The following is a 114,931-nucleotide window of genomic DNA, read 5'->3' as shown; positions in this document are numbered from 1 at the left end:
CGGTGCGCAGGACCGGGATCTCCAGGCCGTCCTGCACGACGGTGCCGCTCGCGCTGTCCGGGTTGAGCTGCAGGTCGAGGTTGAGGTTCCCGCCCTCGGAGACGACGCCGCGGACGTGCACGGCCTTGGCCTGCTTCGCGGCTTCGACGACGGCGGTGCCCGCCTTCGCGGCGTCGAGCGAGGCGGCCGCGGGGGTCGCGGACGTCGGCGCCGACGCCGAGCCGGCCGCGGCGGCGGGTTCGGCGGTGCCGGCAGTGCTCGAGCACCCCGTGCAGATCAGGGCGGCGGCCGCCCCGGCGGCGACGAGCGCCGACCAGTGGAAACGAGACATGGAGAAGGGTCCCCTCGTGAAGGTCCGGGTGGTCCGGACACGAACGAGTTATCGACCGATCGGGTGACGCGTTACGCCCTGTCGGACGCTTGTGTGAACTCGTTATCGACGGGTATTCGCCTCGGGTCCTGCCCCCGCCCGAGGAGTCCGCCGTGTCCCAGCCCGCCCAGCAGCAGAACCCGCCCGGCTCCACCGAGCAGATGACCCCGCGGCCCGACCACGGCGAACACACCTACCGCGGCTCCGGCAAGCTGACCGGCAAGGCGGCTCTGATCACCGGCGCGGACAGCGGGATCGGCCGCGCGGTGGCGATCGCGTACGCCCGCGAAGGCGCCGACGTCCTGATCTCGTACCTGAACGAGCACGAAGACGCGAAGGAGACGCAGCGCTGGGTGGAGGAGGCCGGGCGCAAGGCCGTCGTCGTCCCCGGTGACGTCGCCGACCCGGCGCACTGCCGCGCCCTGGTCGGCCGGGCGGTCGAGGAGTTCGGCCGGCTCGACGTCCTGGTGAACAACGCCGCCTTCCAGATGACGCACGAAACCCTGGAGGAGATCCCGGACGAGGAGTGGGACCACACGCTCGCGACCAACCTGAGCGCGTTCTTCCACCTCGCCAAGGCCGCCGTCCCGCACCTGAAGCCGGGGGCGTCGATCATCGGCAGCTCGTCGGTGAACTCGGACAACCCGACCCCGCAGCTGATGCCCTACGACGTCACGAAAGCGGGCGTCGCCAACATGTGCGCGGCGCTGGCGCAGCTGCTGGGCCCGAAGGGGATCCGCGTCAACAGCGTGGCGCCGGGCCCGATCTGGACGCCGCTGATCCCGTCGACGATGCCTGAAGAGGCGGTCGAGTCGTTCGGGCAGCAGGTGCCGCTGGGCCGCGCGGGCCAGCCGGCGGAACTGGCCCCGGTGTACGTGCTGCTGGCGTCCGACGACGGCAGCTACGTGTCCGGCGCGCGCGTCGCGGTCACCGGCGGCACGCCGATCCTCTGAGGGACCGGGCCGCCCGCGGCGGCTGACGGGGTTCAGCCGCCGCGCTGGACGATCGCGGTGGTGAGCGTCGCCGCGATCAGGTCCAGTTCCCGGTCGGTCGCTTCCTCGCCGTCCAGCCTGGCCCGCAGGTCCGCGCGGGTGATGACGTCGCTCGCGCCGGCGGTTTCCGCGTCGGCCGGCTCGATCCGCAGCCGCCCGCCGGTCAGCACCAGCACCGGGTCCGGCAGCGACGACGCCAGCAGGCCGCGCAGGTCGTCGATGGTCACCTTCGACATGGGTCCTCCCGTTCACAGGGGTTGCGGCACCGCGCCCAGGCGCCGCCGCAGTTCCGGGACGAACTCCGGGTCCGCGCGGGCCAGGCTCTCCAGGTCCGTCTCGGGCGGCACGTCGAGCCCGGCCCGCAGCACGGTGTCGATGACCACCCCCGCCGCCGCGAGCACCAGGTCCGCGTCGGCGACCGGGGGCAGGTCCTCGCGGGTGCCCAGCACCAAGTCGAACGTGCCCGCCGGGCCGCCGCGGCAGCAGTAGCGCACCCGGTACCGGGAACCGCCGACCGGACGCACCTGCCAGACCGTGCACGCCGTGCTGAGGGACATGCCTTCCCGTACCCGGGCCCGCCCCGGACAAACGGAACGCCACCCGCAGGTGTGTGGTTCCGGATACGCCGGCGGTCGCCGTTCGGGGGCCGCCGGCGTCCCGGTCGCGCCCGGCCGACGGATCTGCCAAAGTAAACTCCCGGCTTCCGCGTCCAGCAGAGTGGCGTGCCAGATTCCCTGGCCTAGCTTTGGGGTACGCGAATGTCCGAACAGCACCACTCCACCACCGGCACGCTGCGCCGCGCCGGCTCCGGCGGCGTCCGCACGCTGGCCTGGCATGGTGAGCTCGACATGACCGCCGTGCCCCACATCGAGCGCGTCGTCGGCGCTCTCGACGAGGACGTCGTCGTCGACCTCGCCGGGGCGACGCTCGTCTCCGCCGTCGTCGTCCGGACGCTGGTGCGCCTGCACGACCTCGCGCTGCGGCGGCGGCACCGGCTCGTCGTCGTCACCCGCGACCGGTTCGTCGCCTGGAGCCTGCGGCAGGCGGACCGCCGCATGACCGTCGCGCCCACGCGCGCCGAAGCGCTCGCCCGGCTTAACGCCACCGCGTCGAACGACGCGGTCGAGGCGCGCCGGGCACGCAACCGCGCGCGGATCGCCGGCGCGCTCGACGTGCTGTGCGAGCGCTACGGGCTGGCGACGGCCGACGAGGCGTTCGAACTGGTGCGGGAGGCGTCACAGAGCCACAACGTCACCATCCGCACGCTCGCCGCGGCCGTGCACGCCGTGCCCGCGCCCGCCGGGCCGGTGTGGTTCCCCGGCCGCACCCGCCGCGCCGCACCGGCCACCGCCCTGCAGCCGGCGGGCCGCACCCCGCCCGCGCTCCTGACCGCCGCGCTCACCGTTTCCGTGCGCGTGACCGGCGCGCCGCACGCGGCGGTGCACAGCGTCGAACCGCTCGCCGGCGGCCTCGCGCTGGAGCACCACCACGGCCTCGGCCGGCAGTACGTGGACCTGTTCACCCACCTGGACAGCGGCGCGGCGTGCACCCAGGCGCAGCACCGCCGCGAGCGGGTCGTCGTCCCCGACGTCGCGTCGAGCCCGGTGTACACGGCCGAGCACCGCGACGCCGTCCTGCAGACGGGCGCGCGAGCGGCGCAGAGCACCCCGATCCTCACCCCGGACGGCGCGTGCGCGGGCGTGCTGACCACGCACCACGACCACGCGGCCGACCTGCCGGGAACGCCGGAACTGGAGCTGGTGGACCGGGTCTGCGCGGACGCGGGCCGCTGGTTGGATTGGCACGGCCGCACGATCGTCCTCGACGCTCTAGAGCACCTGCACGCCCGCGCGATGTCCCGCTGACGCGCGCACTCTACTTTTGGCTAATCCGCGGCCGAGGCAGCGCCGCCGGCTCCTGGCTCAGTGGACGTGCGTCTGCCAGTCCTCCGGCACGCGGCCTTCGGGGCCCGGCACCGGCTGGGTGACCGGGCGGTGCTCCGGCGGGGCCAGCGCGGGGCCGTCGTACGCCTCGCCCGTTTCGAAGCTGTAGAACCAGTCCTCGCCCGGTTCGAAGCTGCGGATCAGCGGGTGCCCGGTCGCCTTGTAGTGCGCCGTCGCGTGCTGGGCGGGCGAGCTGTCGCAGCAGCCGATGTGGCCGCACTGGGCGCAGCGCCGCAGGTGGACCCACCAGCCTTCGGCGGCGAGGCATTCCGCGCAGCCGGTTCCGCTCGGTGCGGCGGTGACGTCGATACCCTCGATTTCGGCCATGCCGACAGTCTGCCAACTGCCGGGGCCGGGCGCATCAGCCCGTGGCCCGGCGCAGGTGCGGCGGCTCGTAGGCGACGTCGATCGGGCCGAGGTCGGTGCCCGGCGGGACGATCTCGCCGATCCGGTCGAGCAACTCGTCGTCGAGGGCCACCCCGGCACCGGCGACCAGGTCGTCCAGCTGCTCCTCCGTGCGGGGGCCGATGATCGCCGACGCGACCGCCGGGTGCGCGGTGACGAACGCCAAGGCGAGGTGCCGCAGGGGAATCCCGGCCTGGTCGGCGAGCGGGACGAGCGCTTCGACGGCGTCGAGCTTGCGTTGGTCGGTCAGGTGCCGCGGCACCCAGTGCAGGCGGCCGGCCGACGGACTGTGGTGCCGGCCGGACAGCAGCCCCATCGACAGCGGGCTCCAGACGAGCACCCCGAGGCCGTGGCGTTGGCAGACCGGCAGGATCTCGCGTTCGACGCCGCGGTCGAGCATCGAGTAGTGCAGCTGCTCGGTGCGGAACCGCGCCAGGCCACGCCGTTGCGCCACCCACTGCGCCTCGACGATGTCGGAGGCCGGGAGGTTGGAGTGCCCGATCGCCCGCACCTTGCCCGCGCGCAGCAGGTCGGTCAACGCGCTCAGCGGCTCCTCGATGTCGGTGCCGGGCTCGGGGTGGTGCAGCTGGTAGAGGTCGATGTGGTCGACGCCGAGCCGGCGCAGCGACCCTTCGACGGCGGAGACGATCCACCGCCGCGAGTTGCCGCGCCGGTTCGGGCCGGGGCCCATCGGGCCGTTGCCCTTCGTCGCGAGGACGACGTCGTCGCGGCGGCCGCGCAGGGCTTTCCCGACGATGCGCTCGCTCTCGCCGTCGCCGCCGTAGACGTCGGCCGTGTCGATCATGGTGATGCCGTGGTCGAGGGCGCGGTGGACGATCCGGACGCACGCCTCGGGGTCCGGGTTGCCGTACGGCCCGAACATCATCGTGCCGAGGGAAAAAGCGCTGACCTGGATGCCGGTCCGGCCCAGGGGACGGGTCTGCACAGCGGTTCTCCGATGGTCGGGCGCGGTGGGGCGCGTGAGGCGACCCCACCGCGCGAACGTTTCAGCCCTGGGCGACGTCGACGATCCACGTGACGCCGAAGCGGTCGGCCAGCATGCCGAACGCGGGCGCCCACGGGGCCGGGCCGAACTCCTCGATGACCGTCGCCCCCTCGGCGAGGCCCTTCCACAGCGGCGCGACCTCGTCCACAGAGGACCCGCGGACCGAAAGGAAGAACGGCTCCTTCGTGATCGTGGTGCCGTTCTCGCGGCGGGTGGTGGGTGCGGCCGGGGTGGCCGGCCCGTCGGTGCCGGGGACGTCGTACGCCAGCACCCGGAAGCCGTTGTCCGCGGTGACCTGGCCGAAGACGACCTTGCCCGCGTCGGGCAGCTCGGCGGGCATCCCGAAGTCGGCGTAGGTGACGATCGTGGCCTGGCCGCCGAAGACCGACGCGTAGAACTCGAGGGCCGCGCGGGCCTGGCCGGTGAAGTTGAGGTGGGTGGAAGCGGTGAGCGACATGGTGGTCCTTTGCGAGTGGTGATCCGACGAGAGCCACACTGTCAGCAGTAGCGGTCAGGGAACGTCCGCTTCTCGTGGCATCATCGAAGTCGTGCCGACCGCCTCCTCGACGGCGACCTCGGGTCGTCTGCTCTCGCTGCTGTCCCTGCTGCAGGTCCGCCGGGACTGGCCGGGCGCGCTGCTCGCCGACCGGCTGAGCGTCAGCGAGCGGACCGTGCGCCGCGACGTCGACCGGCTGCGCGAACTCGGCTACCCCGTCCAGGCGGTCAAGGGGCCGGAAGGCGGTTACCGGCTCGAGGCCGGCAGCCAGATGCCGCCGCTGCTGTTCGACGAAGAGCAGGCGGTTGCGCTCGCGGTGGCCCTGCGGATCGCCGTCGGGACCGGCGCGGGCATCGAAGAAGCCGCCGCCCGCGCCCTCGCCACGGTGCGCCAGGTGATGCCGTCACGCCTGCGGCAGCGCGTCGACCTGCTCGAGATCACCGCGGCCGCGCGCGGCACCCAAGTCGGCACCGACGTGCTGCTCGCGCTCAGCTCGGCGATCCGCGCCACCGAGGAAGTGCGGTTCGACTACGGAGATCCGCCTCGCCGGCGCCAGGTCCAGCCGCACCACCTCGTCGTCCGCGGCGGCCGCTGGTACCTGGTCGGCTGGGACGCCGCCCGCGAGGACTGGCGGACGTACCGCGTCGACCGGCTGGAGCTGCGCGTGCCGAACGGCCCGCGGTTCACGCCGCGCGAGGTACCCGGCGGCGACGTCGCGACGTTCCTCGCCGCCCGGTTCAAGGGCTCCGCCACCACCGACGCGTGGCCGTGCCAGGGCGAAGTGATCCTCGGCCTGCCACTCGCCGAGGTGGCGCCGTTCGCCGGCGACGGCGTCGCCGAGGAGATAGCGCCGGGAAAGACGTTGCTGCGCACGGGTTCCTGGTCGTGGCCGGCACTGGCGGCCGGCCTGCTGCGGTTCGACGCCGAGGTCGAGGTGGTGGGTCCGCCGGAGCTGCGGACGGCCTTCGCGGATCTGGCCGCCCGTGCGACCCGCGCGAGTGGCGGTGCGCCCGGGTTGCCGGGCACACCGCCGTGACCTCGCGGGAACGGTGTCAGCCGCAGGCGGTTCCGTTGAGCGTCGCGGACTGGAACGGTGGCGTGCCGCCGGTATAGGTCGCGTTGTAGCCGATCGTCGCGGACGCGTTCGTGGCGAGGCTGCCGTTCCAGGACGCGTTGTCCACCTTGACGACGTCGCCGGTGTCGGTCCAGCTGCCGTTCCAGCCCTGGCCGACGGTCACCCCTGGCGCGGCGAACGTGAGCGTCCAGCTGCTGACCGGCGCGCCGCGGTTTTCGACGACGATCTCGCCGGTGTACCCGGTCGACCACGTGCTGACCACGCGGTGCGTCACCTTGCAGCCCCCGGTCGGCTGCGGGGTGCTGCTGGTGGGGGTCGTGGGGGTGGTCGTCGGCGTGGTGGTCGGGACCGGCCCGGCGGCGACGGCCAGGTCGTAGGCCCGCTGCGGCACGAACTGGCCGGCGCCGGCGAGGCAGCCGTCCGCCTCACCCGGCGGCTTCACCCACAGGAAGGCGGCGATCGCACTGTCGCCGGTCTGGTCGGTGCTGGGGGTGCCGATCGCGCGTCCGGCGGGGTCGCACCACTCGCTGCCCTGCGGGCCGTTGCCGTTGCGGCTGGTGTCGATCACGGCCTTCAGCCGCGAGTCGCCGAGCTGGCCGAGGACCGCCTTGTCGAACGCGGCTTCGTCGGCGGTGGCGCGGTAGTTGGAGACGTTGGTGGCGATGCCGTCGGCGCTGTTCGAGACGTCGGCGGCCCGCAGCCGCGCGGCCGCGTCGGCGGGCGAAAGCCAGGCGGAGTGCCCGATGTCGAAGTACACCTTCGCCTGGGAGGACGCGGCTTTGAGCCGCTTGCCCGCGTAGGCGATCGACGCGGTCGTCTGGCTCTGCTGGTCGCCGCTCTGGCAGTTCGTCATGAGCGCCAGCACGTCGGGTTCGAGCACGATCGCCGCGGGTCGCCCGGCCAAACCTGCGGCAACCTGGTCGATCCAGGCCCGGTAGGCGTCGTGCGACGGCGCCCCGCCGCCGCTGGCCCCGCCGCAGTCGCGGTTGGGGATGTCGTAGACGACCAGGATGGGGATCTTCCCGGCGGCGGCCGCGGCCCCGGTGTAGGCGTCCACCTCACCGCGCACGGTGGACGTGTTGGTCGTGGTGAACCACCGGGCCTGGGGTACGGCGGCGATCCGGTCCCGGATGACGGCGGTGCGCGAGTCACCGGGGTTGGCGGCGACCCACTTGGCGGCGTTGGTCCCGGGATCGACGTAGAAGACCGACCCGGCGGCTTCGGCACCGGCCCAGGTGGTCAGCGCGACGACGCTGCTCACCGCCAGGGCGCCGACCGCACCGGCGGCCACGGTTCTGCTTCGCATGCACGTTCTCCTTCGAACGACCGTGAAGTGTTCCGTCCTCGCCGCGCCCGAGACGACTGGGAGCGCTCCCAGTGAGTCGGAATGGTAGCCGCGGAACCGGGATCGGGGAAGAGGCGGCCCGCTCAGCCGGCGGTGATGGCGCGGCGCCAGACCTCGGCGCAGGTCTCGGCCGCGGCGTCCAGCTCGCCCGGTTCCCCGGCCCGCGACGCGTGGTAGAAGACGCGTTCGGTCATCCAGCACAACGCGCGCGCCAGTGCGGCCGGCTGGTCACCGCCGGGCACGCCCGCTCGCCGCAGCACCGCCGTCATCGCCTCGGCGTAGCGGTCGACCGTGCCGTTCCACAGCCGGGCGATCTCCGGCACCGTCGGGGACAGCTCGACGGCCGCGCGCATCACGGGGCCGTGTTCGCGCCACATCTTCGCGGTCAGCAGCACCGCCGCCCGCGCCGTCTCGGCGGGCGCCGAAGCGGTTTCCGCGGAGGCGGTGCGGGCGTCCTCGCCGAGGACGGCGACCGTGCGGGCGACGAGCGCGGTGAGCACGTCCTGTTTGGACCCGAAGTAGAAGTACAGCGACGCGCGGGAAATCCCCGCGCCCTTCGCGATGGTCTCCACGGTCATCGGCTCGACGTGCTCGCGTTCGAGCAGGGTTTCGGCGGTGTCGAGGATCGCCTGTTCCCGCAGGTCGCCCTTGCGCGGTGCGTCGCGCCGCTTGCGCGTCGTGGCCATGGCGGGATCCTAGTTCGCGGCGATCCGGTGCCCGTCGGGGAAGTCCGTGGACCGCGAGAGATCCGCCCACTTCTCGATGTCCGCGTCGACGGCGGAACGGCCGGCCGCGACCAGTTGCAGGGCATCGGAGCCGAGCACCAGGTGCGTGGGCGGCTCGGCGGCGTCGACGACCGCGAGGAGGGCTTCGGCGGCCTTGGCGGGGTTGCCGAGCTGGTTGCCGCTGGCGGCCTGCCGGGCGTCGCGGATCGGGGCGAACAGCTCGTCGTAGTCGGCGACGGACCGTTCGGTGCGCACCATCGAGCGGCCGGCCCAGTCGGTGCGGAAGGAGCCGGGCTCGACGAGGGTGACGTGGACGCCGAAGCCGGCGACCTCCTTGCCGACGGTTTCGAGCATCCCTTCGACGGCGTACTTGCTGCCGCAGTAGAACGCGAGCCCGGGCACGGTCATCAGCCCGCCCATCGAGCTGACGGCGAAGACGTGCCCGGACCGCCGCTTCCGCATGTGCGGCAGCACGGCTTGCACGGTCGCGGCGACGCCGAAGACGTTCGTGGCGAACTGCGCGCGCAGTTCGGCGAGCGGCGACTCTTCGAAGACGCCTTCGTGGCCGTAGCCCGCGTTGGCGACGAGCACGTCGATCGGCCCGATCCCGGCTTCGACCTCCCGGACGAGCGCGAACACGGCGTCGTCGTCGGTGACGTCGAGCCGCCGGGCGTGCGCGCGCCCCGGTGCGAGGGCTTCGAAGGTGCCGAGGTCGCCCTCCCGGCGCACGGTGCCGACGACGGTGTGCCCGGCGTCGAGCGCGCCCTGGGCGAAGGCCCGGCCGAGGCCGCTGCTGACGCCGGTGATGAGAAAGGTCTTGGGGGACATCGGGTGCTCCTGTCCTGGGACGTCGTCGCCACCGACTCTACGCGGTGTCGACTAAAATCGACACTGTGTCGATAATCTCGGGAGGTGCGTCCGTCCGGCAGCACCGGTTACTCCGCGTGCCGCGCGCTGCGACATTCGGGTCATTGCCGAGGCGTTCGGCTGACCTTCGCCCTTTTCCGCCACCCCGCCGGATCCGAAACGATAAAGTGCCGATCTTCGCTGGGGAGTGGCGAAGCGCGGCTGGGGTGTCGAGGGGGACGCATGTTCGTGGGCCGGACGTCGGTTCTGGAGCTGATCGGCGGCCTGGTCGAACCGCGTGCCGAAGCGGATTCCGCCGGTCCGCGGCCGGTCGTGGTCCTGACGGGCTGCGGGGGATCCGGCCGGACCGCGATCCTCGAGGAGACGTTGCGGACCTGGCGGGGCCGCACGGCTTCCGTGCTGGTCCAGCCCCTCGTGCTGGACGGCGACCGGACGTCGGTGCGGCCGTTGCTGACGTCGGTCATGCTCGGGCTGGGTGTCGGCGTTCCGGGCTATTCGGTGTCGTTCCCGCGCTCGGTGGTCGCGCAGCTCGCCCTCAGCGCGGATTTCGCCGGGCTGCCCGCGGGCGACCAGCGGGTCCGGTTGCGGGAACGGCTCAACGACTACAAGCGGAAACCGGCGCTCGACCGTTTCCTGAAGGCGCTGGCGCACGATTCCTTCGCGCTGGTGCACGTCCAGGTGCCCGGCCTGTCCGACCTGGTCCCGAGGCTGGCGGCCGAAGCCGCCGAGAGCGCGCTGAACCGCCTGTACCGCGGGCGCGGCCTGACGCGGTTCTCCTGGGGCGACGCCGTGGACTGGTTCGGGCACCAGGACCAGGACTTCGCCAAGGACGCCGAGGCGACGCTGATCCAGCTCGGCGCCCGGGCGCAGAGCGCGGACCCGGTGGTCCGGCGGGGCGTCGACGACGTCCTGGTCGCCGCGTTCCTCGCGGATCTCCGGCGCAGCCACGCCCGCGTCCGCGGACGGCCGCCGCAGATGCTCCTGCTGCTGGACGACGGGGACGTCCCGTCGGCGGTGACGTTCGTCCGCTCGCTGCTGCGCGTGCGCCAGGCGATCGCCGACAGCCGGCCGACCCCGGAGAACCGGCTGCCCGATCCGCTGACCGTGGTCACCAGCAGCGCGGGACCGGCCGCGGCCGGCGCCACCGCGTGGCCGGGGACCGGGCCGGTCGCCGGGCCGCGGGTGCGCGTCGAGGTGGCCGACCTCACGCCCGCGGAGGCGCTCCAGCTGGCCAAGAGCCACGACTGGGCGACCTCGGAGCGCACCGGCACCGTGGCCGGGCGCCTCACCCACGGCCACGCTTTCGCGACGGAGTTCGTGCTGCGCCTGCTGGGGGAGAACCCGGCGCTGGCGGACGACCTGAACGCGCTCCTGGACGGCCGCGAACCCGACGAGGACGTCCGCGTCGACCGGCACCTGCTGCGGGTCTTCGTCCGCGGCCTCGACCCGCAGCGGCCGCCGGACGAGACGTCGGTGGAGGCGCTGATCACGCTCGCGGCCGCCCGGACGTGGAAGGAGGCTGCGGCGCTCGTTCCGCTGCTGCCACCGCCCTTCGCCCTCGACTCGCCGCTCTACACCTCGCCGACGCTGTGGGCCGCTCCCGGCGGCGGCGAACGCCGGCTCCACCCGCTGGCGCGCTACCTCGGCCTGCGGGCGTTGGCGGTGCGCCCGGACCCGCAGACCGGCTGGGAAGCCGTCTTCCGGATCCTGCGGGGGAAGATCCACCCCGACGACCGGGCCGGGCGGTGGCACCACGAGCGGATGCTCGGCGGCCGCGCGAAGGTCGCCGACGAGCTGGCCGCCCTGCTGCCCGAACTGCCGGCCGCGGAGTGGCTCGAACTGTTCGACGCCGTCGTGGTCACCCCCGACCCGCGGGTGACGGACCCGGCCGAGGTGAAGGGCCTCGGCCGGCCGCCGACCCCGGCCGGGCACACCGACGCGCTGCTCGGCATCGTGCCCGCGCTGGAGCGCGACCCGTGCGTGACGCGGGCGGAGGACATCGCCGCCCTGCGGAAGCTGGCCCGGCACGGCTTCGTCCGGCTCGCCGAAACCAAAGGGGTGGCGGACAAGGAGCCGTTCCTCGACCGGGCCGGCCGCTACTCGGCCGACGGCAGCTGGTACTGACCACCGTCCCGAAAGGACCCGACTTGTCCTCGCGCCACATCCTGGGGGTCTTCCCCGATCCGAACCGGGACTTCCCGCACCGCCGGACGGACTGGTGGCGGGTGGCCGTCGTGCTCGTCGTCGCCCTGCTGGTGGCGGGTGGCCTCGTCTTCCGGCAACCGCTGCAGCGCACCTTCAGCTGCGGCTGGTTCGACAACTCCGCGTGGTCGGCGGGCGGTGAGTGCGTCGGGCTGAGCGACGGCTCGTACGACTACGGGCTCGACTCCTTCGCCGGCGTGCTGAACGTGGTCGCGCAGCAGAACGCCGCCGCCGCGGACAAGTGCGACCCGCAGGGCACCCCGGTGACCGTCGGCGTGCTGCTGACGCTGACCGACCGCAACGCCGGCGCCCGCGCGCTGCACGAGCTCGAAGGCATGGCGGCCGGGCAGCGGCACGCCAACGACACCGGGTGCCTGCACCCGATGCGGCTGGTGGTCGCGAACGTCGGCGCGTACGGGCCGGACAACGAGGCCGTCGACGTCGCCCGGGAGCTCGCCGACGATCCGCACGTCGTGGCGGTCGCCGGGCTGGGGCTGAGCCAGCAGCGCTCGGCCGAGGTGGCGGACCTGCTGGCGGCGGCGAAGGTCCCGATGGTGTCCGACCTGATCACCGCCGAAGGGTTCGACCAGACCGGGTCCCGCGACGACCAGCCGGACTTCCGCGCGTGCGACCCGGACATCACCTACCCCCGCGGCGTCGGGCGGGACTACTTCTACCGCGTCGCCTACCGCAACGCCGTGCAGATCGAGCAGCTGGCCGCGGTGCTGCCCGGCCGGCCGGACTTCATCATGGTGCCCACCGGCGGGTCCGACCCGTACCCGTGCACCGCGCTGCCCATGATGCAGCGCCGTTTCGGCGGCAAGATCACCGAGGTCAAGTTCGATGCCGACGAAGCGAGCACGGTCCCGCTGACCGCCCAGCGGGTCTGCGGAACGGCGAAGGACGTCGAAGTGCTCTACATCGCGCGCGGCAGCGACCTCGCCCGGTTCCTCTTCAGCCTGGACGAGGCGTTCCTCGGCGGGCGGTGCGCGGCCACGTCGGTCAGCGTGGTCAGCACGTCCGACGGCCTCCGCGTCCGCTCGCCTGAAGACACCGCGATGCTGGAGGACCTCCGCCTGCGGGCGCTGCGGTCGCAGAGCTTCACCGACGGCCGGATCCGGCTGCTGTCGACGCTCGTGTCCGGCGCCGACCGCTTCCGCGGGGACAACCCCGGGTTCCGCGACCTCGAGGCGGCCTTCGCCGGTGCCGGCTTCGACGCGGCCCACCTCGACGACGGCTGGGCGGTCAACGGCTACGACGCCGTGACGACGGTTTCGGCGGCGTTGCGGACGCTCCCGTCGGCGAAACCGGTGCAGCGCAGCCAGGTCAACACCGCGATCAGCGGGTTCTCCTCGAGCGGCCAGGCGGTGGTGGGGGCCGGCGGGCCGATCACGTTCGACAACAGCGGGAACCGCGCCGACGCGGGTCCGCCGGTCGTCCGGGTGTGCCCGCCGCGCCCGGCCGAGGGCGACCAGCCGGCGCGGACCCCGACCGTCGTCGTCCGGCCCGGGGTGGCGCCGAACTGCTGACGAACGCGCTCAGCAGTTCTCGAGCCGGCTGCCGCGCCGCCAGATCGCCCGGGTGTTGAGGCTGTCGCCGATGTTCGTCGTCGGGTCGCCGTCGACGAGCAGCAGGTCGGCGCGCAGCCCTTCGGCGACGCGGCCCCGGTCGGTGAGGCCGAAGCGGCGTGCGGTGGTCGCCGTCGCGGCGCGCAGGGCCTGCGCGGGCGTCAGGCCGGCGGCCACGAGGTACTGCAGCTCGTGGTGCAGGCTGGCGCCGTGGGCCAGGCCGCCGAAGAAGGTCTCGGCCATCGAGGCGTCGGTGCCGGCGAGCAGGTCCACGCCCGCCGCGGCCAGCGCCCGCACGGTGTCCAGGACGTCGTCGAGGCGGCCCTGCGGGTAGCGGTCGTAGCTGGCGCGCAGGGTTTTCTCCCACCGGTCGTCGAGGCGGCGGGCGACCCGCGGGTCGTCGGCTAGCTCGCTGCCGGTGATGCCCATCATCGACGCGTCGAGGCAGACGCACGGCACGACGAACATCCCCGATCCGGCGATCACGTCCACGATTTCCGCGGTGTGCGGGCGGTCCATGAACACGTGGACGACGCCGTCGACCCCGGCCTCGGCGGCCATCCGCGTCGCCTCGAGGGTCAAGGTGTGCGCCACGGTGAGGGCGCCGTACTTCCTGGCCTCCGCGACCCCGGCGTTCAGCGTGGCCTGGTCGAGCATCGGCAGCCCGGGGTGTCCTTCGACGCTGCCGTCGTCGACCATGAACTTGATGTAGTCGGAGCCGCGCGCCAGGAGCTGCGGGACGTACGCGGCGGCCTGCTCCGGGGTGGTGGAGAACGGCATCAGCGGCATCACCGGCGGGAGGTCGCCGCCCGGCCGGAACCCTTCGGGCATCAGCTCGCTGGGGTGCCCGCCGGGCGGGGTGATGCCGAAGCCCGCCGACCGGACGTCGGCGACCGTGTCGTCTTCGGTGACGTGCGCCCGGTTCTCGCGGGTGTTCAGGCCCTGCATCTCCAGTTCGGTGGTGACGCCGAACCGCAGGGCCAGCGCCAGGGAGCCGGGACTGGAGTGGACGTGCGCGTCGATCAGTCCGGGCAGCAGGGTCGCGCCCCGGCCGTCGACGACGTCGGCGCCCTCGGGCACCTCGCCGCCGATCGCGCGGATCTTCCGCCCGTCGAGGACGACGGTCTGCACCCCCAGCGTCTTCTCCCCGTCGAAGACCCGGGCGCCGGTGATGGCGGTGGTGGCCATGGCGGCCTCGCTTTCTCGTTCGCGGTTACATACCTGATGCTATGCAGTTTGCGACTGGTATGCAAATGCGCGAGGTACTACGATCTCGGGGGTGAGCGGTGACGACCTCCTGCTGGACCAGATCGGGCCGGCGCTGTCGCGGTTGCGCCGGCGCACGCCCGCGTCGAGCCGCGACCTGTCCCGCAACCTGGTGCTGAACGTGGTCGCGGACGCCCCGGGCGAGATGACGGTCGGCGGCCTCGCGGCGGAGATGGGCGTGGTCCAGCCGGTGGCGAGCCGCACGGTGGCGGCGTGCATCGCCGAGGGATTGCTGCGGCGGGCGGCCTCCCAGGCCGACGGCCGGCGTACGGTGCTCGAGCTGACCGAGCGCGGGGAGGCCGAGCGGGCCCGGTTCGCCGCCGACCAGCGCGCGGCGTTCGAGGACATCACCGCAGGGTGGTCGCCGGAGGAGCGCGTCCAGTTCGCGCGGCTTCTCGTCCGCTATGCCGCGGACGCTGCTCAATGGTCGCGTTCGGACGGTGAGTAACGGCGTTCAGTTCGGACGACGGGCGCGGACCCTGGCGTGGCCGGCCAGCCCCGTCGCCATGTCACGCATGAAGTGGCGGAGATAGCGCTGCATGAACCAGCGCATGCCCCAGCGCGCCGAATACGTTCCGTGCCAACGGATCCGCGTTCCACCGCCCGGCAGTTCCGTCAGCTCGATCGCAGCTCGGTAGTCGGTCAGCTGAGGGTTTTCGGCTCCCTCGTAGGAGAACCGGCGTTCCGGCTCGAGCGCGGTGATCCGTTCCTTCGCGACGACCTTCCCGGTCCGGAACGCCCGCACCGCGCCGACGCCGTCCCGGCCGTCTGAAGACAGGCCCGTCGACTCGGTTGCCTCCAAGGCGTCGATGCGGGACCACGCCGGCCAGCTGTGCGGGTCGAGCAGCAACGCCCACACGACCGAGGGCGGTGCCGGGGAATCGGCGGTGACGTCGTACGACTGCTGACTCATGCAGGCAGGCTACGACCGGCGCGGACCGCGGCCCAGGCACGGAATTGCGGTGTACCGGTCAGGAATTGCGGTACGCCGACGGCCGGACGCCCACGTGCCGGACGAACGCGGCCGAAAGCGCGCCGGGGCCGGCGAAGCCGCAGCGCGGGGCGATCCGGTCGAGCGGCAGGCTCGTTTCGCGCAGCAGCCGTTTCGCTTCCTCGACCCGCAGCTCGGTCAGGAACCGGTGCGGTGTCTGGCCGGTCGCCGCCCGGAACACGCGAACCAGGTGGTAGACCGACAGGTGCACCTCGCCGGCGAGATCGGCCAGGGTGACCGGCTCGGCCAGCCGTTCGCGCAGGAACGCCACGGCCGCGCGCACGCGGGCGTCCTCCTTTCCCGGAGGCCGGCCGGCTCGCAGCCGCCCGTGCCGGGTCAGCAGGTGCGTCGCCAGGAACGCGGCCGCGGTCTCGGCGTACAGGTCGTCCGCGGTTCCCGGCGACCCGAGCGCCCGGACGGCATGCTCGAGCAGCGGGTCACCGCCGGCGACGGACGCGGCCATCGCCTCGAAGTCCGGGACGTCGCCGCCCAGCCGCGCCGCGACCGCATCGACGGTGTCGCGCGGGATGTGCACCTGCACGCTGCGCATGTCCCCGTCCCCGCGGTAGCGGCGGACCACGGCCTGCTGCGGGAGGCCCAGCTGGAGCCGGCCGGGCAGCCATTGATCGACGACGGCCCGCCCGCCGGCCCGCGTCTCCAGGTCGGCCCGTCCCGACACCGGCAGCACGAGGTGCAGGTCGGCGGCCGCGGGGAGGGCCAGTTCCTCGGCGACCGGGACGTGCTCGAACCGCTGCACAAGCAGGGATCGCCAGCCCGCGTCCACCCAGCTGCAGAAGGTGCGGCGGACGAAGCGATCCGTCTCGAAGCCGGTGTAGGGCCGGAGGTCGAACCGAGCCGAGTCGAACACCATGCTTCCGAGGTTACCGACGGCTGTACCGACCGACGCTGAACGCGGCAAGTCACCGTACGGTCGACCACGGCTCGCCCGCCGGTTCGCGTCTCCAGTTCGGCCCGCCCCGACATCGGCAGCGTCAGGTGCAGGTCGGCGGCGGCGGGAAGGGCAGCTCCTCGGCGACTGGGACGTGTTCGAACCGTTGCACCAGCGGGGGATCGCCAGCCCGCGTCCGCCCGGCCGGAGGTCGAACCGGGCCGAGTCGAACACCATGCTTCCGAGCCTGCCGACGAACGTCGAGACCGATGCCGAACGCGGCAAATCACCGCACGGTCGGCTCGGTAAGTGCCGCCCTTACTGGCGCCGCGCGTCGTCCAGGCGGCGAGCCTCGGCGGCTTGCTCGAACGGCGTGTCGCCCGCCGGGTGGCGGTCGCCCAGCTCGGCGAACAACGCGGCCACCTTCAGCGAGTCGTGGTGGGTGGCCAGTTCGGCCAGCTCGGGGTCGGTCGTGGCCAGCACCTGCCGGAACCGCAGCTCGGCCAGCGGGCCGAGCCGGTCGTAGATCTGCAGGAACACCTTCTGTGCCCGGTCGCGTGCCCAGTCGGCGGGCAGCAGTCCGGCCGGCAGGTCGGGGTCGGTCTCCGGGAAGCGGCGCCAGTCGACGCGCAGCTCGGTGCGCGTGCGCAACGCCTGCGCCGGGCTGATCAGGCCGGCCTCCACGCCGGTCAGCACCTGTTCGTACCGCTCGACGAACTGGTCGTACTCCCGGGCGAGCGGCTCGAGGTCGAACGCCGTCACCGCCGCGGCCGGACCGGGCACCTCGGTGGCGCGGAAGACCGTCGCACTGCGCAGGCCGAGCTCCCGCAACGCGTCCGACGCGGGTTCGGCGAGGTCGTGCGGGCTGACCCACACGCCGTCGTAGAGGGCGGCGAACCGCAGGACCCGCAGCCGCGACCGCAGTGCCGTGCGCAGCCCGCGGTCCTGTTCGGGCACCGAGAACGTGACCACGGTCCACCGCCCGTCCCAGTCGGGCGCGCTGGTGCCGAAGGTCAGCATCCGGTGCGTGCGCTCGATGATCACTTCGGACGTGCGCGCCGGGATGCCGTACGCCGTCGTCCGGCCGCTGCGCGACACGGTGAGCAGGCCGCGGGCGGCGAGCCGGCGGATCGCCGCCCGCGCGCTCGCCGGGCTGATGTCGAACTCGCCGAGCAGCTGCACCAGCGCGGCCGAGGGGATGTGCTCGTCGCGCCAGTACCAGAAGTCGCCGAGCAGGGACGTCAGCAGCAGCTGGGGTTCGGCTCCCTGCTGGGAGCGGGGCAGCGGCCCCGAGGGCGTCACCGTCATCGCGCGCCTGCCTCCGGGACTCGGGTCGGCGGCCGGCCGGGGCCGCCCGCCGTGGGGGTCCATGGTGGCAGTGCCGTCCGGCCCGCCGGATCGAGGGGTTGAATCACGCGACACATCATGCGACGATCGGCGCCCAGATAGCAACCAATTCATCCCCCGGGTTCCCGCGCCGCCCGCTCGGACGGCCTTCCTCAGGAAGAAAACGACATGGGTTCCTCACTTCGTCAATGGCGTCGAAGCTCGCTCGCCGTGGTCGCCACCGGCCTCGTCCTGGCCGGGTGCACGGTCGACGACGGCGCGGCCCCGGCCCCCTCGGCCGCCGCCCTGACCACCGACGCGGCATTGCACGACCAGCTGCCGCAGCCGGTCAAGGACGCCGGTGTCCTCCGGTTCGCCGGGGACTCGCACCCGCCGTACCGGACCGTCGGCCCGGACGGCAAGACGGTCACCGGCATCGACCACGACTTCCAGCAGGCGCTCGGCCAGCTCCTGGGCGTGCGCACGGAAACCACCATCGTCAGCGGGCTCCCGGCTGCGTTGCAGGGCATGCTCAGCGGCCGGTACGACGCGTTCAACGGGCCCGTCAAGGCCACCGCCGAACGGGAGAAGCAGTTCGACACCGTCACGTGGATGACGACCCGGACGTCCTACGTGGTCCCCGAAGGGTCCGCCGCGGGCATCAAGCAGGCCGCCGACCTGTGCGGCAAGCGCGTCGCGGTGGTGACCGCCAGCGTCGTCGAAGACCAGCTCGCCAAGCTCTCCGCTTTCTGTGAACGCGCACAGAAAGCGGCCGTCCAGGTGGTCGGGCTCGACGACACGAACGCGACCCTGCTGGCCGCGAAGTCCGGCCGGGCGGAGGCCGCCGGGATGACGCAGGCCGCCGCGATCGACGTGACCACGCAGCAGAAGGGGCAGTACGAGTACGTGACGCAGACCGAGGAGCAAGGCGCCACAAAGGACAATCTCGCGCTGTACACCCCGAAGTCCGCGAAGCTCGGTCCGGTGCTGCAGAAGGCGTTCGAGGAGCTGTTCCGCAACGGCACCTACACCCGGATCATGCACCAGTGGGGCCTGGACGAGGTCACGGTCCCGCAGCCGCTGTTCGACGTGGCGACCGCGAAATGACCGCCGTGTCCACTGTGGAGGAAACAGCGCCGGTCCGCGACGACGTCGCCGGAGCCCGCGGCCGCTTCCGCCCGCTGCGCTGGCTGTTCGTGCTCGTGCTGGTCGTGCTGGCCGCGCAGCTGGTCGTGTTCCTGGTCCGCAACGACCGCTTCCAGTGGGACGTCGTGGCGAAGTACCTCTTCGAGAAGAGCGTCATGGCCGGCCTGGGCACCACGGTGCTGCTCGCGGTCGCCGCGATGGTGCTCGGCTCGCTGGGCGGCGGCGTGGTCGCGGCGATGCAGCTGAGCGGGTTCGCGCCCGCCCGGTGGGTGGCGACGCTGTGGGTGGGCCTGTTCCGCGGCATCCCGCCGCTGGTGCAGCTGATCTTCTGGTTCAACCTCGCCTACCTGCTGCCGAGGCTGTCGATCGGCGTCCCGTTCGGCCCGGTCTTCGGGACGTGGGACGCCAACTCCGTGATCACGCCGCTGACGGCCGCGGTGATCGGTTTATCGCTGGTGGAATCGGCGTACCTGGCGGAGATCTTCCGCGCCGGCGTCTCGTCGGTCGACCCCGGCCAGCGCGACGCGGCCCGCGCGATGGGCTACCCGCCGGGCCAGACGCTGCTGCGGATCGTGCTGCCGCAAGCGATGCGCGTGATCATCCCGCCCGCGGGCAGCCAGTTCATCAACGTGCTCAAGGGAACGGCACTCGTCTCGGTCATCGCGATGTCGGACCTGCTGCACTCGGTGCAGGTGATCTACAACCGCACCTACGAGATCGTGCCGATGCTCTTGGTCGCTTGCTTCTGGTACCTGGTCGTGGTCACCGTCCTGACCGCCGGGCAGCGCCGGCTGGAACGCCGGTTCTCGCGCGGCCACCGGAGTGCCCGGTGAGCGCCCCGGTGCTGCGGATCAGCGACGTCCGCAAGGAGTTCGGCGCGGTGACCGCGCTGGCCGGGGTGAGCCTCGACGTCCACGAAGGCGAAACGGTCGTGGTGATCGGGCCGTCCGGGTCGGGCAAGTCGACGCTCGTCCGCTGCGCCCACCAATTGGAGCCCGTCGACGGCGGCGCGCTGTACCTCGACGGCGAGCTGCTGGGCCACCGGCGTTCGCCCGGCGGCCTGCGCGCGCTGACCGAGCGGCGGATCGCCGCCCAGCGGCGGCGGATGAGCATGGTCTTCCAGCAGTTCAACCTGTTCCCGCAGTTCACCGTGCTGCGCAACGTGACCGACGCGGCGATCCGCGTCCACCGGCGCGATCGGTCCACTGTGGAGGCCGAAGCGCGTGAACTGCTCGCGCGCATCGGCTTGGCCGGGCGAGAAGACCACTACCCGCGGCAGCTCTCGGGTGGGCAGCAGCAGCGCGTCGCCATCGCCCGTGCCGTGCTGGTCCGGCCGCGGATCATGCTGTTCGACGAACCCACCAGCGCGCTCGACCCGGAACTGGTCGACGAGGTCCTGGCCGTGCTGCGCGACCTCGCCGCGGCGGGCACCACGATGGTCGTCGTCACCCACGAGATGGCCTTCGCGCGCGAGGCCGCGGATCGGTGCGTGTTCATGGAAGCGGGCCGGATCGTCGAAGAGGGCCCGCCGGAGGAGCTGTTCACCCGGCCGCGGACCGACCGGCTGCGCGCGTTCCTGTCCCGCCATCTGTCCGAAAAGGAAGGTGCTTCGTGATCACTGTCGGCGCCGTCGGCGACCTCATCCTGGACGAGCCGGACCCGGAGTTCTTCCTCGCCCCGGCCGCGCCGGTGCTGCGCGGGATGGATCTGGCGATCGGGCACGTCGAAGTCCCGCATTCGACCACGGCGGTCCAGCAAAGCACCGACGTACCGGCGCCTCCCGCGGATCCCGCGGCACTGAAAGCGGTGGCCGGGGCCGGTTTCGAGGTGGTCACGCTGGCGGGCAACCACGTCCTCGACGCCGGTGCCGGCGGGCTGGCCGACACCATCGCCTATTCCCGCGCGGCGGGCATGGTGACGGCGGGTGCCGGAACGAACCTCGCCGAGGCGCGGCGCCCGGCGATCGTCGAGCGCGGCGGCCTGCGGATCGGCGTGCTGTCCTACAACTGCGTCGGCCCGCGTGATTCGTGGGCCACCTCCCGCAAGCCCGGCTGCGCGTACGTCCACGTCCTCACCCACTACGAGCTGGACCACGCGAGCCCGGGCGGGCCGCCGAAGGTCTACACCTTCGCCGATCCCGACAGCCTGGACGCGATGACCGAAGACATCCGCGGCCTGCGGACCGAGGTCGACGTCGTCCTCGTGTCGCTGCACAAGGGCGTCGGCCACACCCCGGTGGTGGTCGCGATGTACGAGAGCCCGGTCGCCCGCGCGGCGGTCGACGCCGGTGCCGACGCCGTGTTCTCCCACCACCCGCACATCATGCGCGGCATCGAAGTCCACAGAGGACGGCCGATCTTCCACGGCCTCGGCAACTTCGCCACGGTCACCCACGCCCTGACCCCGGGAGCGGGCGTCGGCGCGGACGAGCTGCGCGCGTGGGCCGAGCGGCGGACGAAGCTGTACGGCTTCGCGCCCAACCCCGACATGCCGTTCTTCCCGTTCCACCCCGAAAGCCGCAACACCGCCATCGCCTTCTGCCGCTTCGACGAGACCGGGCTGCGCGAAGCCGGGTTCGTCCCGTGCTGGATCGACGACCAGGGCCGTCCGGTCCCGGTCGGCGGCACGCCGGACGGCGACGCCGTGACGAAGTACGTCGAGGACATCACGCGCGGGGCCCGGCTCAACGGCCGGTTCACCACCCGCGGCACCGAAGTGCTCGTCGATCTCACCGAGGGGGTTCCCGCATGACCGACCAGCCACTGGCCGGCCGCACCGTGATCGACCTGACCACCGCGCTCGCCGGGCCGTACGCGACGCTGCTGCTCGCCGGGCTCGGGGCCACGGTGATCAAAGTCGAAAACCCCGCCACCGGCGGGGATTCGTCCCGCAACAACGCGCCCTACGTCGGCCGCGACGGGCTGAACCTCGCCCGGCGCCACGAGGACGACCTGTCCGTGTCGATGCTCTTGCGCGGCCGCAACAAGCTCAGCGTCACCCTCGACCTGAAGAACCCGCGGTCCCACCAGGTGTTCACCGACCTCGTCCGCGACGCCGACGTGCTGGTCGAGAACTACAGCCCGGGCGTCACCGAGCGGCTCGGCATTTCCTACGAACGCGTCCGGGAGCTCAACCCCCGGCTGGTCTACACGTCCATCAGCGGGTTCGGCGCCCAGGGCGGCCCGGGTTCCGGCAAGGCGATGGACTCGATCATCCAGGCGCTGAGCGGGGTGATGATGACGGCCGGCGAGCCCGACGAGGGCCCGGTCCGCTTCGGGCTGCCGATCGGCGACCTCCTTGCGCCGCTGTTCGCCGTGGTCGGCACGGTGTCCGCGCTGCTGCAGGCCGAGCACACCGGCGAGGGTCAGCACGTCGACGTGTCGATGCTCGGCGCGCTGACGTCGCTGGTCGCGTGCGAGCCCTTCGACGCCTTCGACGCGGTCGGCCTGCCGCAGCGCACCGGGTCGATGGTGCCGCGGCTGGCGCCCTTCGGCATCCTGCCGGCGCTGGACGGCTACCTCGCCCTCTGCGCGCCGACCGACGCGTTCGCCCACGGCGTGCTGCGCGCGATCGGCCGGCCCGAACTGGCCGAGGACGACCGCTACCGCACGCGAGACCAGCGGGTCCGGGCCGCCGACGAGTTGCACGAGCTGATCCGCGAGTGGTGCCGGGTGCGGCCCCTGGAGGACATCCTCGCCGCGTTCACCGCCGAAGGCGTGCCCGCAGCCGAGGTCCGCGAACCGCGTGACGCGGTACGGGATCCGCTGGTCCTGGCGCGCGAAGAGGTCGTGCCGCTGCGGCACCCGCGGCACGGTGACGTCGCGGACCTGGCCGGGACCGGGGTGCCGATCCGGTTCTCCGCCGCCCGCGTCGCCCTGGACCGGCCCGCGCCGGGGCTCGGGGAGCACAACGAGCACGTCTACCGCGAACTGCTCGGCTACACCGAGCAGCAGGTGGCGGACCTGGTCGCGGAGGCGGTGATTTGAGCACCGTGGGGTACGTCGGCGCCGACGTCCCGGTCGAGCTGATCACCGCAGCGGGGTTGCGGCCGCTGCGGCTGACCGGGAAGCCGGGCGCGGACAGCACTTTGGGCGACCGCTACCTCGGCCGCGGCGTCGACCCGGTCGCGCGGTCGATCCTGACGCGGATCCTCACCGACGACTACGGGCCGCTCGAAGCCATCGTCGTCTCCCGCGACTGCGAAGCGTCGTTGCGCCTGTTCTACGCCCTGCGGGAGCTGCACCGGATCGAGCCGGCGCTGGGGCTGCCGCCGCTGCGGCTGGTCGACGTCCTGCACCTGCCGCACCACACGACCACCCGGTACGTCCACGCGAAGATCGCCCAGCTGCGCGAATGGCTGGGGCGCTGGCGGCCCATCGGCGACGACGACCTCGCCGCGGCCATCACCGCGCACGACACCCTGCGGCGGTCGCTCGGCCGGCTCGCCGCCCTGCGCCGGGCGAACCGGTTGAGCGGCACGCGATTCCTCGAAACCGTCGCCGCGACCACTGCCGTGCCGGTCGCGGAGGCCACCGCGCTCGTCGACGGCGTGCTCGCCGACCCGCGTGCGGTCGAAGGAGTTCGGCTGTTCCTCACCGGGAGTTCCCACGACACGCCAAACGTGTACGAGACGTTGGAGCGCAACGGTTTCCTCGTCGCCGGGGAGGACCACGACTGGGGTGAGCTGCTGTTCGCCCGCATCTGCGCGGCGCCGACGGAACTCGCGCTGGCCGAGCGTTACCAGCACAACGGCCCCGCCGCCCCGCGCGCGTCCATCCGGCACCGCGCGGCGCACACCGCCGCGGCAGCCCGCGCATGCCGTGCCGAGGTCCTGTTCTCCTACGCGCGCGTGCACGACGACGCGCCGCCGTGGGACTTCCCGGAGCAGCGCGCCGCGACGGGACTGCCGGCGGTCCTGGCCGAACGGCAGCCGTACGGCGAGCTGACGGCGGAAGCGCTGGCCGCACTGGTACCGGCGGGAGCGGTCGCGTGACCGCCCGGCTGGCGTCGGCGACCACCGCGACCGCCTACCAGCGCGGGTGGTTCGCCCGGGTGCGTGCCGACGGGGGCCCGCTGGCGCTGGTCAACGCGGACGCGCCCCAGGAGATCTTCCGGGCGATGGACATCCCGTACGTGGTCAACCAGTGGTGGGCGTCGATCGTCGCGGCGAAACGCCAGACCCAGCGCTATCTCGGCCTGCTGCGCGAACGCGGCTACCCGGACTACATCGAGCAGTACAGCGCCACTTCGCTGGCGTCGGCGTTCGAAGACGATCCCGGCCAGGCGCCGTGGGGCGGCCTGCCGACGCCGTCGATCGTGCTCGGTGAGACGACCGGGGACGCGTCGCGGAAGATCTTCGACGTCTGGGACGCGCAACCCGGCGTCACCTACTACGCCCTGGAAAGCGCGGCGGAGAACGAAGTCCCCGAGCGGTGGTGGGAACTCGTGCCGCACCGCTGGGAAGAGGCGATCGGCAGCGACCGGCTCGACCTGCTGACCGGTGAGCTGACCGGGCTCATCCGGTTCCTCGAGCAGACCACCGGCCGGGTGTTCTCCGAAACCCGGTTCCGCGAGGTCCTGGACCTGGTCAACGAGCAGCAGGAGTGGAACCGCCGCACGCGCGACCTGATCGCCGCCGCCCGGCCGTGCCCGATCGCCGTCACCGACGGCATCCCGAGCGTCATGGTGCCCCAGTGGCACCGCGGCACCGAGTGGGCGCGCGACGCCGCGCGGGCGTTCCACGACGAGGTGCGCGACCGCATCGACGCCGGCGTCGCGGTGTGCCCGGACGAGCGGCTGCGGCTGATGTGGATCGGCCGCGGGCTGTGGTTCGACCTGGATTTCTACCAGCGGTTCCAGGAGTCGCACGGCGCGGTCTTCGTCTGGTCCATGTACTTGGCGATCGCCGCGGACGGCTACTTGCGGTACGGCGACGACCCGTTGCGAACCCTAGCCGCCCGATTCGCCGCGTTCGGCGACCAGCTCTACACCCCGCCGTGGTCGGCGGAGTGGTACGTCAAGGAAGCGCGCCACCACGGCGTGCACGGCGTGGTGCACCTCGTCTCCGACGACGCCCGGGGCGGCTACTTCACCACCCGCGCGCTGCGTGCCGCCGGCATCCCGGTGCTGGAACTGCACGCGGACAACGTCGACGCCCGCACGGGAGACGGCCTGACCGCGCGGATGACCGCTTGGCTCGGCGAACTGACCTGACCGTCCGGAAAGGACTTCCGGGTCCGTCCGTCACCCCGGGCCGACCGTCACCGGCAAGAACTTCCGACAGGAGCGTCCATGCGCAGCAAGCTCACCCTCCTGGCCGCGGTCGCGGTCCTCGCCGCCGGGCTTCCCGCCACCGCCCACGCGGCGGAGGCCGGGAACCCGTGCCCGGATCCCGTCGCGGCGGCGAGGTGCACCGACGGGCAGCTGACCGACGGCACGCCGTACACCTTCGCGAAACCCCTGCGGTGGAACGGATCCGTGCTGGTCGACCTCGACTTCGCCGCGGGCGGCCTGGCGAGCCCGCTCACGAAGAGCCTGCTGGACCGCGGCTACGCGGTGGGCGGCACCACGCGCGCGATCAGCAGCTGGAACATCGCGCGCGCGATCGACAACCAGGCGGAGGCGCTCGGCCGGTTCGAAGCGGCGTTCGGCCCGGCCCGGTACGCGATCGCCGAAGGCCGGTCGATGGGCGGCATGGTCGCCGCCGGCGTGGCGCAGGCGCACCCCGGCCGCTTCGCCGCGGCCATCCCGATGTGCGGCGGGCTCGGCGGCGCGGTGGGGCAGTGGAACCAGAAGCTCGACACCGTCTTCACGCTCAAGACGCTGCTGTTCCGCGATTCGGCCCTGCCGGTCACCGGCATCCCGGCCGACGTCCCGGGGACGCAGCAGCACTGGCTCTCGGCGACGGCTGCGGCCCAGGGCTCGCCGGCGGGCAAGGCGCGCATCGCCCTCGCGGCGGCGATCGGCCAGCTGCCGGCGTGGGGACTGGCCCCGGACGGCTCGGCGACCCCGGTCCCGGCCGGCCACGACGTCGACGGCGTGGAACAGGGCGCGTTCCTGGCCCTCGCCGGTGGCCCGCTGCCCTACCTCGGGCAGGCGGTCAGCAGCCGGCGGGCGATCGAGCAGCTCTCCGGCGGCAACCCGTCCTGGAACACCGGGGTGGACTACGTACGCCAGTTCGCTTCGGCCGCACCCAGCCTGCAGAACGCGGTGCGCCGGCTCTACACCCGCGCGGGCCTCGACCTGCGCGCCGACTTCGCCCGCCTCGCCGCCGAACCCCGCATCGAGGCCGATCCCGCCGCGGTCCGCTACCTGGAGCGGGGCATCGTGTTCACCGGCGACCTGCGGATCCCGGTGCTCACGGTCAACGGCACCGGTGACCAGATCTCCACGGTGGCCCAGCAGCAGTCCTACGGCGCATTGGCCCGCCGGGCGGGCAACGAGTCCCTGCTGCGGCAGACGTACGTCCGGACGGCCGGGCACTGCACCTACACGACCGGCGAACAGCAGGCGGCCGTCGACCGCGTGCTGACCCGGCTGCGCACCGGGCACTGGCCGGACACGTCGCCCCGGACGATGAACGCGCTCTCGGTCGCCGTGGACGGCGCGGCGGGACGGTACCTGAGCTACGAACCGCCGCGGTTCAACCGACGCTACCCCGCCTGAGCGAGCTTCCGGCGGCGACGCGCGATCAGAAACACGATCAGCAGTACACAAAGGACGATGACGAGCACCGCGGTCCACGGAACGGCCAACGAATGCGCGGTGGTGTCCACACCGGACAGCGGTGCCGTCGAGCCCGCCGCGTCGGTGAGCAGCGGGACGAGGGTGACCGTCCCGGCCAGGTACAGCGCGGGCGCCGCGCCGTGGACGGACGCGGTCACCTGCCACGTTTCGCCGGGCAGCAGTGGCGGCGAGTCGGGAATCGGTTCCGCCTCGGCGGGCCAGCTGCCGAACGGGCCGGTCACCTCCGCCGACTGCCGGGCCGTGACGACGGCGTTGCCGCTGTTGCGGATCGTGTAGGCGAGAGTGGCGTCACCCGCGCCGATCGGGTTGGCCGTGCCGGCGTACCGCACGTCCAGGTTCTCGACCGTCAGGCCCGGGCGGAGGTCGCCGCCGACGCGCAGCCGGATGCGCGTGCCGACCCGGCGTTCGACGTCGCCCTGGACGATCGAGGTGAGGATGCCGCCCACGTGGTCGCCGGCGGCGGCGTCGGCGGGGACGGTGACGGTGAACGGCACCGCGGCGGTCTGTCCGGGTTGGACGGTCACGTGGTCCTGTCCCGGGTGGACCCAGGCGCCGACGCCGGTCGACGGTTTGTCCTCGGCCAGCAGGTCCAGCTGCCCGGAGCCGGTGGTGAAGGCGTCCGCGGCGTACACGGCGAGGTCGAGCGGGGCCGTGCCGTGGTTGGCGATCACCAGGCCGTCGTCGATCCGCTCGCCGGGATCGGCGGTGTAGCTGTAGTTGTCCCGGTCGGCGCCGAAGTCGTTGGCCGCGGCGGCCACCGTCCAGGGCGCCTCGTCCTGCGCGCCGGCGGGCGGGGCGACGGCGAGACCGAGGCCGGCCGCGGCGAGGAGCGTGACGGCGGCGCGGGTGATGGCGTTCATGGGACGTCCAGTCGGGAAGGCCCGTGCGGGTGGGGCGGGCGCCCCACCCGCACGGGACAGGGAAATCAGCTCAGGGCGGTGACAGTGCGCCCCGGGCCGGTGGCCGGCTGCTCGAGCCAGCACGGCTTGCCCGGCGCGGGCGACCCGCCGCCGCCGTGGCCGCGGTAGGGGTGGAGGACGACCTTGTCCACAGTGGACCCGACCGGCCGCGCCGGCGTGGCGCCGCTGTCCGGCCCGCACCAGGAGACCTTGCCCAGCTCGACCGCCGCGTTCGGCGCGGCGCAGGTGCCGCTGCGGACGTTCTGCACGACGAGCTTGTCGTCGCGCACCTGGACCTTGACGTAGGTGCGGACGTGCTCCTGGTTCTCCACCGAGTTGGCCCAGTGGTTGTCCGGGTTGAGCGGGTCGGCTCCGTAGTTCGGGTCCTGGCTCGTGTCCGGGTCGGTCAGGTCGTAGTACTTCGAGCCGGACGCGGAGTTCGCCGTCACGTAGACGACGCCGCCGGGGCCCTGGGCGACCTGGGTGGCGCCGGGCTGCTCGGCCGGGTTCGCCTTCTGCCCGTTCTTGATCACGTAGCTGCGCGAGTAGCTGTGGTCGTGACCCTGCAGGACCAGGTCGACGCCGAGGTTCGAGAACGCCGTCGGGAAGTCCTGGCGGCGCTTCTGGTTGTCGGCGTCGTTGGCGTGGTCGGCCGGCGAGTAGATCGAGTGGTGGTAGACCAGCACGGTGTACTTCGCCTTGCGGCCCTGCTTCTTCACGACGTCGGTGACGTACCCGATGTGGGCTTCGTCGGCACCGGTGGCGTAGGCGTTGCTGTTGAGGTCGATGAACAGCACGTCCTTGTAGAGGTACCAGTAGTCGCCGCCGGAGCGGGTGCTCGGGTCGCCGTTGTAGTACGCGGCCGAGCGGTCGGTGTTCGGCGTCCAGAAGTGCTGCTCGTAGGCCTTGCCGCCGACGTCGTGGTTGCCGATGGTGGCCGCCCACGGGTACTGGCGCAGCTTGTCGGAGGCGAGGAAGGCGTCCCACTGCGCTTCGGTGTTGGCGGTCTCGACCTGGTCGCCGCCGGAGACGAGCAGTTCGGCGTTCGGGTTGGCGCCGAGGGCGACGTTCAGCGTGTCGGCCCAGCCGGCGCCGTCCTTGGCCACGTTGCCCGACGAGCCGATCTGCGGGTCGCCGAAGAACAGGAAGTCGAAGTCGCCGCGGAAGTCCTGGGTCTTGAAGGTGTACACCGGCGACCAGGTGCCGCCCGAGCCGACGCGGTAGGAGTAGCCGGTGCGCTGGCGCAGGCCGTCGATCGTGGTGTGGGCGTTGAAGCCGCCGTTGACGCTGTTCGCGGCGACGGTGGCCGGGAACGTCCGGGCGTTCTTCGGGAACTGGCCGTGCTTGACCTCGTTCGTCGGCGCGACCTGCACCACCTGCTTGGCGTCGGACGAGGCGTACCAGCTCACGACGCGCTGGGACTCCTTGGCGCCGACGCCGAGGATGACGCCGGACAGCGTCACGGGTGTGTCGGCGGCGGCCGCGGTGACCGGGCCGGTGCCGAACGCCACGGCGACGCCCAGGGCGGCCGCCGCGATCGTTCTCGGGAACTTCATCGGGTTTTGTCCGTTTCGTTCGGGGAAAGCGGGATGAGGCGGTCAGAGCGTCGATGGCGCTGGTGTGAGGAAGGTGAACCGGGCCGGGACAACCGGTTGCGTGCGCCGGAAGAACTCATCCGCCCGCCACCCGCTGCACGAACCAGGTCAGCCCCACCACGGACACGGCCGCCGCGATCGCGCCGGTCGTCCAGCGGGGCGCGGCGGGGGACCGGCGGCGCAGCAGGGCGAGCAGCGGGAAGACCAGCGCGATGATCGCCAGCTGCACGGTTTCGATCCCGAGGTTGAACACGAGCAGGGACCAGAGCAGCGTCCACGACCAGGCGGCGTCGATCCCGAGTGCCGAAGCGAAGCCGAGCCCGTGCGCGAGGCCGAAGCAGAAGACGACGCCGAGGCGGATCCAGCCGGCCCGGTCCAGGCTGAAGCGGCCGTCGTCGCCGAGCTCGCCGGCCGGGGAACCGCGACGCCACATCCGCCACAGCGGCCAGGCGGCGACCACGGCGATCGAGAGCGCGATGAGCGGCTCGATGATCTCGGCCGGGACGTGCACGAGACCGAGCGCGGCCAGGACGAACGTGACCGAGTGGGCGAGCGTGAACGTCGTCGCGGCGAGCACGATCTCGCGCAGCCGGCGGGACCCGGCGATGAGCGCGAGCAGGAACAGGATGTGGTCGAGCCCGGTCAGCAGGTGTTCGGCGCCGAGCCGGAAGAACTCCCAGAACCGCTGCGTCCAGGCCTGGTGGGTGGAGAACGACGGCTGCCGCGCGTCGAGGGCGGCGCTGCCCGAGGTCAGGTCGAGGTGGTAGGTGAGGATCGTCTTGGTGTCGCGGACGTAACCCTCCGCGTCCCCGAACAGCGTGGCGGCCACCTCGTGGGACTCGGCCGCGGGGCACCGGTAGTCCAGGGTGAGCAGCGTGTACGGCACGCCGTCGCGTTGTTCGATCCCGAAGCCGCCGTCCTGGGCAGGCGTGCAGGCCTGGCCGTCGGCGGTCACGCGGAACCGCTCGGTCACGTACTTCGTGACCGACGCGGCGTGGGCCTGCAGGGCGGCGGCCTGACCGGCGGGGTCGCGTGCTTCGAACGCCGCGGTGCCCTGCCGGAACAGCGGATCGTCGTGTCCGGCGTCCGCGGCCGACACGACGAGCAGGTCGTACTCGAGGCCGAGCACGGCGCGGACGTGCCCCTGTTCGGGGGACGTCAGGTCGGCGTAGACGGTCGACGAAAAGCCGTGAGCGCCGGCGGGTGACCCGCTCAACGTGACGGCCACGGCCGCGAACGCGGCGACGGCGAAGGCTTGGGCGAGACGGCGGCGCATGGGGTCCTCTTTCCGGTCGCCCCGCAGACTGCTGGCCCGAGGCGAACGCCCGGCGAACAACCGGCGATGGGATGCCGTCGGCCGTCGCACGGGACGGGACGTGGGGTAGGAAGAGGCGACTCGACCCTCCGGAAAGGACGATCAGCGTGCGTTCGCGCCTCTGGACCGCCGGCGTGGTGGCCGCGCTCGCCGTCGTGGCCGCCGGCTGCGGTCCGGCCGACGACTGGTCGGCCCCGCACCCGAAGCCGGCCGCGATCGGGGCCCTCGGGCCGGGCTTCGTGACGGCGTCACCCACCCCGGAGGCGACGGTGACGCCGAGCCCGGGTTCCTGGGACGCGGTCCGCCCGTCACCCGGCTACCGGGTGGTCCTGCTCAAGTCGGGCGACGACGCGCCGAGCCGGACGCTGGCGGACGCCGTGACGAGCTGGGCCGCGCAGGAGCAGGTCAGCCTGAAGACCGTCGAAGCGCCCGACACCGGCCGGTTCACCGAGAGCATCGGCGAAGCGGTGAAGCTGGCACCGGACCTGGTCATCAGCACGGGCAAGGACCTCGTGGACGCGCTGGCCCTGGTCACGGCCAACCACCTCGACCAGCAGTTCCTCGTCTTGGGCGCCGAGCTGGCCGAACCCACGGCGAACGTGACGGCGGCCAACTGGCCGGGCGCGTCCTTCCGCGGCGAGGGCCTGGGGACGTCGACGGGCTACGACCCGGCGTCGTTCACCCCGGACCGCGCCTCGGCGGCGCTCCGGGCGGGCGTGGCGAGCGTGCTGAGCGGACTGACGGGCATCGTCATCCGGCTCGGCTAGCCGGGTTTCTGCCGCCGGGGCGCGGGTACCTGCGGCGGATGGCAGGCAGACGCGACGAACTCCAGCGGATCGCGGCGGAGGACTTCGGCTGGTCCCGGCTGACCGACGAGCAGCTGGCGGCGATGGAGCACGTGATGGCCGGGCACGACGTGCTCGCCGTGCTGCCCACCGGGGCCGGCAAGTCCGCGATCTACCAGGTGCCCGCCCTGCTGCTGGACGGCCCGACCCTGGTCGTCTCGCCCCTGATCGCGCTGCAGAACGACCAGATCGAGGGCATCGAAGAAAGCCGGGCCCCGGCGGCCGTCGCCTTGAACTCCGCGCAGCGCGCGGCCGAGCGCAAGCACGCGTGGGAGTCGCTGCGGGCCGGCGAGGCCGAGTACCTGTTCCTGTCGCCGGAACAGCTGGCCTCCGACGAGGTGCTCGACGCGGTCGCCGAGCTCGGCGTCTCGCTGTTCGTGGTGGACGAAGCGCACTGCGTCTCGGCGTGGGGCCACGACTTCCGGCCGGACTACCTGCGCCTGGCGCCGGTGATCGAGCGGCTCGGGCACCCGCGCGTGATCGCGCTCACGGCGACCGCCGCGCTGCCGGTCCGCTCCGACATCGTCGCCCGGCTGGGCCTGCGCGACCACCGCGAGGTGCTGGCCAGCTTCGACCGGCCCAACCTGCGTCTCGGCGTCGACCCGCTACCGGACGACGACGAGCGGCACCACGCCGTCATCACCCGGACGCGCGCGCTGACCGCGGACCCCGCGACCCGGCCCGGGCTGGTGTACGTCACCAGCCGCAAGGACGCCGAAACCTACGCGGAGGAACTCGCCGCGGAGGGCGTCCGGGTCGCGGCCTACCACGCCGGGATGAAGGCGGCCGACCGCGAACGCGTGCACGAGCGGTTCCTCGACGGCGACCTGGACGCGGTGGTGGCGACCTCGGCGTTCGGCATGGGGATCGACAAGGCCGACCTGAGGTTCGTGCTGCACGCGGCGGCCCCGGAGTCGCTCGACACGTACTACCAGCAGATCGGCCGCGCCGGCCGCGACGGCGAACCGGCGGAGATCACGCTGTACCACCGGCCGCGCGACCTCGGCAGGCAGAAGTTCCTGACCGCGGCGAAGGCGCCGGAGAAGGCGCTGGCGGAGGTGGCCACGACCCTCGCCGAGCACGACGCACCCCTGAAGCCGGCGGAGCTGGGCAAGGGGATGCCGGCGGCCCAGCGCACGCGGGCGGTGAACCTGCTGGAGCAGACGGGCTCGATCACCGTCCTCCCCGACGGCCGCCTCGAACAGTCCGATGTGGATCCCGAGGAGGCCGTCGAGCGCGGAATCGAGGCGGCCGAGGCCCACCAACGGCTGATCCGGTCCCGCATCGAGATGATGCGCGGCTACGCCGAAACGACGGGCTGCCGCAGACAGTTCCTCCTCGGCTACTTCGGCGAGCGGCTGACCGAACCGTGCGGCAACTGCGACACGTGCATCGCGGGCACCGCCGAAGCAACCTCACCCGGCGACGGCGAGTTCCCGGTGAACAGCGTGGTCGAGCACCCGGAGTGGGGCCGGGGAACGGTGATGTCCGCGGACGAGCAAACGCTGACGGCGGTGTTCGACGACCACGGCTACAAGACCCTGTCGGTACCGATGGTCCGCGAACAGGGCCTCCTCACCGCAGTCGACGGCTAGGGCCGCCGCGGGATTGACTGCGGCTTGCAGTCCTCGAGTGGAGGGGCCGGTGTCAGGGTGGCGACCGCGGTAGCCGTGGACTACGAAACCGTCGCGGAGGCGGCCGGCACGTCGGTGTCGCCGGCCAACTGCCGGCTGGAACGCCATTCTTGCGCTTCGGGTTCCTCGACGTAGTCGACGAGGTTGTCCTTCAGTCCCAGGTCGTCGAGGATGGTGAGGACCTCGGACGGGGTGGCGTAGAAGAACTCGCGCCTGAGGTTGACCCGGTTGACGCGCCGGTCGGCGAGGTGCTGGTGCAGCCGCGTTTCCAAGCTCACCGCGTCGGCGTCGAAGATCTTGGCGTGGACGTCGAATCTGAACGGAACAGAGGCGTCGCCGAGTTCGCGCACGCGCTCGAGCGGATCGAGCCGCCGGGTCAACCCGATCTTGACCACACCGTCGCCGAAGGATCCGACGTTGGAGATCACGTAGACCCACCCGGTGCGGATGTTCGCTTCGCGCTCCTCGACCCCTCTGATCGCGTCACCGATCTCTTCCAGTTTCGTGCGCGCCGCTTCGGCCTGCTGCTCGTCGCCGGACTCGGCCCACTTCTGCAGGGCGTTGCGCCAGTGTGCTTCTTCTTTCGCCAGCCGGGCTTTTTCACGCTCGAATTCCCGCTGTGCCTGCTGTTCGTCCCGTTGACGCTCCCGCTCGGCTCGGATGCGCTCTTTCTCCTCTTCGACCTTCGCGAGGTGGTCGGCGGTGAGTTCGAGTTCTTCGAGGCGCAACCTGTGATAGCCGGGAGCGATGTTGATGTTCATGGTCTTGCCGAGACGGGAGATGACGTCACGGGTTTTGGTCAGACGGTCCTTCGCGGAGTCGAGCCGGTAGGGGCGCATCGACCTCACGCAGTTGTCCGCTTCGGCGTTGTAGGCGCGCAACATCAGCTTGGAGAAGTCTCGGACCATGCGCTGGCCTTCCACGGCGGAGCCGTTCACCGTCCAGTCAGTGCTCGCGGTGATCGCGTGGTTGTTCTTCGCGGCGATCTTGATGGAGTCCTTGAGCCGCTGCAAGGCCGCCTTGTAGGCGACGGCGTCGGCGAGCCGGTGCCGGAACTCGTAGATACCGGCCTCTTGGAGGAGCGTGATCTCCTTGGTTTCGACGATCTGGGCACGCAGTGAATCGAGGTTCGCCGACGCTTCGTCGATCTGCTGCCGGACGGCGGCCAGTTCCGCCTCGGCGTCCTTCCGGCGCTGCGCTTGAGCCTCGCGCTGCTTCTGGGCGTCCTGCTCGAGCTCGGCGGCAGTTCGGCGCATCTGCCGGATTTCTCGCTCGACCTCCAGTGCGTCCTTACCGCGGAGTTCGGCGTACTTGGCGTCGAGCTCCGCCAGTTTCGCGCTCAACGTGGCGTTGTGTGCACTGAGTTCACGAATTTGAGTGGCTGCTTGCCGGAGCTTGGCGGTCTCCGTGCTCAGTTCGGCCTCGAGTTCTCGTACCCGTTTCCGAGAGCCGAACAATCCGGGCTTGCTCGATGCCGCCGGAGCGGCTCCTGCCTGAACGGGTACCGGCTGGGGCCGCGGTTCGGGTTCGAGGGTCCACAGCTGCCAGAACTTCGGCGGTGCCGGCCAGTCCGCAGGCGGCTGCCAGCCGGGTGGCGGTGTCCATCCGGCTGGAACGGCCGGCCAGTTCGGCGGTGGGTTGAACCTGTATGCCATACCGCGTCCCTCCGCTGCCGACGATCACAGCAGGAGTCGCGACTGCGCGAAACTGCGTTACACGTGGCTTCGGAACCATCAACGGGTTCGTTCGTGACCGGCGAGGTGTGTCGCGCGTTGCGGCCGGTGGCCGATCGGCCCTCGGCGTCGAGAGGTGATCTCGTTGTCGAGGGCCGACCGTGCAGAACGCAGCAAAAGGCTGATCCGGCAGGAACCTGCCGACCCGGTCCCACCTACCTGTTGTCGTCTTCGTCGTCTTCCGGCTGCGCGCCCGGCTCGTCGAAACGGTTCATCGCCTCGTCGATGCTCGAATCGTCGGTCGCGAGGACCGAGCGCATCGAGAGGAACGGGTCGTCGACCGAGGCGTTGCCGGACAGCGCGAACCGGCCGGCCGTCGTGTGCAGGCTCCGGGCGAGCCGCACGACTTCTTCCATCATGGCGGTGACCTGCATCGACTTGGCGAGTTCCGTCGTCCTCGCCTGTTCCGCGGACCGTTGCTTGCCGGCTGCCTGCTCGTCCGCCTTCATCGCGGCCGCTTCGTGCTGGGCCACCGCGTCCTCGATACCACGCACCATCCCGGTCAGCTCGTCGATCGTCCGGACCTCCAGCGAGCCCACCGCCCGCATCTGGTTCAGCACCAGCAGCCACGGTGCGATGAACGCGGTGAGCCCGACGAGGATCCCGATCACCACACCGAGGGTTCCGGTGTTCACGGTGTCGGAGGGGTGGATGATCCGCGTCGCGATCGACACCGCGACCATCGTGCTCACGGCGAAGAGACCGATCAGCTTGCCGTACAGCACCAGCCTCGACGACGAAGGCTCCCGCTCCTTCTCCGCGCCGGCGTGCCCGTCAACCGCCCTCAGGTGCCCCGCCGTGTGCCCCGTCGAATGAGCCAGCAGAGCCAGCACCAAGGACGCGATCACGGCGAACCCGGCAGCGGTCGCGGTCTCGGCAGGCTTGCGCAGCGCGTTGTCCGGCGTGATGTTGAAGAACTTCGCGATCACGGTCAGCAGCGACACGATGTCGACGGCGAGCGGTGCCATGGCCGCCCTGGTCCACGTCTTCGACGGCCGTTGCTGGTGGCGGGTATCGCCACGTTCGGTGTCCTCAGCGATCCGCTGCCGGCACTGGTCGATGACCTGACCGGCTTCGGCGGCCGTGATCGGTCCGGCCGTGTAGACGTAGGTACCGGAGCCGGGGAGCACGCGCCGGGCTTGTGCGCGCTGGGCGAGCGTGCGTTCCCGCGCCGCCCTCGCGCGCAACGCCCGGAATTCACCGGCCAGGCGCTCCACACGAGCGGCCACCGCGTCGACCGCTTTCTGCTGCGCTCTCTGGCCGCGGCGCAGCAGGAGTTCTTCGGTCCACGTGAGCCGGGCCGGTTGCGGGTTCGGAGCGGCACGCCACCGGAACGCCTCGCGAATCAGCGAGGTGATCCAAGCCGCGCGCCAGGGGTGGCGCAGCCAGTACCACCAGGCCACGCGCGGGTGCTTGCCCGGTCGCTGGACCAGGGCCGGCAGGCCGGCGCCGCCGGGCTCGGGGACCGGCGGTGAAGCCGGGTGGTCTTGCAGGGTCATCGGGTGCTCCTGAATCGGGTGACGGTCACCTCGACCGTGCGGTTCTTCTCGGCGGCTTCCGGGATGAGGCGCCCGGCGGAATCGAGGTCCGGGCTCAGTGGACGGTCGAAGCCGACACCGTCGACCTTGAACAGGGACCGGTCGATCCCGTCGGCCGCCAGCGCGTCGACCACGCGGCACGCGCGCTTCTTCGAGAGCTCGACGGCACCGTCACGCGGTCCGGAAGTCGCGGTGTGCCCCACCGCTGTCGCCGAGCGGGCGACGCTCGCCGCGTCGGATCGGAAGTACTGCGTCATGCCTCGCAGTGCCTGGTCCGCGCCGGGGAGGAAATCCGCGGACTCCTTGCGGAAGAAGACGCCGTTGGGGAGGAGGATCCGCACCGTCTGTCCGGTGGCCGGGTCGCCGAACACGGTCACCGTCGGGTGCGAAGGCACCGGGATCACCGGTACCGGCACCGTCGACAGCGGCGGGCCGCCGCTGCTGCGCTGGACGAGGGGTTCGCAGTGGCCGTGCGCCTTACGGCAGACCTTGAGCCAGAGTTCCTGCACGGCCGAGTACATCTCCGGCGGGAGTTGCTGCTGCGGGCCCGCCACCTGGCCGAGGCCGACGAAGAAGACGTGTTTGTCCGTGAGGTCGGGCAGCTTGTCCTCGGGGAGCCCCTCGACGGTGGCGTCCACATCGAGATCCGAACCCCAGCCGCGCAGATCCAGTAGTCCTGTGGTCTGCAACCCGCTGCTGTAGACCAGCATCGTCGCCGGGCCGTTGGTGTGCGCCATTTCGCCAAGCAAGCCGAGCAGGTCCAATTGCGACTGAGTGCCCGCCGAGGCCGCCATCTTCTCCCGCACCGGCGTCATGTGCTTCTGGTAACCGGTATCGAGGCGCTCCGAGTCCGTCTCGAGCTCCTTCGTGCGCTCGTCGTAGTACACGGACACGTCCTGGCGTACGACCGGCTGGTCGGTGGCGGAGCCGACGAACCCGAGTACATCGACGGTGCCGCGGCCGACGGCGTCGCGCACGACGTCGAGGTTGTCGTCGTGCATGTCGACCGCGGGTTCGTTGGCGGTCGCGGTGGCTCCGATCAGGATCGTCGTGTGCGGCGTGACGGGCTCGGGACCGCACCCGGCGGTGAGCACGGTGAAGACGACGGCAGGGCCAAGGGCGAGGAACCTTCTTTTCACGGTGATTCCTGTTCTCGTGAGGGAAAAACCGGCGGGGAAAGGCCGGGGTGTCCTCAGTGTGCCGACGCATTCGGTGAGATCGCACTGATACATAACGACACCGAGATTCACCAGAGTGGGTGAATGCGGAAGAAGGGGGTGAGCATCCTCTAACGCCGGGCGGGACCGCGGCGATACAGGTGCGCGGCAACCGATCTCGAACCCAAGGCAGGTCATGACCAGCGAAGCGTCCGTATCCGAAGAGAAGCTTCTGAGTGCCGGTGTCCAGCACCTGCTCGAAGACGGTATCGACATCGTTGTGCGTGGCGTCAACGTCGACGAAGTCGTGCGACGCTCAGGCGTGAGCCAGAAGACCTTCTACAAGACGTTCGGGCAGAAGACCCAGTTTGTCGAGAGCATGTTGTCCTCGTTGACGGTCGCCCCGTTGCGCGTCACCCGGGAACTGGGCGAGAAGGTTCGCGAGCAGCTCGTCGAATCGGGCGGTGATCCACGCGACACGATCCGCGCTGTCTGCGCGTGGGATTTCGAGCAGGTGCGAGCCGACCCGTCCACCATTCTTCAACTGGCGATCATCGTGCTGGGCCGCGATCACGACGGTGCGATGAAAAAGCTGCAGCAGGCGTATGCCAGCTACGACGAGGCCGGAAAGAGTGCGTACGAGGCGATTCTTGCCCGATGGGGCGCGTCCATGCGCTCGCCGTTCACCCCGGAAAAGCTGGCGGTCGTCCTGTCCGCTCTCGTCGAAGGCTTGGTGGTGCGCCACCTCGCCGATCCGGACGCGGTATCGGGCGAGCTGTTCGGCGATGCCGTCCTCGCACTGGTCGGGTCGATCGTCGACACCGGCCAAGGGCATGAGCGAATCGACGACGTCATCGCTCCACTGGCACGGGACGTCAAGGTGATGTACGAGGCAGGCCAGGTGGACGCGCTTCCCGACAACCCGAGAGAACTCGTCCTCGACGCCGCGCGTTCGGAGTTCGGGACTCGCGGCTACTTCTCCACGACGCTCACCCACATCTCGATGGCGGCGAAGCTGCCGCTGCGTGCGCTCAAGCGGCTTTTCCCCAGCAAGGCGCTGATCGTCGTCGAGGCCCTGCGCCCTCATGTCGAGCGGCTTCGGCAGGACACCGCGGACGATCGCACCCTGGGCTACTCGACCGCGGAAACCGTGACGAGGTTCCTCCGCCGGCTGGCCACGATCACCACGAACGACCGGGAGTACATCGACGCCCTGCTGGCGATCGTCGCCCACGAGACCGCGGCCGCACCCGACGTGGCGGTCAGGGTGAAGGCGGACGTCGACATCCCGGCGATTCTGGTCCCGGCTCTCCGAGCGGGTCAGGAGTCGGGTGAGCTGGCCCGCCTCATGAGCGCGGAGGACGCCGCCGCCATGGTGGTCAACAGCCTGTTCCTCCGTTGCTTCACGCGGCGGAACGAGACCATCGACCAGCAGGTGTCCGCGGTCATGGCGATGCTGTTCCAAGGTCTGCTCGCCCGGCCGGCGGACGCACCGAGCAGTGCCCTCTAGTCCAACCTGGGCCGCTTCGACGGGGGCCCCGTAGGCGACGCCGGCGGGGTGTGAACCGGCGGAGGTCCGCTCGAAGGGGTCGGGCTGGTCGGCGCGTGCGGGATCGGCGTCCCATCCGGCAAAACCCCCGAAGACCCCGGCGGCAACCCGTTCGGCGCCTGCGGGTACGACGGCCACGGGCCACCCGTGTGGTTCGGCGCCGCCGGGTTCGTGTACGTCGGGTGGGAACCGCGGTCCGGGCGCGGGGGCATGTACTTGTCCTCGTGCGCGCCCGTTCCCGACGAGCTCTTCGAGTACTCGACCTGGCCGTAGCTGCTGCCCTGGCGGTTGTAGTGCTTGTTGTCCTCGATCGGCAGCTTGTGCCCGGTCTCGTTGAAGTACGTCCCCGCCGCCTTGTTGTGGCCCATGATCGCGTTCTTCTTGGGGACGATCTGGTCCGGCGTGCCGTCCTGGTGGTAGGTCTGGAACTGGCCGTGCTTCTGCATCCACTTGTTCTGCGCGTCCGTCTTCAACCCGGGCGGCATCTGGTTCTTGTTGACCAGCGCGTCTTCGAACATCGGCCGGATGTTCTGGTGGGTCCAGCTCGGGTTGTCCATGCCCGCCGCCGGGCGGTTCTTCTTGTTCTTGTTCGGCCCCGCCGGCGCCGACTCCTTGTACCAGCCGCCGCCCGGGGACTGGCTGTACTTGCCGCCGCCCGGCGACTGCTGGATCGGGTTGTTGCCGACGTTCGTGTCGATCGTCAGCTTGGGCTTGCCGCACGACTGCGGGGCGAGGCCCAGCGGGTCGATCTGGCCGAACGGGTTGTCCACGTAGGCGTACGGGTTGGGCCCCGGCACCAGGCCGAGCGGGTCCGGGCTCAGGTAGCGCGCGGTCACCGGGTCGTAGTAGCGCTGGGCGTTGTAGTGCAACCCCGTCTCGGCGTCGAAGTACTGCCCGGGGAACCGCAGCGGGGTCGCCGACGGACCACCCACCCCGTACACGCTCGTGCGCGCGCACCACGTGATCCGGCCGTGGTCGTCGACCAGCTCCGCGGGACTGCCCGTCAGGTCGGCAACGATCGCGTCGAACCGGGTGTCCACCCACGCCTGGCCCGGCCGGGCCGCCCGGCCGCGCTGCGCGAGCGGCCGGTAGTCGCCGGGCTCGTAGTCCCACACCGTGGCCTGCACGCCCTCGGGCGTGTGCCGGGCCTCCTCGACCAGCAGCTGCCCGTCCCAGGTGAACTCGACGCGTTCGAGCACGGTCCGGCCGTCGGCGGCCACGTGCTCCTTCGCGACGCGGCGGCCCAGCGCGTCGTAGGTGTAGCGCCAGGTGCTGCCGTCGGGGACCGCGGCCGCGACGAGCCGGTCGTCGCCGTCCCAGGTGAACCGCCAAGTCAGCTTGACGCCGCCGGGCATCGTGCGTTCTCGGAGCACGACCCGCCCGCGCCGGTCGTGCCCGTAGCGCGTCCCGCCGGCCGTGGTGACGAGCGGGCCGGCGAACGTCCGCCTGCCCACGAGGTCCGCCTCGGCTGTGGGCCACGCCGCTTCGGTGATGTTCCCGGCTTCGTCGTAGCGGTAGGACTCCGCCCCGCGCGGTGACCGCACGTCGGTGACCCGGCCGAGCGGGTCGAGGCCGAACTCGCGCGGGCCGGTCGCCTGGTCGTGCAGCGCGACCAGCTCGCCGTCGGCCCGGTAGCCGTAGGAGCGCTGCTGGCGGGTGGCGTTGGACCGGTCGGTGATCACCTGGGACGCCAGCTGCGAGTTCGGCGTCCAGGTCTGCACCAGGGTGGCGCCGGTGCCGAGGGTCCGGCGCACTTCGCGGCCGGCGGCGTCGTGGGCGAACCGCAGGTCCCGGCCGGCGAGCCGGGCGGCGACCGGCAGCCCGGCGGCGTCGTACTCCCACGTGCTTTCCGCGCCGGACGGCGTGCTCCGGTGCACCCGGCGGCCCGCGGCGTCGTAGGCGGAGCGCACCGTGCGGCCGTTGACCGTCTCGGCCAGGACCCGGCCCACCGCGTCGCGTTCGTAGGTGATCCGCGTGGTGCCGTCGTCGGCCGCCAGCAGCTGCCCGGTCGCGCTGACCTCGAACCGGGTGGTGCGGTTCCCGTCGGTCTGCTCGACCAGGTGGCCGGCGAGGTCGTAGCGGAACGTCGTGAGCTGCCCGTCCGGGCGGACGCGCTCGACGAGCCGGCCGGCCGCGTCGTAGCCGAACGCCGTCACGCCGCCGGCGAAGTCGGTTTCCCGCACCAGGTTCCCGGCCGCGTCCCGCTCGTAGCGCCAGACGCGGCCCTGCTCGTTGGTCACCGCTTCGACCCGCAGTTCGCCGTCGTAACCGACCGAGATCCGGCTGCCGTCCGGCAGGATCTGCGCCGTCGGCTGGTCGAAACCGCCGTATTCGTAACGGGTGACGCCGCCGGCCGGGCCGGTGTGCGCCCGATTGTTGCCCTCGCCGTCGAGCACCCACCGGTCCTGGCTGCCGTCGGGGTTCTGGTGCCAGGCCAGCCTTCCGTCCACGGAGTAGCCGAAGCGCTCCACGCCGCCGACGGGGTCGGTGATCGTGACGACGCGCCCGAACTCGTCCCGCTCGTAGCGCGTGACGCCGCCGAGCGGGTCGGTCACCGCGACCGGCAGGCCGGCCGCGTCGTTGACGATGGTGGCCGTGGCGCCGGCCGGGTCGGTCCGCGCGATGGTGAACCCGCGGTCGTCGTAGCGGTACCGGGTGGTCGCGCCGTCCGGCTCCACGACCGCGACGAGGTTGCCGCGCTCGTCGAACTCCTGGCGCGTCGCGACGCCGGGCGCGTCGTGGACCGTCACCGAGCGCCCGTCCGCGGCGCGCTCCCAGGTGCGTTCCGTGCCGTCCGGGCGGATCTCGGCGAGGAGGTTGCCGAGCTCGTCGTAGCGGTAGCGCGTGGTGCGCCCCAGCGGGTCCGTCGTGCTCAGCCGCCTGCCGTGCGCGTCCCATTCGGACAGCGTCGCGTTCCCGAGCGGGTCGACCTCGCGGACCACCTGCCCGGCTTCGTCGTAGTGGAACTCGGAGGTGTGGCCGAGCGCGTCGGTCGACCGCGTGACGCGGTTCTCCGGGTCGTACTCCAGCACGCAGTCCAGGAAGCCCCCCGAACCTTCGGTGCGGACGACGCGGCCGGCGTGGTCGTAGTGGTAGCGGAACCACTCGTCGTTGCGGTCGGTCCAGCCCACGATGCGCCCGGCGCGGTCGTAGGCGTAGGTCATCGGCTGCCCCGACGGGTTGGTGACCGAGACGAGGTTCCGGCGGTCGTAGGCGTAGCGGACCAGCTCGACCTCGTCGTCGCCGGCGACCGCGAACAGCGCGGTGACCAGCCCGTCGCGGGTTTCGAAGCGGACGCGGTGCCCGGCGGTGTGCCGGATCTCCAGCGGCAGGCCGTCGTCGGCGCGCACGACCTCGAACGCGTTGTCGTTGCGATCGGTCACCGACGTCAGCAACGACCGCCCGTTGCCCGGCGCGAAGTAGAGCAGCCGGCCCAGTTCCTGGTCGTCGACCAGGTAGCCGCCGTCCAGTGCGCGCCTCAACGGGCGCAGCGGGCCGCTTTCGGAGACGACCCAGTCGTCCGTGCCCGGGATCGGGTAGCGCAGCAGGGTGCCGTCTTCGGCGGCGAAGCTGACGCCGTGCTCGTCGGCCTCGATCCGCTGGTCCACAGTGGACACCCAGCCGCCGCCGAGGAAGAGTCCCGCGCGGTAGCCGGAGAAGTGCGTCCGCCGGAACACCAGGGGCAGCACCCCGAGCAGGCTCGCGTCGACCTCTTCCATCACCATCTGCCCGGTCGAGACGGCGACCGGGTCGGTCACGCAGACCTCGTTGCCGATCGAGCGGTTGTTCTCGCCCTGGCCGCGGATCCCCTGCGGCGTGGTGCCGTCGCCGTCGGGGTTGCCCCGCGAGCCGGTGCCGCCCTGGCCCGAGTTGTCCGGGCCCTTGCCGTGGGCGCCGGCGGTGCCGGTGGAGTCGCCGTTGCCCGGGGAGCCGTTGCCCTTGTCCCCGGTGCCACCGGGGGGATCGTTCTTGTGGCCGTTCGGGGCGCCCCCGCCGTGGTCACCGGTGGTGCTGGTGGAGTCGTCGCCCTTGCCCTTGGGCCCGCCGAGGTCCTTGGGGTTGCCCTTGATGTCGGCGTGCTTCGGCGGCGGCGCGGCCTTGCCCGGCTTGATGTTCTTCAGCGCCTTGCCCGCGTCGTCGAACAGCGAGCCGGCGCGCTTGAGCAGCGGCATCAGCGCCTGCAGCGCCTTGACCAGCTTGGTGGTGAGCTGGCTGATCTTCGACGCCGTCTTCGCGACGGCGCCGATGACCTGCGGCACCACCCAGGTCAGCCCGATGCCGAGGGTGAACACCACTTGCAGCGCCCACGAGATCAGGTGCCCGATCAGCTCGGCGATGATGTCGCGCACCAGGGCCCGGACCGCCGCGACGACCTCGCCGGCCGTCTTCACCCCGCTGGCCGCGCCTTCGCAGCCCTTCTGCGCGCTCGCCATCAGCGTCGAGGTGTCCTCGGCACGCTTGCGGTAGGCGTCGGCCGCCGGGCCCGTCCAGCCGCCGAGGTCCGCCTTGACCGCGTCCACCAGGTCGGCGGAGACGCTCTCCAGCTCCTTGGCGACGTTCGACCAGGTCTCCGACTGCGCCGCGATCTCGTCCGCGTTGCCGGTCAGCGCGTTCAGGGCTTCCTTGAGCGGGCCGACGTGCTCGATCAGCCACCCGACCCCGGCGGCGAGGATGGCGCCGAACGGGTCCATCGCCATCGACAGCGCGTCGAGCGCGGTCCCCACCGCACCCATCGCGACGGACGCCCAGTCGCCGCTTTCGATCGCCGACTTCAGGTCGGAGGCGCTTTCCAGCAGGGACACGCCGGAAATGGCCGTCGTCGAATCCTTCACCGGCGCAACCAGCGGATTACTCACCGAGCCGACACTAGCGAACCCGGCTCCCGGCCGCCCGGACCCGTGCCCCATCGGGCAGGAACGAGTGGCCGGAGACGCAGCGGCTCCGCTATTCGAACAACCCGAAGCCCGCGACGGCGTGGGCCCGGACGCCGTCCATGTCGGGTTCCACGCCGATGCCGGGGGCGTCGGGGAGCGTGATGTAGCCGTCCTTGACGATCGAGCCGCTCCCGTCGGGGGCGTGGACGTAGCTGTCCCACACCGCGCGTTCCTCGAGGGCGTGCCATTCCTGGACGTAGAAGTTCGGGATCGCCGCGCACTGGTGCGACGTGGCCATCGTGCCCAGCGGCGTCGACACCAGGTGCGGGGCGAACGGGATGTAGTGCAGCTCCGCGAGGTTGGCGATCTTCTTGGCTTCGGCGAGGCCGCCGCACTTCGGCACGTCCGGCTCGATGACGTCCACGGCCCCGCGTTCGAGCAGCTCGCGGAAACCCCAGCGCAGGTAAAGGTTTTCCCCGGCGCAGATCGGCGTGCGCGTCTGCGCGCGCACCCGCACGAGCGCGTCGACGTTCTCCGCCGGCACCGGTTCTTCCAGCCACATCAGGCGGAACGGCTCGAGCTCCCACGAGATCCGGCACGCACTCGGCACGTCGTAGCGGGCGTGCAGGTCGATGGCCAGGTCGACGTCCGGCCCGATCGCGTCCCGGACGGCGGCCACCCGCTCCACCATCGAACGCAGCTCGGCCGCGTTGACCGTGTGGTTGAAATCGTCGAACTTGGCCGGGTGGCGCAAGTTGTCGATGTCGAACTTGAGCGCGGTGAAGCCTTCGGCGACCATCCGCTGCGCCCGGTCGACGCACCCGGCGACCGAGCCCGCCGGGTCGTCGCCGTCGCCGCAGTCGGCGTAGAGCCGGATCCGGTCGCGGAACTTCCCGCCGAGCAGCCGGTGGACCGGCTGGCCCGCGGCCTTGCCCGCGAGGTCCCACAGCGCGAGTTCGATCCCGGACAGGGCGATCACGAACACCCCGCTCTGCGCGCCCGCGAAGACCTTGTTGCGACGCAGCTTTTCCCAGCACCGCTCGACGTTGCGCGGGTCCTCGCCGATCAGCAGCGGCGTCAGGGACCGGATCATCCCGACTACGGCGTCCGCGCCGGCGTCGGGGTTGGCCTCGCCGAACCCGCTGATGCCCTCGTCGGTGTCGATCCGCACCAGCGTCGCCTGGCCGTGGTAGGCGACCACCGCCGTCGTGACGTTCACGATCCGCATTGCTCTCCCGCCGCCGATTATTGCGTGTGAAGGGCTGTCGCGATGCCGAACTTGTCCGATAAGCTGATGACATGCCAAGGAGACAAGAGTCTCCGGACGCTGTCAAGGTCCGGACCCTTCCGGTGCAGGTGGCGGCCCACCTGACCCGGCGGATCGTCCGCGGCGAAATCGCGGACGGCCGGGCGCCGTCGGAACTCGACATCTCGCAGGAGTTCGGGGTGTCCCGCGTGGTGGCGCGGGAGACGCTGAAGATCCTCGCCTCGCTCGACATCGTCGACGTCGCGCAGGGCCGCCGCGTCGTCGTGCGCCCCCGCGCGGAGTGGGACTACCTGAGCCCGCTGCTGATCGAGTGGCTGCCCACCGAGATCGTCGACGAGCTGCTGCAGGAACTGCACCAGACGCGGGTGCTGCTCGAGCCCGAACTGGCCGCGATGGCCGCGGCCGCCGCCACGGGGGAGACGCTCGGCAGGCTCAAGGCCGAGATCGACCGGATGGCGGCGCTCGAGGCGGATCCCGACGCCTACCTCGAGGTCGACCACGAATTCCACATGGAGATCTGCCGGGCGGCCGACAACCGCATCCTCGACCGGATCATGTACTCCGTCCGCTGGCTCGGCACGGCCAGCCGGCGCGTCACCAACCTGGCACCGGCCGGGCTGCGCCGCGCCACCGCCCAGCACACGGAGATCTACGAGGCGCTCGTGGCGCGCGATCCGGAAGGTGCCCGCGCGGCGATGCGGAAGCACTTGAGCAACAACTATTCCACGCTCCTCGCGGAGAAGGAGCAGCGACGCAGACGTCGCTAGCACACTGCACGACCGATCCGGAACCGATGACGAGGACGGACGAGCCATGGCAGCACCTGCGATCCGGCCGATCCGGCTGGGGCTGATCGGCACCGGGCTCGCGGTCGAGAAGCTGCACTGGCCGGCGTTGCGCGGGCTCGCCGAACGGTTCGTCGTCACCGCGTTCACCGACCCCTCCGCGGAACAGCGCAAGCGGTTCACCGGTTACAGCGGAACCGATCCGGCCCTGGCCACCACCGATCGGGCCGCGTTGCTCGCCCGCGACGACGTGGACGCCGTGCTGATCTCGGTGCCGATCCCGCACTTGTACGAGGTGGCGTGCGACGCGCTCGCGGCGGGCAAGGAGGTGTTCTGCGAGAAGCCGGCCGGCGTCGACGCGGAGCAGGCCGCGGCCTTCCTCGACCTGGCGGCCGGGTACCCGGACCGCGCCTTCGTCGTGGGCGAGAACTTCTTCTACCGTGACGACCTGCGCTACGCCCGCGCCCTGCTCGACAGCGGCGCGATCGGCCGCCCGCACCTGATGGCGTGGCGGTACGCCGGCCAGTCGGTGCCCCGGCCGGGCGGCTTCACGAGTACGCCGTGGCGACAGCGGCCGCAGTACCGCGGTGGTGTGCACCTCGACTTCGGCGTGCACCACATCGCCCAGATCAGGCTGCTCTGCGGCGACATCGCGCGCCTGCACGGTGCCGTGCAGGCGGCCAACAGCACGATCGACGCACCGTCGGACCTCGCGCTCACCCTCGTCTTCACCGGAGGCGCCATCGGCAACTACACCGCGTCCTTCCCCGAAATCCCGGTGCCGCCCGAACCCAACGAGATGCGGCTGTACGGCACCGAGGGTGTGCTCGTGCTCGCCGGGGACGAGTCGGAGCGCCGCGTGACGCGCAGCAGTCCCGACGCCACCACCCACACGACAGTCTTCCGCGGTAGCGACAACGGCTACCGCGCGGAGCTCGTCGACTTCGCCGATGCCGTGCAGTTCGGCGCGCGGCCGGTCGGCAGCGTGGCCCAGAGCGTGGCCAACACGATGGTCGTCCAGCGGGCGCTCGACTCCGCGGAACGGGCGGCGGTACTGGCGCTCGACCCCGTGCCCGGCGCGGGCCCGGTACCGCTGTGGCGGCCCCGTGGCTCGACCGGGCTCTTCGACGGGCTGCCAGGACAACGCATCAGGAGTACGGCGTCCTTCGCCGCATGAAAAGACCCAGCTTTGAGGTCTCACAGCGCGGCACTCGCCTCGCTGTCCCGCCGGTCGCAACGTCGCCCCGTCGGTACGAGGAGTTGTCATGGAAGAGAAAACAGGCCTGTCGAGGCGTACGTTCCTGGGGGTGAGCGCGCTGGGCGCGCTCGGTCTCGCCGGGTGCGGGAGCGGCCCCGCCCCCGCGCCGCAGGTCGACGTCCAGGTGCCCCAGCCGCTGCTCGACCAGGCGGCCGGGCTGCGCGGCGGGTCGGTCGGGATGCTCTCGCAGAAGCTGTACTCGGAAGCCGCCAACAAGGCGCTGGACAAGTCGCTGCAGGTGTTCGCACAGGCCACCGGCACCACGGTCCGCAACGACCTGGTCTCCGGTGACGCCGGCGACATGGTCGCGAAGATGGACGCCGAGGTGAAGGCGGGCACCAACCGCGACCTGGCGTTCATGAGCGACCGGCGGTTCGTCGGCCAGCTCCACAACCTCGGCGCCCTCACCGACGTCACCGACGTGGTGACCGAAATGAAAGCGCTTTACGGCGAGCCCGCGACGGAGGCGGCCAACTACTGCGTGTTCGACGGCCGCTGGTTCGCGATCCCGTACCACTTCATCGCGTCCGGGATGTACCTGCGCAAGGACTGGTACCAGGAGAAGGGGCTCCCGCTCAAGCCGTACTACACGTGGGAAGAGCTGCGCGACAACGCATTGGCGGTTTCCGACCCGGGTAAGCGGCGCTTCGGCTGGGGGCTCACGGTGAACCGCTCCGGCGACGCCAACGGTTTCATCCAGAACGTCGTCAACGTCTACGGTGGAGCGATCGCGGACAACACCGGCACGAAGGTCGTGTTCAACTCGCCGGAGACCGTCGATGCCGTCACGTTCATCGGCGACATCTACACGAACCCGAAGTACCAGCCGATGCTGCCACCCGGGATCGGCAGCTGGACCGACTCGAGCAACAACGAGAACTGGCTGGCGCAGATCCTGGGGCTCACGCTCAACCAGTTCAGCGTCTACGCCGACTCGAAGACCAAGAAGAACCCGGTCTACGCCAACACCCACGTGTTCAACGGCGCCACCGGGCCGGCGATCGACCTGCCGCTGGCGTACGGCGAGTCCAACTCGTTCGTCGTCTTCAAGGGGGCCAAGAACCCCGACCTGGCCAAGCTGGTGGCGAAGTTCATGGTCGGCGGGAGCGCGCTGCTCGGCGTCGCGAAGGAAGCACCGTGCCTGGTGAACCCGTCGTGGACGAAGGTGTGGGACTCCGACCCGTACTACACGAGCGGTGACCCGGCCTACCCCGCCCTGCGGGAGCAGACCCGCGTGCAGCTCCCGGTGAAGACCCGGACCGGCTACGCGTTCCCCCAGGCCCCGAGCCCCGGCGAGCAGGCCGCCCTCGCCGCGTACCTGCTGACCGACATGATGCAGTCGGTCATCCAGGGCACCAAGCCCGCCGACGCCGTCGCCGCGACGCACGGCCGGATCGTGCAGATCTTCGAGCAACAGGGCTACCGGCAATGACCGTCCTGCGTTCGCGCCCGGCGCCGGCCCGCCCGGCGCCGGGCGCGTCTTCCTCGCTCACGCGAACGCAGCGGCTGCTCGGGCGGGACTGGCGCCTCGCGGCGGTGTTCGTCGGGCCGACGCTGGTGCTGGTCGCCGGCCTGATCCTGGTCCCGATCGTCAGCTCGGTCTTCACCAGCGCCACCGAACGCCACGGCGCGGAGACGGTGTTCGTCGGGCTGGACAACTACACCGCACTGATCGGCGACGGCCTGTTCCACCAGGGCGTGCTCAACTCGTTCGTCTTCACCGCGTACGCCGAGATCTTCAAGGTGACCTTCGGTCTCATCGCGGCGCTGATGCTGCACCACATGCGCCGCGGCAAGGCGCTCGTCGCCGGCGTGATCCTGCTGCCGTGGGTGATCCCGACCGTCGTCACGGCCTTCACCTGGCGGTCGTTGTTCGACCCGATCTTCGGCAGCGTCAACGTCCTGCTCACCGACTCCGGGATCGGGCCCGCGCTCGCCGCGCTCGGGCTCGTCGACAAGTGGCCCGCGGAGTGGCTGTCCGATCCCGCGCTCGCGATGCCGGCGGTCATCCTGGTCAACGTCTGGAAGGGCATCCCGTTCTTCACGGTGACGTTCCTCGCCGGTCTGAAGGCCATCGACAGCGGTCTGCACGAGGCGGCGATGGTCGACGGCGCCTCGCCGTGGCAGCGGTTCGTGCACATCACGCTGCCCGGCCTGCGTCCCGTCATGATCGTGACGGTGCTGCTGTCGTCGATCTGGACGTTCAACAACTTCGACCTGATCTGGCTGATGACCCAGGGCGGGCCGGGCGACGCGACCGCGCCGTACGTGATGGTGGCTTATTCGAAGGCCATCCAGCAGCTGCAGCTGGGCGCGGGCGCCGCGGTCACGCTGGTGATGCTGCCGATCATCGCGATCCTCGTGGTGATCCTCGTGCGGCTGATGCGCCGCGACGACCGGCCGGGTGCGGCGGATCTCGGACGTCGGCGACTGACACCCGGTCAGCGCCGGGCACTCCCGTGGGTGCTGGTTTTGGCCGCGGTGCTCGTGCTGGCGTGGGCGTCACCGCACATCGTCTGGAAGGCCGCGCTCGTGCTGGGCGTGTTCGTGGTGCTCGCGGCTGTCGTCGGCCGGATCGTCTCCGTGCTGGCCATCCGGGGCAACCGCCTGGCCGCGCGCCTGGTCGGGGGCACCGGCAGCGGGATCGCGCTCTTGGGCCTGCTCGGCTTCGTGCTCGCCCCGCTCTACTGGATGACGATCACGGCCTTCAAGTCCGACGACCAGATCGTCGCGCGCACCGACGACCTCTGGCCGACACCGTGGACCACCGAGCAGTTCACCAATCTGTTCACCGGCCGGTTCGGCACCTGGTACGTCAACACGATCCTGGTTTCGGTGGCGTCCACCGCGATCGCCCTGGTCTGCGCGGCGCTGGCCGGCTACGCGTTGGCACGGCTGAAGTTCCGGGGTTCGGAGAGCTTCACGGTGACGATCCTGCTCACCTACGTGATGCCGGGCGCGCTGCTGTTCATCCCGCTGTACGAGCTGGTGAGCTGGATCGGGCTCAACGACTCGCTGTGGTCGCTCGTGCTCGCGTACCCGACGTTCACGCTGCCGTTCGCGACGTGGCTGCTCGTCGGCTACTTCAAGTCGATCCCGGCCGACCTCGAGGAGGCCGCGCTGGTCGACGGCTGCACGCGGTTCGGGGCGTTCCTGCGGATCGTGCTGCCGCTGGCCAAACCGGGCCTGCTGGCGGTCGCGCTGTTCACGCTCACCAACGCGTGGAACGAGTTCCTGTTCGCCTTCGTGTTCATCACCAAGGACGACTACAAGACGCTGCCGGTCGGCATGCAGTCGATGATCTTCGGCGACGTCGTGCCGCAGGGCCAGCTGGCCGCGGCCTCGCTGCTGGTCAGCATCCCGGTCGTGCTCATGTACGGGTTCGGGCAGCGGTTCCTGACCGAGGGCCTCACCGCCGGGGCGGTGAAGGGATGATCACCGAGGAGCACGTCGCGACCGCGTCCCGGCCGAGCGACCTGCGCATCACCGACCTTCGAGTGGCCACTGTGGACGGTGTCCCGTTCCGCTCGTCGCTCGTCCGGATCGACACCAACCAGGGGCTGTCCGGCTACGGCGAGGTGCGCGACCAGGCCAGCGCCACCTACGCGCTCGTGCTCAAGAGCAGGCTCGTCGGCGAAAACCCCTGCAACGTCGACAAGATCTTCCGCAAGATCAAGCAGTTCGGGCACCACGGACGGCAAGGCGGCGGGGTCTCCGGCGTCGAGATGGCGCTGATGGATCTGGCGGGCAAGGCGTACGGTGTGCCGGCGTACGCGTTGATGGGCGGCCGGTTCCGCGACGAGATCCGCTGCTACGCGGACACGCCGTCACTGCCGGACCCGCACGCGATGGGCGCCCGGCTGCTGGAGCGCAAGCAGCGCGGGTTCACGATGCTGAAGATGGACGTGGGCATCGACCTGCTGTGGGACGTGCCGGGGGCGCTGATCGCGCCGCCGGGCGCCCGCTCGGACGTCACGACGATGCACCCGTTCACGGGGATCCAGGTCACCGCCCGAGGTGTCGAGCACCTGGTGTCCTATGTGGACATCGTCCGGTCGGTCGTCGGCTACGACGTCGCGCTCGCCGCCGACCACTTCGGCCACATCGCCCTCGACTCGTGCATCCGGATCGGCCGCGCGCTGGAACCGTTCACGCTGGCGTGGATCGAGGACCTGATCCCGTGGCAGCTGACCGACCAGTGGCGCCAGCTCACCGCGGCCGTCGCCGTCCCGACGTGCACGGGCGAGGACATCTACCTGGTGGAGGGCTTCCGGCCGCTGCTGGACGCGGGCGCCATCCGCGTCGTGCACCCCGACCCGGCGACGGCGGGCGGGATAGCGGAGACCAAGCGGCTCGGGGATTACGCACAGGAGCGCGGGATCCCGATGGCACTGCACCTGGCGGCGTCCCCGATCGCGACGATGGCGTGCGTCCACCTGGCCGCGGCCACGGAGAACTTCCTGGCCCTCGAACACCACGCGGCCGACGTGGAGTTCTGGAGCGACCTGGTCACCGGCCCGCTCGTCGAAAACGGTCACATCACGGTCCCGGACACACCGGGCCTGGGGTTCGGCGACCTCAACGAGGAGCTGCTGCGCCGCCACCTCGACCCGCGCGACCCGGTGTTCTTCGCCGAAACGACGCACTGGGACGCGGAGTCGAGCCACGACCGCCTGTGGAGCTAGCGACCCTGCTCGGCGCGCCACTGTTCGTACTCGGGCCGGGCCTCGTCCGACAGCGGGTAGTACCGCCGCAGATCGCCGCCTTCGGACAGCCGGATCCGCGAGAACTCTTCCCACTCGGCGTGTTCCTGAGCGGCAGCCACCACGGCGGGCGCGAGCTTGACCGGAACGACAACGGCCCCATCGTCATCGGCAACGACGATGTCACCGGGCTCGACAACGGTGCCACCACAGGCAACCGGAACGTTGACGGCGGCCGGCACGATGCCGGTCTGGGCGTGGAAATTCGGGGTGGCACCCCGGATCCACAGCCCGAGCCCGAGCTGCTTGGCCTCACCGGTGTCCCGCAGACACCCGTCGACGACGACACCAACGCCACCGCGGCCCTTGAAGTAGGTCAGCATCATCTCGCCGAAGACCCCACTGCTCATGTCCCCGCGCGCATCGACGACGATCATGTCCCCCGGGCGGGCGTGGTACATGACGTGCCGGTGCAGTTGCTTTTCCGGTTCCTCGTATTCGTCGACGGGGTAGAGGTCTTCCCGTTTGGGCAGGAACTGAAGAGTCAGCGCCGGACCGGCCACGCGCAACCCGGGCGTGACGGAGACGGGCCCTTGGATGAAGGCGCTGCGAATCCCCATCCGACTGAGCTCACCAGCAGCGGTGGCACTGCCGATGGCCGCAAGAGCCGCACTGAGCTCGGCGGGCGGGCGAACGATGTCGTGCGTCTCCACCACGTCGGCAGCTCCTTCGAGTCCGGTGGATTCCCAGCGTAGTCCCGTTCACCGGGGAGGGGCTTCCGCTGTCCTGAAGCTGTCTGATCCTTGCCGTTGCCATTTGCTATAGCGTAAGGTCGGGTCGTGGCTTCCACCTCGCTCGAACCCCTGCACGCCCAGAGCCTCGCCGATCAGGTCTACGTCCGGATCCGGCAGGCCGTGGGCGACGGTTCGCTGCGGCCCGGGCAGAAGATCACCGAGCGGGACCTGGCGAGCCGGCTCAACGTCAGTCCCACCCCCGTCCGCGAGGCCCTGCGGCAGCTGCTGCGCGACCGGATCGTCGAGCGCACCGGCTCGCGGTCGCTGCGGGTGGCCGCCTTCGACGCGGGGGTCCTGCACGAACTCGCCGAGGTGAAGGCCCGGCTGAACGGGATGGCGGCGCGGCTCGCCGCCCGCAAGCGCACCCCCGAACTGGTCTCGGCACTCACGAGCGACCTGGACGAGGCCGACCGCCTGCGGGCCGCGCTGGAGTCCGCGCCCGTTGCCGAGCAGGAGGACGGCCTCGTCGCCCTGCTCACGGTGCTGCACCGGTTCCACCGCCGGATCGAGCAGGCCGCGGGCAACCCCGTCGTGGACGCCTTGCTGGACCAGTCGCAGGTCTTCACCGACAGCGAGCGGCACCTCCGGACCAGCGAGCGCATCGAGGCCGGCCGCGAGGAGTTCGAACGCCGGTACGCCGAGCACCGGCCGATCGTCGACGCCATCGGGCGGGGCGACGAGGACGCCGCGGAGCAGCTGGTGATCCGGCACCACCTCGCCGCCCTCATCCACCTCTCGACCTGACCGTCCCCATCCCGACGACCGATTCCTGCAGGACGTTATTGCTATAGCACATTGCAAAGGAGCAAGGTGTGGCATCTCCGACCCAGCCGACCGGCACGTCCGGCACCGCTTCGCCTCCCACTGCCACCGTGCGCCCGAAAGCCGGCCGCCGCGTGGTGCTGCTGCTCTCGATCGCCGTGTTCGCCCAGGAATCGGTGTGGAACTTCTACGACGCGCAGGTTCCCGCGTCGCTGCGCGTCTACATCGCCTCCGCCGGCGTCATCGGCCTGCTGATGGGCGTCGACAACGTGTTCGGCGTCGTCCTCCAGCCCCTCATGGGGCACTTCTCGGACCGGCTGAGGCGCCGCAAGGGCAGCCGGGTGCCGATCATCCTCGTCGGGGCGCCCGTCGCGGCAGTGTTCTTCGTCCTCATCCCGTGGGCGCACTCGCTGCCGGTGCTGCTGGTGTTCATCATCTCGTTCGCCTTCGTGTCGAACTGCTTCAAAGGCGTCACCGAGGCGTTGCTGCCCGACTACGTCTCAGCAGGAAAGCGCAGCCGAGCCAACGGTTTTCTCAAGATCGCCACGAGCCTCACGATCGTTTCCTCGTCGCTGGTGAGCCTGTTCGTGGTGGACCGGAGCCTGCGGCTGGCGTTCGCGATCCCCGCCCTGTTCATGCTGGTGTGCTTCGCCGTCGTCGGCATCGCGCTGCGCCGGATCCCGGCCCCGGCCCCGGTCGAGCCGGAGCACCTCGACCACCCGTCCTTCTGGCGCGTGTTCACCGGCGCCTTCCGCGACCGGCGGCGGCTCGCGCTGATGCTCGGCATCCTGTGCTTCGCCGGGACGTGGGCCGGCACCCGCGCGCTGCTCACGCCGTACGGCACCGAAGTCCTGGGCTTGTCGCGCGGCGTCGCGGGCGGCCTGGCCCTGCCCGGGTCCATCGCGTTCCTGATCGCGGCCGCCCCGATCGCCTACCTGTCGGACCGGGTCGGCCAGGCCCGGATGATCGCCTACGGCATCGGCGTGTTCATCGTGGGCACGCTCGGCGCCTTCGCGTGGCAGACGCCGGTCGCTTCGATGGTGTTCATCGCCGTGGCCACCGTCGGCTACGCGACCTTCAGCGTCAATGCCGTCGTGGCCATGTGGAACAGCGCGCCCAGCGGGCACCAGCTCGGCGTCTACACCGGGCTGTACACCGTCGCCGCGTCCACCGGGGGCGCGCTCGGGCCGGCGGTGCTCGGCTGGTCGGTCGACCTCACGGGCTGGCACGCGTTCTACCTCAACGCCGCTGTCCTCGCCGCCGTATCGCTGGCCGTCTTCGCCCGGATCGCCCGCCGGCGCTCCTGACGTCCGAGAAAGGAACAGCAGATGGAAATCCGCATGCTCGCCGCGACCGGGATGCTCGGCGCGGGGTTCTCCCGCGAGGGACTCGCGGCCGCGGTCCGGCGGAAACCGGACTTCATCGCCTGCGACGCCGGGTCGACCGACAGCGGGCCCGCCGCCCTCGGTTCGGGGCGGCAAAAGGCGTCACACGCGGCGTTGCGGCGTGACCTGGAATCGCTGCTGCTCGCGCGCGACGAGCTGGGCGTGCCGTTGATCATCGGCTCCTGCGGCACCTCCGGGCGGGACGCCGGAGTGGACCGGGTGGCCGGGATCGTCCGGGAAATCGCCGAGCAGCACGGACTCCGGCTGCGGCTGGCCCGCATCTACGCCGAGCAGGATTCGCGGGAAATCGCGGATCTCCTGCGCCAGGGCGGGTTGCGACCCCTGCCGAACGCTCCCGACGTTCGCGAGCAGGACATCCTCGACGGGCACGTCGTGGCCATGATGGGCATCGAACCGATCGTCGGCGCCCTCGACGACGGCGCCGACGTCGTCCTCGCCGGCCGGGCCAGCGACACCGCCCTGTACGCGGCGCTCCCGCAGTCCCGGGGCGCCGATCCCGGGCTCACCTGGCACGCCGCGAAAACCATCGAATGCGGGGCGGCGTGCGCGCTCCCGCCCGGCGCGGACAGCCTCTTCGTGACCCTGCACGACGACCACTTCACCGTGGAGACGCTGGTGCCGGAGCGCCGGCTCACACCTCGGTCGGTCGCCGCGCACTCGCTCTACGAGAACGCCGACCCGTACCTGGTGACCGAGCCGAACGGCGTGCTCGACACCCGCGACGCCGTCTACGAAGCCGTGTCGGACCACTGCGTGCGCGTGAGCGGAGCGAAGTTCGAGCCCGCCGCCGATTACACCGTCAAGCTCGAAGGCGCTGTTCTCGCCGGTTACCAGACGATCATCGTCGGCGGCATCCGGGACCGGGTGGTCATCGACCAGATGCCCGAGCTGATCCCGTTGGCGGGCAAGTACTTCGCCGAGCGGATCGCGGACCTGTTCCCCGGCGTCGATCCGGCCACTGTGGACATCGCGTTCACCCTCTACGGCACGGGTGGCGTGCTCGGCGACCACGAACTGCCGAGCCTGCCCCGGCCGCACGAGGTCGGCGTCCTGATCACCGTCACCGCGCCGAGCCAGGAGCTCGCCCACGACGTCGCCGCGTTCGTCTCGCACGCTTCGGCGCACCTGCCGATCCCGCAGTACGGCGGCCTGGTGAGCACGATCGCGTACCCCTTCTCGCCGCCGGAGATCAACCGCGGCGCGACCTACCGCTTCACCCTGAAGCACACCATGACGCCGGCCGACCCCCTCGCGCCGTTCCGCACGACCTTGGAGAACCTCTGATGCCGACCGTGACCCACCGGGACCTGCTCCTGCGCTGGTGCTCGCTCATCCGCTCGAAGAACGCCGGGCCGTTCGACCTGACCTTCGACTTCATGGCCCACGACCGGGAGTCCTACGAGCAGCTGCGGCGCCACGAGCTGCTCACGCCCGCGTTGTTCGCCCGGCTGTTCGCCACCCCCGAGGAGCAGGTGCGCTTCTTCCACCACGACGCCGCGATGGCCATCAAGGTTTCGTTGCCCCGTCCCGTGGTTCAGGGCGAGCTGTCCGATATGGACGGCTACGGCGGCCAGCAGTACGCGGCCGTCCTGGACACCTTGGATCTCGTCGAGGTCGCCGACCCGCAGCTGACCCGGCTCGCCGACCTCCCGGAGGGACACCCGGGCCGGCGGATCCTCACCGGCCGGACGCCGTTCTTCGCCGCGCCGTCCGAGCCGCGGTGCAGCTACACGACGTACGTGCCGACCGGCTACGACGGGACCGAACCCGCCGGGGTGCTCGTCGCCGTGCACGGCACGCGGCGCGACGCCGAGTACACCCGCGACCGCTACATCGAACTGGCGGAGGAGCAGCGGCTGATCGTCGTCGCCCCGCTCTTCCCCGCCGGTCTCGGCGACCCCGACGACTTGCACAACTACAAGTTCGTCGAGTCGGACTCGATCCGCTTCGACCTGGTGCTGCTGCAGATCCTCGAGCAGGTGGAGCAACGCTGGAACGCCCGCACGGACCGGGTCCTGCTCTGCGGGCACTCCGGCGGCGCCCAGTTCGCCCACCGATTCTGCTACCTGCACCCCGACCGCGTCGCCGCGCTGGCCCTGAGCGCACCCGGCCGGGTCACCCTCCTCGACGACACGGCGGACTGGTGGTCCGGCACCCGCGACACCGAAGCCCGCTTCGGCATCCGCGTCGCCCCGGCGGCGCTGCGCCGCATCCCGGTGCACCTGGTGATCGGCGAGGAGGACGACGGGCTCGCCGACCTGGCCGCCACGGAGACGGCGGGCCAGGACCAGCCGGGCCGGACCCGCCTCGAGCGGCTGGCCGCGCTGGCCGGCAACCTGCGCGACCACGGCCTCGCGGTCACCACCACGACGGTGCCCGGAGCCGGCCACGACTCGACCGCGACGGCTCCCGCCATGGCGCGTTTCTTCGCCGGACTCCCACGCTGACCGCGGTGATGCTGTGCTCGGCGCTGAAGTCCAGCATGCGGCGCATCATCAGCGGGCCGTCGCCCGAGCCTCCGGGGAGTCGTTTGGCGCCGTAGAGCAGCCGCCACGGCTCGAACCCGATGCCGATGCCTAGGCGGTCCGAGTGGGGGATCCGACCGGCGGAAGCGCGGCGGACGCCAGCAGGGCGAGCTTCCCGGCGGCTTCGCTGCCGGTGTCCGCGTGGTAGACCACGAGCATGATGCCCTCGGTGCCGGTGACGAGGAGCTTCTCGCGGTTGACGATCAGCTCACCCACCTGCGGGTGGTCGAACCGCATCAGCCCGGCTTGCCTCGGCGCAACGTCGTGGCGCGCCCAGAGTTGCCGGAAGTGCGGACTGGCCAGGGAAAGCTCCCCGACGAGCTCGATGAAGCGCGGGTCGTCGATGTCGGTGCCGACGGACTGGCGGAACCCGGCGATCAGCCCGCGGGTCACCAGTTCCCAATCGGGGAACAGCGCTTGCTCGGTGGGATCGAGGAAGACGTCCCGCAGCCGGTTGGCGCCGGCGACGAGCCGCGGTGAGATCGTGGTGGCGAGCGGGTTGGCGGCGAGGACGTCGAGGTAGCGCCCTTCGACGAAGGCGGGCACGGGCAGGGTTTCGACGAGCTTCGCGATGCCGGACGGGAGGGTTTCCCTGGGCGGCCGGCGCCGGCGCTTCGGCCGGTCGGAGGCGAGGCTGACCAGGTACGCGGTCGTCTCCTCGTCCAGCTGCAGGGCCCGCGCGATCGACTCGAGGATCTGGGCGGACGGCCTGCGGTCGCGGCCCTGCTCCAGGCGCAGGTAGTAGTCGGCGCTGATCCCGGCGAGCATCGCGACCTCCTCCCGGCGCAGGCCGGGCACCCGCCGCACGCCGAGGACGGGGATCCCCACCTGCTCGGGGGTGACCAGCCCACGACGGGCGCGCAGGAAGTCGGCCAGGAGGTGCTTGTCGTCGGTCACCGCTCGACGGTATGCCGCCCGGTCGCGTCGTGCCTGGTCCTGTCACTCCCAGGGAGGACGGGGGTCGTCAAGAAGAGGTGAGCCGACGGCGTTCGAGGACGTAGGAAAGCGCGTTGACCACCAGGGCGACACCCGCCACGGCCGTCTGCGGCCCCCGCCAGATCAGGCGAACGAGACAGCGTGTTCGGCCGCCCACTGCGCGAACGAAAGCGGCTCGCGGCCCAGAACCCGTCGCACGGCAGTGGTTGCCGGCGACTCCCCGCGGGCCGCGGCGGTGACGAACTCGACGATCGCCGTCGCGATCTCCGGTGGCTGGAAGCGTTCGAACTGCTGCTGGGCCTGGGAAGGCGTGACCTCGTCGACCCGGATCGGCCGGCCGGCGGCCTCGGCGATGAGTTCGACCTGACGCCGTTGCGAAATCAGCTCGCCACCGGTCAGCAGGTCGCTGACGCCCTCGGCGCCGGGGTCGAGCACCGCCGCGACGGCGACCGCGGCGATGTCCCGCTCGTGGATGGGCGCGGTGACCGCTTCCGGGTGCAGCAGCCGGACCGCACCGGTCGCGCGGGCCGAAGGCGCCCAGCCGAGCGCGTTGTTGGCCAGCACCAGTGGCCGGATCGGCGTCCACCGCAGCCCGGAGTCGTCGAGGATCCGCTCGACGTCGCGGTGGTGCTCGGTCACGGCGTTCCCGCGGGCGGACGGCAGCAGCACGCTGCCGGAGGACAACAGCACCACGTGCTCGACGTCGGCCGCCCGCGCGGCTTCGGCGAAGGCGGCGGTCCCTTCCGCGGTGGCGTACAGGAAAACCCGCCGCACGCCGGCCAGAGCCGCCCGCAGCGTCTCCGGCGCGCCGAGATCGGCGGCGACGACCGGAACGCCGTCCGGCAGTCGCGCCGCGGCCGGGTCGCGCACCGAGGCGCGGACCGGCTCGCCCGCGCTGAGCAGCTGGTCCAGGACGTGGCGGCCGACGCTCCCGCGGGCGCCGATCACGAGTGTCGTCACGATGGTTCCTCCCAGTTCGAGGTGACGTCGCCAGCATGCGCGCCCACGCCGACGCGCATCCATTGACGACCGCAACACCGCGCCTTATCCCCACTTGGCCGGAACATGTGGAAACATTCCTCCATGCTCGACCTGGTCGATACGCAAATCCTCCACGCGCTGCAGTGCTCGCCGCGGGTGACGTTCCGCCGGGTCGCGCAGCTGATCGGGGTGTCCGAGCAGACGGTGGCCCGCCGCTACCAGGCGCTGCGCCGCGACGGCGTCCTGCGGGTGCTGGGGCGGATAGCGCCGGCGTCGCGACGGCACGACGAGTGGGTGGCCCGGATCCGCTGCCGCCCCGACCGCGTCGACGCGGTCGCGGACGCGCTCGCCCGCCGTCCCGACGTGTCGTTCGCCCACATCACCTCCGGCGGCGCGGAGGTCATGTGCCTGCTCCGGGCCGGCGCCGGCCACGACGTCCTGCTGCAGCAGCTGCCGAAGTCGGTGTCGGTGCTCGGAGTGCGCATAGATCTGCTGATGCACCGCTTCGGGCCACCCGGCACGTCGGACTGGACCGGCTACGAAGGCCGCCTGAGCCCGGAACAGGAGCGGGAACTGCGCGACGAGCTGCCCCCGGTCGCCGGACCCCCGGTCGAGCCGGCGGCGGAGGATGCACCGCTGCTGGCAATGCTGGCCCAGGACGGCCGGGCCGCCCACTCCCGGCTGGCCCGCGAAACCGGCTGGACCAAGACCCGGGTGGCGCGCCGCCTGGAGGTCCTGGAGTCGTCCGGAACCCTGTACTACGACGTCGACCTGCTGCCGGAGAGGCTGGGTTACCAGTCCCACGCAACGGTGTGGATCCGCGTCGCCCCGCGGAACCTGGAGCAGGTGGGGGAGGAACTCGCGCGCCACGACGAAGTCGCCGTGACGCTGGCGGTGAGCGGACCGGACAACCTGATGGCCGTAGTGATCTGCCGGGATTCCGAGGGGCTGTACCGCTACTTGACCACGCGCATTGCGAAGATCAGGGAGATCGAAGGATACGAGGTGAGCGTCCGAGTCCGCCCGCTCAAGCAGGCGGGCTCCCTGATCGCAAGCGGCCGCCTCCTGTCAGGCGTCGGTGGGTAAAGGACGGACGCGCGAAGTCGAACCGCGGGAATGTCGCCGCCACAACGGATCCGGCTGGAGCTGAGCGGCCGGGCGTAGGCTCGGCACCGTGAAGACGGACGACTTCGTGGAGAACCCGGTCGACGACCGGGAAATCCCTCGCTTCGCGCGGCGCATGCTGAAGCGGGCCCGCCGCACGACGTTCGCACGCCGCCCCGGTTCACCACGTGACGGGCGAACTCGTCACGGTAAAGGCTAATTAATGTACGCGAATCACGGGTTTTGAATCTGTGGAGAAAACTTCACCCCAACGGCTGATGGGCGCAGTCGTGAGGCGCGTTAGGTTTCGTCTGCGGCTCCGGATTCCCGGGCAGCTGACTTGAAAGCCTCTTGCAGGCTGCCTGGGGGAAGGTTCGCTATGCCCGATTTGTTCGTCGGCGCGCGCAAAAGATCCGTCATCCGGTTTTCGGTGGGATTTGCCCGAATCTTCACTCTCCTCTTGAGCGTGGTCGCCTTGGCGGCCGGCGTCGTTTCCCCCGTGCAGGCGATGCCGGTGGCCGCCGCGAGGCCTGGTCCCGCTGCCCCCGCGAAGGCCGCCGACTTCGGCCCGGACGCGGCGAAGTCCGCGGACGTCGCCGTCGACGGCTGGGGTGACGCGCAGGGCTACCACCTCGAGGTCGGCCGGGAGAGCTCCGGTTTCGCCTGGCACGAGATCGCGCTGCTCCACCCGGCCGGTTTCGACGACTCGTCCTGGACCGGCTACCAGTGCCTGTCCGGGGACGGCCGGTTCGCCGCGCTCGCGATCCTGCCCGCGTCGGCCGTGAACGTGCAGGCGGCGCGCGACCACGGCGCGTTTGCCTACTCCGTCGACCTCGGCTCGGGTGCGGTGCACGCGCTCGCCGGCGGCGTCGGGCTGAAGTACTACTCGCCCGGCTGCGGTACCGGTGACGACGCCGTGTTCACCGTCGCGGCCGACCAGAAGACGAAGCTGCTGACCGCCGATCTCTCCGCGGGGAAGATCACCGGTGCGATCACCACGCCGGGGCAGATCACCTCGGCCGTGCCCACCCGGACCGGCGTCGTCGGTGCCGCGGGCAACCGCCTGGTTTCCGTGCCCGCCATGGGGAATCCCGCGGTGCTCGCGTCCGTCGCCGGGGCGGTGTACGACGTCCGCCCCTCGGCCGACGGCGGGGTGAGCTTCCTGCAGACCGCATCCGGCGCGAAGGTCGCGACCGCGGCCCACGAGCACGGCGGCGTCGTCACGACCCTCGGCAGCGGCGACCTCACCCGCGTGCAGCTGTCCCAGGGCCGCGCGGGGCACGCCATCCTCTCCGGCGCCACCCCGGCCAACCCGAGTGTGCTGGCCGCAGCGAACGTCACGGCCGTCGCGGACACGAATCTCGCGCGCGGGGCTTCGACCGCGTCGCTGGATGGTGACGCCCTGCTCGGCCCGGACGCCGACGGGCAAAAGTCCGCGCCCGCTGTGCTGGCCACGAAGACGGGCAAGGTCTTCGCCCCCGCGGTCCCGCCCAGTGCCGCCAAGGTCACCACCGCCGTGCCGACCTACTCCGCCGCGCCGACGACCGCCCAGGTCCTGCACCAGAACCGGTTGAGCCCCAAGGGGGACGCGGCCGCGCAGACGACGAACACCGCCCAGGCGCAGTCGCCCAAGTGCGCGGTGCCGCCGTTGAACGCCAACCGGCAGGTGATGCAGCCGAACCCGGCGCAGGTCAACTGGGCGGTGCAGCTGGCCGAGCAGGGCCTGCTGACCGGCAGCGCCTACACGCGCCCGGCCGGCTTCGGGAACATGGGCCTGGTCGCGTACGCGCCGAACAGCGACTTCCCGCTGATCCCGCTGTCGCACCCGGCCGGTGGCACGAACACCGTGCCGCGGTCGATCTTCGAGGGCATCATGGCCCAGGAGTCGAACTGGTCGCAGGCGTCCTGGCACGCCCCGGCCGGCACCGCGGGCGACCCGCTGATCGCCAGCTACTACGGCGCCGGCGGCGACATCGTGTCCATCAACTACGCCGCTTCCGACTGCGGGTACGGCATCAGCCAGGTCACCGACGGCATGCACCTCGGCGACCACTCGCTCTCCGAGCACGGCCAGTGGAAGGTCGCGGTCGACTACCAGGAGAACATCGCCGCCGGCCTGCAGATCCTCGAGACCACCTGGAACCAGCTCTACAGCGCCGGCATCACCGCGAACAACGCCGACCCGCGTTACCTGGAGAACTGGTACTTCGCGGCCTGGGCGTACAACTCGGGCATCCAGCCGAACGCGGCCAACGGCAACACCACCGGCTGCACGCCCGGCCCGTCCTGCACCGGCCCGCACGGCACCTGGGGTCTGGGGTGGACGAACAACCCGGCGAACCTGGACTACCCGCCCAACCGCGACCCTTACCTGCAGGACACCTACGCCGACGCGGCGCACCCGGCGAGCTGGCCGTACCAGGAGCGCGTGCTGGGCTGGACCGCGAGCCCGCTGATCCGTTACGGCAGCCCGGCGTACGCGAAGCCGGCGTACAACGGCGGGCAGCACTGGGTGCAGCCCGCGCCGTACACGGCGATGTGTTCCCTCGCGGCCAACCAGTGCGACCCGAACGCCACGAACACGTCCAACCCGGGCGCCAGCCACTGCATGCTGGACGACTTCCAGTGCTGGTGGCACAACCCGGTGACGTGGATCCCCAGTTGCGCCACGACGTGCGCGACGAGCCCGTACGCGGTCTCGGGTGGGAGTGAGCCGGCGAACCCGACGCAGAACCCGCCGACGTGCAGCCAGGACACCTCGAAGGTGCCGGGCGGCTCGATCATCGTCGACGACGAACCGAACCGCTTGAACCTGCAAGGCTGCGGCGGCGCGAACTGGTCGAGCAACGGCACGTTCACCTACACCTACGGCACGAACTCCGCGGGCGACCCGATCGGCGCGATCGACACCCACCAGCTCGGCACCGGGCTCGGCGGCCGGGTCCTGTTCACCCACACCGAAGACGGCTCGAACCCGGCCCTGATCAACACCGGCGTCTGGACGCCGAACCTGCCGTCGTTGCAGTACTACAAGGTGAAACTGCACCTGCCCGGTCTCGGCGCGCAGGCGACGAACGTCGTCTACAACATCAACCCGGGCGGCGGGGTCTCGCCGTGGAAGATCCGGGTCAACCAGGCTTGGAACTCCGAGCAGTGGGTCACCATTGGCACGTTCGCCATGGAAAACGGCGGCAACGTCACCCTGAACAACAACGGCAGTTCCCAGGACCAGGGCGGCTTCGGCTACTCCGACTTCGACGTCGCCTTCGACGCGGTCGCGTTCGTTCCGCAGGGAGGGACGCCGGGCCAGCCGATCGGGGGACCGCCGGGGATCCAGGACGCGCCCAAGGGTTCCAATCCGGCCTACATCGCCTGCGGCTGCGCCCGCCGCACCGCGGGCGACCCGGTCGACACCTCGACCGGCTACTTCGGCGACAGCTTCACCGACCTCGCCACCCCCGGACGCGGCATGGCGCTGAACTTCAACCGCACGTACGCGGAGAGCATCGCCGACCCCGACGGCCCCAACAAGGCGCTCTCGGCCGACGGTCCCTTCGGCTGGGGCTGGACCTTCTCCTACAACATCACCGCGGTCACCGACTCCTCGACCGGGAACGTCACCGTGAAACAGGAAGACGGGTCCTCCGTCACGTTCGTCAACAGCGGTGGCAGCTACACGCCCTCGGCACCCCGTTTCGACGCGACACTGGCGAAGTCCGGTTCCGCGTACACCTACACCCGGCGCGGCAACCAGATCTTCACCTTCGACGTCCCGAGCGGACACTTGACGGCGGAGACCGACCTGGCCGGGCGCGAGGCTTCGCCGCCGTACCAGACGAGCCTGGCCTACGACGGCTCGGGCCACCTCGCCACCATCACCGATCCCGGCAACCGCAGGTACACCCTCACCTGGAACGGCAACCACATCGCCGGTCTCGCCGACACGGCCGGGCGTCAGGTGACCTACGGGTACGACGCCGGCGACAACCTCACGGACGTCTACGGGATCGGAACCACGCGTACGCCGGTCCTCAAAGACGACGACCACACGAAGTTCACCTACGACGGCAACCACCTGATGACGTCGATGCGCTCGCCGGCGAACTACGCGGGGCCGGCGTCCGCGGCGACGTCCATGGTCTACGACAGCGCCGAACGCGTGCACACCCAGACCGACGCGAACGGGCACACCACGACGTTCACCTACGGCCCGGACGGCGGCCTCGCGGCCGGGCAGACCCTGGTGACCGACCCGGCCGGGCACCGGAAGCTGGACACCTACCAGAACGGCCTGCTGGTTTCCGAGACCAAGGGCTACGGCACGTCCGACGCGGGAACGACCTCCTACACCTACGACCCGGTCACCCTCGGGGTGAGCACCCTGACCGATCCGGAAGGCAACCTGCAGACGTTCACCTACGACGACCACGGCAACAAGACCTCGGAGTCGAACGCCCTCGGGTTCACCACGGACTACGTCTACGACGACGCGGGCAACCTCGTCGAGACCATCGACGCCGACGGCGTCGCGACGGTCAGCCAGTTCGACCAGGCCGGCCACATCCCCGCCGGGGCCACCGGGGTGCGGGTGCCGACGTCGACGACGACCACCCGCGCCAACAACGTCGTCGAATCGACCACCGGGAACTTCGGTCCGGCGCCGGTCCGGACCACGAACTACTACTACGACGACGCCGCCCACCCCGGCGACCGGAGCCGCACCACCGATCCGAACGGCAAGACGACCACCACCGCGTACGACGGCTACGGGAACAAGGTCTCGGTGACCGACGGCGCCGGCGACGAGACCCGGTTCGGCTACGACGCCCAGACCGGCCTGCACACGTCCACTGTGGACGGAAACGGTGTCGCGGCCGGCGTCGTCCCGGGCTGCACCCCGCCCGCGAAGGGGTGCACAGGCTACGGGCACGACGCGCACGGCCACGTCACCCTGACCACCGACGCGCTCGGCCACCAGACGTCCGCGGGCTTCGACGCCGACGGCAACCAGACCTCGGTGACCGACGCCAACCACCACACCACGACGTCGACCTACGACCCGGTCGGCCAGTTGGGCAAGGTGACGCAGGCGGACAACACCACGCAGGTCATCGACCACAACCCGGACGGAACCGTCGCCGACACCATCGACGGCCTCAACGCCAAGACGACGTACGGCTACGACGGCCAGGGACGGAAGAACTCGCGCACCGACGCTGACAACCGCACGACCGGTTCGCACCTGGATCCGGCCGGCCGGGCGCTGTCCACCACCGACCCGGCCGGCCGGATCGTCACCATCGGCTACGACGCGGCCGGTCAGCCGAAGACGGTGTCCTATTCGGACGGAGTGACCCCGGGCGTCACCTACGGGTACGACCCCGCGGGCCACCGGGTGTCGATGACCGACGGCACCGGCACCTCGACCTGGACCTACAACACGTTCGGCGAAATCACCTCCCAGAAGCAGGGTTCCGGCGCCGTGGTCGGCTACGGCTACGACGACAACGGGAATCTGACCTCGATCACCTACCCCGGCCAGGCCACGCCCGTCGTGCGCGGCTTCGACGACGCCGAGCGGCTGAAGACCGTGACCGACTGGAACGCGAACAAGACGACGTTCGGCTACGACAACGACAACGCCGTCAAGACCACCTCCTACCCGGACGGGATCACGGTCACCAACGGCTACGACGACACCGCTGCGCTGACCGGTACGACGGCCGCGGCCGGGACCGCCACCGCGGTGTCGATGACGTTCGGCCGTGACCCGATGGGCCAGCTGTCGGCCCGGACGGTGGGTTCGACGTCCCAGAACTTCGGCTATTCCGTCCGCGAACAGCTCGGTTCGGACGGCGCCACCACCTACGCGAACGACGCGGCGAACAACCCGGTCACCGTCGGCACCGCCACCCAGGCGTTCGATCCGGCCGGCCAGCTGTGCTGGTCGTTGCCGAGCGGCACGGTGGGAACTCCCAGCTGTGCAACGGTTCCTGCGGGCGCCACCGGGTACACCTTCGACAACCTCGGCGAGCGGAAGACGGCGGGCTCCGCGTCCTACGGCTACGACCAGGTCGGCCGGTTGACGAGCCTTGCCGGGCCGGCTCAGGCGACCTACACCTACGACGGCGACGACCTGCGCGTCTCGAAGACGGTCGCCGGCGTCACCACCGGGTTCGTCTGGGACGCCGAAGCGACGCCGAACCTGTTGAACGACGGGACGAACAGCTACCTGTACGGCCCGGGCGGGACCCCCGTCGAACAGGTCGGCGCGGGAGGCTCGTTCTGGTACGTGCACGACCAGGTGGGTTCGACCGTCGCGCTGCTGAACAACTCCGGAGCGGTCGCCGGCAGCTACACCTACACCCCGTACGGCCGGGTGACCGCCGCGGGCACTGCGCGGACACCGTTGCAGTACACGGGGCAGTACACCGATCCGGAGTCCGGGCTGGTCTACCTCCGCGCCCGGTACTACGACCCCGGGACGGCACAGTTCCTGACCGTCGACCCCCTCGTCGACCAGACCCGCACGCCCTACGCCTACACCGGCGGCAACCCGCTGAACTACACCGATCCGACCGGCCGCAGTTTCTGGAGTTCGTTCACCGCCGGCCTGATGGTCGCGGGCGCCGCACTGGCCATCGGTGCTTGTGCCGTCCTCGAACCGTGCGGCGCGATCGCCGTCGGGGTCGGCGGCGCGATCGCGATCGACGCCGGCGCCGTCGCGGTGATCGGCGCGGCGGGCGCGGCCGCCGGTGGCATGACGGCGGCGATGGCCGGCGGCCTCGGCCGCTTCGAGGACATGGAGTGGGATCCGGGCGACGGTGAAGACGATGACGACGGCTGGCACACGTCGAAGAGCCGGGACGTCCAGCAGGAACAAGCCGACAGCGCTTGGCGGGAGATCCAGCGGCGTGCGTCCCAGCTCGGCAAGCGGCTCACGGAAGCGGACCGGCGGACCTGGCACGACGCGATCAGCCACCGTGGGCTCGACTACAATGGAATCCTGCGTGAAGGCCTGCACCTGTTCTGTGGAGGATGAGTCCGCTGTCGACGGTCGATGAGCTGAAGGCCGCCCTGGCCGAACTGGTGTCGGCCAGGGTGATCGGCTTCGGCAGGACGGTGAACATCGCCGAAGTCGGCTTCGCCCGCGGCGAGGTCGAAACCTGGCTGCACGCACAATGCCCGTTCCGGGTGACCCGAGGCGAGTCGACCTGGTTCGGCACGGTGGACATGGCCTACCCCGCAACGTCCGACACCGACCCGGACGAGGCCTACCGCAAGAACAAGACGATGTTCGACAAAAGGGCGCGCCAGGTGAGCGAGCGTTTCCAGTCGGTCGAGTACGTAGTCGAAGCGGCGACGTTGGGCCGGGCGGGCACGCTGACGCTGGAGCTGACGGGTTCCGTACTGATCGAGGTCTTCCCGGCTTCCGGCGGCCCGATCGAGCAGTGGCGCTTGTTCGACCGGGGTTCCGACGTCCACTACGTGTTCCCGGCCGCCGCGGTGACCGGCAGCGATTAGTCCGTGTGGCGCCGGGCCGGAACCGATCGAGGTCGCCAGAGCCGTGGCGGCCGACCACGTCGTTAGCCGCTCAGGATTCCGGTCGCCACGGCTTCGGGCGCGGTGTTCAGCGGCGTCGGGCGGGGCGAAGAGGCGGCTCAGGGCCTGGCTTGCTCAAGACCTTGCTCTGCCGTTGGCCCCGCACTACTGCGACGCCGACCCGTGGCGAAGGCGACCTGGCTGTCAATGCCTCGGCCGCATCCGCGATCGGCCGGGCCGCTGGGGCAGTGCGCTGCTTTCGGTCGCGCCGGGATGCCAACCAGGCGCCCTCGGCCGGCGGTGCGCAAGAGTCCGGCCGTTCCGATATGGCGATGGTGCGCACCGGCGAGCGCAGGGGAGTTCGACTACTCGGCTCGACATGATCGAGCCGGACCGGCGGAGGAAACTCGGCTTAAGCAGACATACGACACGTAACAGTCATCGTGCTAATGAGGGCCTGGTGATGACACCGGGACCGATTCAGCCGAATGCACCTACCCCGCATGCGTAGTTGACCATAGATTGAGGAGTGCGGGTGCGACGGGAGGGCGCGCCCTTCTGACGCGGTCCCCATCAGGCGCATCCGGCGAATCGCATCGATGCTGATCGCCGCTTCCTTGCGCGCCCATGAAATGCCGAGGAACAACTATGGTCGACGAAGCCGTAATCAGGGCACAGCAGTTCGTAAACTCCTACACGGTGTCGGGCATCCCGCGCCTTGAAGAAAATGGGAAAACGAGCTGGTCGGTGATGTACGCGCTCACTCGAATTCTCCAGTACGAACTCGGGATAGCAACGCTCTCCGACAACTTCGGCCCGACGACGATGTCCACCCTTCAGGCCAAGTACCCCGTCATCAACGCAGCTACCAACCACGTCAACCTCTATCGGGTGATCCAATCCGGCCTGTACTGCAAGGGCTACGACGGTGGCGACATCGACGGAACCTACAACTCCCGGGTTTCCGCTGCGGTCCTCAAGGCGAAGCAGAACATGGGTGTAGCCGCCGTCTACTCCGTCGACGGAGTAACCCCAAAGGTCCTGAAGGCGTTGCTCAATATGGATGCCTACGTCGTCACGTCCGGCGGCAACGAGCAAACCAGGTCGGCGCAGCAGTGGCTGAATTCCAGATACATCAGACGAAGAGACTTTTCCATCATACCCTGTGACGGGAACTTCTCTCGTGACGTGCAGAAAGCGCTCGTGTACGCGATCCAATACGAACTGGGGATGTCCGACGACGTTGCCACCGGAGCACTCGGCCCGATGACCGAGAACGGCCTCCGCGGTCACGTGCTCACCGTCGGCTCGACCGGTACATGGGTCAATCTGTTCAGTTCTGCGTTGATCTTCAACAAGCGCCCCAACATAGCTTTCTCGTCGACGTTCACGTCGGAGATCTCAGCCGCGGTATCGGCGTTCCAGAACTTCGTCAAGCTGCCGGCCACGGGCAACGGCGACTTCCCGACCTGGGCCTCGTTGCTTGTCTCCCATGGTGACACCAGCCGCCGCGGGACCGCCTGCGACACCGTGACGAGGATCACCGACGAGAAGGCCCTCGCGTTGTTCAACGCGGGCTACCGAACAGTGGGTCGTTATCTTTCCAACGTTCCCGGATCGACGCTGGACAAAGCGATCCACGAGGGGGAGCTCGCGCTGATGGCCCGGTACGGGCTCTCCGCCTTCCCGATCTACCAGACCTACGGCGGCGAGGCCTCGTACTTCAACCGTTCACAAGGGGTCGCGGACGCCTTGGCGGCTTTGGAACGAGCACGGCACTTCGGGTTCCAGGGCGGCACGAGGATCTACTTCGGCGTCGACTTCGACGCACTCGACTTCCAGATCACGGACAATGTCCTTCCGCACTTCACCGGAATTCGCGACACGTTCGCGAGGTACGGCGCCGTCTACGGCTACACCGTCGGTGTCTACGGCCCGCGGAACGTCTGCAGCAGGGTCGGGGCGGCAGGGTTGAGCTCCGCGAGCTTCGTGTCGGACATGTCGAGCGGATACTCGGGAAACCTGGGTTACACGATGCCGGCCGATTGGGCCTTCGACCAGTTCGTCACGGTTACCGCGGGGACAGGCGACGGGGCAGTGGAGATCGACAGTGACATCGCGTCCGGGCGAGATACGGGGCAGAACAGGTACGACCCCGGCGGGTCGGACGCCGAACTGGACGTCTCGTTCGACAGGAGCATGCGGGATGCGCTGCTCGCTGACGTCCAAGCCTATTTCGAAGGCCTCGGCGTGCCCGAGTCCGGGGGCTCGGGCGCCCAGGCTTTCACTGTGTGGACGACAACTCAGTCGTTGGACCAGGTTCTCAACATCGACTGGCTCGCCACCCGCCTCGCCCGGCAGTTCGGGATCCGCAAAGCGATGATCCAGTGCCCCTTGCTGTGGGAGCTTCGCGCGCTCCGCACCGACGACGCGGTCGCCGACGACCTCGTCATCGACCACTACTCCGGCACCGGCCTCAGCTCGAGCACGGACAGCAGTACGGGACCGGGCCAGATCTTCGCAGCGACCGCGATCAGAGCTCAGAACTTCTGCATCGGTCGCAATCTGATCTCGGGCACGTTTCTGGATCCGGCGAACGAGGCCGACCTTTGGCAAGTGTGGCAGCAGCTCCACAACGACGATGTATTCAACGTGAGCACGATCCCACTGGTCCTCATGCACGCAGCAAGTCTCATCAGCGTCCCGCTGCCGGGGCTGCACACCTCCGAGGAGGACACACGGCAGATCATGGCCCGCTACAACGGCACCGCGCCGAGCGCCCAAGGCTACGGGACGGTCATGCTCGGCCTGTACAGGATCTACGAAAAGTACTACGCGCCGCAGCGCGCCCTCTGAACCTTCCCGAAGTCAACCCGAGGACGAGATGAACCCATCAGCGAGACAACTGCGCCGTCGCCTGGTCATCGGCGCGACCATCGCGACCGTGTCGACGGCCGTATGGGCGCCCATCGCCGCCGCGACTCCCGGTGTACCGGCGCCACCAGGCAAAAGGTCCGCCACGGCAGATCCCACCGAGCTCAGCGCCAACGGCTGGCCCGTCGAACCGAGGGCCGACTCCGGCGGCGCGATCTGGACCAGGCCCCTACCCGGCACGTCACTTGAGTTCGCCGTGCGCCTAGGCAGCGTGGCAGCCATCCTGACCCATGTCGTCCGGCGCTACCACTACGAGATCGACAACCTGATCGCTGGCGAGGTGATCGGTCACCACCCGGTCGCCTCCATCCCCACAGGGCCTGAAAGCAACTACTCCTCCGGGACAGCGGTGGCAATCCGACCCGGGTGGTTCCCGCCCGCCGCGGCCGACGGCCACACCGCTCACCAGAGGCTACTCATCGCTGATATCGTGTCCGAACTTTCCGGCGTGGTCCGCTGGGGCGGTACCTTCGACCGCGCGTGGGAATCGCATTTCCAGATCGACGTGGGTCCCAACGACCCAAGGCTCGACGCCATCGCATCCCGGATCAACACGTGGCGAGACCATCCCGACCAAGGCGCTGGCGCACTGGCGAAGGGAAGCTGACCGCAGCCCGCGAGAGAGCCGTCCGACGCCGGTTCGGCCACCGGTAGGCTATCGATCGTGCGAGACGACGGCGCCCGGAGCGTAGGTGTGGCGAGAGCGGTGGTCATGACATCGGGTCTCGTCCTGATCGCTCTGGGGGTCGTCGCCTCGGGCGCGCTTCTTCTCTTCTTCGCGCTGGCGCACGGCGGTCGCGACTGGGCCGGTTCCGAGGCAACGTTCACGATGTTCATCGGGGGTGCAGGGTGGACCCTGCTTGCCGGCGGGCTCGCGGTGTGCGTGTCGCGGCGAACCCGTGGTCGCACGACTTGGCTCGCCGGGTTGTCCTGTATCGCACTCGGCTCGATTCCTGCTGCCATCGTGGCGGTGGACCTTCTCTTCCTGCTCCCGCATTGATCAGGTCGATCAGCCGGTGACGGCTTCGGGTGCCTGCTGCTCGCTCGACGACCTCGTCCGCAAGGTTGCGATGGGTCCACGGCAGCACCAGGACGACCATGACCAGCATCGCGATCGGCGCGTGATCGATGAACGGCTGGACGAGGAACGTAGATCGTCGCTCCGATATCGGCCACGACGAAGACCAGCGCCCGCGCGACACCTGCGTGACGCGCACCGACGAGGAGTTTCGGACCGGTCGAACCCCATCGGCATGCGCGCCATCAGGAAGAAGCTCAGCTGTTGCCGGCTGGGCCGACAAAGCACTACTAGCCGTCAGTAGAGGGCAGGTCATATTCGGGGCTGCGTACACCAACTGACAAAGGCCGTAACCCGCTCGCTGATGTCCATGCGAAATTCCGTTCGGCGCATCTCGATGAGCCGTGAACGCGCGGCGCCTACGGCGGGCTCACCGATAACATCGCTTCCATGCGGGTCACCGCGACAGTGTTGGCTCTGCCGTCCCGCCAACGGACCAGTTGAGGTTCCCGACACTGGGCGCGGCCCGCGGGTGCGGTCTGCGCCCGCGAACCTTCTCGACCGTGGGCACCGGTTGTCGGGGAGCGGAGACCGATGCGTTTCGGCGGCGCAGACGAAGTGGCTGTCAGCCGGATCGCAGCCAGGCGAGGACGGCGAGGACCCGGCGGTTGTCGTCCGGGGTCGGCGACAAGCCTAGTTTGGTGAAGATCGCGTTGACATGGGTTTCGACGGTCTTGCGGCCGAGGTGGAGGTGCTCGGCGAGGGCGGCGTTGCTGCGCCCTTCGGCCATCAGCCCGAGGACGTCGCGTTCACGAGCGGTGAGGCTGGAGAGCGGATCGCTGCCGGAGGTCACGGTCAGCAGGGCGGCGACGACGTCGGGGTCGAGGACCGAACCGCCGCGGGCGACGCGCCGCAGAGCGTCGACGAACTCGTCCACGTCGGTCACCCGGTCCTTGAGCAGGTAGCCGATTCCGGCACCCCCGTCGCGGAAGAGGTCGAGTGCGCGTCCGGCGTGCACCCATTGGGACAACAGGAGAATCCCGAGCGCCGGGTGCGTGCGACGCAGGGAGACCGCGGCTTGGAGCCCTTCGTCGGTGTGGGTGGGCGGCATGCGGATGTCGACCACCGCGATGTCGGGGGCTCCGGTTCCGACGGCCTCGAGCAGCGCCTCGGCGGTGCCCACGGTGCCGGTCACCGTGAATCCTTCGGAGCGGAGCAGGTGCGCGATGCCTTCGCGCAGGAGCACGTTGTCGTCCGCGATCACGATGCGCATGGCAGCTCCGCGACCAGCTGGGTGCCGCTGCCCGGTGCACTGACGAGAGTGAGCCGGCCGCCGATGGCGGCGACGCGATCGGCGAGCCCTTGGAGGCCGCCGCCCGGGCTCATCCGGGCGCTGCCGGGGCCGTCGTCGTGGACGCGCAGGACGGCGGTCGCGCCGTCGTGGCGCAGGGTGATGGTCAGGCGTGCGGCGGCAGCGTGCTTGGCGGCGTTCGCCATGCCTTCGCAGGCGACGTACCAGGCGGCGATTTCGACCGCTTGGGGGAGCCGGCCGGACGCGAGGTCGAGAGTCACCGGCATCGGCAGCCGTGCGGCGGCGGTGCGCAACGCGACCGCGAGCCCTTCGTCGGTCAGGACCGGCGGGAGGATGCCCCGGGTGAGCTCGCGCAGCTCGGTCACGGTCTCCCGGAGCTCGGTCACGGCACCGGACAGGACGGCAGCGGCCTGCGCCGAGGTAGGGGACAGCTCCCGTTCGGCGATCCGCAGCCGCAGCGCCAGCGCGACGAGACGCTGCTGTGCACCGTCGTGCAGATCGCGCTCGATGCGCCGCCGGTTGGCGTCCTCGGCCGCGACGATCCGGCTGCGGGACGCCTGAACCTCGGCCAGGCTGACCGCGGCTCGAGCGTGAAGCGCGGCGTTCTCCAGCGGCAGTGCGGCGGCGGACAGCGCCGCGTCCAGCAGCCGCGGCTCGTGCTCGAGCCGGCCGGCCAGGTCGACGTCGGCCACGGCGGCACCGCCCGCGGTGACCAACCGGCGGAGCCGTCCCGGCCGGGGCGGATCCCAGGTCAGGGCCGAGCCGTCCAGCGCGATCGTCCGGTCGCCGTCGAGGTAGGCGACGTCGGCGGTGGGGTCGTCGATGGCGCGCCGGAGCGCACCCACGAGGTCGGCCGGGGTGGTGGTGCCGTCGCGCAGGTCGCGAGCGAAATCGTCGAGTACGCGAACGGCGAGCCAAGTCCGGCGGTCGAACCGGCGGTCCACGACGGCGCGGATGAGCCGCAGCAGGGGCCGGAACGCCGCGGCGACGGCCAGCGTCGCGGCCGCTACCTCGATCGAGGACCCGAAGCTCAGCGTCGACAGCACGGTGCCCAAGCTCACCGAGACGACCGCGTAGAGGACGGTCGACACGACCGTGATCGCGACGTAGGTGATGGTTCGCCCGACCAGGCGGTCGACGTCGAACAGGCGGTGGCGCCGCATCGCCAGGGTGACGGCGACGAAGAAGGGGGCGGGCGCGATGAGCGCCGTGATGTTCTCGAGCCAGTACGCGCCGACCTGGTGGCTCAGGGCAGTCGCCGCGATCAACAGGGCTGTCAGGCCCAGGCCCCAGACCGCCAGCAGCACTTGGGCGCGCCGGTGGCCGCGTGCACCTCGTAGCCGCACCGCGACGGCCGTGACACCGGCCAGCAGGGACGCGGCGGCGACCACTTCGGACACCGCGATCGCCGCAAGAGCCGGTCCGAGCGATGCCGAAGGGGTCAGCTGCACTGGTCCGAGATCGGTCAGCAACGTGACGTCCGGATGCGGCAGCACCACCGCGGCGACCGCGATCGCGCTGCCGAGCCAGGCCAGCAGGTAGAGGCCGAAGACCGGCCGCCAGCGCGGCGAAGGCAGCCGCCCGTCCGGGAAGAAGAACTGGAACAGCGGCAGGGAACCACCAGCCAGCGCACCGATGACTTCGGCGACGGCGGTGACCTGCGCGACCGCGGGCGTGGCGGTTCCGGCCCGGACTTGGCCGGCCGCCCAGCTGTAACACAGGCTGAACGCGACCAGCAGCACCCCGCCCGCGAGGAAGCCCCAGGCCGCCCTGTTGGCCGGTCTCCGGTCGATGATCACGGCGCCCAGAGCGCAGGCGCCGGAGCCGCTCAGCACACCGACCAAGGACGTCGGGTCCGCCGCGCCGGCCAGAACCGGCCCGAGCACGCCGGACAACGCGAAGAGGCCGCCGGCGGCCCAGCCGGCCGTCCGCAGCAGATCCGCCCGGTCGACGCCTGCGCTCACACCGAAATTGTCGCACCGACTGGAGGAATCGTGACACCGTGCGAACCCGGGGCGCTTTTCTCCGGGAGAACCCGGAGAAAAGCGGTGGGTCCGCACTCATGATTTCCCGCGACCGGCGGCAGAGTATTGTCGCCATGACTGATTCAACGGCCCTTTCGGCTCTCGCCACCACGCACCGTCCGCTCGGCACGCTGACCGGCGCCGCCAGCCTCGTCCTCGGCCCCGCCCTGATCGCGCTGGCCCTGGCCACGCTCCACGAGCCCTGGCTCGGCGACCTGCCGAACCACGACGTCGTCGACCACGAGCACGGCTTGCTGATGCTCTCGTTCAATCTGGCCGCGGCGGCGTTCCCGTTCCTCTTCGGCTCGGTGTTCGCGCTGGCCCTGGCAGCTCGCAGAGCACCCCGGCTCGCTGGTGCCGGGCTGGCGTGCTCGGTGCTCGGCTTGTCCGCGATGTCCGCCAACGCGATGCTGAGCGTCCCGATCGTGCTCATGAACGGCATCGCCGAGCACGCCCCGCTCGACGAGCTCGCCGGCCGCCTGGCCCAGCCGCCCCTGGCCTTTCTCTACCTCTTCCCACTGTTCCTCGTCGGATCGATCCTGCAGGCCGTCGCCCTTCACCGGGCGGGCGCGCTGTCCCGGTGGGCGGCGCTGGCCGTCGCCTTGGGTGGCCTGTTCCCGGCGGCGATGGTTCTGGGGATCGGCTTGCTGGCCCTGCCGATCGCGGCGCTGCGCATCGCCGGCTCGGTCCCGATCATCACCGCAATGCTCCGCACTCGGACGGATTCCTCAGATGCCTGAGCAGCTGATCACCCGTCCGCTTGCGGCTCGCACTGCCACGCCGGACACCGGAACCTGGACGGTCCAGCCGGGACGTACGCGGGCGGCGTTCGCGGTCCGCACCTGCGGACTCAAGGTCGTCCGGGGCGCGATCCCGGTCTGCGGCGGACTGGCGCGCGTCGGCCCGCGCGGCGTCGTCACGCTGATTCGAGCCGACCTTGATCTCAGCGCACTCGACACGGGGAATTCCCGTCGCGACGCCGAGCTACGAAAACCGCACCTGCTGGACAGTGCGGCAGCGTCGTCGATGACGTTCGTTGCCACGGCCATCAGTCGGCAGGCCACGGGCTGGGTCGCTCAGGGGGAGCTGCGGCTGGGCAGTATGTCCTGCCCCTTGGACCTCCTCACCGGTCCCATCCCCGCCGCCTACGGCACGACGGTCCGGGTCCGCGCGACCGGCGTGCTGGACCGGACGCCGCTGGGTATCCGGGCCAGCAGGTTCGTCATCGGCCGCCTTGTCGCGATCACGATCGACGCTTGGCTCGAGCCTCCGGGTCGCCGGCCGTGAACAGGTTCGCTGTTCTGGCTGTTGACCGGCGGCAACGTATAGAAGCTCGAGGCGGCGCACGTGTCTAGCCCAACGCTGGAGCAAGCTCGAGAGGTGGATCTCCATGGGACTGGGCGAATCGACGAAGGTGCTCATCGGGGTCGATGTTGGCGACGGTCTCGCCAGCGGCGCGGTCTGGTCGGTGACCACCGTCGCGGTCGCGATCCTGATCGCGGTCTTCGTCCTCCACCGACACCTTCGTGCCCACCACCTCCGCTCCCGTATCCGGTTCGACCTCCTGCCGACGGCCATGGTCGATCCGTCGCCGCACGTTGTGCTCGGCTTCGTGCGTCAGCTGGTGAGGGTGATCTCTCCTTGATCCGTCGGCCGTCCGGAGGATCCGGACGGTGCCGGTGGTCCGGTGCTCGTGGCTGATCAGCCCGCGCCGGCGACAATGGCTCTGGGACGGCGGTCGATACGTCCTCCTGCACCCTCTCGTTCACCACGAGTTGCCACGGCTGGAATCAGCGCAGGCCGGCCGCGCCGGCGACCAAGCCCGTCACCAGGATGCCCAGAGCCCATGGCCGGGCGAGCCAGGCGCTGTAAGCGGTTACCGACCCCTCACGGCCTTAGCGGCCGGTCAGGTGGGGACACGCCGAGTCTTGCCAGCGCCTTCAGGAAAGCGTCCACGGAGACGACCGGGACTCCGCGTTCGCCGGCTCGCTCGGCCTTGCAGGCCGGAGCGATCCGGAGGAGGGCGTTGCACCCGGCGTGCGCTCTCGGGCTCCCCTCGGGCTCCCGAACGACCACAGTGGACAGAGAGGAAGCGGAAGCAACGTTTCCAGATACCACAAAACCCCAGGCCGATGAAATCGAACCTGGGGTGGTGGAGGGTGCGCCATCAGGGACTCGAACCCCGAACCCGCTGGTTAAGAGCCAGCTGCTCTGCCAATTGAGCTAATGGCGCCGGTGTCTGCCGGAGGTTTCCCTCGGCGACGTGGAAAAGATTAGCACCCGGTTCAGAGGCCGTTCCACGGGGGGTCCCCAACCCGAGTTCGGGCGTTGCCGCACCGTCATCCCGGCTGGTCGGGCACACTGTAGTCGGACATCGACGGCGAAACAGGCAGGTGCGCATGGCGACTTCGGGGGTGTGGCGGCTCGTGGCCGCGGGGGTGATCGGCCTCACGGTGGCCGGCTGCAGCAGTAGCCCTTCGGGTGAACCGCCGGCGCCGACGTCGTCTCAAAGCAAAGCGCCAGTCGTCGTGAAGCCGGCCGCGCTCACGCTCACCCCCGCCAAGGACGCCAAGGACGTCGCGCCCGGGGAGCCCGTCAGCGTTGCCGTTGCCGATGGGAAGGTCGGGGCCGTGACGCTCACCGGGGCCGACGGCAAGGTCGTCGCCGGGAAGGCGCGCCCCGATGGCTCCGGGTGGGACTCCGCCGAGCCGCTCGGCTACAACAAGACCTACAAGCTGACCGCGACCGCCACCGGCACCGACGGGAAGCCGGTGAGCGCCGAGTCGAGCTTCAGCACCGCCAAGCCCGCGCGCCAGCTCGGTGTCTCGGTGAACCTCGACGAGGGCGAGACCGTCGGTGTCGGGATGCCGCTGATCTTCACCTTCACCGGGAACGTCGCCGACAAAGCCGCCGCCGAGAAGGCACTGAAGGTCACCGCCGAGCCGGCCACCGAGGGCGCTTTCCGCTGGTCCGGCGACAAGCAGGTGACCTGGCGGCCGAAGGACTACTGGAAGAGCGGCACCAAGATCAAGGTGGCCGCCGCCGTCTACGGCAAGGCGCTGGGCAAGGGCAGCTACGGCCGTGAAGACAAGACGATCACCGCCGCGGTCGGCGACAAGCTCGTCGCGGTTGCCGACGGCCAGACCCACCAGATGACCGTCACGATCAACGACAAGGAGGTCAAGACCATGCCGACCTCCATGGGCAAGCCCGGCCACACCACCCCGGCCGGCACGTACACCGTCATGAGCGAGCACACCGGCTACACGATGAACTCCGCCACCTACGGCGTGCCGGAGGACTCACCCGGCGGTTACAGCACCTTCGTGCAGTACGCCGTGCGCCTGTCCTACAGCGGCATCTTCTACCACTCCGCGCCGTGGTCGGTGCGGCAGCAGGGCCACAGCAACGTCAGCCACGGCTGCCTCAACCTCTCGACCGAGAACACGAAGTGGCTGATGGACACGTCCAAGAAGGGCGACGTCGTCACCGTCCAGAACAGCGGCGGCCCGAAGCTCGAGCCGACCGACGGCTGGAGCGTCTGGCAGCTGTCCTGGGACGAGTGGCGGACGGCGGCCAACTAACCCGAGTCGCGGACCAGCTTCCGCGCCTCGGCCTCCGTCGCGACGGACGGGCCGGAGCCCCACAGCGGCTGGTTCGCCGTCTCGCGGCTGAAGAACACCGCGACGGCGCCGACCACGCCGGCCGCCATCAGGTACCAGGCCGGCCAGAAGTCGTGCTCGGTCGACGAGATCAGCGCCTGCATCACCAGCGGCGTCGTCCCGCCGAACAGCGACACCGAGATGTTGAACGCGATCGACAGCGCGCCGTAGCGGATCGCCGTCGGGAAGAGCGCCGGCAGGGCCGCGGGCATCGACACCTCGAAGCAGAGCAGCAGCAGGCCGAGGCCCATCAGCCCGAGGAAGGTGAGGACGAGGCCGCCGTCGTGCACCAGCAGCATCAGCGGCCACGAGAAGACGACGAACCCGATGCAGCCGGCCATCATGACCGGCTTGCGGCCGACGTGGTCGGTGATCCGGCCGCCGACCAGGATGATCAGCATCATCACGACCATGACGACGATGATCAGCAGCAGGCCGTGCGTGGCGTCGAGGTGCAGCTGTTCGGACAGGTACGTCGGCATGTACGACAGCAGCATGTAGTCGGTGACGTTGAACACGAGCACCAGGCCGATGCAGATGAGCAGGGCGGGCCAGTACTCGGTGAACATCTTCCAGAACGGCTCGCCGGAGCGACCGCGCTTCTCGGACTCTTCGGCGTGCTTCTGGAACGCGGGCGTCTCCTCGAGCTTGAGCCGCAGGTAGAGACCGATGATCCCGAGCGGCCCGGCGACCAGGAACGGGATGCGCCAGCCCCAGTCGAGCAGCGTTTCGTGCGGCACCCACGCCTTCATCCCGGTGACGACGGACGCGCCGAGCACGTACCCGGACAGCGTCCCGAACTCGAGCCAGGACCCCATGAACCCGCGCCGTTTGTCCGGTGAGTACTCGGCGATGAACGTGGTGGCGCCGCCGTACTCGCCGCCGGTGGAGAAGCCCTGCACCATCCGCGCGACCACGAGCAGGATCGGCGACCAGACGCCGATGCTCGAGTACGACGGGATCAGGCCGATGCAGAGCGTCCCGATGGCCATCATGATCATCGTGACGGCGAGGACCTTCTGGCGGCCGATGCGGTCGCCGAGCGGCCCGAAGACCAGCCCGCCGAGCGGCCGCATGAGGAAGGCGGCGGTGAACGCGCCGAACGTCCCGATCAGCCGGACGCCGGGGGAAACGGTCGGCGGGAAGAACACCTCGGCGATGGTGTCGGCGATGTAGGCGTAGACGCCGAAGTCGAACCATTCCATGGCGTTGCCGAGCGCGGCGGCTCCCACCGCGCGCTTGAGCAGCGACTGGTCGACGACGGTGATGTCCTCGTACCGCAGTTTCTTCTTCCGCCTGAGCTTCGGTCCTGAACGTGCCACCAGAACACGGTGCACCGGCATTCGGCGGCTCGCACGCTGAGCCATCCGGTCGTGAGGGTTGCCACGCACGGCCCAACGCAAAAACCCCAGCTTGGACCGAGGTCCGAACTGGGGTGATGGGGTGAGCGACGGGTTTCGAACCCGCGACCTCCTGGACCACAACCAGGTGCTCTACCAGCTGAGCTACGCCCACCATCGCCGAGGGAATCCGCTTGCGATCACCTCGCTGGAAGTAATCGTAGCGGGTACCTTCGACCGGTTTTCACGGGGTTACCTCTGGTGCTGTTCCTGCACTTCAGCGGCCACGGCCTTGGCTTCGTCACTGGTCGGACCCGGTTGGGGCACGAAGGCGACGCGCCGGTAGTAGTCGAGTTCGCCGATGGATTCCCGGATGTCCGCCAGGGCCCGGTGCGCGAGGCCCTTCTCCGGCTTGGCGTAGTAGATCCGCGGGTACCAGCGCCGGACGAGCTCCTTGACGGAGGAGACGTCGACCATCCGGTAGTGCAGGTGGGCGTCGAGGGCCGGCATGTCGCGGGCGATGAAGCCGCGGTCGGTCGCGATCGAGTTGCCGGCGAGCGGCGCGGTGCCCGACTCGGGGACGTGCTCGCGGATGTACTCGAGCACGCGGCGTTCGGCTTCCTCGATGGTCACGGTGGAGCGCCGGACCTCTTCGGTGAGGCCGGAGTGGGCGTGCATCTCGCGGACGACGTCGGGCATCCCGGCGAGTTTTTCCTCGTCGGCGTGGATGACGATGTCGACTCCGTCGCCGAGCACGTTCAGCTCCGCGTCGGTGACGAGGGCGGCGATTTCGATCAACGCTTCCTTGCCGAGGTCGAGCCCCGTCATTTCGCAGTCGATCCAGACTAGGCGGTCGGTCACCTGGTGACCCTAACCCGACACGGGGACAAGACGGGCGTTACCTGCGCGTACGGCGCGTTACGCTCCGAGGTGTGGTTCAGGACACACGATCGGGGAGCTGCGAGTGACCGAGCAGGGGTCGCCGGCGAGTGAGATCGCCGCCGGTTATGCGAGTGAGGGTGCCGCCTTGGAGCTGGGCGCGGTGGTGATCGACGGCCAGGCGGACGCCGCGGCCGCGGTGCGCCTGCCGTTGGCGACGCTGAACCGGCACGGCCTGGTGGCCGGCGCGACCGGAACGGGCAAGACGAAGACGTTGCAGCTGGTCGCGGAGCAGCTGTCGGCGGCCGGCGTGCCGGTGGTGCTCGCGGACGTCAAGGGCGACCTGTCGGGGCTGGCCGCGGCCGGCGAAGCGAACGACAAGGTCGTGAAGCGCTCTCAGGAGCTGGGCGACGATTGGGCCGGCACGGCGTTCCCCGTGCAGTTCCTGTCGCTGGGGACCGGCGGGAAGGGCTCGCCGATCCGCGCGACGATCACGAGTTTCGGGCCGGTGCTGCTGTCGAAGGTGCTCGGGCTGAACGAGACGCAGGAGTCGACGCTCGGCCTGATCTTCCACTGGGCCGACCAGCGCGGCCTCGCGCTGCTCGACACGAAGGACCTCCGGTCGGTGATCACGCACCTGACCAGTGACGAGGGCAAGGAAGACCTCAAGGGCATCGGCGGGGTCTCGGCCGCGACGGCCGGCGTGATCCTGCGCGCGCTGTCCAACCTCGAAGCGCAGGGCGGCGAGGACTTCTTCGGCGAGCCTGAGCTGGACGTCCACGACCTCATGCGGCAGACCGACGGCAAGGGTGTCGTCACGCTGCTGGAGCTGGACAACCTGCAGTCGAAGCCGGCGCTGTTCTCGACGTTCCTGATGTGGCTGCTGGCCGAGCTGTTCGAAGAGCTGCCCGAAGAAGGCGATCTCGACAAGCCGAAGCTGGTCTTCTTCTTCGACGAGGCCCACCTGCTGTTCAACGACGCGTCGAAGGCGTTCCTCGAACGCATCGAGCAGACCGTGAAGCTGATCCGGTCGAAGGGCGTCGGCGTGTTCTTCTGCACGCAGCTGCCCACGGACATCCCGAACAACGTGCTTTCGCAGCTCGGCGCGCGGATCCAGCACGCGCTGCGTGCGTTCACCCCGGACGACCAGGCGGCGCTGGCCAAGACCGTCAAGACCTACCCGAAGACGAAGTTCTACGAGCTCGACACGGCGCTGACGTCGCTGGGCATCGGCGAAGCGATCGTCACGGTGCTTTCGGAGCGGGGCGCGCCGACACCGGTGGCGTGGACGCGGCTGCGGGCGCCGCGGTCGAAGATGGGCTCGATCGGCGCCGAGGCCGTCGCCGCCGCGGTCGCTTCGTCGGACTTGCACGCGAAGTACTCGGAGACCATCGACCGCGAGTCGGCGTACGAGAAGCTGGCCGCGAAGGTCGCCGCACCCGCTCCGGAGGCCGCGCCGGCTCCCGACGCGCCCCAAGTCCCCGCGCCCGAGAAGAAGGACGATCCGGGATTCATCGAGTCGGCGATGAAGAACCCGGCCGTGAAGTCGTTCATGCGGTCGGCGGCGAGTGCGCTGGGCCGGGAGATCACGCGTGGGCTGTTCGGCAATCGAAAGCGCTGACAAAACCTGACGCAAGCTGTCAGGTATGGCTGCGAGGCTGGTGCCCACATCGAAGAAGGGGATCACCATGACCAGCACCGCCACCGCGTCGTTCACCGTCGACCAGTGGGAGCCGCAGGCGACCGACGAGTTCGGCGGCACCGAGCTCGCCCGGGTGGCGATCGCCAAGACGTTCACCGGGGCGGTCGAGGGGACCAGCAAGGTCGAGCTTCTGACGGCGAACAACGCGACATCGCGCGCGTACGTCGGTTTCGAGCGGCTCGAGGTCGCGGTCGACGCCCGCAAAGGCAGCTTCGTCCTGCACCACACCGCCGGCGAGGACTCCGGGATGACGGTGACGATCCTTCCCGGTTCCGGGACGGGCGAGCTGACCGGCATCACCGGGAAGGCGGACATCGAGATCGACGGCGAAGACCACCGGCTGACCCTGACCTACACGCTCTGAACAGCACGAAGGCCGTTTCGAGAGCCCCCGATTGACTCTCGAAACGGCCTTCGCTCATCCCCGCTCCCCGAAAGCGGGTGGAACGGACCGCCCCGACACGGCCCGTCCGCGTTCTAGTTGTTCACGATCTGGTCGACGATCTTCTTGGCGTCGTCGATCGGGATGGCGAAGCCGATCCCGACGCTGCCCGCCGAGCCGTTGGCCGAGGCCGTCGGGCTGTAGAGGGCGGAGTTGATGCCGATGACGTTGCCCTGGGCGTCGACCAGCGCGCCGCCGGAGTTGCCCTGGTTGATCGAGGCGTCCGTCTGGATCGCGGTGTAGCTGGGCGAGTCTTGCGCCTGGTTCGACGTCCGGCTGAACGGCGACTGCTGTTGCTGCTGGCCCTCGCCGATGTCGGACAGGTTGCGGTTGAGCGCGCTGACGATGCCGGTGGTGACGGTGTTCTGCAGGCCGCCCGGCGAGCCGATGGCGATCACCTGCTGGCCGACGACGAGCTTGCTCGAGTCGCCCAGTGTCGCCGCGGTCAGCCCGCTGGCGTTCTGCGCCTGGACCACCGCGATGTCCGCCTTCGTGTCCGCGCCGACCACGCTGGCCTGGTACTTCTTGCCGTCGGACGTCGTGATCACGACGTTCTGGGCGCCGTCGACGACGTGGGCGTTGGTCAGGATCCGGCCGTCCGAGGTGAGGATGACGCCGGAGCCGATGGCCTCGCCCTGGTCGGTGGTCACGTTGATCTGGACCACGCTGGGCGTCACCTTCGCCGCGACGCCGCTGACGTCGCCGGAGGCGGTCGAGTTGGCGACCGTCTGCCCGCTCGCGGCCGGCGTGCTGACCGACGTCGTCGCGCCGTCGGCCGAGTTCGTGGTGAGCCCGACGATCGCGGCGCCGCCGACCCCGCCGACCAGCGCGGCGCCGAGGGCGGTCGCGCTGACGAACATCGCGACGCGGCCGCCCTTGCGCGGCTTGGTCTTCAGCGCCGTCGGCGCCTGGCCCGTCGGCGGCTGGTGCGTGAACAGAGGGTTCGGCGCGGCCTGGTGCTGGTAGCCGTAGTGCGGCGGCTGCGGCTGCGGCTGCTGCGCGTACGGCCCGTACTGCGGGGTGCTCTGGTGCGGCTGGTGCCCACCGGGTGAGGCGGGGCCGGGCCGACTCTCGTTCTCGGTCATGTACCAAGGTTCGCGCCCGTGCTTGTGAGCAGCCTGTGGAAACACCTCAGGCTTTGCTGAGAAGAATCAGCTGAGAAAACTCAGGCAATCCTCAGGCGTCAGGCGAAGAACGACGGTACGTCGAGTGCACCTCCAGCCGCTTCGAACTCGTCGTGCACCGCTTGCCGCAGCTCGGCGTCACCCAGGTAGTCGGCGGCGGTCAGGGCGAGCCCCAAGGCACCGTCCCGGACTCCGGCGTCACCGGTCTCCGATCCGGCGGCGGCCGCGAACTCCTTGGTGTGCAACGCGACCGTCGGTCCCGAGACGGCCAGCATCGGGTGCAGCGCGGGCATCCGGTACGACAGGTTGCCCAGGTCCGTCGACCCGGTGAGGGACTCCGGCACGATGCCCGGTGGCAGCGGTTTGCGGCCGGTCCCGAGCTGGTTGACCGTCCAGCGCCCGGCGAGCGCGGTGTTGAACCGGATCGGCAGGTACGCGGCCTGGGCGTCCCAGATCAGCTCGACCCCGCAGCCGGTCATCGCCGCCGCGCCCTCCGCGATCGACGTCATGCGGGCGGCGAGGTCGCGCAGGGTCTCGGGGGACTGCGAGCGCAGGTAGAACAGCAGCGCCGCCCGCGCGGGGATGACGTTCGGCCGCGCGCCGCCGTCGGTGAACACGCCGTGGACGCGGTCGCTCTGCGGGAGCTGCTGGCGCAGCGCGGAAACGCCCTGGTAAGCCGCGACGGCGGCGTCGAGCGCGTTGCGGCCCATGAACGGCTGGGCGCTCGCGTGCGCGCCGACGCCGTGGAAGACCATCTCCAGCTGGCGGCGCCCGAGGAACGGGTGCAGCGCGATGTCGTGGCTGAACGGGTGCAGCATGATCACGGCGTCGACGTCGTCGAACACGCCGGCGCGGGCGAGGATCTCCTTGCCGCCCCCGCCTTCTTCCGCCGGCGTGCCGATCAGGCTGACGCGGCCGCCGAGCCGCTCGGCGACGGTGGCCGCGCCGAGGAAGCCGCCTGCGGCGGTGGTGCAGATGACGTTGTGACCGCAGGCGTGGCCGAGCCCGGGCAGCGCGTCGTACTCGGCGAGGATGGCGATGTGCGGGCCGTCCCGCTTCGGAGTGCTGACCCGCAGCGCGGTGTCGAGCCCGCCGACGCCGACGGTCGCTTCGTGGCCGTGGCGCTTCAAGAGGTCGGCAAGCGCTTGCACCGACCGGTGCTCGGTGAACCCCTCCTCGGGGTGCGCGTGCAGATCTTGGCTCAACGCCACCAGATCGGGTGAACTGCGCTCGACCGCGGCGGTCACTTCGGCCCGGGTCGCCTCGTCCGCGCCGGGGTACGGCGAGGACAGCGGTTCGGCGGCCGCGACGGCGTCGGCGGTGGCCTCGACCAGGGAACGCAGGTAGCTGTCGTCGGGCGGGACGGGCTCGTGGTGGGTCATGGGGCGATGCTAACCGCCGCCACCGACAATCCGCGGTGCTCAGCTCAACCGGCCGGCCACGATCTGCGTGACGCCCGCGTACCGCTCGGTGATCCCGGTGAAGCCGCGGGCGCGCAGGCTCGCGGCGATCTCGCCGCGGTCGAACATCCGCTGCCCGCTCAGGATCCCGCCGATCGACTCCGCGACTCGCGCGGGTTGCCACCCGCGCCGGGCGCTGGTGAGCAGCACGATCCGGCCCCCGGGTTTCAGCACGCGCGCGAAGGAGTCCAATGCGGTCTCGGGCTCGGCGAACATGTGGAGGGCGGCGAAGCAGCAGAGGCCGTCCACTGTGGACTCTCTGAAGGGAAGGCGTACGGCGTCGGCGCGCAGGTACACGACGGAGTCCGTGCCTGTTTCGGCCGCGGCCTTGCCGAGCATCGAACGCGCGCCGTCGAGACCGATGGCGAGCCCTTGTGGTCCGACGACCGTGCCGAACGCGCGCGTGAACCGGCCGGTCCCGCAGGCGACGTCGAGCGCGGTGTCGCCGGGTTCGAGGGCGAGGAGCTTGGTCGCGAGCCTCGTTTCGCCGGCCATGCTCGGCCCGAACGGACCTTTGAGGACGCGACCGAGTGCGGGGCGCCAGTAGTGCTCGTAGACCTGCGGGAGGAGGGTGGTGCGCATCAGGCGCTGCGTGAGACCGGTCGGCGGCCCGGCCTGGGTGGCGGTGCCCAGCAGGTCGAGGTAGCCGTCGCCGGTCTTCGCGGGCGTTTCGAGCAGGGCTTCGAGGCGTTCGGTGGCGGTCTTCGTCGGCATTGCGCTCCTCTCGGATACCGGCAGTGTGTCAAATCTGCCGCACTCGATCGAGTGAACAATGCGCGGGCTCAGGCGTTCGAGCCCCGGAATTGTCGGTGCCCCGGCCTAGCGTCGCAGGCGAGGTTCCGATCCGAGGAGGAGAGATGACGATTTCCATGGTGGGCAACGAGATCAGAGTGCAGGGCGAGTTCGACCTGACCGCGGCGGCGAGGTTCTTGACCGGCTTCGCGCCGGCCGGGCAGCCGGAAGCGGAGTCCGGGGCGCTCCGGGTGGCGTTCCCGCTCGACGGTAAGTGGACACCGGTGGGAGCGGTGTTGCGCCAGAGATCGCCGGGCGAGGTGTCGGTCGAGGTCCACGGCCCGCCTGCGTCGGCGGAGGCGGTGGTGGCGCAGGTGACGAGGATGTGCTCGTTGGACATCGACGGCACCGGCTTCGGCGCGGTCGCCGGCCGTGATCCGGTGGTGTCCCTGCTGCAGGGGCTGCACCCGGGTTTGCGCCCGGTGCTGTTCGCGTCCCCGTACGAGGCGGCGTGCTGGGCGGTGCTGAGCCACCGCATCTGGATGACGCAGGCGGTCCGCCTGCGCCGCCGCCTGGCCGAGCGCCACGGAACGGAGGTCGAGGTCGGCGGCAGCGTCCTGACGTCGTTCCCAGCACCCGCGGTATTGGCGAAGCTGGAGTACCTGCCGGGCTTGTCGGGTCCGAAGATGCAGCGCTTGCGAGCAATCGCGGAAGCGGCCGCCGACGGCCTGCTGGACGCGGCTTCGCTGCGCTCAATGCCAGCGGACGAGGCACTGAAACAGCTGCAGTTCTTGCCAGGAGTGGGCAAGTTCAGCGCGGAGCTGATCCTGATTCGCGGCGCGGGCTACCCGGACGTGTTCCCCAGAGCGGAGACGAGGCTTCACGAGATCATGCGGGAGGCGTACCACCTGCCGGACGCGGGAGTCGACGAGCTGGCGGAGATCGCCGAGGCGTGGGCGCCGTTCCGGAGCTGGGCTTCGTTCCTGTTCAGAGTGGAGGGAGAGGCCAGGCTGAGGGAGTCCCGATGAACTGACGACTTGCGTGGCGCCGTCGCCTCGGCCAGGGCGACCCCTCGCTGGTCGCTGGTGTCGGCTACGCGCTCGCTCCTGCTTTGCTCCGAGCCCGGCTCGATTCCGGCGGCCGCGCTCCCACCTTGCCTGGGCCGGCGACTCGGCTCGCGCGCCGGTGATCAAGCGCGCCGCCGGTCAACCCACCGTCCGCGCACCATCGAAGCCAGACCACCATCCCCAGGAAGGAGACCGCATCGACCCCTTACCCGAAGCCGCGAAACCGCGAGCCGTGGGGACTCACCGTAGCCAGATGTCGCCTGTGGTGAGGTGTTCGGGTGAGCTCGCCCGTCCACCTCGCGCTCGGTGCTGCCCTTCGTGCGGCCGCCACCACTCCGTCGCTGCTCGAGCAAGCCCAGACGCCCGCCGTGATCACGCTGGTCGCCGGTGGGGTGGCGCTGCTGGTCGTGCTCGTCGGCGGCACTCCGTGGCGGATGGCGCGCAACGGCGTCACCATCGTGCACGAGGCCGGGCACGCGCTGGCCGCCGTGCTGGTCGGGCGGCGGCTGCAGGGCATCAAGCTGCACTCGGACACCTCGGGCGTCACCGTCTCGCGCGGCAAGCCCGAAGGGCCGGGCATGGCCTTCACCGCGATGGCCGGGTACCTGGCGCCGTCCGTGCTGGGGCTGCTGTTCGCCAGCCTGCTCGGCGCCGACCTGGTCGGGACCGTCCTCGTGCTGATCGCGCTGCTGCTGCTCGGCGTGCTGGTGATGGTGCGCAACGCCTACGGGGTGTTCACCGTCGTCGTCAGCGCCGTCGTGCTCGCGCTGGTCGCGTTCGTCGCGCCGGTCGAGGTGCAGGCTCCGTTCAGCTACCTGGTGACGTGGTTCCTGCTGTTCGGCGGTGTGCGGCCGGTGGTCGAGCTGCAGGTCAAGCGGCGGCGCGGCCAGGCCCGCGACTCCGACGCCGACCAGCTGGGCCGGCTCACCGCGGTGCCGCCGGTGCTGTGGGTGCTGGTCTTCGCCGTCGCGACGGTCAGCTGCCTGATCGCCGGTGGGCTGTGGCTGCTGGAGCCCGCGGCCGCCTAGCCAGGGCCATGCGGCAAACTGGTCTCTCGCTGGTCCGCGCGGAGGGAGACGAACGATGGACGAGGTCGCCAAGGCCGTGGAGGAGTGCGCACGGGCGGCGAAGCTGGCCGCGCCGTCGCTCGCCGCCGCGAGTGCCGAAGCCGTCGACGCCGCCTTGACCGGGATGGCCGAGCGGCTGCTCGCCCACCGCGACGAGATCCTGGAGGCGAACCAGGCCGACGTCGAGCGTGCGAAGGCCGACGGGATGAGCGCCGGTCTGCTCGACCGGCTCACCATCACCCCGGAGCGCCTGACCGGCATGGCCGAGCAGCTGCGGCTGCTCGCCGGCGCCCCGCACCAGGAGCGCTCGGTCGACGTGTCCACGCTGGACGGCGGGCTGAAGCTGGTCGAGCGGCGACGCCCGGTCGGCGTCATCGGCGCGAACTACGAGGCGCGGCCGAACGTGACCGTCGACGTGGCGTCGCAGCTGGTCAAGTCGCGCAACGGCGGCGTGCTGCGCACCGGCTCGGCCGCGCTCGGCTCGGCGCAGCGGCTGCGCGAGGTCGTCATCGCCCCGGCGCTGACCGAGGCCGGCATCGACGCCGACTGCGTCCAGCTGGTGCCGCGGGTCGAGCGCGAGGCGGCGTCCGCGCTGGTCCGGCTGCCGAACCTGGTCCCGCTGGTGATCCTGCGCGGCAGCGGCGACAGCACCCGGGCGCTGGCCACCGAAGCGGCCGTCCACGGCGTGCGCACGCTGGCCCACGCCGACGGCGGCGGCGTCCTGTACGTCGACCGCGGCGCGGACGTCACGAAGGCGCGTGACCTCGTCTTCGCGAGCCTTGACCGGCTGGGGGTGTGCAATCGGCTGAACCTGCTCCTCATCCACGAGGGCATCCACGACGACGTCTGGCCGGGCATCGCCGACGCGCTGGCCGAGCGCGGGGTCACCCCGTCGCTGGCCCCGCACGAGCACGCGATCGGCTACGAGTGGGCGCTGGACTCCGACCGCGAGGCGACGGTGACGGTGGCCAAGGTCGGCGCCCTCGCCGACGCGGTCGAGATCGCCAACGAGCAGACCTCGGGCCTGGCGGCGGGCATCGCAACGGAGGACACGTCGGCGGCCGACGCGTTCTTCGACGGCTACACGGGCACGGGCGTGTTCTGGAACGCCCCGACCCGCCTCCTCGACGGCTTCAAGCTGCTGGCGGTCCCGGAGACCGGCATCAACCTCGACAAGGTCCCCGGCCCCCGGGGCCCGGTGACGTACACGGACCTGTACGTCCGCCAGTACGCGGTCCTGCCCGCCTGACGGTCACGACCTGCGCGGACGAGCGGGCTCCCGCGCAGGCCGAGGGACTGCCGCGGCCGTGCCGTGCACACTCGCCCCCGGAGGGGAAGGGCAGTACTGCGCCGAACGCAGCCGGCGCGGCCGCTCCCGCTACCCGGTTAGATCGTCGGCCCCATGTTCGCCAGCCGGCGGAGTTCCTTCACCGTGTCCGCCGCGTTCAGCACCAGTTCCGTGCCCTCTGCCACCTCGCCCGCGTACCGGTAGATCGCCGTCGGGCCGTCGCTGATCGCTATGGCCGCCACCAGGCGGCCCTCCGGGTCGCGGGTGAGCCCGGTCGTCACCGACACCTCGCGGCCGACCGTGTCGACCGTGGTCAGCGTCCGCTCCTTGTACCAGCCTCGCGTTGTCATGTTCAGAAAGCTCCGGGGGATGGGCTCGACAGGGATACGTCGTGAGACGCCCGGACCGCCGAAGGCGTTACGGCATACTGGGCCCGGTGATCACCCGGCCGCACGTCCTGCTGTCCGCCGCGCAGTCGCTCGACGGCTTCCTCGACGACACCTCGCCCGAGCGGCTCGTGCTGTCCACTGAGGACGACTTCGCCGTCGTGGACCGGTTGCGGGCCGAGGCCGACGCGATCTTCGTCGGCGCCGGGACCGTGCGGGCCGACAACCCGCGGCTGCTCGTGCGGTCCGCGGAGCTGCGGCGACAGCGCGTCGAACGCGGGAAGCCCGAACAACCCGTCAAGGTCACCGCGACCACCCGCGGCCTCGACCCGGACGCGCAGTTCTTCACCGTCGGGGACACCGAAAAGATCGTCTACGCCCCGCCGGGCGCCGCCGACGCGCTCAAGCACGTCGCCACCGTCGTCGACGCCGGAAATCCGCCCGAATTCGCGCGGATCCTGGACGACCTCGGCGCGCGCGGCATCGAAAACCTGCTGGTCGAAGGCGGCGGCGGGATCCACACCGGGTTCCTCACCGAAGGTCTCGCCGACGAGCTGCGGCTCGCGATCGCGCCGTTCTTCGTCGGGCAGCCGGACGCGCCGCGGTTCGTCGGGCCCGGGCTCTACCCGCGTCCGCTGGTCCTCACGAGCGCGGAAGAACTGCAGGGAATGGCCATCCTGCGGTACCGCGCGGCGGACGAGCCGGCCGGCCGGGACATCGCGCGTCTGCGGGAAGCCATCGCGCTCGCCGCCGAATGCCCGCCGAGCCACACCTTCCGGGTCGGCGCCGTCATCACCGATGTCGACGGCGACGTCGTCGCGACCGGGCATTCCGGCGAGGGCGACCCGCTCAACCACGCCGAAGAAGCCGCGCTCGCCAAGTGCGCCGGCGATCCACGTCTGGCCGGCGCGACGATGTACAGCTCGCTGGAGCCGTGCAGCCACCGCAGCTCCCACCCGCGCAGCTGCACGCAGCTCATCCTCGACGCCGGGATCCCGCGGGTCGTCTTCGCGTGGCGCGAGCCGCCCGTCTTCGTCGACGCCCGGGGGACCGAGCTGCTGCGTGAAGCCGGGCGGCACGTCGTGGAGGTTCCCGCGCTGACCCCGGAGGTCCAGCGCGAGAACACCCACCTCACATTCTGAACACTCAGCAGGCGCCGTTGTCCGCCCAGACGCCCCATTCGCCGGTGGTGCCGGGCTCTTCGCCCTGCGTCCACCACTTGGCCGTCCACTTGTGGCCGTTGTGCGAGACGGCGTTGTCCTTGACGTAGACCTTCGTCCGGTCCCACTCCGCCGCGGTGCAGGAGCCGCCGCCCGGGGTGGTCGGGGTCGTCGTCGGCTGGGTCGGCGTCGTCTGCGGCGGGGTCGCGCCGGCGAACCGGACGCTGAACTTCGTGAAGTCCCAGTCGTTCTGGGGGACGTTGCTGCACACGCCGTTGTCGGTCGTCCCGACGCAGGCGCGGTCGCGGTTGACCGACCAGAACGTGAAGCGGCCGAGGCCGTGGCTGGTCGCGTAGTCGTAGACCGTCTGGAAGTCCGCCGTGTAGAACATCTCGGAGGCGTCCGACTTGCCGTTCATGCCGGAGAAGCCCTCGTGCGAGTACGCGGTCGCGCTGTCCCAGCCCATGTGCGACATGAGCAGGCCGTGCAGTGCTTCCAGCGCCGACACCTGCGACGAGCCGCCGTTGAAGCCGCCGTCGAACGGCATGATCGAGAAGTTGTTGGGTGTGAAGCCGATCGACTTGGCCTGGTCGATCAGCTGCGTGCCGAACCAGCCGGTGCCGGCCGCGGTGCCGGGCATGGTCACCGACACGAACAGGCCGGGGTTGTTGGCCTGCAACGTCTTCGCCGCGCCGAGCTCGTTCGCGATGGCCGCGGTGTTCTCGTACTCGGGCTCTTCGAGGTCGAAGTCGATCGCCTTGAGCGAGTACTTGGTGATGACCTGCTGGTAGGCGGCGGCCGTCGCGGCCACGTTCCCGCAGGTCTGGCCGAGCTTCGTGCCGCCGTAACCGCCGACGGACACCGAGACGTCGCCGCCGTTGGAGCGGATGCGCGAGATCACGTTCGCGACGGTGGTGTCGGAGGACACCGCGTTGGTGCCGTCCCAGGTCGGGCTGCAGCCGCCGCCGTTGGGCGCGAGGATGAACGCCAGCTGGAACGCCTTGAGCCCGGTCGCGTTCATCACGGTGATCGGGTCGGGCGGGTTGTTGCTCACGGGCATCAGGTAGGGCGCGGCGGCGTACCAGTTGTTGCTCAACGCCGCGGTGGCCGACGGCGCACCGAGCACGAGGCTCACGGCGGTGGCGGCGAAAGTGGCGGCGGCGAGCCCGATGGCGGCCAGTCTGCTCCGGCGCATGATCTGTCCTCCCGGTGGGGTTCGAGGGTGGACAAACTATTGGACTAGACCATTGACGAAGTCAAGACGCGATCGTCGGTTACTGTCGAACGACGGGCGAAAAGCGCCGCAATATCCGATATTCGTCCGGGGAGCAGGTGAGAAGGTCACCCTCGCGGCAGCGTCACGACCACGACCAAGCCACCTTCCGGCCGCGCCGTCGCCACGACCTCGCCGCCGTGCGCGTGTGCCACCGAGCGCACGATCGACAACCCCAGCCCCGCGCCCTCCGCGGCCACCCTGGCCCGCCGGTGGAACGGGTCGAACAGCGCCGGCACCTCCGACGGCGGGATCACCGGCCCGCTGTTCGCCACCTCCAACTCCACCCGTCCCCCCACCGACCGGGTCGTCACGCGGACCCACCCCTCCGGCACGTTGTGGCGGAGGCCGTTCTCCACCAGGTTGTGCGCCAGCCGCTCCAGCATCAGCGCGTCACCCAGCGCCGTCGCCTCGCCGAGGTCCGCGCGCACCTCCGGCGGGACCACGTGCGCGACCACCGCCGCCAGGTCCACCGGACACCGTTCCGTCAGCGCGCTCTCCGAGCGGGCCAGCAGCAGCAACCCGCTGATCAGCCTCTCGTGCCGCGCGTTGATCTCCAGCAGCTTGCCCCCGAGGTCACGGACGTCGGCCGAGGCCGTGCGGCGGTGCATCGCCACCTCGACCAACGACCTGTTCAACGTCAGCGGCGTGCGCAGCTCGTGCGACGCGTTCGCGACGAACCGGCGTTGCGCGTCGAACGACCGGTCCAGGCGCTCGACCATCACGTCGAACGCGTCGGCGAGGTCCTTCACCTCGTCGGCCGGGCCGCGCAACGCGATCCGCGCGTGGCCGCCCGGGTCGGCCGCCGCCGCGATGCCGCGGGCGGTGTCCGTGACCTTGCGCAACGGCGCCAGCGCGCGGCCCGCCACCAGCCAGCCGAGGCCGGCCGCCAGCACCGCCACCGCGCCGAGCGCGATTGCGCCCTGCGTCAGCAGCGACGTCGCCGCTGCCGCGCGCACCTGCCGGGCCTGCTCGTCGAGCGCCTCGAGCGACGGCAACCCGGGCAAGTCCGGCGGCGGGCTGCCCGAGATCACCGTCACCCGCCGGCCGACCTGCTGGGTGAACAGCAGGTACGTCACGCCCAGCAGCACGCCGCCCGCCAGCAGGAACAGGCCGCCGTACAACACGGTCAGCCGCAGCCGGAGGCTCACCGGAGCCGGTAGCCGACGCCGGTGACCGTCTCCACCAGCGGCGGGTCGCCGAGCTTGCGGCGCAGCTTGAGGATGGTGAGCCGGACCGCGCCGGTGAACGGGTCCGCGTGCTCGTCCCACGCCTTCTCCAGCAGGTGCTCGGCGGACACGGCCGCGCCGTCCGCGCGCAGCAGCTCGGCGAGCACCGCGAACTCCTTTTTGGACAGTGGCAGGTAGCGCCCGTCGCGGAACACCTCGTGCCGCGCCGGGTCCAGCGTGACGCCGGAGCGGCGCAGGACCGGTGGCGCGGCCGGACGGCAGCGCCGCCCCAGCGACTGGATGCGCGCGGCCAGCTCGGGGAAGGCGAACGGCTTCGTCAGGTAGTCGTCGGCGCCGAGGGACAGTCCCGTGACGCGGTCGGTGACCTCGACGGCCGCGGTGAGCATCAGCACCCGCGTCGCCGCCTCGGACGCCACCACCCGGCGGCAGACGTCGTCGCCGTGCACGACCGGCAGGTCGCGGTCGAGCACGACGACGTCGTAGTCGTGGACGGCGATCCGGTCGAGCGCCGCACCGCCGTCGTGGGCGACGTCGACCGCGTGCGACTCGTCGCGCAGCCACTCCGCGATCGCGTCCGCGAGCATCGGCTCGTCCTCCACCACCAGCACCCGCATGCCCCGATGATCGCCGCGGCGGTGTTTCCTCGCCGTTAGCACCGGTAGAGCGTGTCCGCGCCGCCGACGGCCCGCATCGGACCGGACCCGCTGTACGCGGCCGGGTCGACGACCGTGCAGTGTCCTTCGATCCAGCGTTGGCGCTCGCCCTGGACCGGGCTCCGCGGCGGCCCGGGCCGAGTGCCGGCGCCGCTCAGCACGAACCGCAGCTTTCCTTCCGCGAGCCAGCGGTCGAGCTGCGCGACGGACGGCGCGTCGTCGCGGCCGCCGAAGCCGCCCATGCCGATCACGGTCGCGTCGGAATCGATGAGGAACGGCGCGACCGCGCCCGCTTCGGCGTTCACCGCCAGGGTGATCTCGGTGCCGTCGCGGCGGGCGTAGTCGAGGATGCGGCGTTGCTCGTCGGACAGCGTGGCGGTGCCGTCACCGCCGGAGAGGATCATCCGCGGCGCTGGTCCTTGGCCGCCGGGCGACGGCGGAGGCGGCGCGCCCGGACCCGTGGCGGGGCCGGCGGCGGGCAGCGTCCCGGCCGACGTGCTCTGCGCGGCGACGTAGGACCACACGGCGGGCGTGAGCAGCAGCGGCACGAGCGCGGCAACGAGCGTCCACCGGTCGCGGGTGACCACCAGGCCGACAACGGCGGCGACAGCGGTGCCGATGACGGCCCAGCGCGTCCAGCCGTAGAACGACGTGTCGCGCGAAGCCAGCACGAACGCCCAGGCCGCGCTGAGCAGGATGACCGCGGGGAGCAGGGTCCGCCGGTGCCGGCGCCACAGCAGCGCCAGTCCGGCGGCGGACACCGCGGCGACGGCCGGCGCCATCGCCGTCGTGTAGTACGGGTGCCAGATGCCACCGGCGAAGCTGAAGACGACGGCCGTCACGAGCAGCCAGCCGCCCCAGAGCAGCCAGCCGGCGTCACGCCACCGGCGGCCGATGACGGCCAGGACGACGAGGGACAGCGGCAGCAGCCACGAAATCTGGCCGCCGACCAGGTCGTTGAACATCCGGCCCGGCCCGGGGTCGCCACCGAAGGACGACATCGTCTGCTGACCGTTGCGCATGATCATCATGCCGCCACCCTCGCCGTTGCCGGAGAGGCGGCCGAAGCCGTTGTAGCCGAAGACGAGGTTCCACGCGGAGCCGTCTTCGCTGCCGCCCATGTAGGGCTTGGCGCCGGGCCACCAGTCGTACAGCGCGATCCACCAGAACGACGAAACGACGAGCACGAGGCCGGCGCCGAGGACGTCGAGCAGACGGCGTCGCAGCGGCCCGCTCGTCCCGGCGAGGTACGCGGCGACCAGCGCGGGAACGATGATCCACGCCTGCAGCATCTTGGTCAGGAAGCCACAGCCGACGAAGAAGGCGCACCACCACAGCCATTTCCGGCCGTCGCGGAGCGCGTGGGTGAGCGCGTACACGGCGGCGACGAGGAAGAGGACGAGCAGGGTGTCGGGGTTGTTGTCGCGGTTGATGATGACGGTGACGGGCGTCAGCGCGAGGATCGCGGCGGCCAGGAGGGCGACGTTTTCGCCGGCCCAGATCCGGACGGTGCGGTGCAGGAGGAACACCGCCGCGACGCCTTCGAGGACCTGGGGCAGCAGCAGCGCCCAGCCGTGGTAGCCGAAGACCAGCACGGACAGCGCTTGCGGCCAAAGCGCGAAAGGCGGTTTGTCGACCGTGACGACGCCGTAGGGATCGAAGGAGCCGAAGAGGAAGTTGGGAAAGGACTCCGTCATCGACTTGACGGCGGCGGCGTAGTAGGTGTTCCCGAGCTGGCCGTCGCCGATCTTCCAGGCGTAGAGCACGGCGGCGCCGAGGCAAACGAGTGGGAGCGCCCAGGAGCGGGTCTTCGGGGGAGCGGCGGTGATCATGCCGCTCACCCAACTCGGGCCCGCGTTTCCCGGGCGTTTCCGGATTAGAGTGGCCCGGGTGACCACTCCCGGCGATCTGCCCCGCACCCCGCTGTCCCGCCTGTTGGAGGAGATTTCGTGGGAGGGCAGGTCGGTCGTCAAGTACCGTGACGGCGGCCGCGGCAAGGAGAACGTCCTCACCGCGGAAGTCCTCACCGCTCTGGACTACTTGCCGCGTGGTGCTTACCTCGGCAACGTTCTCCGCCACGCGCACGGCGCCTCCACCGCGGTCGGTCGCGCCGCCGATGAAGCCGAAGACGCCGAACTCGTCTTCTTGCCCGACGAGTACGTGCTCAGCCGAACGGCCCGCGGAAAGGCCGATCTGGTTGTGCAGCCGGACGCGACGATCACCTCGCCGAGCAGCCTCGTCCTGGTCGAGGCGAAGGCCATCCGTGCAGGCACGTTCGGGCCGGAGCAGCTGGCGCGTGAGTACGTCGCGGTCACCGCCGCCGCGGGAGAGCGCACACCACTGTTGCTTCTCGTCTTGGGTACGGCGCCGCCGGTTGCCATCAGGGGCCGGAGCGGGCGGTTCGAGGTCGCCGAGGCGGTCGCCGCGAACTTGGAAGCCGTCTACGCCAAGGCCGCTCCCCACCCGTGGCCGCTCGAGGAGCTGCGAGCTCGGGTGCCGGAATGCTGTGCATGGCTGACATGGGCCGAAGTCGCCGGCCTCGTCACCGCCGAACACGAGCGAGGCCGGCACTCCGGAACGTTCGCTGCCCGAACCGTTGATCGTCTCGTCGGTACCGTCACCCAAGCCGTCCGGTGGCACGGCTGATCACTCCGACTCGAGGTCACCTTCCAGGGACAGGTAGACCTCGCGCATCTTCTCCAGCAGCGCGGGGTCCGGCTCCTCCCACAGTCCCCGGTCCGCTGCCTCGTTCAACCGCTCCACGATCCCGCGCAACGCCCACGGATTGGCCTGCCGCAGGAACTCCTGGTTCACCTCGTCCAGCACGTACGACTCGGTCAGCTTCTCGTACATCCAGTCCCCGACGACGCCGGCCGTCGCGTCGAAGCCGAACAGGTAGTCCACTGTGGCCGCCAGCTCGAACGCTCCCTTGTAGCCGTGACGTCGCATCGCGGCCAGCCAACGCGGGTTCACCACTCGTGCCCGGAACACGCGGGCCGTCTCCTCGCCCAACGTCCGTGTGCGGACCGCGTCCGGGGACGTGCTGTCGCCCACGTAGGACGTCGGAGCCGTGCCCGTCAACGCTCGGACCGTGGCGATCATCCCGCCGTGGTACTGGAAGTAGTCGTCCGAGTCCGCGATGTCGTGCTCGCGCGTGTCCGTGTTCTTGGCCGCCACCACGATGCGCTTGTACGAACTCTCCATGTCCTCGCGCGCCGGGCGGCCGTCCAAATCGCGGCCGTACGCGAAACCGCCCCAGACCGCGTACACCTCCGCCAAATCCTTATCGTCACGCCAGTTTCCGCTGTCCATCAACGGCAGCAGGCCCGCGCCGTACGCGCCCGGCTTCGAGCCGAAGATCCGCGTCGTCGCGCGACGGGAATCGCCGTGCGTGGCCAAGTCGTCGGCCACGTGCGCCCGGACGAAGTTCTCCGACGACGGTTCGTCCAAAGAGGCCACCAGGCGCACCGCGTCGTCGAGCAGCGTGATCACGTGCGGGAACGCGTCCCGGAAGAAGCCGCTGATCCGGATCGTCACGTCGATGCGGGGACGGCCCAGCTCCGCCAGCGGAATGGCCTCGATGCCCGTCACCCGCCGCGAGGCTTCGTCCCACACCGGCTGGACGCCCAGCAGCGCCAGGACTTCCGCCGCGTCGTCGCCGGACGTGCGCATCGCCGACGTCCCCCACACCGACAACCCGACCGAGCGCGGCCAATCGCCGTTGTCTTCGCGATAGCGGCGAAGCAGCGAGTCCGCCAGCGCTTGGCCCGTCTCCCACGCCAGCCGGCTCGGGATGGCCTTCGGGTCGACCGTGTAGAAGTTGCGGCCCGTCGGCAGCACGTTCACCAGCCCGCGCAACGGCGACCCGCTCGGCCCCGCCGGGATGTACCCGCCGTCCAGCGCGTGCAGCACCGCGTCCAGTTCGGCCGTCGTCCCCGCCAGCCGGGGCACGATCTCCTCGGCCGCGAACGAAAGCACGCGAGCGACGTCGGGGTTCGGCGCCACCGAGGCGACCGCGGTGGCGTCCCAGCTCCGCATCTCCATCGTCTGGACGAGCTCGCGCGCCGTGGTTTCGACAGCGTCCACATCGGACAGTGGTGCGTCTTCCTTCAAGCCCAGCGCGGATCGCAGGCCCGGCACCGCGCCTTGCTTGCCGCCCCACATCTGGGACGCGCGCAGCATCGCCAGCACCAGGTTGACCCGCGCTTCGCCGGTAGGCGCCGAACCCAGGACGTGGAGCCCGTCGCGGATCTGCGCGTCCTTGACCTCGCACAGCCAGCCGTCGATGTGCAGCAGGAAGTCGTCGAACTCCGCGTCGTGCGGACGCTCGCCGACGCCGAGGTCGTGGTCCAGCTTCGCCGCCTGGATCAACGTCCAGATCTGGGCGCGGATCGCCGGCAGCTTCGCCGGGTCCATCGCCGCGATGTTCGCGTGCTCGTCGAGCAGCTGCTCCAGCCGCGCCAGGTCGCCGTACGACTCCGCGCGTGCCATCGGCGGGATCAGGTGGTCGACGATCGTCGCGTGCGCCCGCCGCTTCGCCTGCGCGCCCTCGCCTGGGTCGTTGATCAGGAACGGGTAGATCAGCGGCAGGTTCCCGAGGACGGCGTCGGGCGCGCACGACGCCGACAGCCCGGCCGTCTTGCCCGGCAGCCATTCGAGGGACCCGTGCTTGCCGAGGTGGACGACCGCGTGCGCGCCGAACTCCTCCTCCAGCCAGCGGTACGCGGCGAGGTAGTGGTGGCTCGGCGGCAGGTCCGGGTTGTGGTAGATCGCGACGGGGTTCTCGCCGAACCCGCGCGGCGGCTGGATCATGATGATCACGTTGCCGCTCTGCAGCGACGCCAGCACGATGTCGCCGTTGTCGACGTACAGCTCACCGGGCGCCGGACCCCAGTGCTCCTCGACGCCGTCACGCAGTTCGGCCGGCAGTTCCGAGAACCACTCGCGATACCGGGAAGCGGGCACTCGGATCGGGTTGCCGGACAGCTGCTCCTCCGTCAGCCACTCCGGGTCCTGCCCACCGGCCGCGATCAACGCGTGGATCAGCGCGTCGCCGTCGGGCTGGTCGGTGCCGGTCGGGTCGACGCCGGGGAAAGCGTCCGGACCGAGGTCGTACCCCACAGCGCGCATCCGCCGCAGCAGCTCGATCGCCGACGCCGGCGTGTCCAGTCCGACCGCGTTGCCGACGCGGGAGTGCTTCGTCGGGTACGCGGACAGCATCAAAGCCACGCGTCGAGACGCCGGAGGCGTGTGCCGAAGCCGGGCGTGCGCCAGCGCGATCCGGGCGACGCGGGACGCGCGCTCGGCGTCCGGCACGTACCGGGGGAGACCGTCCTCGTCCAGCTCCTTGAATGAGAACGGCACCGTGATCAGCCGCCCGTCGAACTCCGGGACGGCCATCTGGTTGCCGGCGTCGAGCGGCGACAGGCCGTCGTCGTTGGCCGCCCACGTCTCGCGGTCGCTGGTCAGGCACAGCGCCTGCAGGATCGGGACGTCGAGCGCGGCCATCTCGGCGACGTCCCACGCCTCGTCGTCGCCCCCGGCACCCACCTCGGACGGCCGGGTGCCGCCCGCCGCGAGCACCGTGACCAGCAGGGCGTCGACCTTCCCCAGCTCCGCCATCATTTCCGGCTCGCGCGTACGCAGCGAAGCACAGTAAATCGGCAACGCGCGCCCGCCCGCCGCTTCGATCTCGTCGGCGAGGGCGTGCACGAAGTTCGTGTTCCCGGACAGGTGGTGGGCCCGGTAGTAGAGGATCCCGATGACCGGACCGCCGGAGGCCGGGGCAGGACGTTCGAGCACGCCCCACGAAGGCTGCTGGACGGGCGGCTCGAAGCCGTCGCCGGTCAGCAGGAGCGTGTCGGAGAGGAACCGGTGCAGCTGAGTGAGGTTCTCCGGGCCGCCCTGCGCGAGGTAGGCGTGGGCCTCGGCGGCGATGCCGATCGGGACGGTCGAGAGCTTCATCAGCTCGGCGTCGGGCGTCTGCTCCCCGCCCAGCACGACGACGTGCGCGCCCGACGCCCGCAGCGTGTCCAGGCCGTCCTGCCAGGTCCGCGGGGTGCCGAGGATGCGGACGACCACGATCCGCACGCCCTCGAGCAGGCCCGGCAGCGAAGCGACGTCGATGCGCGACGGGTTCGCCAGCCGGTAGGAGCCCTCGGCCGAACGGGCGCTGAGCAGGTCGGTGTCCGAAGTGGACAGAAGCAGGATCACGAGGTTCCTCCTCGGGGTCCGCGCCCCGGGTAGACGGGCGCGCCGGCCGGAGTTCCTGGCTCCCGGGGATCGCTCCCCGATGACAGTGGCGGGACCGCCCCGGACTTTCACCGGGTTCCTCCACCTGCCGACGCGTGGGTATCGGCTCCACTCTCCGGTGCCGGTCGGGGTGCGTCAAGGTGACGTTGACCCGGCGCTGGGTAACCTGGCGGCTTGGACGCCTTCCTCCGCGACTTCACCGCGGCCCAGTCGAGCCGCGGGCCCTACCGCCGGGCGACCGCGGCCGAGCTGGCGGCCGCCGAAGCCGGGTTCGCCGCGTTCCTCGACCGGGCTCCGCACGCCCTCGGCGAGCTGGGCTTTTCCATCGACGCGGACGTGGTCCACCAGGAACCCGGCTCCGACCGCGCCTGGGGCCTGTACGCCTTCGACCGGTCCGCGCCGCCGTCACTGGTGATCGAGGCGCCGCACGCGTCGTCCGACCTGCGCACCGAGCTGGTCGGCCTCGCGCTCTTCGAACGAACGCCGGGCGCGATCCTCGCCGTCGGGGGCGCCCACCGGCGCCGAGAAGACCCCGCGCACGACACCGGGACCGTCTTCCACGTCGTCACGACGCTGCTGGCCCGGCGCGGCCTGCCGCAGGTCCAGCTGCACGGCTTCAACGACACCACCCTCACCACGGCGGACGTCGTGCTCTCGGCCGGCGCCGCGGAGGCCGGGGACGCGGCCCGGCGCGCGGCGGACCGCCTCGCCGAGGCCGGGTTCCGGGTGTGCCGGGCCTGGGAAGAGCCCTGCCGGGGCCTGGCCGGGACCACGAACGTCCAGAGCCAGGCCACCGGGGACACGCCGTTCCTGCACGTCGAGCTGAACCGGACCGTCCGCGAGACCCGCCGGGACGACGTCGTCGACGCGCTGGTCGAGGCCGAGCTCACCAAGCCCTAGGCGGACTGCTCGCCCAGCCGCGGGAACGGCTTCGTCGAGAACAGGACTTCCAGGGGGACCTCGAAGAACTCCGCGATCCGCAGCGCCACGTACAGGCTCGGGCTGTACTCGCCGCGTTCGAGGTAGCCGATCGTCTGGTAGTGCACGCCCAGCGCGTCCGCCAGCTGGCGGCGCGAGATCGACCGCTCCGCGCGCAGCATCGCGATCCGGTTGTAGACGACCTCACTCATCACTACCCCACACGCTGCATGGCCCTCTCCCGCCGTTCGGCCACCGACGAACCCGCTTCCCGCCGCGCCATGCGGCGCAGCAGGACCGGGGCCAGTGCCAATCCGATCACGGCCCACGCCACGAGCACGGCCAGGGTCGGCAACGGCCGCCACGACTGGCCGATCTCGACGACCACCGCGCTGTCCGGCAGCAGCGCCGAGCGCATGCCGAGGCCCAGCCAGTACATCGGGAACACCTGCGCGACGCCCTGCACCCACTCCGGCATCGCGGTGACCGGGTAGAAGATCCCGGAGATCGCACCCAGGCCCATGATCGGCAGCGTGATCAGCGCGAGGGACCGCGGGCTGTTGGTGAGCGAGCCCAGCGCGGCCCCGAGCGGCAGGGTGGCGACCAGCCCGAGCGCCAGCACCCACAGCAGGTGCAGGTACGACCAGCCGCCGTCCGGGGCCAGCGAGTCGAACAGGAACAGGCACGGGACCAGCACCAGCAGGATGCTGGTGACCTGCGCCATCGCCACCGCGGCCGTCTTCCCGACGAGGTAGCCGAGCATGCCGTTCGGCGTTGCTTTCGCCCGCAGCAGCGTGCCGTCCTCGCGGTCGATGGCGAGGTAGCCCGCCGTGCTGTTCAGGCCGTTGAACACGATCCCGGCGCCGAGCACGCCGGGCACGGTCGCCGCGCCGAGCGAGAAGCCGGTGCCGGGCAGGGTCGCGTTCCGCATGAAGAACAGCGTGGCGAGGAAGAGCGCGACGAAGACGAACTGGCCGATGACGTCGTCGCGGTTGGTCCACGTCTGCTTGAACTCGATCCAGCCGCGGTCGAGCCCGGCTCGCAGGGCGGCGGTCCTGGCGTTCATCGCGCACCCGCTTCCTGGAGGCCCAGCTCCGTTTCGCCGCCGGCTTCCGCGCGGTGGACCAGCGTCATGTAGGTGTCCTCCAGCGACGCCCGCCGCACCTCGAGGTCCGAGACGGCTTCGCCGTGCTGCTTGAACAGGTCGTACACATACTTCGTCGCTTCGGTCGTCGAGTGCACGAAGCGCTGGCCGTCGATCGTCCAGCGGACCTCGGCCTCGCCGGCGATCTGCCGCGACAGCGCGTCGGCCGAGCCGTCGGCGATGATGCGGCCGCCGTTGAGGATGAGGATCCGGTCGGCCAGCTTCTCGGCCTCGTCGAGGTCGTGCGTGGTCAGCAGGATCGTCGTGTCCAGCTCGTCGGAGAGCCGGTGCACCAGGTCGTGGAACTCGCGGCGCGCCTCCGGGTCGAAGCCCGCGGTCGGCTCGTCGAGGAACAGCAGCTCGGGCCGCCCGACGATGCCGATCGCGACGTCGAGCCGCCGCCGCTGGCCGCCGGACAGGTTCTTGATCTTCTTCTGCGCGTGTTCGGTGAGCCCGACGGCCGCGATCAGCTCGTCGGCGTCCCACGGCCGCGGGTGCGACGGCGTCGAGTACGGCGCGTAGTAGCGGCCGAGGTGCGCGAGCAGCTCCCGGACACGCCACTTCCCGTGGTCGCGCCAGGACTGGAGCACGACCCCCAGCCGCGCCCGCCAGTCCTCACCGCCGTGCGCCGGGTCGGCGCCCAGGACGTCGACCTCGCCCGCCGACCGCATCCGGAACCCCTCGAGGATCTCGATCGTCGTCGTCTTGCCCGCGCCGTTCGGCCCGAGCAGGCACACGACCTCGCCCCGGTGGGCCTCGAACCCGACGTCGTGGAGCACGTCGTTCGCGCCGTAGCGCATCCGCAGCCCGCGCACGCGGACCACGGGGACAGCTGGATCTCTCATCGCCAACCCCCATCGGACTGATGCGATCGAATATAGCACACCTACTACATTCGATCAGAGTTCTGCTGCGCCGGGAACTTGACCGGCGGTCACCCGGTTCGCCGGGCATGGGTACCTGGCTGGGGCTGGCTCTTCCGGGCGGCGTCGTGATCCTGCTGGTCATGGCCGCGATCGAACTGCGGCCGCGCAAGGACGGCTCGCGCTTCAAGGCGCGGCTGTCGGCGACCTACCTCGAAGAGACCACCGCGTTCCTCTACGGCACCAAGCGGCGTGAGCTGGAACACCGGGAAACGATGTCGCTGCTCGTCGAGCAGGACGCCGACGGCGCGCCACCCCTGCGTGACGTGGACCTGGACGCCGGAATCGCCCGGATCCGGCCCCGTTCGGGCCCGCGGGAGCCGGAAAACCGCCAGCTACAGTGACCCCATGCCGACCCCCGCGCGTGTGCGAGCCGACGCGTGCCCGGGTGTTTTCGCACCCCACGACGCCGCCGACGGCCCGTTGGCCCGCGTCCGGCTCCCCGGCGGTGCGGTTTCCGCGGCGCAGCTGCGCGCGCTGGCCGAGTGCGCCGAGGCGTGCGGCGACGGCGACCTCCACCTCACTTCGCGCGGCAACGTCCAGCTGCGCGGCGTCACCCGGCCTGGCCTCGCGGCGCGGCTGACCGACGCGGGCCTGCTGCCTTCGCCGTCGCACGAGCGCGTCCGGAACGTCCTCGCGTCGCCGTTGAGCGGGGTCCGCGGTGGGCTCGCGGACGTCCGGGGACTGGCCCGCGACCTCGACGTTCTGCTGTGTGCCACCCCTGAGCTGGCTTCGCTGCCAGGCCGTTTCCTCTTCGCCTTCGACGACGGACGCGGTGACGTTGCCGGCGAAGGCGCCGACGTCTGCTGGCGGGCAACCGGTCCCTCGGAAGGGACTTTGCTGCTCGCGGGCGGCGACACCGGACGTCGTGTGGCGCGCGCCGGCGCCGTGGCGACGCTCGTCGAGGTCGCGCTGGAGTTCCTTCGCGTGCGCGGATCCGCTTGGCGCGTCGCCGAACTCGACGACCCGGCCTGGTGCGGGACACCGGTGCCGAGGGCGCCGGGAGAAGTCCCGGCCGGGCTCATCGAGCGAGACGGCGGCTGGGCCGCGGGTGTGGTCCCGCGCTTCGGGCAGCTGACCGCCGAGCAGGCCCGCGCCCTGGCTGACTTCGGCCCGGCGCTGGTCACGCCGTGGAAGTCGCTGGTCCTGCCGGACGTCCCCGCCGACGTCTTCGCGCGGCTCGGCTTCGGCGGCGTCGCCTTGGGGACCACCGCGTGCATCGGCCGGCCGGGCTGCGCCAAGTCGCGCGCCGACGTGCGGGCCGACGCCGTCTTCCGGCCGGGCCTGCACGCGCACTTCTCGGGCTGCGAACGGCGGTGCGGAAAGCCGTCGCGGTCCCATGTGGACGTTGTCGCCGAAGCGGGGGGCTACCGCATCGACGGCCGCTGGGTGCCGCTCGACGAGATGGAAGGGAACCTGTGATCGACTATCTGCGGGACGGTGCCGAGATCTACCGGCATTCGTTCGCCACGATCCGCGAAGAGGCGGACCTGGCGATCCTGCCCGACGACGTGGCCGGCCTGGCGGTCCGGATGATCCACGCCTGCGGCATGGTCGATCTGGTCGACGACCTGCGCTACACGCTCGACGTCGTCGACTCCGGCCGCGCGGCCCTCGAAGCCGGCGCGCCGATCCTGTGCGACGCGCAGATGATCGCCAGCGGCGTCACACGGCGCCGCCTGCCCGCGGGCAACGAAGTCCTCTGCACGCTGTCCGACCCGAGCGTGCCCGGGCTCGCCGAACGGATGGGCACCACGCGCTCGGCCGCGGCCCTGGAACTGTGGCGCGACAAGCTGCCCGGCTCGGTCGTCGCGATCGGCAACGCGCCGACCGCGTTGTTCCGCCTGCTCGAGATCCTCGACGAAGGCGTCGGCGCGCCCGCGGCGATCATCGGCGTGCCGGTCGGGTTCGTCGGCGCGGTGGAGTCCAAAGTGGAGCTCGCCAAGCGGGCTCCGGCGCCCTACCTCGTGGTGCACGGACGGCGGGGCGGCAGCGCGATGGCGGTCGCCGCGATCAACGCACTCGCGAGCGCCGAAGAATGACGGGAACGCTGTACGGCGTCGGGCTCGGCCCCGGCGACCCGGAACTGATGACGGTCAAGGCGGCCCGGCTGATCTCCGAGGCTTCGGTGATCGCGTACCACTGCGCGCGGCACGGGCGCAGCATCGCGCGGTCGGTCGCCGAGCCGTACCTGCGCGAGGGGCAGATCGAGGAGAAGCTCGTCTACCCGGTCACGACCGAGACGACCGACCACCCCGGCGGGTACGAAGGCGCGATCGCCGACTTCTACGAGCTGAGCGCGAAGCGGCTCGCCGAGCACCTCGACGCCGGCCGCGACGTCGTCCTGCTCTGCGAAGGCGACCCGTTCTTCTACGGCTCGTACATGTACATGCACGAGCGGCTGTCCGGCCGGTTCGAGGCGGTCGTCGTACCCGGGGTGACGTCGGTGAGCGCGGCGTCGTCGGTGCTCGGCCGGCCACTGGTCCAGCGCGACGAGGTCCTGACGGTCCTGCCGGGCACGCTGCCGGCGCCGGAACTGGCGCGGCGGCTCGCGGACACCGACGCGGCGGCCGTCCTCAAGCTGGGCCGGACGTTCGGCTCGGTCCGGGAGGCGCTGGCGGAGGCCGGGAAGCTCGACGACGCCGTCTACGTCGAACGCGCGACCTGGGGACAGCAGCGGATCGAGCCCTTCGCTTCGGTGGATCCTTCGACTGTTCCGTACTTTTCCCTGGCGTTGCTGCCTTCGCCGGCTTATGCGTCGCGGCAGGCTCCGCCGGCGGAACCCGCGGCCGCCGCGTCGGACGGCGGGGAAGTGGTCGTCGTCGGCCTCGGCCCGGCGGGACCGGAATGGCTGACGCCGGAGGCTTCGGCGGAGCTGGAGGCGGCCGAGCACGTCGTCGGGTACGGGCCGTACGTCGCCCGCGTCCCGCAGAAGGCGGGGCAGCAGCGGCACGCGTCCGGGAATCGCGTCGAGGCCGACCGGGCCCGTGAAGCGCTGGCGCTGGCTTCCGGCGGTGCCCGGGTGGCCGTCGTGTCCTCGGGCGACCCGGGGGTGTTCGCGATGGCGTCGGCGGTGCTGGAACAGGTGTCCGCCGGGCACGGCGCGGGCGTCCGGGTCCGGATCGTCCCGGGCGTGACGGCGGCGCAGGCGGCGGCCTCGCGGGTCGGCGCGCCGCTGGGCCACGACTACTGCGTGCTTTCGTTGTCGGATCGCCTGAAGCCGTGGGAGATCATCGAGAAGCGCCTCGACGCGGCGGGCGCGGCGGACTTGGTGCTGGCGCTGTACAACCCGGCGTCGCGCTCCCGGACGACGCAGCTCGCCGACGCCCGGGACGTGCTCCTGCGCCACCGCGCCCCGGAGACGCCGGTGGTGGTCGCCCGGGACGTCGGCGGCCCGGAGGAGGACATCCGGATCACCACCCTGGGCGACCTCGACCCGTCCACAGTGGACATGCGCTGCCTGCTCATCGTGGGCTCGTCGCGGACCCGCGCGGAGAACGGGGTGGTGTGGACCCCGCGCAGCTACTGACAGCCGAGCGGGCCTTGCACCGCCGGGCGGCGCTGGCGGGCCGGGCGGCGGCGGCCGCGGGAGTACCAGGCCGCTTCCACACGTGGGAGCACGCGGGGCTGCTGGCGGTGCTGGCGACCGATCCCGCGCTCGCGTACCTGTCGACGGTGACCGGGGTGACACCGGAGACGCTGCCCGAGGTGGCCGGTCTGCTGCGCTCACCGGAGTGGTCCGACGTACGTCCGGCGGTCGTCGCTCCGGCGGGTCTGCCGGTGCCGGGCCTGGTGCCGGCGGGCGAACGGTTCTTGGCCGTCCGCCGGCTCGAGCCCGCGCCTGCTTCGCCTTGCGAACCGGCGGACGAGGGAGTCTTCGTGCGCGTCCTGCTGGCCGGGTTCGGGGTGAGCGGACCGGTGGCGGAGTTCATGGCCGCGGAACACCGGCTCCCGGTCATACGGCGGTTCCTCGAGCGGGAGGGGGAGACGCCGATCGCCGCCGCGGGCATGACGATCGACGCGGGGGTCGCGATCCTCGGCGCGGCATCGACCCTCCCGGAGTTCCGCGGCCGGGGAGCACAGCCGAAGCTGCTGCGCCGCCGTCTCGAAGCGGCCGCGGCGGAGGGCGGCACGCTGGCGGTGGCGACGACCCGCCCCGGGTCACCGAGCGTGGCAAACCTGGAGCGGGCCGGGTTCCGGCTCCACCGCCGGACGGCGTGGACGAAGCCTTAGCGCGTCGGGTCCTTGCCGTTGGGCTGGCTCGGCCCCGGTCCCGGCGACCACCAGCCCGGGACGGTCTTCTCTCCGTGCACCACGGTCGGCGCGATGCCTTCCGTGAACGGCTCGATCTGCAGCAGCTGACCCCACGACTGGCTCGGCTGCCCGATCAGGTAGCTCGGCACCTCGGGTTCCTCGGCCAGCTCCTCCAGCCACCCGATCGGCCCGCCGTTCGTCGACGACGCCCACTCGGCCTCGTCCGCCAGGCCGCCCGCCGTGATGCGGTAGTCCGGGACCTGCGAGATGCCGTCGTGGGACGTCACCGGCTGGACGCACGGGTACACGAACGACGCCGGCCAGTCGACGTACACCGGCTTCGAGCCGATGCGGTCGGTCAGCGTCGTGAACGTCGGGACGCGGGGGGCCGACGCCGCGATCCAGCCGTCTTCGGTCAGGTCGTTGTCGACGATGTTGATGCGGACGGCGTTCGTCTCCGGCGGCAGGTCGCGCAGGTTGATGCGTGTGTCGTTCCAGCCGCCCGTGCCCGAGCCCGGCGGGAGCATGAACTGGCTGCGCAGGACTTTGACGCCCTCGGGCGTGTCGACGCCGTAGTCGAGGCTCACCGACGTCGGGCGCCGCGCGGCACCGGCCGTCGCCACCACGATCTGGCCGTCCGCGGGCTTCTCCGTCAGCGCGTACCAGTCGCTGCGCAGGCGGCCCGCGCGCGTCTCCGGGTCGAGGTAGCTCGACCACATCGGCACGTTCTCCGGCGTGAACCCGTGCGGCGGCTCGGCCAGGGGGTCCTTGTCGTCGACCGCGCGGGTGTGGAAGCCGGTCTGGACGCGGCCGTTGTCCTGGTCCGGGTTCGGCAGCGGGGAGTCGGTCTCCTTCGGCTTCTCCGCGACCGTCCGCTGCTCGGACTGCGGTCGCAGGATGCTCGTCGCCGCGTCGCGCTCGACCATCACGTGGTCGGAGAGGTTGCAGCTCTTGCCGAACAGGTGCCCGATGTTGGCCGCGCCCAGGCTGTAGCTGCCGGACTGGTTGTGGATCGCCCACGCCATCGTGACGAACTCGCCCGCGGCCACCAGGCCGCAGACCACCACCAGCGACAGCGACCCGAGCCGCAGCGCGCGCAACCGGCCCTCCTGGGGCTGGGCCGGCAGCCCCGGCCGGTGCGCGCGGACGTTTTCGACGAACGCGTAGATCCCGGCGCCCGCGGCCGCGACCAGCAGGATCGTCGACAGCGGGATGCCGCCGATCGACGGCGCCACGTTCGTCCACTGGACGCCGAGGCGCGAGACGAACCAGTAGGTGTTCGGCCCGGTCGCGGCGAGCGCGGCGACCACCAGCAGCGCCGCGAGGAACGCCGCGCGGTTGCGTTTGGACCGCAGCACCGTCGAACTGGTCGCGAGCGCGGCCAGCGCGGCCATCGACGCGCCGACCGCGGCGAACGCGCCGAAGTGGTGCGTCCACTTCGTCGGCGTCAGGGCCAGCAGCAGGAAGAACACCGCCGTCGTGCCGATCAGGCGGCGGGCGGGGCCGAGCGACGCGCCCGGGATGCGGCCGCGGCGCAACAGCATCACCAGGCAGGTGGCCGTGCACAGCACCACCAGCAGCACCGGGAACCGCCGCGGCGCCGAGCCGTCCGGCAGATCGGCGAACAGCAACTGGTAGCGCGCGAGCTCCTGGAACCACGACAGGTTCGGGCCAACCTGGGTCCGGATCCGGGTCGCCTCCTGGACGGTCGCGAACGTCTGGTCGGCGAACACCACGACCAGCACCAGCAGCCCGGCCGCGGCGATCGGCGCGAGCACCGGGATCCAGCCGTTTTCGTTCGCGCGCTGGCGCACCAGCTTGAACAGCGGCCGCGCGGCGACCAGGAACGGCGCCACCGCGATCAGTCCGGTCGGCGTCGCGGCCAGGGTGAACCCGGCCGCGGTCAGGCCGAGGCACAGCGGCAGCAGCCGCCGCGTCACCAGCGTGCGCTCCACGGCGCAGATGGCCAGCAGCGAGCCGAGCGCGGCCACCGGTTCCGGGCGGACGCCGTTGTTGTAGGGCATCCACCAGATCAGGAACACCGTCGCGGCGGCCCAGCTGGCCGGGCGGCTGGTGCGGATCTGGGTGCCGAGGCGCGGCATCACCTCGCGGCTGATCAGCAGCCAGCTCAGCACGCCGAGCAGGAACGACGGCAGCCGGATCCACGGCGGCACCGTGCTGACGTGCGTCATCAGCTCGAAGACGTGGTAGAACCAGCCGAACGGCGCTTCGGCGACGCCGAACCAGCGGTGGTAGTTCGTCAGGAACCCGGTCTGCTCGGTGACCCGGGCCATCGTCAGGATGTAGCCGTCGTCCGAGGTCACCGGCCCGATGAAGACCCACGCGCCGAGCGCGGCGATCACCGTGACGTCCCGCAGCGTCAGCCGCCACCAGCCGACCGGCGCCCAGCGCGGCGCGCGCCGGGCGAAGCCGGAGTCGCGGCGCCAGACGGCGATCATGCAGCCGATCAGCGACAGCACGGCGAGCACGCCGACGGTGATCTTCAGCGCGGTCGGCGACGTCTGGTAGCGCGTGTCCGGCACGACCGAGACGTGCAGGCCGGCGATCGGGTCCTTGCTCGAATTGATCGAGGAGTAGATGCCGACCACGCGCGGCCGGACGTCGCCGTTCGCGTGGAAGATCGGCGTCCCGGCCACGGCCAGGGTCATCTGCGTCGCGTCGACGTCCAGCTCGACGTCGCACTTCTCGGCCGGCAGCGGCTGCTGCGCGATCTGCTGGCCCTGGCTGGAAGCGAACAGCACGCCGTTGTCGACGCGCAGCTGCAGGCCGACGCCCTTGCCTGCGTTCGGGTCGGTGCGGCCGTCCGGCACGGTGGCGAACAGCAGGCCCGGCCCGTTGGTGCGGGCGTCGACCGAGCGGATGGCCGCGCACGGCAGCTCGACGCGCAGGTCCTGGGCCCAGTACCCGGTCAAGGGCGCGTTGACGGAGCGGGTGTCGCTGCCGGTCGGCCAGACGACCTCCGCCGTGTCCTGCACCACCGGCAGGAAGGGGAAAGCCAGCGCGCACAAGGCCGAGAGCAACCCCAGCGCTACGGCAATCAGACGCATCGGCGCAACGCTAACGGGTCAGACGTCGGCGGCTGACGCAACCCCCGGGTCACGCGGCGTGAAGCGGCCGTGGTGGAGGGCCTCGGTCAGGGGACGGCGGCTGCGCCAGCCGTGGTGCTCCAGGTCGGGCACGGTTTCCAGCCTGCTGACCGGCCCGACGCAGAGCCACGCGACCGGCCGGATGCCGTCGGGGATGCCGAGCAGCTCGTTCAGGAACGGCTCGCGGTAGAAGCTGACCCAGCCGACGCCGAGGCCTTCGGCGGTCGCCGCGAGCCACAGGTTCTGGATCGCCAGGCACACCGAGTACAGGCCGGCGTCGGCGATGGCGTGCCTGCCGAGGACGTCGGGCGCGCCGCGCGCCGGGTCGTAGGTGACGACGACGCCGAGGCTCGCCTCGAGGATGCCCTCGATCTTGATGTTCGCGAAGGTGCTCGCGCGATTGTCGTCGAGCTGCGCGGCGAAGACCTCGCGCTCCTCGTGGACGTGCTTCGCGAACGTCTCGCGCGTCGCGGCGTCGTCGACCAGCACGAAGTCCCACGGCTGGGTGAGCCCGACGCTGGGTGCGGTGTGCGCGGCCTCGAGGATCCGGGTGAGCGTCGCTTCCGGGATCGGCTCGCCGGTGAACTCGCCGCGGACGTCCCGCCGCTTGCGGAGGACTTCGTAGAACTCTTCGATCATCGGCTGCGGACCCATTCGACGGCTTCGGCCACGGTTTCGGCGGTTTCGGTGCGCGGTCTCGGCGGCCGCCGGACCACGAGGACGGGCTTCCCGAGTTCCCGCGCCGCGGTGAGCTTCGCTTCGGTCTGCGGGCCGCCGGAGTCCTTGGTGACCAGAACGTCGACCCGTTCGAGGAGCGTGCGTTCGGCGGCCACCTCGTACGGGCCGCGGGCGAGGATCAGTTCGTGATTGTGCGGCAACGGCGGCTCGGGCGGGTCGACGCAGCGGATCAGGAACCACAGGTCGTCGAGGTGCGCGAAGACGGGCAGACCCTGGCGGCCGCTGGTCAGGAAGACGCGTTTACCGAGGCCGGGAAGCTTCGTCGCGGCATCCTGGAGGTCGTCCGCCCAGTGCCAGACGTCTTCTTCGCCCGGTTCCCAGCCCGGCCGGGCGAGCCGGAGCAGGGGGACTCCGGTGCACTCGGCCGCTTTGGCCGCGTTCGCGCCGATGCGTTCGGCGAAGGGGTGCGTCGCGTCGACGACGGCCTTCACGTCGTTCTCGCGCAGCCAGTCCGCGAGCCCGTCCGGGCCGCCGAAGCCGCCGACGCGTACCTCGCCCGCCGGGAGCCGGGGCCGCGCGACGCGTCCGGCCAGCGAAGACACGACTTTTCGTTCGTCTTTGACGAGCGCTTCGGCGAGACTCCGCGCTTCGCCGGTGCCGCCGAGGATGAGGATCACGGCTTTCCGTACCCGACGGCCTCGCGCCAGCGGTCGAGGGTCCGCATGTTGGCCAGGGTCTCCGCCCAGGTCAGCTCGGGTGCTTGCCGGTCGCCGACGTGCGCGGCGACGTGATCGGCTTCGCGCGCGAAGACGCCCTGCGTCGCTTCGACGTCGATGACCTCCGGTTCGCCGTCGGCCGGCGTGAGGACGATCTGCGAGACGCCGGGCTTGCGCAGCGGGTGGATCCACGCGGGCTGCGGCACGTACAGCTGACCGCGTGAGCCGTAGACGCGGATGCCGTCCTCGCGGGTGAGCCGGATGCCGCAGGAGATCGTCGCGAGGATGTCGCCGGGGAGGCGCAGCAGGCCGGTGGCGTACTCGTCGACGCCTTCTGGGGACAGCTTCGCCATACCGCTGACTTCGGTGGGCTCGACGACGTCCTGGCCGGTCGCGGCCTGGGCGACCAGCCTCGCCAGCGACGTGCAGTAACAGCCGACGTCGAGGATCCCGCCGCCGCCGAGCGCAGGGTCGGACAGGCGCGCGGTCTCCTCCGGGTTGCTGTCGAAGGAGAAGGTCGTGTCGACCGCGCGGACCTCGCCGATCGCGCCGCTCGCGACGAGTTCGACGAGCCGCCGCGTCTGCGGGTGCAGGCGGTACATGAACGCTTCCATGAGGAAGACGTCGTGCTCGCGCGCGGCGGCGATGACCTCTTCGGCGTCGGCGGCCGTGAGTGTCAGGGGCTTCTCGCACAGCACGTGCTTGCCCGCCTCGATGGCGGCGATGGCCCACTGCTTGTGCAGCGCGTGCGGCGTCGAGACGTACACGGCGTCGACGTCCGGGTCGGCGAGGAGGTCTTCGTAGCTGCTGTAGGCCTTCGGGATCTCGAAGCGGGTGGCGAACTCGCGGGCGCGGCCGCCGTCCCGCGCCGCGACGGCGGTGAGCGTGCCGTGCTTGCTTTCGTCGACGCCCGCGGCGAAGTGGGCGGCGATGGTCCCGGCGGCCAGCAGGCCCCAACGCAGTTCGGTCACAACGACTCCGGTTGGTTCGCCCGGTCGCGGGCACTGGAATAGAGGAAGCTGTCGGGGAAGTTCGCGGCGGCGAGCACCCGCCCGACGAAGATGGTGGCGGCCCGGGTCATCCCGGCCTCCCGGACGAGTTTCGGCAGTTCGCCGAGCACGCCTCGGACGACGGTCTCGCCGGGTTGCGTGGCGAGCGCGACGACGGCGACGGGACAGTCGGCGCCGTAGTGCGGAGCGAGTTCTTCGGCGACGCGTTCGACGTGGTTGACGGCGAGGTGCAGCGCGAGAGTGGCTTCGGTGGCGGCGAAGGCGGCGAGGGTTTCCTTCGGCGGCATCTTGGTCGACCGCGCTTGGACGCGCGTGATCACCAGGCTCTGCCCGATTTCGGGCACGGTGAGTTCCCGCTTGAGGGCGGCCGCGGAGGCGGCGAAGGCGGGCACACCGGGCACGACGTCGTAGGGGACGCCGTGGGCGTCGAGCCGCCGCATCTGCTCGGCGACGGCGCTGTAGAGCGAAGGGTCACCGGAGGTCAGCCGGACGACCTCGTGGCCGGCTTCGTGCGCCTCCGCCAGCTTTCCGACGATCTGCTCGAGGCTGAGGTTCGCCGTGTCGACGAGGTCCGCTTCCGGACGGCAGTACGCCAGGAGGTCGGTCGGCGTCATGCTGCCGGGGTAGAGGCAGACGTCGCAGCGGGCGAGCAGGTCGCGGCCCCGCACGGTGATGAGGTCGGCGGCCCCCGGCCCGGCCCCGACGAAGTGCACGGTCACCGGCCACCCCCGAGGTGACGTGGGCTGAAGGGCACCTTCGTCGCATGTGGCGCGCTGAAGGGCACCTTCGTCACGTCCGATGAGAGCAAGGTGCCCTTCAGCCCGCTCCTCATCGGTTGCTCCACTGGGTCACGACCCGCGCCGGCGTCCACCCGGTGAACCCGCCGAGCGTCCCCGCCCGTTCCACGCCGATCCGCACCAGCTCACCGCCGTACTGCGCATACGCCCGCGCCAGCACCTGCTCCGCCTCCAACGTCACTCCGTGCGCCACTACCCGCGCCTCCGTCGCCAGGCACGCGTCCAGCACGCCCGGCACCGTCACCCCGCCGCCGATGAACACCGCGTCCGGCGCCGGCAGCGCGCTCAGCGCGTCCGGTGCCTCGCCCGTCACCACCTCCAGTTCCGGTACTCCCAAGTCCAGCGCGTTCCGCCCGATCCGCTCTGCCCGGCCGGGGTCGCGCTCGATCGCGATCGCGCGGTTCAGCCCGTGCAGCCGCGACCACTCGATGCCGACGCTGCCCGCGCCCGCCCCGACGTCCCACAGCAGCTCGCCGGGGCTCGGCGCGAGCCGGGCCAGCGCCGACACCCGCAGGTCGCGCTTGGTCAGCTGGCCGTCGTGGGAGTACACGTCGTCCGGGATGCCGATCAGCGGCAGCGCCGGACCCGCGCACGCCAGCGCGAACACCGTCAGCGGGCCAGGTTCGCCCGACCAGCCGTCGGAGATGCGCTCCTCCGGCCCGCCCAGGTTCTCCAGCGCGAACAACTCGCTCTCGGCGTACCCCCGCACGGTCAGCAGGGAGCGCAGCGCCGCCGCGTCGGCCCCCAGGACCAGCACCCGCCGCCCCGGCGCCAGCACCCGGGCGACACGGGCCGACGACCGGCCGACGAGCGTCACCACCTCGGTCTCCTCGGCGGACCAGCCCAGCCGGGCCCGGGC

General features: G+C 71.0%; 96 protein-coding genes, 2 tRNA genes and 1 riboswitch (2 of these 99 cut by a window edge). Of the genes, 50 read left to right on the top strand and 48 right to left on the bottom strand.

Annotated features, from left to right (window positions below; translation table 11 throughout):
• Nucleotides 1-331 carry the 5' portion of a hypothetical protein gene (locus ACIQWX_RS30700; RefSeq protein WP_400878307.1) on the bottom strand. The gene continues 410 nt to the left of window position 1, outside the view, so only the first 331 of its 741 coding nucleotides appear in the window; its start codon is at nt 329-331; the stop codon falls past the left edge of the window.
• Nucleotides 332-531: 200 nt separating this feature from the next.
• Between ACIQWX_RS30700 and ACIQWX_RS30695 the strand changes: the two genes are divergently transcribed.
• Entirely contained in the window at nt 532-1,323 is a 792-nt protein-coding gene (locus ACIQWX_RS30695) for an SDR family oxidoreductase (protein WP_400879763.1), read from the top strand.
• Between the two features lie 32 nt (nt 1,324-1,355).
• On the opposite strand, the gene ACIQWX_RS30690 is transcribed toward ACIQWX_RS30695, so the two are convergent.
• Nucleotides 1,356-1,598, bottom strand: coding sequence for a hypothetical protein (locus ACIQWX_RS30690; protein ID WP_400878304.1), 243 nt, complete (start codon nt 1,596-1,598; stop codon nt 1,356-1,358).
• A 12-nt stretch (nt 1,599-1,610) separates the two neighbouring features.
• A complete protein-coding gene (locus ACIQWX_RS30685) occupies nt 1,611-1,919 on the bottom strand; it encodes a hypothetical protein (RefSeq protein WP_400878302.1) in 309 nt (102 codons plus the stop codon).
• Between the two features lie 201 nt (nt 1,920-2,120).
• Here ACIQWX_RS30685 and ACIQWX_RS30680 point away from each other — a divergent pair, with 201 nt between their 5' ends.
• A complete protein-coding gene (locus ACIQWX_RS30680) occupies nt 2,121-3,227 on the top strand; it encodes an STAS domain-containing protein (protein WP_400878299.1) in 1,107 nt (368 codons plus the stop codon).
• Nucleotides 3,228-3,284: 57 nt separating this feature from the next.
• Here ACIQWX_RS30680 and ACIQWX_RS30675 read toward each other — a convergent pair whose 3' ends face one another.
• From ACIQWX_RS30675 to ACIQWX_RS30665, 3 genes are all read right to left on the bottom strand, one after another.
• Nucleotides 3,285-3,632, bottom strand: a complete 348-nt coding sequence (locus ACIQWX_RS30675; protein WP_400878297.1) for a UBP-type zinc finger domain-containing protein — start codon at nt 3,630-3,632, stop codon at nt 3,285-3,287.
• A 34-nt stretch (nt 3,633-3,666) separates the two neighbouring features.
• The gene (locus tag ACIQWX_RS30670; protein ID WP_400878294.1) at nt 3,667-4,656 is read right to left on the bottom strand and encodes an aldo/keto reductase; all 990 of its coding nucleotides are present in this window, start codon (nt 4,654-4,656) and stop codon (nt 3,667-3,669) included.
• Nucleotides 4,657-4,717: 61 nt separating this feature from the next.
• Nucleotides 4,718-5,173 carry a VOC family protein gene (locus ACIQWX_RS30665; RefSeq protein ID WP_400878292.1) on the bottom strand — a complete coding sequence of 152 codons (456 nt, stop codon included), beginning with the start codon at nt 5,171-5,173 and terminating at the stop codon, nt 4,718-4,720.
• A gap of 91 nt (nt 5,174-5,264) precedes the next feature.
• Here ACIQWX_RS30665 and ACIQWX_RS30660 point away from each other — a divergent pair, with 91 nt between their 5' ends.
• A complete protein-coding gene (locus tag ACIQWX_RS30660) occupies nt 5,265-6,248 on the top strand; it encodes a helix-turn-helix transcriptional regulator (protein ID WP_400878289.1) in 984 nt (327 codons plus the stop codon).
• A gap of 16 nt (nt 6,249-6,264) precedes the next feature.
• Here ACIQWX_RS30660 and ACIQWX_RS30655 read toward each other — a convergent pair whose 3' ends face one another.
• From ACIQWX_RS30655 to ACIQWX_RS30645, 3 genes are all read right to left on the bottom strand, one after another.
• Complete coding sequence (locus ACIQWX_RS30655) at nt 6,265-7,578, bottom strand: glycoside hydrolase family 6 protein (RefSeq protein WP_400879760.1); 1,314 nt, start codon at nt 7,576-7,578, stop codon at nt 6,265-6,267.
• Nucleotides 7,579-7,715: 137 nt separating this feature from the next.
• Nucleotides 7,716-8,318: a TetR/AcrR family transcriptional regulator gene (locus ACIQWX_RS30650; protein WP_400878286.1), complete on the bottom strand. Its 603-nt coding sequence runs from the start codon at nt 8,316-8,318 to the stop codon at nt 7,716-7,718.
• A gap of 9 nt (nt 8,319-8,327) precedes the next feature.
• Entirely contained in the window at nt 8,328-9,185 is an 858-nt protein-coding gene (locus tag ACIQWX_RS30645; RefSeq protein ID WP_400878283.1) for an oxidoreductase, read from the bottom strand.
• A gap of 261 nt (nt 9,186-9,446) precedes the next feature.
• On the opposite strand from ACIQWX_RS30645, the gene ACIQWX_RS30640 reads away from it, so the two are divergent.
• Nucleotides 9,447-11,348, top strand: a complete 1,902-nt coding sequence (locus ACIQWX_RS30640) for a hypothetical protein (RefSeq protein ID WP_400878281.1) — start codon at nt 9,447-9,449, stop codon at nt 11,346-11,348.
• 23 nt (nt 11,349-11,371) lie between these two features.
• On the top strand, nt 11,372-12,955 hold the full coding sequence (locus ACIQWX_RS30635; protein ID WP_400878279.1) for an ABC transporter substrate-binding protein: 1,584 nt from the start codon (nt 11,372-11,374) through the stop codon (nt 12,953-12,955).
• Between the two features lie 9 nt (nt 12,956-12,964).
• On the opposite strand, the gene ACIQWX_RS30630 is transcribed toward ACIQWX_RS30635, so the two are convergent.
• On the bottom strand, nt 12,965-14,182 hold the full coding sequence (locus ACIQWX_RS30630) for an amidohydrolase family protein (protein ID WP_400878276.1): 1,218 nt from the start codon (nt 14,180-14,182) through the stop codon (nt 12,965-12,967).
• Between the two features lie 91 nt (nt 14,183-14,273).
• Between ACIQWX_RS30630 and ACIQWX_RS30625 the strand changes: the two genes are divergently transcribed.
• Nucleotides 14,274-14,708, top strand: coding sequence for a MarR family winged helix-turn-helix transcriptional regulator (locus ACIQWX_RS30625; protein WP_400878273.1), 435 nt, complete (start codon nt 14,274-14,276; stop codon nt 14,706-14,708).
• A 6-nt stretch (nt 14,709-14,714) separates the two neighbouring features.
• Here ACIQWX_RS30625 and ACIQWX_RS30620 read toward each other — a convergent pair whose 3' ends face one another.
• The 3 genes from ACIQWX_RS30620 to ACIQWX_RS30610 all read right to left on the bottom strand — a co-directional run bounded on the left by ACIQWX_RS30620 (nt 14,715) and on the right by ACIQWX_RS30610 (nt 17,448).
• Complete coding sequence (locus tag ACIQWX_RS30620) at nt 14,715-15,173, bottom strand: SRPBCC family protein (protein ID WP_400878270.1); 459 nt, start codon at nt 15,171-15,173, stop codon at nt 14,715-14,717.
• Nucleotides 15,174-15,231: 58 nt separating this feature from the next.
• Nucleotides 15,232-16,122 carry a helix-turn-helix domain-containing protein gene (locus ACIQWX_RS30615; RefSeq protein ID WP_400878268.1) on the bottom strand — a complete coding sequence of 297 codons (891 nt, stop codon included), beginning with the start codon at nt 16,120-16,122 and terminating at the stop codon, nt 15,232-15,234.
• Between the two features lie 336 nt (nt 16,123-16,458).
• Complete coding sequence (locus ACIQWX_RS30610; protein WP_400878265.1) at nt 16,459-17,448, bottom strand: PaaX family transcriptional regulator C-terminal domain-containing protein; 990 nt, start codon at nt 17,446-17,448, stop codon at nt 16,459-16,461.
• A 207-nt stretch (nt 17,449-17,655) separates the two neighbouring features.
• Here ACIQWX_RS30610 and ACIQWX_RS30605 point away from each other — a divergent pair, with 207 nt between their 5' ends.
• The 8 genes from ACIQWX_RS30605 (at nt 17,656) to ACIQWX_RS30570 (ending at nt 26,277) form a co-directional block, all read left to right on the top strand.
• Nucleotides 17,656-18,573, top strand: a complete 918-nt coding sequence (locus ACIQWX_RS30605) for a transporter substrate-binding domain-containing protein (RefSeq protein ID WP_400878262.1) — start codon at nt 17,656-17,658, stop codon at nt 18,571-18,573.
• Complete coding sequence (locus tag ACIQWX_RS30600; protein ID WP_400878260.1) at nt 18,570-19,445, top strand: amino acid ABC transporter permease; 876 nt, start codon at nt 18,570-18,572, stop codon at nt 19,443-19,445. The genes ACIQWX_RS30605 and ACIQWX_RS30600 overlap by 4 nt, the downstream gene beginning before the upstream one ends.
• A complete protein-coding gene (locus ACIQWX_RS30595; protein WP_400878258.1) occupies nt 19,442-20,227 on the top strand; it encodes an amino acid ABC transporter ATP-binding protein in 786 nt (261 codons plus the stop codon). The genes ACIQWX_RS30600 and ACIQWX_RS30595 overlap by 4 nt, the downstream gene beginning before the upstream one ends.
• On the top strand, nt 20,224-21,363 hold the full coding sequence (locus ACIQWX_RS30590; protein WP_400878255.1) for a CapA family protein: 1,140 nt from the start codon (nt 20,224-20,226) through the stop codon (nt 21,361-21,363). The genes ACIQWX_RS30595 and ACIQWX_RS30590 overlap by 4 nt, the downstream gene beginning before the upstream one ends.
• The gene (locus tag ACIQWX_RS30585) at nt 21,360-22,598 is read left to right on the top strand and encodes a CaiB/BaiF CoA transferase family protein (protein WP_400878252.1); all 1,239 of its coding nucleotides are present in this window, start codon (nt 21,360-21,362) and stop codon (nt 22,596-22,598) included. Before ACIQWX_RS30590 ends, ACIQWX_RS30585 begins: the two co-directional genes overlap by 4 nt.
• Before the next feature lie 5 nt (nt 22,599-22,603).
• Nucleotides 22,604-23,605, top strand: coding sequence for a 2-hydroxyacyl-CoA dehydratase (locus ACIQWX_RS30580; RefSeq protein WP_400879757.1), 1,002 nt, complete (start codon nt 22,604-22,606; stop codon nt 23,603-23,605).
• The gene (locus ACIQWX_RS30575; protein WP_400878249.1) at nt 23,602-24,825 is read left to right on the top strand and encodes a 2-hydroxyacyl-CoA dehydratase family protein; all 1,224 of its coding nucleotides are present in this window, start codon (nt 23,602-23,604) and stop codon (nt 24,823-24,825) included. The genes ACIQWX_RS30580 and ACIQWX_RS30575 overlap by 4 nt, the downstream gene beginning before the upstream one ends.
• A 78-nt stretch (nt 24,826-24,903) precedes the next feature.
• Nucleotides 24,904-26,277, top strand: a complete 1,374-nt coding sequence (locus ACIQWX_RS30570) for a hypothetical protein (protein WP_400878246.1) — start codon at nt 24,904-24,906, stop codon at nt 26,275-26,277.
• Here the strand turns inward: ACIQWX_RS30570 and ACIQWX_RS30565 are convergent.
• From ACIQWX_RS30565 to ACIQWX_RS30555, 3 genes are all read right to left on the bottom strand, one after another.
• The gene (locus ACIQWX_RS30565; protein WP_400878243.1) at nt 26,265-27,218 is read right to left on the bottom strand and encodes a WxL protein peptidoglycan domain-containing protein; all 954 of its coding nucleotides are present in this window, start codon (nt 27,216-27,218) and stop codon (nt 26,265-26,267) included. The genes ACIQWX_RS30570 and ACIQWX_RS30565 overlap by 13 nt on opposite strands.
• A 65-nt stretch (nt 27,219-27,283) precedes the next feature.
• Entirely contained in the window at nt 27,284-28,813 is a 1,530-nt protein-coding gene (locus ACIQWX_RS30560) for a fibronectin type III domain-containing protein (RefSeq protein ID WP_400878240.1), read from the bottom strand.
• Nucleotides 28,814-28,928: 115 nt separating this feature from the next.
• Nucleotides 28,929-30,128, bottom strand: coding sequence for a HupE/UreJ family protein (locus ACIQWX_RS30555; protein WP_400878237.1), 1,200 nt, complete (start codon nt 30,126-30,128; stop codon nt 28,929-28,931).
• 146 nt (nt 30,129-30,274) lie between these two features.
• On the opposite strand from ACIQWX_RS30555, the gene ACIQWX_RS30550 reads away from it, so the two are divergent.
• Both ACIQWX_RS30550 and ACIQWX_RS30545 read left to right on the top strand, forming a co-directional pair.
• Entirely contained in the window at nt 30,275-30,934 is a 660-nt protein-coding gene (locus tag ACIQWX_RS30550; protein ID WP_400878236.1) for a hypothetical protein, read from the top strand.
• A gap of 38 nt (nt 30,935-30,972) precedes the next feature.
• On the top strand, nt 30,973-32,607 hold the full coding sequence (locus ACIQWX_RS30545) for a RecQ family ATP-dependent DNA helicase (protein WP_400878233.1): 1,635 nt from the start codon (nt 30,973-30,975) through the stop codon (nt 32,605-32,607).
• A gap of 80 nt (nt 32,608-32,687) precedes the next feature.
• Here the strand turns inward: ACIQWX_RS30545 and ACIQWX_RS30540 are convergent, their stop codons facing one another.
• The 3 genes from ACIQWX_RS30540 to ACIQWX_RS30530 all read right to left on the bottom strand — a co-directional run bounded on the left by ACIQWX_RS30540 (nt 32,688) and on the right by ACIQWX_RS30530 (nt 37,056).
• Entirely contained in the window at nt 32,688-34,301 is a 1,614-nt protein-coding gene (locus tag ACIQWX_RS30540) for a DUF4041 domain-containing protein (RefSeq protein ID WP_400878230.1), read from the bottom strand.
• Nucleotides 34,302-34,534: 233 nt separating this feature from the next.
• Entirely contained in the window at nt 34,535-35,878 is a 1,344-nt protein-coding gene (locus tag ACIQWX_RS30535) for a hypothetical protein (protein ID WP_400878227.1), read from the bottom strand.
• Nucleotides 35,875-37,056 carry an OmpA family protein gene (locus tag ACIQWX_RS30530; RefSeq protein WP_400878224.1) on the bottom strand — a complete coding sequence of 394 codons (1,182 nt, stop codon included), beginning with the start codon at nt 37,054-37,056 and terminating at the stop codon, nt 35,875-35,877. The genes ACIQWX_RS30535 and ACIQWX_RS30530 overlap by 4 nt, the downstream gene beginning before the upstream one ends.
• Before the next feature lie 214 nt (nt 37,057-37,270).
• Here ACIQWX_RS30530 and ACIQWX_RS30525 point away from each other — a divergent pair, with 214 nt between their 5' ends.
• The gene (locus tag ACIQWX_RS30525; protein ID WP_400878221.1) at nt 37,271-38,584 is read left to right on the top strand and encodes a TetR/AcrR family transcriptional regulator; all 1,314 of its coding nucleotides are present in this window, start codon (nt 37,271-37,273) and stop codon (nt 38,582-38,584) included.
• On the opposite strand, the gene ACIQWX_RS30520 is transcribed toward ACIQWX_RS30525, so the two are convergent.
• Entirely contained in the window at nt 38,581-43,479 is a 4,899-nt protein-coding gene (locus ACIQWX_RS30520) for an RHS repeat-associated core domain-containing protein (RefSeq protein WP_400878218.1), read from the bottom strand. The two genes, ACIQWX_RS30525 and ACIQWX_RS30520, sit on opposite strands and share 4 nt — an antisense overlap.
• An 88-nt stretch (nt 43,480-43,567) precedes the next feature.
• Nucleotides 43,568-44,725 carry a mandelate racemase/muconate lactonizing enzyme family protein gene (locus ACIQWX_RS30515; RefSeq protein ID WP_400878215.1) on the bottom strand — a complete coding sequence of 386 codons (1,158 nt, stop codon included), beginning with the start codon at nt 44,723-44,725 and terminating at the stop codon, nt 43,568-43,570.
• Nucleotides 44,726-44,796: 71 nt separating this feature from the next.
• Between ACIQWX_RS30515 and ACIQWX_RS30510 the strand changes: the two genes are divergently transcribed.
• The 5 genes from ACIQWX_RS30510 to ACIQWX_RS30490 all read left to right on the top strand — a co-directional run bounded on the left by ACIQWX_RS30510 (nt 44,797) and on the right by ACIQWX_RS30490 (nt 51,492).
• Nucleotides 44,797-45,531, top strand: a complete 735-nt coding sequence (locus tag ACIQWX_RS30510; RefSeq protein ID WP_400878213.1) for a FadR/GntR family transcriptional regulator — start codon at nt 44,797-44,799, stop codon at nt 45,529-45,531.
• Between the two features lie 46 nt (nt 45,532-45,577).
• On the top strand, nt 45,578-46,726 hold the full coding sequence (locus ACIQWX_RS30505) for a Gfo/Idh/MocA family protein (RefSeq protein ID WP_400878211.1): 1,149 nt from the start codon (nt 45,578-45,580) through the stop codon (nt 46,724-46,726).
• Nucleotides 46,727-46,814: 88 nt separating this feature from the next.
• Nucleotides 46,815-48,239, top strand: coding sequence for an ABC transporter substrate-binding protein (locus ACIQWX_RS30500; RefSeq protein WP_400878209.1), 1,425 nt, complete (start codon nt 46,815-46,817; stop codon nt 48,237-48,239).
• Entirely contained in the window at nt 48,236-50,242 is a 2,007-nt protein-coding gene (locus tag ACIQWX_RS30495) for an ABC transporter permease subunit (RefSeq protein WP_400878207.1), read from the top strand. Before ACIQWX_RS30500 ends, ACIQWX_RS30495 begins: the two co-directional genes overlap by 4 nt.
• Nucleotides 50,239-51,492, top strand: coding sequence for a mandelate racemase/muconate lactonizing enzyme family protein (locus ACIQWX_RS30490; RefSeq protein WP_400878205.1), 1,254 nt, complete (start codon nt 50,239-50,241; stop codon nt 51,490-51,492). Before ACIQWX_RS30495 ends, ACIQWX_RS30490 begins: the two co-directional genes overlap by 4 nt.
• On the opposite strand, the gene ACIQWX_RS30485 is transcribed toward ACIQWX_RS30490, so the two are convergent.
• Nucleotides 51,489-52,226 (bottom strand): ribonuclease activity regulator RraA, encoded by a 738-nt coding sequence (locus ACIQWX_RS30485; protein ID WP_400878202.1) that lies wholly within the window; start codon nt 52,224-52,226, stop codon nt 51,489-51,491. The genes ACIQWX_RS30490 and ACIQWX_RS30485 overlap by 4 nt on opposite strands.
• A gap of 123 nt (nt 52,227-52,349) precedes the next feature.
• On the opposite strand from ACIQWX_RS30485, the gene ACIQWX_RS30480 reads away from it, so the two are divergent.
• The 4 genes from ACIQWX_RS30480 to ACIQWX_RS30465 all read left to right on the top strand — a co-directional run bounded on the left by ACIQWX_RS30480 (nt 52,350) and on the right by ACIQWX_RS30465 (nt 56,919).
• Nucleotides 52,350-53,048 carry a GntR family transcriptional regulator gene (locus ACIQWX_RS30480; RefSeq protein ID WP_400878199.1) on the top strand — a complete coding sequence of 233 codons (699 nt, stop codon included), beginning with the start codon at nt 52,350-52,352 and terminating at the stop codon, nt 53,046-53,048.
• A 68-nt stretch (nt 53,049-53,116) separates the two neighbouring features.
• Complete coding sequence (locus ACIQWX_RS30475; protein WP_400878196.1) at nt 53,117-54,373, top strand: MFS transporter; 1,257 nt, start codon at nt 53,117-53,119, stop codon at nt 54,371-54,373.
• 21 nt (nt 54,374-54,394) lie between these two features.
• Nucleotides 54,395-55,756 (top strand): acyclic terpene utilization AtuA family protein, encoded by a 1,362-nt coding sequence (locus tag ACIQWX_RS30470; protein ID WP_400878193.1) that lies wholly within the window; start codon nt 54,395-54,397, stop codon nt 55,754-55,756.
• The gene (locus ACIQWX_RS30465) at nt 55,756-56,919 is read left to right on the top strand and encodes a DUF4387 family protein (RefSeq protein WP_400878190.1); all 1,164 of its coding nucleotides are present in this window, start codon (nt 55,756-55,758) and stop codon (nt 56,917-56,919) included. The genes ACIQWX_RS30470 and ACIQWX_RS30465 overlap by 1 nt, the downstream gene beginning before the upstream one ends.
• A 129-nt stretch (nt 56,920-57,048) precedes the next feature.
• Here the strand turns inward: ACIQWX_RS30465 and ACIQWX_RS30460 are convergent, their stop codons facing one another.
• Together ACIQWX_RS30460 and ACIQWX_RS30455 are read right to left on the bottom strand one after the other, a co-directional pair.
• A complete protein-coding gene (locus ACIQWX_RS30460; RefSeq protein WP_400878188.1) occupies nt 57,049-57,894 on the bottom strand; it encodes a helix-turn-helix transcriptional regulator in 846 nt (281 codons plus the stop codon).
• 162 nt (nt 57,895-58,056) lie between these two features.
• A complete protein-coding gene (locus ACIQWX_RS30455) occupies nt 58,057-58,893 on the bottom strand; it encodes an NAD(P)H-binding protein (RefSeq protein ID WP_400878186.1) in 837 nt (278 codons plus the stop codon).
• Nucleotides 58,894-59,016: 123 nt separating this feature from the next.
• On the opposite strand from ACIQWX_RS30455, the gene ACIQWX_RS30450 reads away from it, so the two are divergent.
• From ACIQWX_RS30450 to ACIQWX_RS30420, 7 genes are all read left to right on the top strand, one after another.
• Entirely contained in the window at nt 59,017-60,000 is a 984-nt protein-coding gene (locus ACIQWX_RS30450) for an Lrp/AsnC family transcriptional regulator (RefSeq protein ID WP_400878183.1), read from the top strand.
• An 88-nt stretch (nt 60,001-60,088) separates the two neighbouring features.
• Nucleotides 60,089-60,238 carry a hypothetical protein gene (locus tag ACIQWX_RS30445; RefSeq protein WP_400878180.1) on the top strand — a complete coding sequence of 50 codons (150 nt, stop codon included), beginning with the start codon at nt 60,089-60,091 and terminating at the stop codon, nt 60,236-60,238.
• A 246-nt stretch (nt 60,239-60,484) separates the two neighbouring features.
• Nucleotides 60,485-67,060 (top strand): RHS repeat-associated core domain-containing protein, encoded by a 6,576-nt coding sequence (locus tag ACIQWX_RS30440; RefSeq protein ID WP_400879754.1) that lies wholly within the window; start codon nt 60,485-60,487, stop codon nt 67,058-67,060.
• Nucleotides 67,057-67,542 (top strand): hypothetical protein, encoded by a 486-nt coding sequence (locus ACIQWX_RS30435; RefSeq protein WP_400878177.1) that lies wholly within the window; start codon nt 67,057-67,059, stop codon nt 67,540-67,542. Before ACIQWX_RS30440 ends, ACIQWX_RS30435 begins: the two co-directional genes overlap by 4 nt.
• Nucleotides 67,543-68,208: 666 nt before the next feature.
• Entirely contained in the window at nt 68,209-70,416 is a 2,208-nt protein-coding gene (locus ACIQWX_RS30430; RefSeq protein ID WP_400878175.1) for a glycoside hydrolase domain-containing protein, read from the top strand.
• A 289-nt stretch (nt 70,417-70,705) separates the two neighbouring features.
• Complete coding sequence (locus ACIQWX_RS30425; protein WP_400878173.1) at nt 70,706-71,101, top strand: hypothetical protein; 396 nt, start codon at nt 70,706-70,708, stop codon at nt 71,099-71,101.
• A gap of 57 nt (nt 71,102-71,158) precedes the next feature.
• A complete protein-coding gene (locus ACIQWX_RS30420) occupies nt 71,159-71,494 on the top strand; it encodes a hypothetical protein (protein WP_400878170.1) in 336 nt (111 codons plus the stop codon).
• 643 nt (nt 71,495-72,137) lie between these two features.
• Here the strand turns inward: ACIQWX_RS30420 and ACIQWX_RS30415 are convergent.
• Nucleotides 72,138-72,785, bottom strand: a complete 648-nt coding sequence (locus ACIQWX_RS30415; RefSeq protein ID WP_400878167.1) for a response regulator transcription factor — start codon at nt 72,783-72,785, stop codon at nt 72,138-72,140.
• Nucleotides 72,773-74,788: a sensor histidine kinase gene (locus ACIQWX_RS30410; RefSeq protein ID WP_400878163.1), complete on the bottom strand. Its 2,016-nt coding sequence runs from the start codon at nt 74,786-74,788 to the stop codon at nt 72,773-72,775. The genes ACIQWX_RS30415 and ACIQWX_RS30410 overlap by 13 nt, the downstream gene beginning before the upstream one ends.
• Before the next feature lie 134 nt (nt 74,789-74,922).
• Here ACIQWX_RS30410 and ACIQWX_RS30405 point away from each other — a divergent pair, with 134 nt between their 5' ends.
• From ACIQWX_RS30405 to ACIQWX_RS30395, 3 genes are all read left to right on the top strand, one after another.
• Nucleotides 74,923-75,588, top strand: coding sequence for a hypothetical protein (locus ACIQWX_RS30405; RefSeq protein WP_400878160.1), 666 nt, complete (start codon nt 74,923-74,925; stop codon nt 75,586-75,588).
• Nucleotides 75,581-76,135, top strand: a complete 555-nt coding sequence (locus ACIQWX_RS30400) for a YceI family protein (protein ID WP_400878158.1) — start codon at nt 75,581-75,583, stop codon at nt 76,133-76,135. Before ACIQWX_RS30405 ends, ACIQWX_RS30400 begins: the two co-directional genes overlap by 8 nt.
• A gap of 103 nt (nt 76,136-76,238) precedes the next feature.
• On the top strand, nt 76,239-76,493 hold the full coding sequence (locus tag ACIQWX_RS30395) for a hypothetical protein (RefSeq protein WP_400878155.1): 255 nt from the start codon (nt 76,239-76,241) through the stop codon (nt 76,491-76,493).
• Between the two features lie 515 nt (nt 76,494-77,008).
• Here the strand turns inward: ACIQWX_RS30395 and ACIQWX_RS30390 are convergent.
• Nucleotides 77,009-77,081, bottom strand: a tRNA-Lys gene (locus ACIQWX_RS30390).
• Between the two features lie 166 nt (nt 77,082-77,247).
• On the opposite strand from ACIQWX_RS30390, the gene ACIQWX_RS30385 reads away from it, so the two are divergent.
• Nucleotides 77,248-78,432 carry an Ig-like domain-containing protein gene (locus ACIQWX_RS30385; RefSeq protein ID WP_400878153.1) on the top strand — a complete coding sequence of 395 codons (1,185 nt, stop codon included), beginning with the start codon at nt 77,248-77,250 and terminating at the stop codon, nt 78,430-78,432.
• On the opposite strand, the gene proP is transcribed toward ACIQWX_RS30385, so the two are convergent.
• The 3 genes from proP to orn form a co-directional block, all read right to left on the bottom strand.
• Nucleotides 78,429-79,853: a glycine betaine/L-proline transporter ProP gene (proP, locus tag ACIQWX_RS30380; protein ID WP_400878151.1), complete on the bottom strand. Its 1,425-nt coding sequence runs from the start codon at nt 79,851-79,853 to the stop codon at nt 78,429-78,431. The genes ACIQWX_RS30385 and proP overlap by 4 nt on opposite strands.
• 96 nt (nt 79,854-79,949) lie before the next feature.
• Nucleotides 79,950-80,025: transfer RNA gene (locus tag ACIQWX_RS30375), tRNA-His, on the bottom strand.
• A 77-nt stretch (nt 80,026-80,102) separates the two neighbouring features.
• The gene (gene orn / locus ACIQWX_RS30370; protein WP_400878149.1) at nt 80,103-80,711 is read right to left on the bottom strand and encodes an oligoribonuclease; all 609 of its coding nucleotides are present in this window, start codon (nt 80,709-80,711) and stop codon (nt 80,103-80,105) included.
• Nucleotides 80,712-80,814: 103 nt separating this feature from the next.
• Here orn and ACIQWX_RS30365 point away from each other — a divergent pair, with 103 nt between their 5' ends.
• Nucleotides 80,815-82,350, top strand: coding sequence for a helicase HerA-like domain-containing protein (locus ACIQWX_RS30365; RefSeq protein WP_400878146.1), 1,536 nt, complete (start codon nt 80,815-80,817; stop codon nt 82,348-82,350).
• A 67-nt stretch (nt 82,351-82,417) separates the two neighbouring features.
• Nucleotides 82,418-82,795: a DUF3224 domain-containing protein gene (locus ACIQWX_RS30360; RefSeq protein WP_257927089.1), complete on the top strand. Its 378-nt coding sequence runs from the start codon at nt 82,418-82,420 to the stop codon at nt 82,793-82,795.
• 113 nt (nt 82,796-82,908) lie between these two features.
• Here ACIQWX_RS30360 and ACIQWX_RS30355 read toward each other — a convergent pair whose 3' ends face one another.
• The 3 genes from ACIQWX_RS30355 to ACIQWX_RS30345 form a co-directional block, all read right to left on the bottom strand.
• Nucleotides 82,909-83,958 (bottom strand): S1C family serine protease, encoded by a 1,050-nt coding sequence (locus ACIQWX_RS30355; RefSeq protein ID WP_400878143.1) that lies wholly within the window; start codon nt 83,956-83,958, stop codon nt 82,909-82,911.
• 98 nt (nt 83,959-84,056) lie between these two features.
• Nucleotides 84,057-85,379, bottom strand: coding sequence for a M20 family metallopeptidase (locus tag ACIQWX_RS30350; protein ID WP_400878140.1), 1,323 nt, complete (start codon nt 85,377-85,379; stop codon nt 84,057-84,059).
• 39 nt (nt 85,380-85,418) lie between these two features.
• Entirely contained in the window at nt 85,419-86,171 is a 753-nt protein-coding gene (locus ACIQWX_RS30345; RefSeq protein ID WP_400878137.1) for a class I SAM-dependent methyltransferase, read from the bottom strand.
• A 143-nt stretch (nt 86,172-86,314) separates the two neighbouring features.
• Between ACIQWX_RS30345 and ACIQWX_RS30340 the strand changes: the two genes are divergently transcribed.
• The 3 genes from ACIQWX_RS30340 (at nt 86,315) to ACIQWX_RS30330 (ending at nt 89,572) form a co-directional block, all read left to right on the top strand.
• Nucleotides 86,315-87,217: a DNA-3-methyladenine glycosylase family protein gene (locus ACIQWX_RS30340; RefSeq protein WP_400878134.1), complete on the top strand. Its 903-nt coding sequence runs from the start codon at nt 86,315-86,317 to the stop codon at nt 87,215-87,217.
• 317 nt (nt 87,218-87,534) lie between these two features.
• On the top strand, nt 87,535-88,284 hold the full coding sequence (locus tag ACIQWX_RS30335; protein ID WP_400878132.1) for a M50 family metallopeptidase: 750 nt from the start codon (nt 87,535-87,537) through the stop codon (nt 88,282-88,284).
• A 55-nt stretch (nt 88,285-88,339) separates the two neighbouring features.
• Nucleotides 88,340-89,572 (top strand): aldehyde dehydrogenase family protein, encoded by a 1,233-nt coding sequence (locus tag ACIQWX_RS30330; RefSeq protein ID WP_400878129.1) that lies wholly within the window; start codon nt 88,340-88,342, stop codon nt 89,570-89,572.
• A gap of 137 nt (nt 89,573-89,709) precedes the next feature.
• Here the strand turns inward: ACIQWX_RS30330 and ACIQWX_RS30325 are convergent, their stop codons facing one another.
• The gene (locus ACIQWX_RS30325) at nt 89,710-89,961 is read right to left on the bottom strand and encodes a hypothetical protein (RefSeq protein WP_400878126.1); all 252 of its coding nucleotides are present in this window, start codon (nt 89,959-89,961) and stop codon (nt 89,710-89,712) included.
• An 86-nt stretch (nt 89,962-90,047) separates the two neighbouring features.
• Here ACIQWX_RS30325 and ACIQWX_RS30320 point away from each other — a divergent pair, with 86 nt between their 5' ends.
• The gene (locus tag ACIQWX_RS30320) at nt 90,048-91,139 is read left to right on the top strand and encodes a dihydrofolate reductase family protein (protein WP_400878123.1); all 1,092 of its coding nucleotides are present in this window, start codon (nt 90,048-90,050) and stop codon (nt 91,137-91,139) included.
• A gap of 4 nt (nt 91,140-91,143) precedes the next feature.
• On the opposite strand, the gene ACIQWX_RS30315 is transcribed toward ACIQWX_RS30320, so the two are convergent.
• The 4 genes from ACIQWX_RS30315 to ACIQWX_RS30300 all read right to left on the bottom strand — a co-directional run bounded on the left by ACIQWX_RS30315 (nt 91,144) and on the right by ACIQWX_RS30300 (nt 96,105).
• Nucleotides 91,144-92,352, bottom strand: coding sequence for a chitinase (locus ACIQWX_RS30315; RefSeq protein WP_400878120.1), 1,209 nt, complete (start codon nt 92,350-92,352; stop codon nt 91,144-91,146).
• Nucleotides 92,353-92,498: 146 nt separating this feature from the next.
• The gene (locus ACIQWX_RS30310) at nt 92,499-93,581 is read right to left on the bottom strand and encodes a sensor histidine kinase (RefSeq protein ID WP_400878118.1); all 1,083 of its coding nucleotides are present in this window, start codon (nt 93,579-93,581) and stop codon (nt 92,499-92,501) included.
• Entirely contained in the window at nt 93,578-94,234 is a 657-nt protein-coding gene (locus ACIQWX_RS30305) for a response regulator transcription factor (RefSeq protein ID WP_400878115.1), read from the bottom strand. The genes ACIQWX_RS30310 and ACIQWX_RS30305 overlap by 4 nt, the downstream gene beginning before the upstream one ends.
• Before the next feature lie 35 nt (nt 94,235-94,269).
• A complete protein-coding gene (locus ACIQWX_RS30300) occupies nt 94,270-96,105 on the bottom strand; it encodes an ArnT family glycosyltransferase (RefSeq protein ID WP_400878112.1) in 1,836 nt (611 codons plus the stop codon).
• A gap of 58 nt (nt 96,106-96,163) precedes the next feature.
• On the opposite strand from ACIQWX_RS30300, the gene ACIQWX_RS30295 reads away from it, so the two are divergent.
• Nucleotides 96,164-96,919, top strand: a complete 756-nt coding sequence (locus ACIQWX_RS30295; protein WP_400878109.1) for a hypothetical protein — start codon at nt 96,164-96,166, stop codon at nt 96,917-96,919.
• Here ACIQWX_RS30295 and cobN read toward each other — a convergent pair whose 3' ends face one another.
• Nucleotides 96,920-100,486 carry a cobaltochelatase subunit CobN gene (cobN, locus tag ACIQWX_RS30290; RefSeq protein WP_400878106.1) on the bottom strand — a complete coding sequence of 1,189 codons (3,567 nt, stop codon included), beginning with the start codon at nt 100,484-100,486 and terminating at the stop codon, nt 96,920-96,922. It abuts the gene before it with no gap.
• A 49-nt stretch (nt 100,487-100,535) separates the two neighbouring features.
• Nucleotides 100,536-100,607: riboswitch (cobalamin riboswitch) on the bottom strand.
• A gap of 92 nt (nt 100,608-100,699) precedes the next feature.
• Between cobN and ACIQWX_RS30285 the strand changes: the two genes are divergently transcribed.
• The gene (locus ACIQWX_RS30285) at nt 100,700-101,425 is read left to right on the top strand and encodes a hypothetical protein (protein WP_400878103.1); all 726 of its coding nucleotides are present in this window, start codon (nt 100,700-100,702) and stop codon (nt 101,423-101,425) included.
• Here the strand turns inward: ACIQWX_RS30285 and ACIQWX_RS30280 are convergent.
• The 3 genes from ACIQWX_RS30280 to ACIQWX_RS30270 are packed head-to-tail and all read right to left on the bottom strand — an operon-like array spanning nt 101,422 to nt 103,432.
• Nucleotides 101,422-101,655 (bottom strand): helix-turn-helix transcriptional regulator, encoded by a 234-nt coding sequence (locus tag ACIQWX_RS30280; protein WP_400878100.1) that lies wholly within the window; start codon nt 101,653-101,655, stop codon nt 101,422-101,424. The genes ACIQWX_RS30285 and ACIQWX_RS30280 overlap by 4 nt on opposite strands.
• 2 nt (nt 101,656-101,657) lie before the next feature.
• On the bottom strand, nt 101,658-102,509 hold the full coding sequence (locus tag ACIQWX_RS30275; protein ID WP_400878097.1) for an ABC transporter permease: 852 nt from the start codon (nt 102,507-102,509) through the stop codon (nt 101,658-101,660).
• Entirely contained in the window at nt 102,506-103,432 is a 927-nt protein-coding gene (locus ACIQWX_RS30270; RefSeq protein WP_400878094.1) for an ABC transporter ATP-binding protein, read from the bottom strand. The genes ACIQWX_RS30275 and ACIQWX_RS30270 overlap by 4 nt, the downstream gene beginning before the upstream one ends.
• A 107-nt stretch (nt 103,433-103,539) precedes the next feature.
• On the opposite strand from ACIQWX_RS30270, the gene ACIQWX_RS30265 reads away from it, so the two are divergent.
• Genes ACIQWX_RS30265 through ACIQWX_RS30245 form a run of 5 tightly spaced genes read left to right on the top strand, consistent with a single transcriptional unit; the run spans nt 103,540 to nt 107,743 of the window.
• Nucleotides 103,540-103,854 carry a DUF6191 domain-containing protein gene (locus ACIQWX_RS30265; protein ID WP_400878092.1) on the top strand — a complete coding sequence of 105 codons (315 nt, stop codon included), beginning with the start codon at nt 103,540-103,542 and terminating at the stop codon, nt 103,852-103,854.
• A 4-nt stretch (nt 103,855-103,858) separates the two neighbouring features.
• A complete protein-coding gene (locus ACIQWX_RS30260) occupies nt 103,859-104,932 on the top strand; it encodes a precorrin-3B synthase (RefSeq protein ID WP_400878089.1) in 1,074 nt (357 codons plus the stop codon).
• Nucleotides 104,929-105,552, top strand: coding sequence for a precorrin-8X methylmutase (locus ACIQWX_RS30255; RefSeq protein WP_400878087.1), 624 nt, complete (start codon nt 104,929-104,931; stop codon nt 105,550-105,552). Before ACIQWX_RS30260 ends, ACIQWX_RS30255 begins: the two co-directional genes overlap by 4 nt.
• Nucleotides 105,549-107,039, top strand: a complete 1,491-nt coding sequence (locus tag ACIQWX_RS30250) for a precorrin-2 C(20)-methyltransferase (protein ID WP_400878084.1) — start codon at nt 105,549-105,551, stop codon at nt 107,037-107,039. Before ACIQWX_RS30255 ends, ACIQWX_RS30250 begins: the two co-directional genes overlap by 4 nt.
• Nucleotides 107,018-107,743 carry a hypothetical protein gene (locus ACIQWX_RS30245; RefSeq protein ID WP_400878082.1) on the top strand — a complete coding sequence of 242 codons (726 nt, stop codon included), beginning with the start codon at nt 107,018-107,020 and terminating at the stop codon, nt 107,741-107,743. The genes ACIQWX_RS30250 and ACIQWX_RS30245 overlap by 22 nt, the downstream gene beginning before the upstream one ends.
• On the opposite strand, the gene ACIQWX_RS30240 is transcribed toward ACIQWX_RS30245, so the two are convergent.
• The 6 genes from ACIQWX_RS30240 to cbiE form a co-directional block, all read right to left on the bottom strand.
• Nucleotides 107,740-110,832 (bottom strand): arabinosyltransferase domain-containing protein, encoded by a 3,093-nt coding sequence (locus ACIQWX_RS30240; RefSeq protein ID WP_400878079.1) that lies wholly within the window; start codon nt 110,830-110,832, stop codon nt 107,740-107,742. The genes ACIQWX_RS30245 and ACIQWX_RS30240 overlap by 4 nt on opposite strands.
• Nucleotides 110,833-110,850: 18 nt before the next feature.
• The gene (gene bluB, locus ACIQWX_RS30235) at nt 110,851-111,510 is read right to left on the bottom strand and encodes a 5,6-dimethylbenzimidazole synthase (RefSeq protein WP_400878076.1); all 660 of its coding nucleotides are present in this window, start codon (nt 111,508-111,510) and stop codon (nt 110,851-110,853) included.
• On the bottom strand, nt 111,507-112,226 hold the full coding sequence (locus ACIQWX_RS30230) for a cobalt-precorrin-6A reductase (protein ID WP_400878073.1): 720 nt from the start codon (nt 112,224-112,226) through the stop codon (nt 111,507-111,509). The genes bluB and ACIQWX_RS30230 overlap by 4 nt, the downstream gene beginning before the upstream one ends.
• Nucleotides 112,223-113,236 (bottom strand): Gfo/Idh/MocA family protein, encoded by a 1,014-nt coding sequence (locus ACIQWX_RS30225; RefSeq protein WP_400878070.1) that lies wholly within the window; start codon nt 113,234-113,236, stop codon nt 112,223-112,225. Before ACIQWX_RS30225 ends, ACIQWX_RS30230 begins: the two co-directional genes overlap by 4 nt.
• Nucleotides 113,233-113,994 carry a precorrin-4 C(11)-methyltransferase gene (gene cobM / locus ACIQWX_RS30220; RefSeq protein ID WP_400878068.1) on the bottom strand — a complete coding sequence of 254 codons (762 nt, stop codon included), beginning with the start codon at nt 113,992-113,994 and terminating at the stop codon, nt 113,233-113,235. Before cobM ends, ACIQWX_RS30225 begins: the two co-directional genes overlap by 4 nt.
• Nucleotides 113,995-114,103: 109 nt before the next feature.
• Nucleotides 114,104-114,931 carry the 3' portion of a precorrin-6y C5,15-methyltransferase (decarboxylating) subunit CbiE gene (cbiE, locus tag ACIQWX_RS30215; protein ID WP_400878065.1) on the bottom strand. It continues 324 nt past the right edge of the window, so the window shows 828 of its 1,152 coding nt (coding positions 325-1,152); the start codon falls outside the window, past its right edge — the gene reads right to left on this strand; its stop codon occupies nt 114,104-114,106.

This window comes from Amycolatopsis sp. NPDC098790, from assembly GCF_044759945.1.
In the GTDB taxonomy this organism is placed as follows: Bacteria; Actinomycetota; Actinomycetes; order Mycobacteriales; family Pseudonocardiaceae; genus Amycolatopsis.
This window is presented reverse-complemented; position numbering and strand designations above follow the sequence as displayed.

Bases quoted from the DNA above. Each gene is read 5' to 3' on its own strand.
- ACIQWX_RS30695 (WP_400879763.1), top strand. From the start codon at position 532: ATGACCCCGCGGCCCGACCACGGCGAACACACCTACCGCGGCTCCGGC.
- ACIQWX_RS30690 (WP_400878304.1), bottom strand. From the start codon at position 1,598: ATGTCGAAGGTGACCATCGACGACCTGCGCGGCCTGCTGGCGTCGTCG.
- ACIQWX_RS30685 (WP_400878302.1), bottom strand. From the start codon at position 1,919: ATGTCCCTCAGCACGGCGTGCACGGTCTGGCAGGTGCGTCCGGTCGGC.
- ACIQWX_RS30680 (WP_400878299.1), top strand. From the start codon at position 2,121: ATGTCCGAACAGCACCACTCCACCACCGGCACGCTGCGCCGCGCCGGC.
- ACIQWX_RS30675 (WP_400878297.1), bottom strand. From the start codon at position 3,632: ATGGCCGAAATCGAGGGTATCGACGTCACCGCCGCACCGAGCGGAACC.
- ACIQWX_RS30665 (WP_400878292.1), bottom strand. From the start codon at position 5,173: ATGTCGCTCACCGCTTCCACCCACCTCAACTTCACCGGCCAGGCCCGC.
- ACIQWX_RS30650 (WP_400878286.1), bottom strand. From the start codon at position 8,318: ATGGCCACGACGCGCAAGCGGCGCGACGCACCGCGCAAGGGCGACCTG.
- ACIQWX_RS30645 (WP_400878283.1), bottom strand. From the start codon at position 9,185: ATGTCCCCCAAGACCTTTCTCATCACCGGCGTCAGCAGCGGCCTCGGC.
- ACIQWX_RS30640 (WP_400878281.1), top strand. From the start codon at position 9,447: ATGTTCGTGGGCCGGACGTCGGTTCTGGAGCTGATCGGCGGCCTGGTC.
- ACIQWX_RS30630 (WP_400878276.1), bottom strand. From the start codon at position 14,182: ATGGCCACCACCGCCATCACCGGCGCCCGGGTCTTCGACGGGGAGAAG.
- ACIQWX_RS30620 (WP_400878270.1), bottom strand. From the start codon at position 15,173: ATGAGTCAGCAGTCGTACGACGTCACCGCCGATTCCCCGGCACCGCCC.
- ACIQWX_RS30615 (WP_400878268.1), bottom strand. From the start codon at position 16,122: ATGGTGTTCGACTCGGCTCGGTTCGACCTCCGGCCCTACACCGGCTTC.
- ACIQWX_RS30610 (WP_400878265.1), bottom strand. From the start codon at position 17,448: ATGACGGTGACGCCCTCGGGGCCGCTGCCCCGCTCCCAGCAGGGAGCC.
- ACIQWX_RS30605 (WP_400878262.1), top strand. From the start codon at position 17,656: ATGGGTTCCTCACTTCGTCAATGGCGTCGAAGCTCGCTCGCCGTGGTC.
- ACIQWX_RS30600 (WP_400878260.1), top strand. From the start codon at position 18,570: ATGACCGCCGTGTCCACTGTGGAGGAAACAGCGCCGGTCCGCGACGAC.
- ACIQWX_RS30585 (WP_400878252.1), top strand. From the start codon at position 21,360: ATGACCGACCAGCCACTGGCCGGCCGCACCGTGATCGACCTGACCACC.
- ACIQWX_RS30570 (WP_400878246.1), top strand. From the start codon at position 24,904: ATGCGCAGCAAGCTCACCCTCCTGGCCGCGGTCGCGGTCCTCGCCGCC.
- ACIQWX_RS30565 (WP_400878243.1), bottom strand. From the start codon at position 27,218: ATGAACGCCATCACCCGCGCCGCCGTCACGCTCCTCGCCGCGGCCGGC.
- ACIQWX_RS30560 (WP_400878240.1), bottom strand. From the start codon at position 28,813: ATGAAGTTCCCGAGAACGATCGCGGCGGCCGCCCTGGGCGTCGCCGTG.
- ACIQWX_RS30555 (WP_400878237.1), bottom strand. From the start codon at position 30,128: ATGCGCCGCCGTCTCGCCCAAGCCTTCGCCGTCGCCGCGTTCGCGGCC.
- ACIQWX_RS30545 (WP_400878233.1), top strand. From the start codon at position 30,973: ATGGCAGGCAGACGCGACGAACTCCAGCGGATCGCGGCGGAGGACTTC.
- ACIQWX_RS30540 (WP_400878230.1), bottom strand. From the start codon at position 34,301: ATGGCATACAGGTTCAACCCACCGCCGAACTGGCCGGCCGTTCCAGCC.
- ACIQWX_RS30535 (WP_400878227.1), bottom strand. From the start codon at position 35,878: ATGACCCTGCAAGACCACCCGGCTTCACCGCCGGTCCCCGAGCCCGGC.
- ACIQWX_RS30525 (WP_400878221.1), top strand. From the start codon at position 37,271: ATGACCAGCGAAGCGTCCGTATCCGAAGAGAAGCTTCTGAGTGCCGGT.
- ACIQWX_RS30515 (WP_400878215.1), bottom strand. From the start codon at position 44,725: ATGCGGATCGTGAACGTCACGACGGCGGTGGTCGCCTACCACGGCCAG.
- ACIQWX_RS30510 (WP_400878213.1), top strand. From the start codon at position 44,797: ATGCCAAGGAGACAAGAGTCTCCGGACGCTGTCAAGGTCCGGACCCTT.
- ACIQWX_RS30505 (WP_400878211.1), top strand. From the start codon at position 45,578: ATGGCAGCACCTGCGATCCGGCCGATCCGGCTGGGGCTGATCGGCACC.
- ACIQWX_RS30500 (WP_400878209.1), top strand. From the start codon at position 46,815: ATGGAAGAGAAAACAGGCCTGTCGAGGCGTACGTTCCTGGGGGTGAGC.
- ACIQWX_RS30495 (WP_400878207.1), top strand. From the start codon at position 48,236: ATGACCGTCCTGCGTTCGCGCCCGGCGCCGGCCCGCCCGGCGCCGGGC.
- ACIQWX_RS30490 (WP_400878205.1), top strand. From the start codon at position 50,239: ATGATCACCGAGGAGCACGTCGCGACCGCGTCCCGGCCGAGCGACCTG.
- ACIQWX_RS30470 (WP_400878193.1), top strand. From the start codon at position 54,395: ATGGAAATCCGCATGCTCGCCGCGACCGGGATGCTCGGCGCGGGGTTC.
- ACIQWX_RS30465 (WP_400878190.1), top strand. From the start codon at position 55,756: ATGCCGACCGTGACCCACCGGGACCTGCTCCTGCGCTGGTGCTCGCTC.
- ACIQWX_RS30450 (WP_400878183.1), top strand. From the start codon at position 59,017: ATGCTCGACCTGGTCGATACGCAAATCCTCCACGCGCTGCAGTGCTCG.
- ACIQWX_RS30435 (WP_400878177.1), top strand. From the start codon at position 67,057: ATGAGTCCGCTGTCGACGGTCGATGAGCTGAAGGCCGCCCTGGCCGAA.
- ACIQWX_RS30430 (WP_400878175.1), top strand. From the start codon at position 68,209: ATGGTCGACGAAGCCGTAATCAGGGCACAGCAGTTCGTAAACTCCTAC.
- ACIQWX_RS30415 (WP_400878167.1), bottom strand. From the start codon at position 72,785: ATGCGCATCGTGATCGCGGACGACAACGTGCTCCTGCGCGAAGGCATC.
- ACIQWX_RS30405 (WP_400878160.1), top strand. From the start codon at position 74,923: ATGACTGATTCAACGGCCCTTTCGGCTCTCGCCACCACGCACCGTCCG.
- ACIQWX_RS30400 (WP_400878158.1), top strand. From the start codon at position 75,581: ATGCCTGAGCAGCTGATCACCCGTCCGCTTGCGGCTCGCACTGCCACG.
- ACIQWX_RS30395 (WP_400878155.1), top strand. From the start codon at position 76,239: ATGGGACTGGGCGAATCGACGAAGGTGCTCATCGGGGTCGATGTTGGC.
- ACIQWX_RS30385 (WP_400878153.1), top strand. From the start codon at position 77,248: ATGGCGACTTCGGGGGTGTGGCGGCTCGTGGCCGCGGGGGTGATCGGC.
- proP (WP_400878151.1), bottom strand. From the start codon at position 79,853: ATGCCGGTGCACCGTGTTCTGGTGGCACGTTCAGGACCGAAGCTCAGG.
- ACIQWX_RS30360 (WP_257927089.1), top strand. From the start codon at position 82,418: ATGACCAGCACCGCCACCGCGTCGTTCACCGTCGACCAGTGGGAGCCG.
- ACIQWX_RS30355 (WP_400878143.1), bottom strand. From the start codon at position 83,958: ATGACCGAGAACGAGAGTCGGCCCGGCCCCGCCTCACCCGGTGGGCAC.
- ACIQWX_RS30350 (WP_400878140.1), bottom strand. From the start codon at position 85,379: ATGACCCACCACGAGCCCGTCCCGCCCGACGACAGCTACCTGCGTTCC.
- ACIQWX_RS30345 (WP_400878137.1), bottom strand. From the start codon at position 86,171: ATGCCGACGAAGACCGCCACCGAACGCCTCGAAGCCCTGCTCGAAACG.
- ACIQWX_RS30340 (WP_400878134.1), top strand. From the start codon at position 86,315: ATGACGATTTCCATGGTGGGCAACGAGATCAGAGTGCAGGGCGAGTTC.
- ACIQWX_RS30330 (WP_400878129.1), top strand. From the start codon at position 88,340: ATGGACGAGGTCGCCAAGGCCGTGGAGGAGTGCGCACGGGCGGCGAAG.
- ACIQWX_RS30325 (WP_400878126.1), bottom strand. From the start codon at position 89,961: ATGACAACGCGAGGCTGGTACAAGGAGCGGACGCTGACCACGGTCGAC.
- ACIQWX_RS30315 (WP_400878120.1), bottom strand. From the start codon at position 92,352: ATGCGCCGGAGCAGACTGGCCGCCATCGGGCTCGCCGCCGCCACTTTC.
- ACIQWX_RS30305 (WP_400878115.1), bottom strand. From the start codon at position 94,234: ATGCGGGTGCTGGTGGTGGAGGACGAGCCGATGCTCGCGGACGCGATC.
- ACIQWX_RS30300 (WP_400878112.1), bottom strand. From the start codon at position 96,105: ATGATCACCGCCGCTCCCCCGAAGACCCGCTCCTGGGCGCTCCCACTC.
- ACIQWX_RS30280 (WP_400878100.1), bottom strand. From the start codon at position 101,655: ATGAGTGAGGTCGTCTACAACCGGATCGCGATGCTGCGCGCGGAGCGG.
- ACIQWX_RS30275 (WP_400878097.1), bottom strand. From the start codon at position 102,509: ATGAACGCCAGGACCGCCGCCCTGCGAGCCGGGCTCGACCGCGGCTGG.
- ACIQWX_RS30270 (WP_400878094.1), bottom strand. From the start codon at position 103,432: ATGAGAGATCCAGCTGTCCCCGTGGTCCGCGTGCGCGGGCTGCGGATG.
- ACIQWX_RS30265 (WP_400878092.1), top strand. From the start codon at position 103,540: ATGGGTACCTGGCTGGGGCTGGCTCTTCCGGGCGGCGTCGTGATCCTG.
- ACIQWX_RS30260 (WP_400878089.1), top strand. From the start codon at position 103,859: ATGCCGACCCCCGCGCGTGTGCGAGCCGACGCGTGCCCGGGTGTTTTC.
- ACIQWX_RS30250 (WP_400878084.1), top strand. From the start codon at position 105,549: ATGACGGGAACGCTGTACGGCGTCGGGCTCGGCCCCGGCGACCCGGAA.
- ACIQWX_RS30240 (WP_400878079.1), bottom strand. From the start codon at position 110,832: ATGCGTCTGATTGCCGTAGCGCTGGGGTTGCTCTCGGCCTTGTGCGCG.
- bluB (WP_400878076.1), bottom strand. From the start codon at position 111,510: ATGATCGAAGAGTTCTACGAAGTCCTCCGCAAGCGGCGGGACGTCCGC.